The 87,868-nt window shown below is 62.5% G+C and carries 83 protein-coding genes, 1 tRNA gene and 2 rRNA genes (2 of these 86 running past the window's edge); 59 read left to right on the top strand and 27 right to left on the bottom strand.

Features of this window, described 5'->3' with window-relative positions; all coding sequences use genetic code 11:
• The 3 genes from GDI_RS13820 to GDI_RS13810 form a co-directional block, all read left to right on the top strand.
• Positions 1 to 1,931: ribosomal RNA gene (locus tag GDI_RS13820) — 23S ribosomal RNA — on the top strand (it extends 810 nt beyond the left edge of the window).
• Positions 1,932 to 2,044: 113 nt separating this feature from the next.
• Positions 2,045 to 2,160: ribosomal RNA gene (gene rrf, locus GDI_RS13815) — 5S ribosomal RNA — on the top strand.
• 38 nt (positions 2,161 to 2,198) lie between these two features.
• A tRNA-Met gene (locus GDI_RS13810) sits at positions 2,199 to 2,275 on the top strand.
• Here GDI_RS13810 and GDI_RS20660 read toward each other — a convergent pair.
• On the bottom strand, positions 2,232 to 3,893 hold the full coding sequence (locus GDI_RS20660; RefSeq protein WP_012227138.1) for a recombinase family protein: 1,662 nt from the start codon (positions 3,891 to 3,893) through the stop codon (positions 2,232 to 2,234). The two genes, GDI_RS13810 and GDI_RS20660, sit on opposite strands and share 44 nt — an antisense overlap.
• 674 nt (positions 3,894 to 4,567) lie before the next feature.
• Here GDI_RS20660 and GDI_RS13795 point away from each other — a divergent pair.
• From GDI_RS13795 to GDI_RS13780, 4 genes are all read left to right on the top strand, one after another.
• Positions 4,568 to 5,677 carry an iron-containing redox enzyme family protein gene (locus GDI_RS13795; RefSeq protein ID WP_050935053.1) on the top strand — a complete coding sequence of 370 codons (1,110 nt, stop codon included), beginning with the start codon at positions 4,568 to 4,570 and terminating at the stop codon, positions 5,675 to 5,677.
• A gap of 215 nt (positions 5,678 to 5,892) precedes the next feature.
• Positions 5,893 to 6,513 carry a TetR/AcrR family transcriptional regulator gene (locus GDI_RS13790; RefSeq protein ID WP_012227134.1) on the top strand — a complete coding sequence of 207 codons (621 nt, stop codon included), beginning with the start codon at positions 5,893 to 5,895 and terminating at the stop codon, positions 6,511 to 6,513.
• 171 nt (positions 6,514 to 6,684) lie between these two features.
• Positions 6,685 to 8,706 (top strand): conjugal transfer protein TraG, encoded by a 2,022-nt coding sequence (locus GDI_RS13785; protein ID WP_012227133.1) that lies wholly within the window; start codon positions 6,685 to 6,687, stop codon positions 8,704 to 8,706.
• Positions 8,706 to 9,152, top strand: a complete 447-nt coding sequence (locus GDI_RS13780; protein ID WP_041249490.1) for a hypothetical protein — start codon at positions 8,706 to 8,708, stop codon at positions 9,150 to 9,152. Before GDI_RS13785 ends, GDI_RS13780 begins: the two co-directional genes overlap by 1 nt.
• Before the next feature lie 34 nt (positions 9,153 to 9,186).
• Here GDI_RS13780 and GDI_RS18635 read toward each other — a convergent pair whose 3' ends face one another.
• The gene (locus GDI_RS18635; protein ID WP_050935051.1) at positions 9,187 to 9,855 is read right to left on the bottom strand and encodes a MucR family transcriptional regulator; all 669 of its coding nucleotides are present in this window, start codon (positions 9,853 to 9,855) and stop codon (positions 9,187 to 9,189) included.
• 552 nt (positions 9,856 to 10,407) lie between these two features.
• On the opposite strand from GDI_RS18635, the gene trbB reads away from it, so the two are divergent.
• The 14 genes from trbB to GDI_RS19290 all read left to right on the top strand — a co-directional run bounded on the left by trbB (position 10,408) and on the right by GDI_RS19290 (position 23,475).
• A complete protein-coding gene (gene trbB, locus GDI_RS13770) occupies positions 10,408 to 11,382 on the top strand; it encodes a P-type conjugative transfer ATPase TrbB (protein WP_231854131.1) in 975 nt (324 codons plus the stop codon).
• Complete coding sequence (locus GDI_RS13765; protein WP_050935048.1) at positions 11,382 to 11,735, top strand: TrbC/VirB2 family protein; 354 nt, start codon at positions 11,382 to 11,384, stop codon at positions 11,733 to 11,735. The genes trbB and GDI_RS13765 overlap by 1 nt, the downstream gene beginning before the upstream one ends.
• Positions 11,735 to 12,010, top strand: a complete 276-nt coding sequence (locus GDI_RS13760; RefSeq protein ID WP_012227125.1) for a VirB3 family type IV secretion system protein — start codon at positions 11,735 to 11,737, stop codon at positions 12,008 to 12,010. The genes GDI_RS13765 and GDI_RS13760 overlap by 1 nt, the downstream gene beginning before the upstream one ends.
• 13 nt (positions 12,011 to 12,023) lie before the next feature.
• Complete coding sequence (trbE, locus tag GDI_RS13755) at positions 12,024 to 14,459, top strand: conjugal transfer protein TrbE (RefSeq protein WP_012227122.1); 2,436 nt, start codon at positions 12,024 to 12,026, stop codon at positions 14,457 to 14,459.
• On the top strand, positions 14,456 to 15,256 hold the full coding sequence (gene trbJ, locus GDI_RS13750; RefSeq protein WP_041249488.1) for a P-type conjugative transfer protein TrbJ: 801 nt from the start codon (positions 14,456 to 14,458) through the stop codon (positions 15,254 to 15,256). Before trbE ends, trbJ begins: the two co-directional genes overlap by 4 nt.
• Before the next feature lie 3 nt (positions 15,257 to 15,259).
• Positions 15,260 to 16,726: a P-type conjugative transfer protein TrbL gene (gene trbL, locus GDI_RS13745; RefSeq protein ID WP_012227118.1), complete on the top strand. Its 1,467-nt coding sequence runs from the start codon at positions 15,260 to 15,262 to the stop codon at positions 16,724 to 16,726.
• A 5-nt stretch (positions 16,727 to 16,731) separates the two neighbouring features.
• Complete coding sequence (gene trbF / locus GDI_RS13740) at positions 16,732 to 17,415, top strand: conjugal transfer protein TrbF (RefSeq protein WP_041249843.1); 684 nt, start codon at positions 16,732 to 16,734, stop codon at positions 17,413 to 17,415.
• Positions 17,412 to 18,419 (top strand): P-type conjugative transfer protein TrbG, encoded by a 1,008-nt coding sequence (gene trbG, locus GDI_RS13735; RefSeq protein ID WP_012227114.1) that lies wholly within the window; start codon positions 17,412 to 17,414, stop codon positions 18,417 to 18,419. Before trbF ends, trbG begins: the two co-directional genes overlap by 4 nt.
• The gene (locus GDI_RS13730) at positions 18,416 to 19,663 is read left to right on the top strand and encodes a TrbI/VirB10 family protein (RefSeq protein WP_081482899.1); all 1,248 of its coding nucleotides are present in this window, start codon (positions 18,416 to 18,418) and stop codon (positions 19,661 to 19,663) included. The genes trbG and GDI_RS13730 overlap by 4 nt, the downstream gene beginning before the upstream one ends.
• Positions 19,656 to 19,919, top strand: coding sequence for a DUF2274 domain-containing protein (locus GDI_RS13725; protein ID WP_012227110.1), 264 nt, complete (start codon positions 19,656 to 19,658; stop codon positions 19,917 to 19,919). Before GDI_RS13730 ends, GDI_RS13725 begins: the two co-directional genes overlap by 8 nt.
• 72 nt (positions 19,920 to 19,991) lie before the next feature.
• Positions 19,992 to 20,714 (top strand): hypothetical protein, encoded by a 723-nt coding sequence (locus tag GDI_RS19845; protein ID WP_157871060.1) that lies wholly within the window; start codon positions 19,992 to 19,994, stop codon positions 20,712 to 20,714.
• Entirely contained in the window at positions 20,650 to 21,642 is a 993-nt protein-coding gene (locus tag GDI_RS13715; RefSeq protein ID WP_012227108.1) for an IS481-like element ISGdi9 family transposase, read from the top strand. The genes GDI_RS19845 and GDI_RS13715 overlap by 65 nt, the downstream gene beginning before the upstream one ends.
• A gap of 32 nt (positions 21,643 to 21,674) precedes the next feature.
• Positions 21,675 to 21,932 carry a pyridoxamine 5'-phosphate oxidase family protein gene (locus tag GDI_RS13710; protein WP_231854348.1) on the top strand — a complete coding sequence of 86 codons (258 nt, stop codon included), beginning with the start codon at positions 21,675 to 21,677 and terminating at the stop codon, positions 21,930 to 21,932.
• Between the two features lie 485 nt (positions 21,933 to 22,417).
• A protein-coding gene (locus tag GDI_RS19290; RefSeq protein WP_157864088.1) for an IS630-like element ISGdi4 family transposase occupies positions 22,418 to 23,475 on the top strand; the annotation gives its coding sequence in 2 pieces (ribosomal slippage) (positions 22,418 to 22,910 and positions 22,910 to 23,475; 1,059 coding nt in all).
• A 408-nt stretch (positions 23,476 to 23,883) separates the two neighbouring features.
• Here the strand turns inward: GDI_RS19290 and GDI_RS13690 are convergent.
• Positions 23,884 to 25,131 carry an MFS transporter gene (locus tag GDI_RS13690; protein ID WP_231854346.1) on the bottom strand — a complete coding sequence of 416 codons (1,248 nt, stop codon included), beginning with the start codon at positions 25,129 to 25,131 and terminating at the stop codon, positions 23,884 to 23,886.
• Between the two features lie 120 nt (positions 25,132 to 25,251).
• On the opposite strand from GDI_RS13690, the gene GDI_RS13685 reads away from it, so the two are divergent.
• Positions 25,252 to 25,749, top strand: coding sequence for a TetR/AcrR family transcriptional regulator (locus GDI_RS13685; RefSeq protein ID WP_231854130.1), 498 nt, complete (start codon positions 25,252 to 25,254; stop codon positions 25,747 to 25,749).
• A 230-nt stretch (positions 25,750 to 25,979) separates the two neighbouring features.
• Here the strand turns inward: GDI_RS13685 and GDI_RS13680 are convergent, their stop codons facing one another.
• The 3 genes from GDI_RS13680 to GDI_RS13670 are packed head-to-tail and all read right to left on the bottom strand — an operon-like array spanning position 25,980 to position 28,277.
• Positions 25,980 to 27,386 (bottom strand): exodeoxyribonuclease I, encoded by a 1,407-nt coding sequence (locus tag GDI_RS13680; protein ID WP_041249485.1) that lies wholly within the window; start codon positions 27,384 to 27,386, stop codon positions 25,980 to 25,982.
• Between the two features lie 7 nt (positions 27,387 to 27,393).
• On the bottom strand, positions 27,394 to 27,915 hold the full coding sequence (locus GDI_RS13675; RefSeq protein ID WP_012227100.1) for an ImmA/IrrE family metallo-endopeptidase: 522 nt from the start codon (positions 27,913 to 27,915) through the stop codon (positions 27,394 to 27,396).
• Positions 27,916 to 27,917: 2 nt separating this feature from the next.
• Complete coding sequence (locus GDI_RS13670; protein ID WP_012227098.1) at positions 27,918 to 28,277, bottom strand: helix-turn-helix transcriptional regulator; 360 nt, start codon at positions 28,275 to 28,277, stop codon at positions 27,918 to 27,920.
• 156 nt (positions 28,278 to 28,433) lie between these two features.
• Between GDI_RS13670 and GDI_RS13665 the strand changes: the two genes are divergently transcribed.
• The 4 genes from GDI_RS13665 (at position 28,434) to GDI_RS13650 (ending at position 32,764) form a co-directional block, all read left to right on the top strand.
• Positions 28,434 to 28,655: a DUF2188 domain-containing protein gene (locus GDI_RS13665; RefSeq protein WP_012227096.1), complete on the top strand. Its 222-nt coding sequence runs from the start codon at positions 28,434 to 28,436 to the stop codon at positions 28,653 to 28,655.
• A gap of 79 nt (positions 28,656 to 28,734) precedes the next feature.
• A complete protein-coding gene (locus GDI_RS13660) occupies positions 28,735 to 29,883 on the top strand; it encodes a patatin-like phospholipase family protein (protein ID WP_157871059.1) in 1,149 nt (382 codons plus the stop codon).
• A 3-nt stretch (positions 29,884 to 29,886) separates the two neighbouring features.
• Complete coding sequence (locus tag GDI_RS13655) at positions 29,887 to 30,933, top strand: cyclic GMP-AMP synthase DncV-like nucleotidyltransferase (protein WP_012227094.1); 1,047 nt, start codon at positions 29,887 to 29,889, stop codon at positions 30,931 to 30,933.
• Positions 30,926 to 32,764, top strand: a complete 1,839-nt coding sequence (locus tag GDI_RS13650; RefSeq protein ID WP_081482925.1) for a ThiF family adenylyltransferase — start codon at positions 30,926 to 30,928, stop codon at positions 32,762 to 32,764. Before GDI_RS13655 ends, GDI_RS13650 begins: the two co-directional genes overlap by 8 nt.
• Positions 32,765 to 32,992: 228 nt before the next feature.
• On the opposite strand, the gene GDI_RS13645 is transcribed toward GDI_RS13650, so the two are convergent.
• Both GDI_RS13645 and GDI_RS13640 read right to left on the bottom strand, forming a co-directional pair.
• Complete coding sequence (locus tag GDI_RS13645) at positions 32,993 to 33,634, bottom strand: SOS response-associated peptidase (protein ID WP_012227092.1); 642 nt, start codon at positions 33,632 to 33,634, stop codon at positions 32,993 to 32,995.
• A gap of 10 nt (positions 33,635 to 33,644) precedes the next feature.
• Complete coding sequence (locus GDI_RS13640) at positions 33,645 to 35,744, bottom strand: ATP-dependent helicase (RefSeq protein WP_012227091.1); 2,100 nt, start codon at positions 35,742 to 35,744, stop codon at positions 33,645 to 33,647.
• 151 nt (positions 35,745 to 35,895) lie between these two features.
• On the opposite strand from GDI_RS13640, the gene GDI_RS13635 reads away from it, so the two are divergent.
• From GDI_RS13635 to GDI_RS13620, 4 genes are all read left to right on the top strand, one after another.
• Positions 35,896 to 36,708, top strand: coding sequence for an ImuA family protein (locus GDI_RS13635; protein WP_041249484.1), 813 nt, complete (start codon positions 35,896 to 35,898; stop codon positions 36,706 to 36,708).
• Entirely contained in the window at positions 36,632 to 38,158 is a 1,527-nt protein-coding gene (locus tag GDI_RS13630; protein WP_041249839.1) for a DUF6504 family protein, read from the top strand. The genes GDI_RS13635 and GDI_RS13630 overlap by 77 nt, the downstream gene beginning before the upstream one ends.
• Positions 38,155 to 41,322: an error-prone DNA polymerase gene (locus GDI_RS13625; RefSeq protein ID WP_012227088.1), complete on the top strand. Its 3,168-nt coding sequence runs from the start codon at positions 38,155 to 38,157 to the stop codon at positions 41,320 to 41,322. Before GDI_RS13630 ends, GDI_RS13625 begins: the two co-directional genes overlap by 4 nt.
• Positions 41,323 to 41,700: 378 nt before the next feature.
• Complete coding sequence (locus GDI_RS13620; RefSeq protein WP_041249483.1) at positions 41,701 to 42,300, top strand: glutathione S-transferase family protein; 600 nt, start codon at positions 41,701 to 41,703, stop codon at positions 42,298 to 42,300.
• A 56-nt stretch (positions 42,301 to 42,356) separates the two neighbouring features.
• Here the strand turns inward: GDI_RS13620 and GDI_RS13615 are convergent, their stop codons facing one another.
• Entirely contained in the window at positions 42,357 to 42,926 is a 570-nt protein-coding gene (locus GDI_RS13615) for a MucR family transcriptional regulator (RefSeq protein WP_081482897.1), read from the bottom strand.
• Between the two features lie 313 nt (positions 42,927 to 43,239).
• On the opposite strand from GDI_RS13615, the gene GDI_RS13610 reads away from it, so the two are divergent.
• Together GDI_RS13610 and GDI_RS13605 are read left to right on the top strand one after the other, a co-directional pair.
• Entirely contained in the window at positions 43,240 to 45,306 is a 2,067-nt protein-coding gene (locus tag GDI_RS13610) for a ParB/RepB/Spo0J family partition protein (protein WP_041249482.1), read from the top strand.
• Positions 45,307 to 45,435: 129 nt separating this feature from the next.
• Entirely contained in the window at positions 45,436 to 46,623 is a 1,188-nt protein-coding gene (locus GDI_RS13605; RefSeq protein ID WP_081482896.1) for a DUF932 domain-containing protein, read from the top strand.
• 77 nt (positions 46,624 to 46,700) lie between these two features.
• On the opposite strand, the gene GDI_RS13600 is transcribed toward GDI_RS13605, so the two are convergent.
• The gene (locus GDI_RS13600) at positions 46,701 to 46,976 is read right to left on the bottom strand and encodes an HU family DNA-binding protein (protein WP_012227083.1); all 276 of its coding nucleotides are present in this window, start codon (positions 46,974 to 46,976) and stop codon (positions 46,701 to 46,703) included.
• An 89-nt stretch (positions 46,977 to 47,065) separates the two neighbouring features.
• Here GDI_RS13600 and GDI_RS13595 point away from each other — a divergent pair, with 89 nt between their 5' ends.
• Positions 47,066 to 48,130 (top strand): DUF7146 domain-containing protein, encoded by a 1,065-nt coding sequence (locus GDI_RS13595; RefSeq protein WP_012227082.1) that lies wholly within the window; start codon positions 47,066 to 47,068, stop codon positions 48,128 to 48,130.
• 322 nt (positions 48,131 to 48,452) lie between these two features.
• Entirely contained in the window at positions 48,453 to 49,382 is a 930-nt protein-coding gene (locus GDI_RS13590) for a DUF2493 domain-containing protein (RefSeq protein ID WP_041249481.1), read from the top strand.
• 13 nt (positions 49,383 to 49,395) lie between these two features.
• Here the strand turns inward: GDI_RS13590 and GDI_RS19840 are convergent, their stop codons facing one another.
• On the bottom strand, positions 49,396 to 50,202 hold the full coding sequence (locus tag GDI_RS19840; protein ID WP_157871058.1) for a hypothetical protein: 807 nt from the start codon (positions 50,200 to 50,202) through the stop codon (positions 49,396 to 49,398).
• A gap of 799 nt (positions 50,203 to 51,001) precedes the next feature.
• Here GDI_RS19840 and GDI_RS13585 point away from each other — a divergent pair.
• The 4 genes from GDI_RS13585 to GDI_RS13580 all read left to right on the top strand — a co-directional run bounded on the left by GDI_RS13585 (position 51,002) and on the right by GDI_RS13580 (position 52,873).
• Positions 51,002 to 51,328 carry a DUF736 domain-containing protein gene (locus GDI_RS13585; RefSeq protein WP_012227079.1) on the top strand — a complete coding sequence of 109 codons (327 nt, stop codon included), beginning with the start codon at positions 51,002 to 51,004 and terminating at the stop codon, positions 51,326 to 51,328.
• 375 nt (positions 51,329 to 51,703) lie between these two features.
• Positions 51,704 to 51,865 (top strand): hypothetical protein, encoded by a 162-nt coding sequence (locus GDI_RS20070; RefSeq protein WP_173363383.1) that lies wholly within the window; start codon positions 51,704 to 51,706, stop codon positions 51,863 to 51,865.
• 188 nt (positions 51,866 to 52,053) lie between these two features.
• Positions 52,054 to 52,308, top strand: a complete 255-nt coding sequence (locus GDI_RS20655; protein ID WP_220792450.1) for a transcriptional regulator domain-containing protein — start codon at positions 52,054 to 52,056, stop codon at positions 52,306 to 52,308.
• The gene (locus GDI_RS13580) at positions 52,223 to 52,873 is read left to right on the top strand and encodes a DUF2285 domain-containing protein (RefSeq protein ID WP_231854129.1); all 651 of its coding nucleotides are present in this window, start codon (positions 52,223 to 52,225) and stop codon (positions 52,871 to 52,873) included. The genes GDI_RS20655 and GDI_RS13580 overlap by 86 nt, the downstream gene beginning before the upstream one ends.
• Before the next feature lie 25 nt (positions 52,874 to 52,898).
• Here the strand turns inward: GDI_RS13580 and GDI_RS13575 are convergent, their stop codons facing one another.
• Together GDI_RS13575 and GDI_RS13570 are read right to left on the bottom strand one after the other, a co-directional pair.
• On the bottom strand, positions 52,899 to 53,528 hold the full coding sequence (locus GDI_RS13575) for a hypothetical protein (RefSeq protein WP_041249480.1): 630 nt from the start codon (positions 53,526 to 53,528) through the stop codon (positions 52,899 to 52,901).
• A 12-nt stretch (positions 53,529 to 53,540) separates the two neighbouring features.
• Positions 53,541 to 53,756: a hypothetical protein gene (locus GDI_RS13570; RefSeq protein ID WP_157871057.1), complete on the bottom strand. Its 216-nt coding sequence runs from the start codon at positions 53,754 to 53,756 to the stop codon at positions 53,541 to 53,543.
• Between the two features lie 239 nt (positions 53,757 to 53,995).
• Between GDI_RS13570 and GDI_RS13565 the strand changes: the two genes are divergently transcribed.
• From GDI_RS13565 to GDI_RS19835, 10 genes are all read left to right on the top strand, one after another.
• Positions 53,996 to 54,259 carry a helix-turn-helix transcriptional regulator gene (locus GDI_RS13565; RefSeq protein WP_041249478.1) on the top strand — a complete coding sequence of 88 codons (264 nt, stop codon included), beginning with the start codon at positions 53,996 to 53,998 and terminating at the stop codon, positions 54,257 to 54,259.
• Entirely contained in the window at positions 54,256 to 55,104 is an 849-nt protein-coding gene (locus GDI_RS13560; protein ID WP_012227071.1) for a replication initiator protein A, read from the top strand. The genes GDI_RS13565 and GDI_RS13560 overlap by 4 nt, the downstream gene beginning before the upstream one ends.
• A gap of 239 nt (positions 55,105 to 55,343) precedes the next feature.
• The gene (locus GDI_RS13555; protein WP_012227070.1) at positions 55,344 to 56,087 is read left to right on the top strand and encodes a DNA-methyltransferase; all 744 of its coding nucleotides are present in this window, start codon (positions 55,344 to 55,346) and stop codon (positions 56,085 to 56,087) included.
• Positions 56,084 to 56,560 carry a DUF2840 domain-containing protein gene (locus GDI_RS13550; protein WP_012227069.1) on the top strand — a complete coding sequence of 159 codons (477 nt, stop codon included), beginning with the start codon at positions 56,084 to 56,086 and terminating at the stop codon, positions 56,558 to 56,560. The genes GDI_RS13555 and GDI_RS13550 overlap by 4 nt, the downstream gene beginning before the upstream one ends.
• Positions 56,557 to 57,186 (top strand): S26 family signal peptidase, encoded by a 630-nt coding sequence (locus GDI_RS13545; RefSeq protein WP_012227068.1) that lies wholly within the window; start codon positions 56,557 to 56,559, stop codon positions 57,184 to 57,186. Before GDI_RS13550 ends, GDI_RS13545 begins: the two co-directional genes overlap by 4 nt.
• A gap of 54 nt (positions 57,187 to 57,240) precedes the next feature.
• A complete protein-coding gene (locus GDI_RS13540) occupies positions 57,241 to 57,582 on the top strand; it encodes a DUF736 domain-containing protein (RefSeq protein WP_012227067.1) in 342 nt (113 codons plus the stop codon).
• A complete protein-coding gene (locus tag GDI_RS13535; RefSeq protein WP_012227056.1) occupies positions 57,579 to 58,175 on the top strand; it encodes a hypothetical protein in 597 nt (198 codons plus the stop codon). The genes GDI_RS13540 and GDI_RS13535 overlap by 4 nt, the downstream gene beginning before the upstream one ends.
• Positions 58,175 to 58,837, top strand: coding sequence for a lytic transglycosylase domain-containing protein (locus GDI_RS13530; RefSeq protein ID WP_081482895.1), 663 nt, complete (start codon positions 58,175 to 58,177; stop codon positions 58,835 to 58,837). Before GDI_RS13535 ends, GDI_RS13530 begins: the two co-directional genes overlap by 1 nt.
• A 247-nt stretch (positions 58,838 to 59,084) precedes the next feature.
• Complete coding sequence (locus GDI_RS13525) at positions 59,085 to 60,818, top strand: relaxase/mobilization nuclease domain-containing protein (protein ID WP_012227052.1); 1,734 nt, start codon at positions 59,085 to 59,087, stop codon at positions 60,816 to 60,818.
• Positions 60,819 to 61,088: 270 nt separating this feature from the next.
• Positions 61,089 to 61,391 carry a cupin domain-containing protein gene (locus tag GDI_RS19835; RefSeq protein ID WP_157871056.1) on the top strand — a complete coding sequence of 101 codons (303 nt, stop codon included), beginning with the start codon at positions 61,089 to 61,091 and terminating at the stop codon, positions 61,389 to 61,391.
• On the opposite strand, the gene GDI_RS13520 is transcribed toward GDI_RS19835, so the two are convergent.
• A protein-coding gene (locus GDI_RS13520; protein WP_157864127.1) for an IS3-like element ISGdi11 family transposase occupies positions 61,377 to 62,494 on the bottom strand; the annotation gives its coding sequence in 2 pieces (ribosomal slippage) (positions 61,377 to 62,242 and positions 62,242 to 62,494; 1,119 coding nt in all). The two genes, GDI_RS19835 and GDI_RS13520, sit on opposite strands and share 15 nt — an antisense overlap.
• Before the next feature lie 44 nt (positions 62,495 to 62,538).
• Positions 62,539 to 63,075 carry a hypothetical protein gene (locus GDI_RS13510; protein WP_157871055.1) on the bottom strand — a complete coding sequence of 179 codons (537 nt, stop codon included), beginning with the start codon at positions 63,073 to 63,075 and terminating at the stop codon, positions 62,539 to 62,541.
• Between GDI_RS13510 and GDI_RS13505 the strand changes: the two genes are divergently transcribed.
• The 6 genes from GDI_RS13505 to GDI_RS13480 all read left to right on the top strand — a co-directional run bounded on the left by GDI_RS13505 (position 63,068) and on the right by GDI_RS13480 (position 67,816).
• Complete coding sequence (locus tag GDI_RS13505) at positions 63,068 to 63,643, top strand: DJ-1/PfpI family protein (RefSeq protein WP_012227038.1); 576 nt, start codon at positions 63,068 to 63,070, stop codon at positions 63,641 to 63,643. The two genes, GDI_RS13510 and GDI_RS13505, sit on opposite strands and share 8 nt — an antisense overlap.
• A 23-nt stretch (positions 63,644 to 63,666) precedes the next feature.
• Positions 63,667 to 64,365: an HAD family hydrolase gene (locus GDI_RS13500; protein WP_012227037.1), complete on the top strand. Its 699-nt coding sequence runs from the start codon at positions 63,667 to 63,669 to the stop codon at positions 64,363 to 64,365.
• Positions 64,316 to 64,849, top strand: a complete 534-nt coding sequence (locus tag GDI_RS19280; protein WP_456303738.1) for a VOC family protein — start codon at positions 64,316 to 64,318, stop codon at positions 64,847 to 64,849. The genes GDI_RS13500 and GDI_RS19280 overlap by 50 nt, the downstream gene beginning before the upstream one ends.
• A gap of 293 nt (positions 64,850 to 65,142) precedes the next feature.
• On the top strand, positions 65,143 to 65,979 hold the full coding sequence (locus GDI_RS13490; protein WP_012222260.1) for an IS5-like element ISGdi1 family transposase: 837 nt from the start codon (positions 65,143 to 65,145) through the stop codon (positions 65,977 to 65,979).
• 85 nt (positions 65,980 to 66,064) lie between these two features.
• Positions 66,065 to 66,502 carry a hypothetical protein gene (locus GDI_RS13485; protein WP_012227034.1) on the top strand — a complete coding sequence of 146 codons (438 nt, stop codon included), beginning with the start codon at positions 66,065 to 66,067 and terminating at the stop codon, positions 66,500 to 66,502.
• A 297-nt stretch (positions 66,503 to 66,799) separates the two neighbouring features.
• On the top strand, positions 66,800 to 67,816 hold the full coding sequence (locus tag GDI_RS13480) for a LysR family transcriptional regulator (RefSeq protein ID WP_081482894.1): 1,017 nt from the start codon (positions 66,800 to 66,802) through the stop codon (positions 67,814 to 67,816).
• Positions 67,817 to 67,854: 38 nt separating this feature from the next.
• Here GDI_RS13480 and GDI_RS13475 read toward each other — a convergent pair whose 3' ends face one another.
• The 4 genes from GDI_RS13475 to GDI_RS13460 all read right to left on the bottom strand — a co-directional run bounded on the left by GDI_RS13475 (position 67,855) and on the right by GDI_RS13460 (position 72,448).
• Positions 67,855 to 69,258, bottom strand: coding sequence for an efflux transporter outer membrane subunit (locus tag GDI_RS13475; protein ID WP_231854342.1), 1,404 nt, complete (start codon positions 69,256 to 69,258; stop codon positions 67,855 to 67,857).
• 2 nt (positions 69,259 to 69,260) lie between these two features.
• Positions 69,261 to 70,814 carry an MFS transporter gene (locus GDI_RS13470; RefSeq protein ID WP_012227031.1) on the bottom strand — a complete coding sequence of 518 codons (1,554 nt, stop codon included), beginning with the start codon at positions 70,812 to 70,814 and terminating at the stop codon, positions 69,261 to 69,263.
• A complete protein-coding gene (locus GDI_RS13465; protein ID WP_081482893.1) occupies positions 70,811 to 71,890 on the bottom strand; it encodes an HlyD family secretion protein in 1,080 nt (359 codons plus the stop codon). The genes GDI_RS13470 and GDI_RS13465 overlap by 4 nt, the downstream gene beginning before the upstream one ends.
• Before the next feature lie 63 nt (positions 71,891 to 71,953).
• Positions 71,954 to 72,448: a carboxymuconolactone decarboxylase family protein gene (locus GDI_RS13460; protein ID WP_231854128.1), complete on the bottom strand. Its 495-nt coding sequence runs from the start codon at positions 72,446 to 72,448 to the stop codon at positions 71,954 to 71,956.
• 68 nt (positions 72,449 to 72,516) lie between these two features.
• Here GDI_RS13460 and GDI_RS19275 point away from each other — a divergent pair, with 68 nt between their 5' ends.
• Positions 72,517 to 73,284, top strand: coding sequence for a TetR/AcrR family transcriptional regulator (locus GDI_RS19275; RefSeq protein ID WP_231854127.1), 768 nt, complete (start codon positions 72,517 to 72,519; stop codon positions 73,282 to 73,284).
• On the opposite strand, the gene GDI_RS13450 is transcribed toward GDI_RS19275, so the two are convergent.
• Together GDI_RS13450 and GDI_RS13445 are read right to left on the bottom strand one after the other, a co-directional pair.
• Positions 73,223 to 73,621: a GlcG/HbpS family heme-binding protein gene (locus tag GDI_RS13450; protein WP_041249833.1), complete on the bottom strand. Its 399-nt coding sequence runs from the start codon at positions 73,619 to 73,621 to the stop codon at positions 73,223 to 73,225. The two genes, GDI_RS19275 and GDI_RS13450, sit on opposite strands and share 62 nt — an antisense overlap.
• A 134-nt stretch (positions 73,622 to 73,755) precedes the next feature.
• A complete protein-coding gene (locus tag GDI_RS13445; RefSeq protein ID WP_012227025.1) occupies positions 73,756 to 74,634 on the bottom strand; it encodes a LysR family transcriptional regulator in 879 nt (292 codons plus the stop codon).
• A gap of 101 nt (positions 74,635 to 74,735) precedes the next feature.
• Between GDI_RS13445 and GDI_RS13440 the strand changes: the two genes are divergently transcribed.
• From GDI_RS13440 to GDI_RS13430, 3 genes are all read left to right on the top strand, one after another.
• A complete protein-coding gene (locus GDI_RS13440) occupies positions 74,736 to 75,539 on the top strand; it encodes a type 1 glutamine amidotransferase domain-containing protein (RefSeq protein ID WP_157871054.1) in 804 nt (267 codons plus the stop codon).
• A gap of 10 nt (positions 75,540 to 75,549) precedes the next feature.
• Positions 75,550 to 76,605, top strand: coding sequence for an SDR family oxidoreductase (locus GDI_RS13435; protein ID WP_012227023.1), 1,056 nt, complete (start codon positions 75,550 to 75,552; stop codon positions 76,603 to 76,605).
• A 135-nt stretch (positions 76,606 to 76,740) separates the two neighbouring features.
• Positions 76,741 to 77,631: an aldo/keto reductase gene (locus GDI_RS13430; RefSeq protein ID WP_041249472.1), complete on the top strand. Its 891-nt coding sequence runs from the start codon at positions 76,741 to 76,743 to the stop codon at positions 77,629 to 77,631.
• Between the two features lie 392 nt (positions 77,632 to 78,023).
• Here GDI_RS13430 and GDI_RS13425 read toward each other — a convergent pair.
• From GDI_RS13425 to GDI_RS20650, 3 genes are all read right to left on the bottom strand, one after another.
• Positions 78,024 to 79,129 (bottom strand): IS3 family transposase gene (locus GDI_RS13425; RefSeq protein WP_157871053.1). Its coding sequence is split into 2 segments (ribosomal slippage): positions 78,024 to 78,877 and positions 78,877 to 79,129, totalling 1,107 coding nucleotides; the frame shifts between segments, so codons are not numbered across the junction.
• Between the two features lie 130 nt (positions 79,130 to 79,259).
• Complete coding sequence (locus GDI_RS19270; protein WP_012227016.1) at positions 79,260 to 79,979, bottom strand: autoinducer binding domain-containing protein; 720 nt, start codon at positions 79,977 to 79,979, stop codon at positions 79,260 to 79,262.
• A gap of 126 nt (positions 79,980 to 80,105) precedes the next feature.
• Complete coding sequence (locus GDI_RS20650) at positions 80,106 to 80,468, bottom strand: response regulator transcription factor (protein WP_408735217.1); 363 nt, start codon at positions 80,466 to 80,468, stop codon at positions 80,106 to 80,108.
• Between the two features lie 669 nt (positions 80,469 to 81,137).
• On the opposite strand from GDI_RS20650, the gene GDI_RS19260 reads away from it, so the two are divergent.
• Positions 81,138 to 81,767: an acyl-homoserine-lactone synthase gene (locus tag GDI_RS19260; protein WP_012227012.1), complete on the top strand. Its 630-nt coding sequence runs from the start codon at positions 81,138 to 81,140 to the stop codon at positions 81,765 to 81,767.
• 344 nt (positions 81,768 to 82,111) lie between these two features.
• Here the strand turns inward: GDI_RS19260 and GDI_RS13410 are convergent, their stop codons facing one another.
• From GDI_RS13410 to GDI_RS13405, 3 genes are all read right to left on the bottom strand, one after another.
• The gene (locus GDI_RS13410) at positions 82,112 to 83,329 is read right to left on the bottom strand and encodes an MFS transporter (RefSeq protein WP_012227010.1); all 1,218 of its coding nucleotides are present in this window, start codon (positions 83,327 to 83,329) and stop codon (positions 82,112 to 82,114) included.
• A gap of 129 nt (positions 83,330 to 83,458) precedes the next feature.
• Positions 83,459 to 84,283: a sulfotransferase family protein gene (locus GDI_RS19255; RefSeq protein ID WP_081482892.1), complete on the bottom strand. Its 825-nt coding sequence runs from the start codon at positions 84,281 to 84,283 to the stop codon at positions 83,459 to 83,461.
• A protein-coding gene (locus GDI_RS13405; protein ID WP_081482891.1) for a non-ribosomal peptide synthetase crosses the window boundary here: on the bottom strand, positions 84,283 to 87,868 show its 3' end. The gene runs 9,896 nt beyond the window's last position; only the last 3,586 of its 13,482 coding nucleotides appear in the window; its start codon lies off the right edge, out of view; its stop codon occupies positions 84,283 to 84,285. Before GDI_RS13405 ends, GDI_RS19255 begins: the two co-directional genes overlap by 1 nt.

Here is an 87,868-nt window from a genome sequence, read left to right as displayed (position 1 = left end):
GAGGTAGATCGTCAGGTGTTGACCCCGGGGGGTAGAGCACTGGATGGGCTAGGGGGGCCCAAAGCCTTACCAAACCTAACCAAACTCCGAATACCCGGAAGTTTAGCTTGGCAGACAGACGGTGGGTGCTAAGGTCCATCGTCGAGAGGGAAACAGCCCAGACCACCAGCTAAGGCCCCTAAATCGTGGCTAAGTGGGAAAGGATGTGGGGATTCCAAAACAACCAGGAGGTTGGCTTAGAAGCAGCCATCCTTTAAAGAAAGCGTAATAGCTCACTGGTCTAATAGAAACCCTGCGCCGAAAATGTAACGGGGCTCAAGCCACGTGCCGAAGCTGTGGGTGCATACTTTGTATGCGCGGTAGCGGAGCGTTCCGTAGGTCTGTGAAGGAGACGGGGTGACCCTCTCTGGAGATATCGGAAGTGCGAATGCTGACATGAGTAGCGACAAACAGTGCGAGAAACACTGTCGCCGAAAGTCCAAGGGTTCCTGCGCAAGGTTAATCCGCGCAGGGTGAGCCGGCCCCTAAGGCGAGGGCGAAAGCCGTAGTCGATGGAAACCGGGTGAATATTCCCGGGCCTGCCAGAAGTGACGAATGCAATATGTTGTCGGGTCTTAACGGATTGATCCGGCTTTTGGCGCATTCCAGGAAATAGCTCTGGCATATAGACCGTACCCGAAACCGACACAGGTGGACTGGTAGAGCATACCAAGGCGCTTGAGAGAACGATGCTGAAGGAACTAGGCAAATTACTCGCGTAACTTCGGGATAAGCGAGACCCATCGTTGGGCAACCATCGGTGGGTGGCACAGACCAGGGGGTAGCGACTGTTTAGTAAAAACACAGGGCTGTGCGAAGTCGAGAGACGACGTATACGGCCTGACGCCTGCCCGGTGCCGGAAGGTTAAGAGGAGGTGTGCAAGCACTGAATTGAAGCCCCGGTAAACGGCGGCCGTAACTATAACGGTCCTAAGGTAGCGAAATTCCTTGTCGGGTAAGTTCCGACCTGCACGAATGGCGTAACGACTTCCCCGCTGTCTCCAGCATCGGCTCAGCGAAATTGAATTCCCCGTGAAGATGCGGGGTACCCGCGGTCAGACGGAAAGACCCTATGAACCTTTACTGCAGCTTTGCAGTGGCATCAGAGACATTCTGTGTAGGATAGGTGGGAGGCTTTGAACCCGGGGCGCCAGTTCCGGTGGAGCCATCCTTGAAATACCACCCTGACTGTTTCTGATGTCTAACCGAGACCAGTAAGCCTGGTCCGGGACCCTGCATGGTGGGCAGTTTGACTGGGGCGGTCGCCTCCCAAAGTGTAACGGAGGCGCGCGATGGTGGGCTCAGGTCGGTCGGACATCGACTGTTGAGTGCAATGGCATAAGCCCGCCTGACTGTGAGAGTGACAGCTCGATCAGAGACGAAAGTCGGCCATAGTGATCCGGTGGTCCCGCGTGGAAGGGCCATCGCTCAACGGATAAAAGGTACTCTAGGGATAACAGGCTGATCTCCCCCAAGAGTCCACATCGACGGGGAGGTTTGGCACCTCGATGTCGGCTCATCACATCCTGGGGCTGGAGCAGGTCCCAAGGGTTCGGCTGTTCGCCGATTAAAGTGGTACGTGAGCTGGGTTTAGAACGTCGTGAGACAGTTCGGTCCCTATCTGCCGTGGGTGTTGGAGACTTGAGAGGATTTGTCCCTAGTACGAGAGGACCGGGATGAACAGACCTCTGGTGCACCGGTTGTCGCGCCAGCGGCACAGCCGGGTAGCTAAGTCTGGACGGGATAATCGCTGAAAGCATCTAAGCGAGAAACCCACCTCAAAACCAGGTCTCCCCGAGGGCCGTGATAGACCATCACGTCGATAGGCCAGATGTGAAAGCGCAGCAATGCGTGCAGCTAACTGGTCCTAATCGCCCAACAGGCTCACTCACACCGCCTGCCCAGCAGGCAACACACATGCACAGCAATCATCCACACAACACACTCACCTCTCACCGCACCAACCTCACACGCCCAATAACACCCCACAGGGTGGACTGGACGACCTGGTGGCCATGGCGGGGATAGACCCACCCGATCCCATCCCGAACTCGGCCGTGAAATGCCCCAGCGCCTATGATACTGCGTCTCAAGACGCGGGAAAGTCGGTCGCCGCCAGGTCTTCCAGTCCACCCCTCACAACACACACACCACACCAGCGCGGGGTGGAGCAGCCCGGTAGCTCGTCAGGCTCATAACCTGAAGGCCGCAGGTTCAAATCCTGCCCCCGCAACCAACGACGCTTGCGACAAGAACGATTGAAGAACGCCACGCTCGGGATGAGCCGTGGCGTTTTTTTTGTCGGCCGCAAAGGCGAGGATCGCCGCCAGATCTCCCTTGAGTGTGATGGTTAGTCCATCGCGTCCCTCGGGCGTCAGGACAACAGCGCTGATGAGCGCGCGGATGCGCTCGGCGGCTTCATTCCGGACGCCGGTGCCGCTCAGCGTCTCGCTCAGTCGCGCCAAGCGATCCCGATAGGTTTCCGCCATGTTGGGGTGAAGCAGGGGCGGCGGCTCTTTGGCATCGACCAGCAGCGCAGTCAGTTCCTCTCTCCGCGCTTCGAGGCGTGTCATCCGGTCCTTCAGCTTGCCAGGAGGAACGCCACCAAAAATGGCGTCGATCGCCCGGTCGAGGTCGCGGTTGATGCGCTCGAGTTCCTGCTGACGGGCAACGAGATCGGCGCTGCGTTCCATGCGTAGCCGGTTCACCTCGCGGGTGAACTCCTGACAGAACTCCTTGAACAGTTCTGGCTCCATGAGATGGGTGCGCAGCCCGCTCAGCACGGAGGCCTCCAGCGCATCGCGCCGGATGTTCAGCCGGTTGTCGCAGGTGCCCTTGTAGCGCGCATTCGAACAGCCGAGCAGATCGGCGGAAATCTTGCTGTAGCCCCCGCCGCAGCATCCGCAGCGGACCAGACCAGACAGCAGGTAGACGGGCCGTGAACGCTCCCGCATCGGATTGTCGCTTTTGCTCCCGGTCGAGAACGCCAGACTGCGCTGACGCGTCTTGACCGCGTCCCACAACTCCTGATCGATGATGCGCAGTTCGGGGACGTCCTGCATCACCCATTCGTCGGTCGGATTGACGCGGGAGACGCGCTTGCCGGTGTCGGGGTCTTTGAGATAACGAAGCCGGTTCCAGACGAGGCGACCGATATACAAGTCGTTGTTCAGGATGCCGGTGCCGCGCTGCGCATTGCCATGGATCGTGGAGGGTCCCCAGTCATTGCCCAGCGGGCCGGGAATGCCGTCGGCATTCAGGCGCATGGCGATCGTCCGAGACGAATGCCCCGCGTTATAGTCTGCGAAGATCCGCCGGACCACGGCCGCCTCGGTCGCGTTGATGGTGCGATCACCCCGGAGCGGCTCGCCGCGTGCGTCGACCTGACGGACGACATCATAACCGTAGCACAATCCGCCGCCTGATTTGCCGGCCTCAATGCGTCCGCGCAGGCCGCGATGTGTCTTGTCGGCGAGGTCTTTCAGGAACAGGGCATTCATCGTGCCCTTGAGGCCGATATGCAGATGGGTGACGTCGCCCTCGGACAGCGTGATGATCCGCACGTCCGCGAATTTCATGCGCTTGAACAGACCGGCTATGTCTTCCTGGTCACGGGACAGGCGGTCCATCGCTTCGGCGAGAATGATGGAGAACTTGCCACGCTGCGCGTCCTGCATCAGTTCCTGGATGCCCGGCCGCAACAGGGACGCGCCGGACACGGCACGGTCTGTGTAGCTGTCGACGATCGTCCAGCCCTGTTTCTCCGCATGCGCGCGACACAGCCGCAACTGGTCTTCGATCGAGGCGTCACGCTGGTGGTCGGACGAATAGCGGGCGTAAAGCGCGACTCTCATGCGTATGTCCTCTCACTGTCCGGTCATGTCATCCCGCGCGTTGTCCTCGCGTTCCACGAATTCGCGCGCGGCCTCCCTGGCGAGAAGCCGGACCAGAGCCCGCAGCGACAGGTTCGTTGCCGCAGTGTGCTTGCTCGGGGGGCTGGTGCTATCCAGGATCAACCGTACGGTCAGCGTAGCATTTCGCTGCTCCATTGTCGTGTCCTTCGTATCATCGGCGGATGGTGTGCCGACAGGATGCGTCGGTGCGACGGAGCAACCAAGAAAAAACAAATAAATAACAATGATATAAGGAGTAAACTGGCGGGTTCTGGCGTAGCCGATTCGGTCTGGGCGCGCAACGACGAAAGGTCGAATGATCACAAAACCGTTACGAACGGCGAGGGAGTGCCAAGGTCGGACCAGATTGCCTGGCAAGAGCCATGTGTTGGCGGATCCGGGAGCCGCCCGCGTAAACAAGATTCTCTATCGTAACCAAACTGTTGTCGTTAGCTGTCGGTGTCATGTCGTGCGTCGCCGAACTGACTAACCGGTTATGAACGCTCCAGAATCGTTCCCCCGTCATACAACTGTCTTCTGAATCTTCTTGACAGAAATACAACCGATTAGTCAGCATCAAGTCCACAGATCGCGAGCTGTCGTCCTTCGTTTCAGAAATTGTAAGGAACTGCTTCATGCCGACACATTCTGCCGGTGTTGCCGACGTGCGATCTCCGATCCATCTGGCGCCGAACGCCGCGAAGACCTTTCACGACCTTTCCAGCCTCGCGCTCGAGCGCGACGATGCCGATCGCTGGCTCGCCGAGGGGCCCCGTGCTGACGATCTCCGGCACGCCGCCCGGCAAGTATGCGCGCTTGCCTTCTCCGGGGATCATCCGGACGCGCGTCGCGATGTGCATCATGTGCTCCATCGCCTGTATGACCTGCATCTCGCCCGACCCGTTCCGGGGATGACGCGGAATCAGGAGAGTGTCGAGCTGCTCAGGCTGCGCAAACAGATCGAGCAGGCGTGGCAGGCATGGGAACACAACCGGATCGGAGACGTCCCGGAGAATCTCACACCTGACGCGATCGGCGGGGCCATCAAGGCGATGTGGCGCCAGCATGCCGGCCATAACCACCCGGTGTTCGAGTTCATGCGGACGGAGGCCGACAGGGCACAGATCATCAAGTATTTCACCACAGATTACGCCCTCAATATGCGGTTTTACGATCTGATCGTCCTGTCGCTGCTGGGTATCGACGAAGATGTACGCATGGAGGTCGCGGGCAATTTCTGGGACGAGATGGGGCAGGGGAACGCAGCGCGTACCCACGTGCGGCTCTACCGCGATCTGCTCGACTATCTCGGGATTGAAGACAATCCGGCCGCGTTCGTTGACGCGCTGGGTTGGGAGGGGCTCGGCGGCTATAATCTCCTGCTGTACTTCGCGCTCAACCGGCGGGAATATTTTCGTTCGATCGGCGCCCTGGCGATCACCGAACTCTCCGATCCCGACCAGTATGCCAAGCTGATCGAAGGCTGTCGCCGGGTCGGCATCGGCACGGATCGTCCTTCGGTGCTCGATTACTACAGCGAACATGTCGAGGTCGATGCCCTGCACGGCGATGGCTGGATCGACAACGTCATCGTGCCGGTGTTGCGCCGTTATCCTGACCAGGCGCGTGCGGTTCTCGAGGGCGCGGCGATGCGGCTCAATACGAGCAAGGATTATTGGGACTGGCAACTCGCCGAGATGCGGTTGCTCGGGAAGTCCGCTCCGGATGCCGTTGCAACGTTGTGATGTCATTGGTTTGGAACCGGCGCGCTCTTCTGACTTGACGGGTTCGTAAGACAGATCGGAACGGGCGAATGTCGGCTCGCACATTTCACTTGAGCGTTGTCACGGCTCGTGGCTACATCCTCCGTTAGAACTGGCTCGCGAGCTAGACGCGACGGTCAGGGCGCGATACCCGGTTCGGGCGCCCGCGCCGCGCGTGCGATAACGAGGTTGAGGACGTGGCGCAGACAAAAATCAAGAAAAGGGGCGGGCGCCCCAACAATCGGGCGCACCTTCTCTCAGTTGCCAATACACTGTTTATGAAATCCGGCTTTCGCGACGTCAGTGTCGATAGGATCAGCGAAGCCGCCAGCGTGACCAAACAGACGTTATACTACCATTTCGCCAATAAAGAGCAGCTGGTTGTCGAGGTCTTGGAAGAGCGTATAGACGACATCGAAGCCTCCCTGGCCGCAGCGATCAACGCGCATACCGCGCCGCGCGACCGCCTCAAGGCGATCTTCGACTGGCATACGGCCTGGTTCAACCAGCCGGATTTCACGGGCTGTATGTTCTCGCGCGCCGCCTCCGAATACAAAGGCGAGCAGCGCGACATCGCCGAACTGGTCGAGTTACAGAAACTCGAACTGAGACGCGCGATCCGCGCGCTGGTCGAAGCCTGCGGTGTGCCCCCGGCTCGCACGGACACCATCGCGCGGTCGTTCCTCTGCCTTCTGGACGGCGCCGTAATCTCGGCCCAGATCCTGGGCGAACGGGACGCCGCTGACAACGTATGGCTCACCGCCGAGACGATTCTTGCCGTCGAGGCCGGTCGCCCAATGGATCCAGCCGCTCCCTGATCCCGATCTACCGCCGGGTGCAGACGCCCGGATCGCCAGCCCGTTTTGCGCGTTTTCGCCTATACCATTTTGTGTGCGCCGCTCTACGCCCGCGCCGACAGTTCATGGAAAATACGTTGAAATTACTGGATGCTATCCGGTCATCTCGCCTCCGTTCGCACGGAGGGCTCCATGTCTGGTTCTCGTATCCTGTGGGGGCAGCTCTGCCTCTGCTTCCTAATTGTCGTCGTGGCGTGGTGGACCGCGACCCAATGGGTCGCCTGGCGGTTGGCGTTCCAGCCCGAACTCGGTTCGCCCTGGACTCTCGTCGCCGGTCGCTGGCCGGTCTATGCGCCGTTCCTGTTCCCCTGGTGGTGGTACGAATTCGACGCTTACGCGCCGCATATCTTCGTCGAGGGCGCGTGGATCGCGGGATCGGGTGGCGTTCTGGCGTTCCTGGTCGCCGTGTTCCTGTCGGTCTGGCGGGCGCGCGAGCGTAAGCGCACCGCCACCTATGGGTCGGCGCGCTGGGCGGAGCGTCACGATGTCGAGGAGGCGGGGCTTCTTTCGCCGGACGGCGTGGTATTGGGGCGTTGGGGGCGCGACTATCTGCGTCATGATGGTCCGGAGCATGTGCTGTGCTTCGGGCCGACCCGATCCGGTAAGGGTGTCGGCTTAGTCGTGCCGACCCTGCTGACCTGGCCGGGCTCCGCCGTCGTCCACGACATCAAGGGGGAGAACTGGTCGATCACGGCGGGGTTTCGCGGGCGTTTCGGGCGTCTGATTCTGTTCGACCCGACGAACCCGGACTCGTGTGGCTACAATCCGCTGCTTGAAATACGCCTCGGCGAATGGGAAGTCCGTGACGCCCAGAATGTCGCCGACGTGCTGGTCGATCCCGAGGGATCGCTGGAACGACGCAACCACTGGGAGAAGACGTCGCATTCGCTGCTGGTCGGGGCCATCCTCCACGTCCTGTATGCCGAACCGGACAAGTCGCTGCGCGGGGTGGCTAACCTGCTGTCCGATCCCAAGCGATCCATCGCGGCCACGCTCGTGGTCATGATGGGCACGCGCCACCTCGGCGAGCGCGGCGTCCACCCGGTAGTGGCGTCTGCCGCGCGCGAATTGCTCAACAAATCCCCCAACGAACGCTCCGGCGTGCTGAGCACCGCCATGTCCTTTCTCGGCCTGTATCGCGACCCCGTCGTGGCGGACGTTACCAGTCGCAGCGCCTGGCGGATCGGCGATCTGGTCGACGCGGCGCGGCCGACCACGCTCTATTTCGTCATCCCGCCGTCGGACATCAGCCGCACCAAGCCGCTGATCCGCCTGATGCTCAACCAGATCGGGCGGAGATTGACCGAAGATCTCTCCGGCGCGGGGGGGCGACAACGATTGCTGCTGATGCTCGACGAGTTCGCAGCGCTGGGGCGGCTGGATTTCTTCGAAAGCGCGCTCGCCTTCATGGCCGGGTATCGGATCAAGGCGTTCCTGATCGCCCAGTCACTCAACCAGATCGACAAGGCCTACGGCGACAAGAATTCGATCATGGACAATTGTCATGTCCGCGTCAGCTTCGCGACCAATGACGACCGTACGGCCAAGCGTGTCTCGGACGCGCTGGGCACTGCCACCGAAGTCCGTTCACAGAAGAACTACGCCGGCCATCGCCTCTCGCCTTGGCTCGGACACCTCATGGTGTCGCGTCAGGAGAGCGCGCGCCCGCTGTTGACCGTCGGTGAGGTCCAGGAACTGCCGCGCACGGATGAACTCGTTCTGGTGTCTGGCATATCGCCGATCCGGGCGAAGAAGGCTTCCTATTTCCGCGACGCCCGGTTTCAGGAGCGGCTGTTGCCGGCCCCCAAGACTGGAACCCGTGGGCTGTCGGTCTTGCCGGACGACTGGACAGGGCGCCCGCAGCCAGCGAAGCCGGAGGTCAGGCCCGATACCCCGGAGGATGCGGTCAAGGAAGCGGCCGGGGACGAAGATCCGGTCGGAACCGAGGCGCGCCGTCAGCCGGAAATGGACGTGGCACGCGAACCAGACCTGCCACCGCAGGATGATGGCGACCCGGTCCACGAGCCGCACAGGCGCGATCGTGAGCGGGACCCGGCCGAAGAGGAAGACCTTCACGCCGTGCTGACGGCGGATCTGGCGCGCAAGGCGCGTCAGGCCGCACTCGATCCCGGCAATGATCTGGGGATTTCGTGATGACGATGCGCGCCAGGAAAAAGCGGCTGTCGGTCTATCTGGAGCCGGATCTCTGGAAAGGCCTGCGCACCCAGGCGGCGCGGCGATCGATGTCCGATTCCCTGCTGGCCGAAGCCGCGATCGCGGCCTGGCTCGACCCGGACGCCGCGGGCGGCGACCCGAGGGCATCGCTGGAGGGCGCGATGCAGCGCCTTGAGCGGCGTCAGGCGCGGATCGAGCGTGACCTGTCGATCTCGGTCGAGACGCTGGCGCTCTTCATCCGCATCTGGTTCACCAGCATGCCGGGCCTGCCGGACAGCGTCGCCGCCGCCGCCCGCGCGCAGGGCGCCGAACGCTATGACCGGTTCGTGGAGATGCTTGGCCGGCGGCTGGCCAGCGACAGGCGGTTCCGTACCGATCTCAAGACCGACGATCTTCCTGATACGGAACCGAAATCTTCCCAATGAGCGACGGGCCTGCCCCGCGTGGGGCGGGTGCCGCTCAATGGTTTTCGATCGCTCTGAGCAATCCGCCTCCCGATCGGGCCCGGCGACCGGGTCGGTCCCGGCCCTTGACGCTCTCGGTGTCCTTGCGCTCCGGCTCAAGCGGCCGCGTGTTTTCGCTCTCCTGGATGGGACGGCGGCCGAGGCCGCTCTTGCGCGCCACATCCCGACGCATCTCCGCATAGTTCGGCGCAACGGTCGGATACTCGTCCGGCAGGTCCCATTTGGCCTTGTAGTCCTGGATCGTCATCCCGAACGCGGATGACAAATGCCGCTTCAGCGATTTGAGCTTCTTCCCGTCTTCCAGACAGACGATGTAGTCAGGAAACACCGAAGCGCGGATCGGGACCGCGGGAACGAGACCAGAAGTGGGCGCGGTGTCCGCCGGTGCTGCGCTTGACGTGTCGACGGCAGGCGTCGGGGGTGCGGCGCGTTCGCTCGTCTGCTCGGCGGACTCGGCCACCGGCATGGGGGCGGGATCATTACGCACGGGAGCGACCGGGGACCCGGCAGCCGGCTCGGGATGCAGAACCGACGCGTAGACTTCGCGGACCAGTTGCGCCAGCCTGTCGGTCTCGACCTTGGTGGTCGCGAGGTGCGCCATGACGATGTCCTTCATTGCGCTCAGGCGCGCGAGCGAAACGGCGTCCGGATCGTGGTTGCTCAAAAGCCTGCATCCTCCAGCAGCGTGAGGTTGGTGGTCGTCTTCTCCACGGTCACGTTGAGACGTGCCATGCGCCAGAAGCGTCACCCGGAGATTTCTCACGACCGACAATAGGCTGAACGCGCCCGTCGGGCCAAGGCTTCCGGTTGATCATCGTCCTCGATGGCCGTGGCGAGACAGCCGCCGTCGCGTCCTGGACGGGCCCGGCTATAGATACCGGTGAGGACGCAATCGCGCGGCCGTCACAGGGCGGGAGGTCGGGGCGGGTGTCGCGACAAAGCGGCGAGGTCCTCGGTTGATCCTCGGCCGGACTCATGATTCGAAAAGACCGTAGGTCTGAGCACGATCATTTTGATCCATCCGCTTTGTTCGCTCCTGTCCGCGCCAACCTCCGCCATAGTACGCAGTTCGTGATTTTTTCTGTTGCGGATCAAACGCTTCTGCATCTTCTAACTGTCCCCGTCGTCGTCCGGATTGCCCGGATGGCTCAACGCCACGGGGACCATTATGCGGACATCCGCTCACCACGCAGGTGCGGCCGCGCGGAGCGTTTCCATGCTGCGCACGGCCATGGGGCGGCCCATCGCCGCGCATCTGGCAGATCCGGCTGTGGTCGAAGTCATGCTCAATCCGGATGGTCGGTTGTGGGTCGACCGGCTGTCCGAGGGACTCGCCGACACAGGCGATACCATCTCCCCGGCCGATGCCGAGCGCATCTTGCGGCTGGTCGCGCATCATGTCGGGGCTGAGGTGCATGAGGCAGCACCGCGCGTATCGGCGGAACTGCCGACGGGAGAGCGGTTCGAAGGTCTGCTGCCTCCGGTGGTGACAGCGCCGAGCTTTGCGATCCGCAAACCGGCCGTCGCCGTGTTCACCCTCAACGATTACGTCGACGCCCGAATCATGACAGCGGCGCAGGCGAGCTTTCTGCGCCGGGCGGTCGCTGGGCGGCAGAATATCGTGGTCGCGGGCGGGACTTCGACCGGCAAGACCACGCTGGTCAATGCCCTGCTGGCCGAATTGGCCAAGACTACCGACCGCGTGGTGCTGATCGAGGACACCCGCGAATTGCAATGCACCGCGTCCAACCTGATCGCGCTGCGCACCCGTGACGGGGTGGTCACTCTGTCCGAGCTGGTGCGCTCCGCCTTGCGGTTGCGGCCCGACCGGATTCCGATCGGTGAGGTGCGCGGTCCGGAGGCGCTCGATCTCCTCAAGGCCTGGGGTACCGGTCATCCCGGCGGCGTGGGCACGCTGCACGCCGGCACGGCGCTGGGTGCGCTGCGGCGGCTGGAGCAACTGATCCAGGAGATCGTCGTGACCGTACCCCGCGCGCTGATTGCCGAGACGATCGACGTGATCGCGGTCCTCTCCGGGCGCGGCGCCGCGCGTCGGCTGTCCGAACTGGCCACGGTCGATGCGCTCGACCCGGTGAGCGGCGACTACCGGATCTCTCCCTTCGAGGCGCCGTCCGCACAGGGACCGTGCCCAGGCCCTTCCAACCTTTCCAGCCTCAAGGATCGTGAGTGATGTCGCAGACCCTGTCCGCGCGCATTTTCGTAAGCGCGCCCGCCAGCCGCCTCTCCCGTCTGACCAGCATGGCCGGGATCGCCCTGTTCGCCGCAACCTCGTCAGCCTGGGCCTCCGGGTCCGGCATGCCGTGGGAGGAACCGCTCAACCAGATCCTGGAATCCATCCAGGGGCCGGTGGCACGCATCGTCTCGGTGATCATCATCACCGTGACCGGCCTGACCCTGGCCTTCGGGGAAACGTCGGGCGGCTTCCGACGCCTGATCCAGATCGTCTTTGGCCTCTCCATCGCCTTCGCGGCGTCGAGCTTCTTCCTCTCTTTCTTCAGCTTCAGCGGCGGGGCGCTGATCTGATGGCGGGATATGACGATGACGCGGTGCCGGGCTTCCATGTCCCGGTGCATCGCTCCCTGACCGACCCGATCCTGCTGGGCGGGGCACCCCGCACGTTGGCGATCGCCAACGGCACGCTGGGCGCGGCCATCTCGCTCGGCCTGCGGCTCTGGCTGGTCGGCGCGGTATTCTGGATTGTCGGGCACAGCCTTGCGGTCTGGGGTGCCAAGCGCGATCCGTTGTTCGTGGAGGTCGGGCGGCGGCATCTCCGCTACCCCGCCTGGCTCCGGACGTGAGGAGGGCAGGGCGATGATGTCCCTTGGCGAATACCGCAACCGAGCCGCTCTCCTGTCCGATTACCTGCCATGGGCGGCGCTGGTCGAACGCGGCGTGGTGCTGAACAAGGACGGTTCCTTCCAGCGCACCGCGCGCATTCGTGGCCCCGATCTTGATTCGGCCACGCCCGCCGAATTGGTGGGTGTGACCGGCCGTCTCAACAACGCCCTGCGCCGTCTCGGCTCCGGCTGGGCGGTGTTCGTCGAGGCGCAACGTGTGCCCGCGACCCTCTACCCGGAGAGCGATTTCCCCGATGCCGCCAGCCAGATGGTCGATCTGGAGCGGCGGGAGCAGTTCGAGGATGAGGGGGCGCATTTCGAGAGCCGCTATTTTCTGACCTTGGTCTGGCTCCCCCCGGCAGAAAGCGCCAATCGGGCGGCCAGGTTCCTGTTCGAAGGTCGGGAGCGCGACGGTCCCGACCCGCACGGCATGCTCCATACGTTCGTGGATCGCAGCGATCGTCTGCTGGCTCTGCTGGACGGGTTCATGCCGGAGGCCGCCTGGCTCGATGACGGCGAAACCCTGACCTACCTGCATTCCACTATTTCCACGCGCAACCAGCGGGTCCGCGTGCCGGAAATTCCGATGCACCTTGACGCCCTGCTGGTGGACCAGCCGCTCGCGGGTGGTCTGGAACCGAAACTCGGTGATGCGTATCTGAAAACCCTGACCATCACCGGTTTCCCGAGCCGGACCTTCCCCGGGATCCTCGACGATCTGAATCGCCTCGCCATGCCCTATCGCTGGTCCACGCGGGCGATCTTGCTCGACAAGACGGACGCCACCAAGGTTCTGACGAAGATCCGGCGGCAGTGGTTCGCAAAGCGCAAGAGCATTGCAGCCATTGTCCGCGAGGTGATGACCAACGAGGCATCGGTGCTGGTGGACAACGACGCCGCCAACAAAGCCGCCGACGCCGATCTGGCATTGCAGTCGCTCGGGGCCGACGATGTGGGCCAAGCCTATATCACCGCCACCGTCACGGTCTGGGATGGTTCTGTCAGCATCGCGGCGGAGAAATTGCGTCTGGTGGAGAAAATCATCCAGGGGCGCGACTTCACCTGCATGACCGAGAGTCTGAACGCCGTGGAAGCATGGCTCGGCTCTTTGCCCGGCCATGTTTACGCGAACGTCCGGCAACCGCCGGTCTCCACGCTGAATCTGGCGCATATGATTCCGCTCTCCGCCGTCTGGGCGGGGCCGGACCGGGATGTGCATTTCAAGGCGCCGCCGCTCTTCTACGGCAAGACCGCCGGGGCCACGCCGTTCCGGTTTTCTCTCCATGCCAGTGACGTAGGGCACACGCTGATCGCGGGGCCGACAGGAGCAGGGAAATCCGTGCTGCTGGCGCTGATGGCATTGCAGTTCCGCCGGTATATGGGAGCGCAGATCTTCGCCTTCGATTTCGGTGGCTCCATGCGCGCCGCCACGCTCGGCATGGGCGGAGACTGGCACGATCTCGGGGGCGGTCTGACGGAGGATCAGGCTGATGGTGTTCCCGCCGTCTCGCTCCAGCCGCTGGCGCGGATCGATGACCCGGACGAACGCAAATGGGCCAGCGAATGGCTCGGCCAGATCCTTGTCGGCGAGGGCGTATCGCTCACGCCGGAGGTGAAGTCCTACCTCTGGTCAGCGCTGAATTCCCTGACGTCATCGCCGGTTCAGGAGCGGACCCTGTCCGGTCTGGTAGCGTTGCTCCAATCCAACGCGCTCAAGCAGGCTCTTGCCCCATACTGCCTTGGCGGTCCTTACGGACGGCTCCTTGACGCCGATAATGAGCGTCTGGGGGATGCCGATGTCGTGGTGTTCGAGACCGAAGGGTTGATCGGTTCGGGTGCCGCGTCTTCCGTGCTGTCCTACCTGTTCCACCGCATCGAAGGCCGCCTGGATGGCCGACCGACCCTGCTGGTGATCGACGAGGGATGGCTTGTTCTGGACGACGGGAATTTCTCCGGTCAGTTGCGGGAGTGGCTGAAAACCCTGCGCAAGAAAAATGCCAGCGTCATCTTCGCCACGCAGTCCCTGTCGGACATCGCAAACTCACCCATCGCGCCAGCCGTGGTCGAAAGCTGCCCGACCCGGATCTTCCTGCCGAACGAGCGGGCGATCGAGCCGCAGATTATGGCCATCTATCGCGACTTCGGTCTGAACGATCGCCAGATCGCCATTATCGCCCGCGCCGCGTCGAAGCGGGAGTATTACTGCCAGACCCAGCGTGGCAACCGCCTGTTCGAACTTGGGCTTGGTCCGGTGGCGCTGACGCTGTGCGCGGCCTCCGGCAAGGACGATCATAAACTGATCGACCAGATGCTCGCGGAACACGGGCGTGCCGGATTTCTGCCCGCGTGGTTCGAGACGCGCGGCGTGTCCTGGGCGGCCGACCTCCTGCGGGACGGAGGCGTGCCATGACAGAAAACTCTTTCCGGCTCTGGGCTGAATTTTTCGGTCGTGCGAGCGAAAAACATTTCCGCCGGGGTGTCCTTTTCACCTCTGCAATGCTGGCGATTGGAGGGGCGTTTTCTCCTTTGCATCCGGCTCATGCTCAGTGGGCGGTCTATGACGGGGCGAACCTCGTCGAGAATGTGCTGATTGCGGCTCGTACCCTTCAGCAGATCGACAACCAGATCACCTCTCTCACCAATCAGGCGCAGATGCTGGTCAATCAGGGGCGCAACCTGGCGAGCCTTCCGCTCTCCACATTGGGCACGCTGCAATCCACCATTTCCCAGACGACGGCATTGCTCGCGCAGGCGCAGAACATCGCCTACAGCGTCCAGTCGGTCGAGCAGCAATATCAGCAGGCGTACACCTCCATATCCTCGGGCATGTCCGACAGCACCCTGTTTTCTCAGGCGCAGACGCGGTGGCAGAATTCCGTGGCTGGCCTCGAGGATGCGCTGAAGCTCCAGGCGCGCGTCGTGGGCAACATTCCGAGCGACAGCAGCGCGATGACGCAGCTTGTCTCGGCCAGCCAGACCTCCACCGGAGCGTTGCAGGCGGCGCAGGCGGGCAATCAGCTTATGGCCCTGCAATCCCGCCAGCTATCCGACATTCAGGCTGAACTCGCCGCCAATGGACGGGCGGCCGAACTGGAGCGTGCGCGGCAGGCCGCCAACGAAGCCGGCGCCGAAGCTCAGTACCAGCATTTCGCCCATTATGACGCCTACGTGCCCGAGGCCGTCTCGATACCCGGTTCGGGAAACTGACCCATGGATACAAGTAATGTCGGGATTATTGATGGATTCCTGAACATTTTCGAAACCACGATCGATTCCGGTTTCGGTCTGGTGCAGGGCAGCGTCGTCTCGCTGGCCGGCTCTCTCTCGGTCATGGATGTGCTGCTGGCCGGTCTGTTCTGGGCCTGGGCGGTGGACGAGGACATCATCCAGCGCCTGGTGAAGAAGACCCTCTATGTCGGCTTCTTCGCCTTCGTCATCAATCATTTCAGCACGCTTGCCGGCATCGTCTTCAACAGTTTCGCCACACTCGGCCTGCGGGCCGGTGGAGGAAACCTGCCGCTGGAAGATTTCATGCACCCGGGACGGCTGGCGGCGACCGGGCTTTCGGCCGCGCAGCCGCTGCTCAATGCTGCCAGCAAACTGGCGTTTTCCTTCGGCGCTATTGCCAGCATCGTGCAGATTCTCGTGCTGCTCCTGTGCTGGTTCATCGTGCTGGCGGCCTTCTTCATTCTGGCCGTGCAACTGTTCGTGGCCATCGTCGAATTCAAACTGACATCGCTTGCAGGCTTCGTGCTGATCCCGTTCGCCCTGTTCAATCGCACGGCCTTCCTCGCCGAGAAGGTGCTGGGCAATGTCGTCTCGTCCGGCGTGAAGATCATGGTGCTCGCGGTCATCTCCGCCATCGCCTCCGTTCTCTTCAAGCAATTCACGACCTCCTACGGGAACACTGCGCCGACCGTCGGGCAGGCGCTGTCCGTGGTGCTGGCCTCGCTGTGCATCGCGGGCCTTGCGATCTTCGGTGGGTCTCTCGCCAACGGGCTGATCTCTGGCGCGCCGCAGCTTGGTGCCGGGGCTGCCGTCGGAACCGGAATGGCCGTCGGTGCGATGGGCGCCGCTGCCGTCGCGGCTCCGGCGGCGATCGCGTTGGGAGGTGCGGCAGCACTCGGCGCCACGGCGGCGGCCGCGCGGGGAGGGGCCGCAATCGCGGGTGCTGCGACCACCGCCTACTCCATGGGGGCCGCCGGACAAACCGGTGCGGCTGGCGTGGCCGCCGCCGCCGGTAATGTCGGTCGCGCGGCGGGTGGTGCGGCGGTGAACGCCGTGAAGAGCAAGGCCGCCTCCGCCGCCTCGTCCCTGAAGGAAAGCTACGCCTCCGGCGGTCAATGGGCCGCGCGCGGCATGGGCGGAGGAGGCAGCGGCTCTGGCGGAGGCGCTGGCAGTGATCCGAACTCTGGTGGCGGCGCTTCCGGCGCGGGACCGTCCGGCTCTGGCGGTGGCGCTCCTTCGGGCGGTGGTCCGGCCGGTGGCGGGCCGTCGAATGACGGTAGCGGAGGACCGGAGGACGCTGGCTCCGGCGCGGACGGCAAGCCGCCGAAATGGGCGCGGAACATGAAACGTCGCAATGCCGCCGCCCATGCCGCCGAGGCAGCCCATGTCATCCGCGCGGCCGATGGCGGCGGCGGATCGTCCTCGATCGATCTCTCGGAAAAGGAATGACCGCGATGTTCCGTCGCTCCACCACACGCTATGGCGACTCTCCAATCCCGGTGACGCCGTACCAGCAGGCGGCCCAGCTCTGGGATGAGCGGATCGGGTCCGCCCGCGTCCAGGCCCGCAACTGGCGTTACATGGCCTTCGGCTCGCTGCTCCTGTCCGCCGCCCTCGGCATGGCGCTGATCCAGCAGGCCGCCCGCGGCACCATCGTGCCCTGGGTGGTGCAGGTCGATCATCTGGGGCAGGCCCAGGTGATCGGTCCCGCGACCGCCGCCTATGTTCCCACCGATCCGCAGGTGGCGTGGTATCTGGCGCGCTTCATCGAGGATGTGCGCGGGCTTTCCGCCGACCCGGTCGTGGTCCGGCAGAACTGGCTGCGTGCCTACGACTTCACCATGATTCCCGGCGCGCAGGCGCTGAACGATTATGCCCGCCTGAACGATCCCTTCTCACGGATCGGCCATGAGCAGGTTGAGGTGGATGTCTCGTCCGTGATCCGGGCCTCGCCGTCTAGCTTCCGTGTCGCCTGGACCGAACGGCATTACCGTGACGGCGCCTTCACCGGCACCGAGCGCTGGACCGCCATTCTCACCGTCCTGATCGCCCCGCCGCACAACGCCGACCGCCTGCGGAAAAACCCGCTCGGTATCTACGTCACCGCCATCAACTGGTCGAAGGAACTCGGACAATGATCCGGCTGCTCATGCGCGCCTTGCCGCTGGCGCTGCTCGCCCTGTCCGCCTGCACCGGCCGGTACCATCCGCCTGCCATCCGTTATGACGACGCGGTGCGGGCAACCCGCCTGCCGAATCTACCGAAGCCGGTGCAGGTCGTGGAGGTCGCACGACCACTGCCGTTGCCGGGGCAACTCAAACCCCTGCCAATGCGTCGTTCCCGACCGCAGCATGCTGCACCGGAGGTCGCCGACCCGACCGCGCGGGTCATTCAGGCGAATGTCGCCGCGCGCATTCAGCCGACACGGGCCGGATTCATCAACGCGGTGCAGGTTTATCCCTACAGTCCGGGCGCGCTCTATCAGGTCTATGCTTCGCCCGGCGAGATCACCGACATTATGCTCCAGCCCGGCGAGAAACTGGTCGGCAGCGGTCCGGTGGCGGCGGGCGATACCGTGCGCTGGATCATCGGCGACACCAGCAGCGGGAGCGGTGCCGCGAAACGCGTGCATATCCTGGTCAAGCCCACCCGGCCGGATCTCACCACCAATCTGATCGTCAACACGGACCGGCGGACCTATCTGGCCGAACTGCGCTCGACCCCCTCGACCTACATGGCGTCGGTGTCGTGGGACTATCCAGAAGATGACCTGATCGCCCTGCGCCATCAGGACAGCGAAGCCGAGGATGAGACACCGGTGGCGACGGGTCTCGATCTCGACGATCTGCATTTCCGCTACGCCATCCAGATGGTGAAAGGAGGGACCCCGCCCTGGTTGCCCAGCCGGGCCTTCGATGACGGCCGGAAAGTCTATATCGCCTTTCCGGTCGGTATCGGGCAGGGGGATCTGCCGCCGCTCTTCGTGCTGGGACCAGACGGTAACCCGGCACTGGTCAATTATCGCGTGCGCCAGAACTGGATGATCGTCGATCGGCTCTTCGCCGCGGCCGAACTGCGGCTTGGCGACAAGACCAGCGAGCAGCGGGTGCGCATTGTCCGCACCGATGGGCGGCCGTCATGAGCGAAGGGAAAGACGCACCGGAGCGGCCGGACGGACATCATTCGTCCGGCGAGCGAAATGCGCCTGGCGGCGCATCGTCAGCGTCTCCGTCTCCGTCTCCGGCATCCGTGCCTGACCTGCGTCTGAGGGCCGAACGGCCGCGCGTGGTGCGCCTGTCGCGGACCGTGATCTGGTCGCTCGGCGGGGTCGGCGTCGTCGCCGTGGCGTTCGCTCTCGGCTATGCGCTGGAAGCCAGCCATCGACCGCCGTCGGCGCCCGCCGGCCCGGAGAATGCGTCGCCGCCCTCGGCGGCGGGGCTGGACGCCCTGCCGAAAGATTATGCCGGCGTGCCGAAACTGGGACCGGCATTGCCCGGCGATCTCGGGCGACCAATCCTGCATGCGCAGGAGCAGGGGAAGTCGGTCCCCACCAGTGCGATCGGCAACGAGGACGCGCGCCGGGCGCAGCAGGAGATCGACGCGGCCATCGGCAGCAAGCTCTTCGCCGGGATCGAGACCCGTGACCAGCATGAGGCTCAGGCGATGCCGGCAATGGCCTCGGGATCAGCCGATCCCAATCGAGACCGTGCCGATACCCGAGCGCAGGCCGGAAACCGTGCCTTCCTGGCAGGCCAGCCCGATCGCCAGACCGTCAGTCCCGACCGGATCATGCCGGTGGCGTCCCCCTATGTGCTTCAGGCCGGGACGGTGATCGCCGGCGCGCTGAACACCAAGATCAGTTCCGACCTCCCGGGGCAGGTCGTCGGCCATGTAACCCAGAACGTGTATGACAGCCCGACCGGACGCATCCTGCTGGTTCCCCAGGGCAGCACCCTGTTCGGCGCCTATAACAGCGGCATTTCGTTCGGGCAGCAGCGCACGCAGATCATCTGGACCCGGCTGATCTTCCCGAACGGGGAGAGCCTGGTGCTGGAGAAGCTGCCGGGTGCGGACGCCATCGGTCAGTCGGGTCTGTCGGACGAGGTGAACAACCATTGGGGCCAACTCTTCAAGGCCGCCCTGGTGACCACCCTGCTCAGCGTTGGGTCGGAGGCGGGGACCAGCCAGAGCGAGAACAATCTCGCCCAGGCGATCCGAAGTGGAGCCAGCAACGGATTTTCCATGGTCGGCAACCGGCTCGTGGATCGCTCGCTCGATATCCAGCCAACATTGACCGATCGGCCGGGGCTGCCGTTCACGCTGGTCCTGTCGAGGGACTTAGTCCTTAAGCCCTATGTGAAACAAGGAGATAACCAGCATGGATAAGCTTCGGATCACCGCAATTCCCGACAGTCGCCCGGTGCGCATGACGGTGGCGTTTCCAGCCGAGATTCACCGCGACCTGCTCCTCTATGCTCGCTTCCTGGCGGAAGAAAATGGATCCGACATCAATGCCGCAAAGAATCCAGCCCGGCTGGTGCCTCTTATGGTTGCCCGTTTTATCGAGCGCGATCGCGTATTCCTCAAGAAGCGCAAGGACGTTGCGACGGACGCGCCGGCGCGCATGGCCGGAAAAACCTGACCGTTCGGTATAAATGTCTTTCAGACCGCTCGGCGTGTTATACAGGACAGACCCGTCAGAACGGATTTGTCGATGGACCAGTCAGCGAATGCATTCCATGAGGGTGAACGTCGCGCGCAGCACCTCGCGGGTGTCGACCCTCCGTCGTCCAAATTCATTCGTCCGTTCCTAACGGAGCAGCACCGCGCCTTCTTTCCAGCGCTTCCGTATCTCGTCGTTGGTGGTCTGGACGCCGACGGATGGCCCGCGGCAACCTTCCTGTCGGGAGACCCCGGTTTTATCGCATGTCCCGACGAAACGACCCTGAGTGTGGCGTGGCCGGAAAACGCGGCTGACCCGGTCCGGGCGGAGCTTCGTGAGGGGAGGCCGATCGCGGTGCTGGGCATTGAGTTCCCGACCCGCCGCCGCAACCGCGCCAACGGTCTCGTTGCCGACATAAACGTCGCCGAACTGCGCATGCAGGTTCTCCAGAGCTTCGGCAACTGCCCGCAATATATTCATACGCGCGCCTCGCGCCGGGTCTCGCGCGATCCGGGGCCAATCGAGAGCTTGCATGGACTGGACGAGGAGGCACGACAACTCATCGCGGGTTCGTCCACATTCTTCGTGGCGTCTTGCGCAGTGACAGTTTCACACGGGGGAATGGACGTGTCCCATCGTGGCGGTCCGCTAGGTGTTTGGTCCCGGGATTTGGTGGTGCATTATTTTCACATGAGTGGAAGGATGCGCTATGGGCCAGGTTCACCACGGAAGCGCCACGACGACAGCGGCAGTCCGTCGAGCGATACAACATAGTCAAGAGAGCCTGAGGGTTCTGGCGAAACGCTACGGGATCAACCCGAAGACGGTCGCCAAATGGAAGGGGCGGACCGATACGTCGGATCGACGCACCGGTCCGAAGGTCGCATCCTCAACCATCCTGTCGACCGAAGAAGAAGCGATCGTTGTGGCCTTCCGTCGCCATACCCTGCTGCCTCTTGATGATTGCCTTTATGCGCTTCAGGCGACGATCCCGCATCTGACGCGATCTTCCCTGCACCGTTGTTTTCAGCGCCATGGGATCAGCCGCCTGCCCGAGACCGAAGGCGACAAACCAAAACGGTCGAAGTTCAAGAGTTATCCGATCGGCTATTTTCACATCGACATTGCTGAAGTCCGCACTGAAATGGGGCGCCTTTATCTTCTGGTGGCGATCGACCGGACCTCGAAATTCGCTTTTGTCCAATTGCACGAGAAAGCGACACGTCGCGTTGCCGGTGACTTCCTGCGTGCTCTGGCCGCTGCGGTTCCCTACCGCATCCATACCGTGCTGACCGATAACGGCACGCATTTTACCGATCCGGCCGGCAATGGATGGACACCCGAAGACATCAAGGCCATGCGGGCGGATGGTGTCCTGTTCCGGTGCCACTCTTTTGAACTGGCCTGTGCTGATCTCGATATCGAGCATCGACTGACAAAGCCGCGACATCCCTGGACGAATGGCCAGGTCGAGAGGATGAACCGCACGATCAAGGACGCCACCGTCAAGCGCTTCTACTACGAAACACATGACCAGTTGCGTCAACACCTCGCCGACTTCGTTACCGCCTACAATTTCGCCCGCAGGCTCAAGACCCTGCGCGGCCTCACTCCATATGAATTCATTTGTCAGCAGTGGGAAAAAGAACCATCACGGTTCATACATAATCCGCACCACCAAATCCCGGGACAAAACAGCTAGGCTTTGTCCGGGTTGACGGCGACAGGTTGATCGTGCCGGACTATCCGGGAAATCGCTACTTCAACACGTTCGGCAATTTCCTTGAGAACCCGCGTGCGGGGCTCGTCTTCGTCGATTTCGAGAGGGGCGACCTGCTGCATCTATGGGGAGACGTCGAGATTGCATGGCAACGGAACTCCGATGGTATGCAGCGCGCGTTCACCGTGTGCGTCCGGCGTGGCCTCCGCCGGATAGCCGTGGTTCCGTTGAACTGGGAGGATGGATCCGTTCCCGGCTGTTCGTCCGAATGAAGCGCGTCAATCGAGGGATCGCTCGGTCCTGGCACCTTCCGAATCGTCTGTTTTCTGACAGCTCCCCTGCCGGCCCCGAACAGGCTTTCCGGGCCTTTGCCGCAGTGTCGTCTGGAACCTATCGATTTGATGCGCGCAGTGCGATTCTCGTTCGCCAGGAAGTCATTATGAATTTAGAAGAATGACCTTGCCGGTAACCAATTTTTGGAGCGATGCGCATGTGGGCAATCCCTCAACACGGCCCCGAAAATTTTTCGGAATCGTTCGGTTGGTCTCGATTACGCAACTTCACCTCGCTGCGAGAAGAAGTGGGCCATCTTCTGGGAAATATTAACGATTCTGCTGAGGCATTCGCGATGTGGCAGACGCATCACGTCGGCTTATACCAACTCCGGTCCGCCCTGACTCATATGTGATTGCCTGACGGTATCGTTCTGGAACGAGCTGTGATTCACAGGATGCCGAACCGGGCGGGAGGCATCCGAATGGGCGGGGCGTTAGCGTTGCGTGAGGATTATGATGCGGCGGGACTGCGTGCTCTGGCGCGGACAACGAGGCATGCGGGCCAGGCGCGTCGGCTTCTGGCGCTGGCGGCGATCTACGATGGTGCGTCACGCGGAGACGCGGCACGACTGGCTGGGACGGATCGGCAGATTGTGCGGGACTGGGTGGTGCGTTTCAACGCCGAGGGCCCGGATGGCGTGCGGGATCATCATGGGGGCGGTGTCGTTCCCCGCCTGACACCAGCCATGTTGGAAGCGCTGATGCGCCGGATCGAGGACGGCCCGATCGCTGCCGTGCATGGGGTGGTGCGCTGGCGGCAGGCTGATCTGGGGCAATGGCTTTATGAGGAATTCGGCGTCTCTCTTTCGCGCAGCCGGCTGAGCGCCGTTATCCGGGGCCTCGACTTCCGCCTTCTGACGGGACGCCCCCGGCACCATGCCCAGGATCCCGAGGCCCAGGACGTTTTTAAAAAAGCTTCCCCGACGTCATGGCCGGGATCCGGGCCCGGCATCCCGGCAAGGCCATCGAACTCTGGTGGGGCGACGAGGCGAGGGTCGGCCAGAAAACGAAGCTGACGCGCCGCTGGGCCAGACGCGGCACCCGTCCACGCGCGCCTGCCGATCAGCGCACACGTTCGGCCTGGATCTTCGGAGCGATCTGTCCGGCGCTAGGCAAGGGAGCGGCCCTCGTCCTGCCCTGGTGCAACCTCCACGCCATGAACCGGCATCTCGACGAGATCTCGCAGGCCGTAGCGCCGGGCGCTCACGCTATCCTCATCGTCGATCAGGCAGCGTGGCATACCAGCCCGAAACTCGATATCCCCGCCAACATCACCATCCTGCCGCTCCCGCCACGCTCGCCCGAACTCAATCCGGTGGAAAACGTCTGGCAGTTCATGCGCAATACCTGGCTGTCGAACCGGATCTTCCGCACCTACGACGACATCGTCGATATCTGCTGCCACGCCTGGAACCAGCTCGTCGACCAGCCCTGGCGCATCATGTCCCTCGGGCTACGACAATGGGCACATGGGTTTTAACAAACAGGAGTTGGTATTAATTGGAGCTTGTGCGTTTTTACTTATGCTCATGACGGCCATCGAGCCTCCCCTGGTCGCGATAAAGGCGGTCATGGACGCAATTTATCAACGGAGACATCGGGGCGGAGTGTGTGAACGCTATGGCCGCGCTCTCCAGGGCGTGGTCCAGATGGTCGGTGGGGTTGGCGGCCTAGCGTTGCCGCGATTGATCGCTCCTGCGATCGTACAATTCGCGACTTGATTCCCTTATTTGTGAGCAGACGTTATTGTTGGCCAGCTTTCGCCGTCATATGAGCCGTTCATCGATGACCGGACGTGGCTGAAAGCGGACATGTTCTTCTGGATTGGGCTGCCAACTCATCTTGACGGTGTGTGGTAGCCCCGCCTGCAACGCCATAACTGTCCAGATCAACGCGACCGAACAGGGCAAGTGTCGCTTGCTTCGTCCCGGCTCAGACCGCGCAGCGTGAGCGCCGTCAGCAGCAAAAGAAGCGCGACATAGGCGTCGGTCGTCGCACGCAGACCGCCTGCGCGAACGGCAAAACCCGCGACGAAGGCGGGCGCGCTGAAGGCCAGATAACTCATCACGAAATAGCTGGCGGCCAGTCCCGCGCGCTCATGGGCTTCTGCAAGTGGCACGATCGTGCGCAAGGCGCCCTGCACCGTCAGGCCAAGACCTGCGCCTGCAATGGCCGCGCCGACAAGAAAAACGGTCAGGCTCACGATGTGCAGGCCGATCAGCACCAGAGGCAGCCCCACAAGTACCGCGACCGCGCCCCGACGTAACAGGAGGGCATTTGCTCCGGCGAGATGCACGACCATGGCGACCAGAGCGGGCGCCATGACAACGGCGACCACGGTGCCCCCAAGCAGGGTCCCGCCGTTATTGTGGCTGGCGATCCGCGCGATCGTCGGCCCAAGCGAAAGCAAAAGACCCGCCAGCGCCCAGACCGCGATGTTGGCCGGGGCGATCCGCAACATCGCGCCGCGCGCGGCAAGGGGGACATGAATTCGGGGTCGAAGGGATGCGAATACACCAGGAATGCGCGAGACGGTTTCGGGAACGGCGAAAACCGCCCCCGCCGACATAGCCAGTCCGGCGGCCAGAAGCCAGAACACGAAGTGGAGCGGATCTGGCGCAAATCGGACCAGAAGCGCCGACCCGAGAGCCAGTGCCGCCATCGAACCCATGGGGACCATGCCGCTGATGAGGCCGCCGCGCTCGCGATGGGCGTCCTGAAGCCCCGCGCTGAGCGCGCTGGTCGCGACGCCGGTTGCCAAGCCTTGCAGGGCGCGTCCACGGATGACATCGGCGATGCCTCCCGCGACCGATAACTGGAGCATGGCGATGATCTCGACAGCTATGGCGAGCCAGATGACCGGACGACGGCCGAGATAATCCGACAGCGCGCCGAAGCAGAGCAGCGCGAGCAGCAATGTGAGCGCGTAGATCGCGAAAGCGGCCTGCAACATCGGCAGACTTGCATGCCATTGCTCGTGATAGAGCGGATAAAGAGGCGTGATGGCAGCCGAGGCGCCGAGGAAGAGGAACAGGATGGTGCCGTAGATCCATAAAACTCTGGTGCGGGTTGAGGACATCATCACGCGCTCCTGTCTAACGCAAAGAATGTGCGTTAGGGTGATAACGATCTGCACGATCAAAAGCAAATTCTTTGCGTTAAGGGAGAAAAGATGTCCGAGCTCCGTGACCCCATCCGTTCGGGACCACGCCCCGGTGGGCGTAGTCTGAGGGTGCAGGAAGCCGTGCATGCGGCAGTGACCGCGCTGATCGAGGAAATCGGCCGCGAAGGACTGACCGTGCCGCAGGTCGCGGCGCGCGCCGGGGTCACGCCTTCGACGATCTATCGACGCTGGAACGACATGGCGACGCTGATAAGCGACGTGGCGCAACGCAATCTGCGCGTGGACTGCCCGCTGAAACCGAGTGGTCGCCTGTCGGAGGATCTGCCTGCCTGGGCGGAGATGTATCAGGAGGAAATGGACTCGACGCCCGGCCGTGCGATGATACGGGACGTTCTGCGCGGCTGGGACGGCACGCAGAAAGCGTGCCCCCTGCTCGACGCGGTGCGGCCGTCGATCGCGTTGATCTGTGAGGCTTCCGGAGAACCGGTGACTTTCGACGTGGAAGCTGTGATTGATGCCGTGGTGGCGCCGCTTGTGACACGTATCGTTTTCACGGACGCTCCCTTGCCGGCGGCGCTTGCGCGCGATGCGGCGGTCGCCTTCGTCGCACGGCATTCCTCGGGCAAATAGCAACGGTCCGTCCACTCGGCGATAAGAAGCGGACAGACTGGTGACGCCCTCAACTGCGACATTCGGCAAAATGAGGCCCATGTCCGGCTTGGGCCGTCTTCGGACGGTCTGCTTTCAGGCGCCGAGGATCGAATAGCTGACGTTGAAGAAAGATTGATCTCAAAGACAGCTCCCGACCCATCATGGTCGTTACACGGTCTACGATGCGCATAAATCGATATGAATATAGCTTAAATAACCATCTGCGCCCTGAAGGCAGCAGCCTGCGCGCTACGATCCTGTAAATAGATGCGGTATCGAGCGAGAAGACCGTCGTGGTCTGTTTGTTGCCCCATCAGCTTATTCGTTTCGGCCAAAGCTAGCTCGTATGTGAGACAGCCGGATCCATCTCCCGCCAGTTGGTTCGCCAAGCGACGCTCGATCTCGACCTTTACCGTTGCGGGAAGAACTCTGCGGGCTTCGAAATACACCAGGCGCAAGCCAAACCACCGCAGACGCTCGTCTTCCAAGCTTTGCACGATAGAGAGACGATCCGGCCATGAGACTTGGTGGAATGCGTTCATGCGCCCCTCATCATCCGGCCCTGGGAAGCCGTTGTAGATTCGCTCCTCGAGATGAGGCGACAGCGGGTATGGCTCGCGGGCGGCGATGTAAGCGGCCACAAGGCGCGTGCACAGATCAGCGTCCGCTTTCACGCGACGAGCTTGGTCTTCGATGTGTCCGATGGACCCGCCATCCAACATATGTTCAGGAGCATCGAAAAATGCGGTCAGCGTTGGCGCGGCGTTGATCCTGAAGCGACGTATCGGACTGGGCTTCTGCGCCAGATGGGCCTGCAGTTCGACGTCACTCATTCTAGCAAGCTGGCCGACGTCGTGATAAAGGCTGAGGCAAAGTCGGCCGTTCGCTTGATCGGGGTCGACGCCGATACAGACGACTGGCGCGTGATAAGCCTGCCCCCCATAGAACTCGGTGAGCACGAAGCCATCTTCGGCATCGACAAAATCCGAGACGGTAGCCTTGTTCGAGAAGCGAACGAACCGCTGCCACAGATCCGGAGACCGCTGATGGACCAGTCGACATAGCTCGATCGTCGCAAGCACATCCGACATGGCGTCGTGCGCGCGGGCATGGACGAGGCCATTCGCCGCCGCCAACTGTTGCAAACGAAATGTCCTTCGCCCCTCCTCACTAACCGGCACGACAAGCTGCGCGGGCGATACGGCATCAGCGGCCATCACCAGACTGAGCGCGTCAGCTCGGCAGTTGCGGTGGTTGCTCGTCAGATAGGCCGGATACAGACACTGAAAGAGTGCGTGGCGAAGCATCTCTTCGTCGAAGCGGATGGAGTTGAAGCCGACGAAGACGGCCGGACTCCAAGACATGAGGATCCGCCGAATGTCTCCCACCATCGCGTAGTGTGACGGCAGGTTGGTGTCGGTTAGCGATTCGATCGACAGCCCGTTGGTGCGCAGCGCCGAGGGATGGGGAAGCACATGTGGCTGTAGGCGCGAGCGCGCTTCGAAGCGCGCCACCTCGTTCAAGTTCGCGTCGGTGCGAACCGCCGCGAAGTGGAGAATTTGATCGAAACCGCGCTTGAGCCCCGTAGTCTCGGTATCGAAGAAGACGAAGCTCATGGGCGCGCTACCAACGAGTTAGCCGAAAGCGCATTGCGGCCGGACTTACTCTGAACCGACGCGCCAACGCTTCGATCGCTGCCTCGTCCTCAAGGTCGACTCCTCCTCCCTCTAACGCGGCGGCTAGGAGATCGCCGGGGATCAGGAGTTCCGAAGCGAAGGCGTTGGCCTCGATTTCCATCGGCTCGGTCCCGAGCGCTGACACATCGTTCCGGAACAGAACGCGGATCCCTTTGTCGACATGAACAGCTTGGCTTATCTCAAGAACATGGAGCACGTGATGGGCCAGCTCGTGAGCCGCCGAGAATCGCTGTCGGTTCGGATGATGCAGCGCGTTCACGCCGATGATGCCGATGCCATCCTTGATGTACGCCATGCCCGAAAGGTCTTCGTCGAGCGGTGCATACTGAAGAACGATTCTGCGCGACTTGATTATTCGTTCGACCGGGACCGGTGGCCCCGACACGCCAAACTCCCGCAGGATCGTGCGCGCAGCCGCGCGCGCCCGATCAGGATCGGTATCAGCCATGATCAGGCCTTACCGCGTCGGGGCTGCAGCGCGGTTGTGATCAGATTAGCGACTTGCGCTTCAGCGTCTTGCGAAAGCGTCTGCTTGGACAGCGCCTGATTGGAAAGCATCATCTTCAGCTCCTCCCCTAAAGGCTTTTGCGGCATCGGCGGCAGCAGCTCTGCCACCTTGGTGAAATCGAGTGCGGCGGCGAGCGAATAAACGTGATGCAAAAGGATGTTCTGTCGGCCGCTCTCGATGTTGGCGATCGAGGCGCGCGACATGTTCACCTTACCTGCCAGTTCCGCTTGGGTGAGGTCGAGCGCTTTCCTGCGGGTTGAAACCGCGCTGCCAAATGCCTTGTAGAGTGCTTCGCTCGCCATGAATCATGTTTGCACTCCGTTCTCGGAAATGTCAATATCGCAAACATAATGTGCTTATTGCAAACCATATATTGTGATTGATAATTGACATTCTAGGTCGCATCGGGAATCCTCTGGGCTCGGGCGTGATGCCCGTGACGAGTCGAAGGAATCGGGATGTCGAAGCGGATTCACGTAGTGCCCCATGGTTCGGGCTGGGCGACGCGTCGCGAAGGCGCCGCTCGGGTTGGCTCGACCCATAACACCCAAGCCGATGCGACACAGGCCGCACGCGGCACAGCCGTTCGCGAACGCGGCGAAGTCATCATCCACCGCCCGGACGGTCGCATCCGGGACGCCAATTCTTACGGCAACGACCCCTTCCCGCCGAAGGGCTGACTGGACCGGACCGCTTTGGAAGCGGTCTGGCTCCGCTGCGTGGATGAGGCAACGGGTCGTCGGAGAGGAGACATCGCAGATGGCGGAAGGTGAGCGAGATCAGGGTGCTGAGCGGCCATATCGAGTGCTCAGCCTGGACGGCGGAGGGATGCGGGGCATCTACACGGCGGCTTTTCTCGCCCGCCTGACTGATCAGTTCGCGCGCATTCGGGGCGACTCGGCCCTCGATCTGGGACGCGGCTTCGACTTGATAACCGGGACCAGCACCGGCGCGATCGTCGGCTGCGCGCTGGCCGTCGGGCGGCCGATGACGGAGGTAGTGGCGCTCTATCGCGAGCACGGCCCCAAGATCTTCCCGCATCGGATCGCGGGGAAGCGCAGCGCGATCTACCGCGCGAGCCAGGGCAGCCGTTTCGTGCGCGAGGGCGACAAGGCGCTGCGCGAGGCGCTGCGTGGCGTGCTCGACGACGTCACCATGATCGACGTGTTCGAAGGTCGCGGCATCTCGCTCGCGATCCCGACGGTACTGATGAGCGAGCACCGGGCTTGGGTCTTCAAGAAGACTCCCAAGAGTGGGGTACGCGACGATCGCTATCCGCTGGTGGACGTCTGCATGGCGACGAGCGCCGCGCCCATCTATCGCTCGCTAGCGGCTATCGATGATCCGAACACGCCGGGCGGCCCCAAGCAGGTGTTCGCCGACGGAGGGCTTTGGGCCAATAACCCGATCATGGTTGGGCTCGTCGACGCGCTGACGGTGGCGCCGTCCGACCGTCCGATCGAGATCTACTCACTAGGAACATGTCCACGCCCCGAGGGTGATCACCTCGACGCGGAGAGCGCACACCGCTCCATGCTGGACTGGTCGCTCGGCGCTGACGTCGCGCCGCTCAGTATCTCGGCGCAGGAGTTTGCCTTCGACCACATGGCGCGGCTTTTGACGAACGCCATCAGCAACTGCGGCCGCTCAATCCGGCGCGTGCGCTTTCCTAACAAGCCGGTGCCGGCAAGCATGATGCCATATCTCGCCCTCGACGACACCCGGCCAGAGGCGATGGATCGGCTGGTCGGCCAGGCGCACACCGACGCCGATCTGACCAAGAGCGCCTGCGACGATTCCAACAACGCGGACGGGCGCATGATTCGTCAACTCATGTACGACCTGCCGGCGATGCCGGCCACCGGCGCCGTCTGGCGTCCCGCTTCCACCAGTAACCAGAGAGGATAGGTGATGTTTGACTGCGCCGTAGATGTGCGTGCGTACCACGACCAGGATGTGACCCTGCCCAAGAGCGAGCAGGATGCAATGCGAGATCGCCGCGACTCCAACCGGAGGCGGCTGCGGAACGGCCTGGATAAGGCCGGCAAGCCCAAGCCGATCGAGTTCGTCAAACAGGGCAGTTATGCCATGAAGACGATGTGCCGCGACCCCGACAACGACTATGATATCGACGACGGGGTCTACTTCCACAAAAAGGATCTGGTCGGCGATCGCGGGGCTGAGATGACGTCCCTACAGGCGCGCTGGATGGTGCGCGATGCGGTCGACGACGGCAAGTTCAAGCGTGCTCCTGAGGTGCGGTCGAACTGCGTGCGTGTCTTCTACGAGAAGGGTTACCACGTCGATCTGCCGGTCTACCGCCGCGTCGTCACTGACACCGTCTTCGGCGAAGAGGTGCACCACGAGCTGGCGGCGAGCAGTGGCTGGAAGCGGTCTGATGCTCGCGATGTGTCCGACTGGTACGAGGACCAGCGCGCCGCATCCGCCGACGGCATCCAGCTGCGCCGTATCAATCGCGACCTGAAGAAGTACGCCCGCAGCCGATATAGCTGGCGCGGCTCGATCCTCAGCGGCTTTGGCATCTCGGTTCTGACGACCGAGAAGTTCCGCGCGAACGACCGCGAGGATCGCGCGCTCTACGACACCATGGTTGCCATCCGTGATCGGCTAAACTGGAACCTCGTCGTCGCTCACCCTGTGACCCCGGGCGACACCATCACCAGCGGGTCCGACGACGCCAAGGCGCGCTGCTTCCGCGAGAAGCTGACGGAGGCGATCGACACGCTCAAGCCGCTCTTTGACGCCGACTGCACGCGCGAGAAGGCGCTTAACTGCTGGGACAAGGTGTTCGCGACCACTTTCTTCGGCGAGCGGTTGGAGGAAGAGCAGCGTGCATCGGTGGCCGCCCCCGCCATAATTGGGTCAGCCGCCCTGCTCAGCGCGACGGCAGCGGCGGCCAGCGCGGTCAGCAGCGCCGGCGGCGGCCGCCATGCTTAAGGACGGCCTCGCGCTCGATTGGCGACGGGCAGCGCTCCTACTCGAGGCGGCCCTGCGCGAGCGGGCGGAGCAAGTGCCCGAGCGCCTCGACCACGCGACGATCTCCAGCGACTATCCCGGCCGTGACTGGATCGTCGCCGCCTGGCGGATCAGCGTGGTGTTTTCCGATGGAGTAACCCGCCGAATCGACCTTGTGGCCGGCGCGCAGTTTCCGACGACGCCGATCAGGACCGCGCTGGTCGACCATCCCGAGTCCATGACCTGGCCGCACGTCGAAAGCGACGGCATCCTGTGCCTATTGCCGAACATGGCCGAGTGGGATCCCGATGATCCTTCAGAGGTCGCGATGGATCTACTAAATCGCTCGGTCCGGCTGGTCGAGGAGTTACTTGAGGGCAGCATCGTCGAGCGAGACTTCCGCGACGAGTTTGTCACCTACTGGGGTTACCGGGTGCATTCGCAGGGCGAAAACCTGTTCAGCCTGGTCGCGCCCGAGCCGCCCTCGCGGGTGGTGCGTGTGTGGCGCGGCAAGAATCTCGAAGTCGCCGGAGAGGACCAGGACGCGATTGCGAAATGGGTGTGTCACCGCTTTGGCGACAAGACTCCGGTGAAGACGGAAGCGGCCGCGTTCCTCTGGCTCGACGAACCACTGCTTCCTGCAGAATACCCAGAGACGGCCGCCGATCTGTATCATTTGGGGGAGCGGATCGCTGGCGAGGCGAGGACGGTCTTGGAGCAGGCGGCGAAAGGCGAGCCGGATGAGGTGCTGGTGCTGCTCGGCGCTATTGGACGCGGGGGCTCCGCATCGATTGGGGTGAAGGCGCTCAACCCAAAGCGACGCAAAGGCCGGCCGCGCACTCCCGACGAACCCCTCTCCGTGGGATTCCGACCCGGCCATACCCCACAGCCGCTGCTGCTCGACCGCTTTTTCGGCACGGCTCCGGTCGTCAGGACGCTAGTGCAGCGGGCCGATGCCGATTGGGTGCATGGGCGCGGTCAGGATGCCCGCACGCGCCGGCTGCTCGGCGCGACGGTCGTGGTGATCGGCTGCGGTTCGGTCGGGGCACCGGTCGCCTGCGCGCTGGCCCAAGCGGGTGTCGGCCGCCTCATCCTAGTCGATCCAGAACGGTTGACCTGGCCCAACGTCGGGCGCCATCCGCTCGGCGCCACCGCCGTTGGGCGCAACAAGGCCGAAGCCTTGGCCGAACGACTGCAGGTCGACTTTCCGCATCTGAATGTCGAACATCGCGCTTTCGGCCTGCATCAGCTGATCGCGCGCAACGAGGATCTTCTCGCAGCGACCGACATGATCGTGGCTGCGACCGGAAATTGGGTCGCCGAGAGTGCGCTCAATCGCTGGCATGTCCGGCAAGGGCGCGCACGGCCCGTTGTCTACGGGTGGACCGAGGCGCATGCCTGCGCTGGCCACGCCGTCGCCATCGGCCAGAGGGGGGGCTGCCTGCAATGTCACATCGGGCGCACCGGCGCGCCCGAACTCATGGCTGTGGAGTGGCCGGATGGCGGCGACATCGCTCAGGAGGAGCCGGCCTGCGGCGCGCACTATCAGCCCTATGGGCCGGTGGAGCTCGCTTACGTGAACGCGATGATCACAGAAGTCGCGCTGGACTGTCTTCTCGATCCACCGGCGCAATCATTCAGTCGCGTATTCGTCGCCGCGCCGCGCCGCATCGCGTCACTTGGCGGGCAGCTGACCGAACACTGGCGCTCCGCTTTTGGTGAAGTTGAAGAGGGCGTTCGGACGGTCGACCGACCTTGGCCTTCTGCTAATTGCGCAGCTTGCGGGCCTGGGCATCTCGACGAAGCTGCCTAATGCTGCCCCAAGATCGAGCTTCTCAGACCTCAGCCGACCAGCGACAGCGTTAAGCTGGGTCCGCTTCAAGCGCTAAACAGGCTTTGCAGCGATATCTTACCGTGCCTGCCGACGGACGCTTGTTGGATTTCGCTAAGGACGCCTCGAACGACTGAAATGGTGCGCGAAGCTGACATTCGGCCCCTCTGCCGCCAATGGCAGCTTTCCCCCCTCATCCCGGCTATCACCCTAGCCTTCAGGCGCGTTCACGAAAGCCAGCGCATCATCTGGCAAAGGCCGCTGAAACCGCACGGCGTCGAAGATGGGAGCTGTCAGCCAGAGGTCCAGTTCCTTGGGACGGGTGAGGATGACGGGCATCGCCTTCGGATGGACGCCGCCAACTTCCCGGTTGGCCTCGGTGGTGAGGAAACCGAACAGATCGTCCTCGGTTTCCCCGTCTGCGAGCTTGCGCACCGATCTCCACCGGCACCAGATCCCGGCAAAGAACGCCAGTTCCTCACCGTCAGCCCGCGCGAACCAGACCTGCCGGCTCTTGCCGTCCGGCAGATGCTCCGGCTCGGCAAACGCCGTCAGCGGCACCAGACAGCGATGCTCGACTCCAAGCCAGCGTCGCCACCAGGGCGAGTCCGTGTGGCGGATGTTGGTCACGCCGCGATCGACCTTCCTGCCTTTCAGCGCGCCGGGCGGCGTCGGCATCCCCCAGCGCGTCATGACCAGCTCTCGCCCGGCTTCGGAGTTGCGCACGATCGGCGCCATGCCGTTCGGCCAGATTTCCGGGAGCGGCGGCAGGTTGCCAGTCCGATCCGTCATGACGTTCGCCGCCTCGCGGATGGCCTGCTGGTTGGTCGTCATGCTGTAGAGGTTGCACATCGTCGGCTTCCTACGACCAGAGGGAACGCAGGCGCGCGCCCATGTCGATCCGCACGGACTTCACCGCCTCCTGCCGGGCCTGTTCCTCCGGCGCCACGATTGGCCAGGCGGTCGCGTGAAAGAGCGGCAGCATCTCGCGCGTGACGAAGCGCGTCCGCGCGGCATAGACATGCCGATCGCCCATCCCTTGCCCGTGGACGTAGAAACGCTGCGGGACCATCAGATCAAGGGCATCCTTCGCCCGCGTCATGGCGACATAGAGCAGGCGGCGTTCCTCCTCGATGTCGTCGCGTTCACCGGTGGCGAGGTCCGACGGGATGCAGCCATCCACCACGTTCAGCACGAACACGTTCTTCCATTCCTGCCCCTTGGCAGAATGGATCGTCGAGAGGATCAGGTAATCCTCGTCCAGCAGCGGCACGCCCGCCTGGTCGGAGGTCGCGTCCGGCGGATCGAGCGTCAGCTCGGTCAGGAACTTCTCCCGCGACGGATAGCCCCCGGCGATCTGCTCCAACTGCACCAGATCCGCCTGCCGCATGGTCGCATCCTCATGTAGCCGTTCCAGATGCGGTTCATACCAGGCGCGCACGGCGGCGATCTCGCCCGGCCAGCCGGTTTTGCCGCCACCAAGAGCCATGACCGTTTCCATGAAGCCCTGCCAGGCCTCGCCGCTCCGCATGGGCGCCTTCGTCTCGGCCAGCGCCTCGAGCGGCCGATCGCTCTCGCCCAGCGTATCAAGCACCCTGCGCGCGGAAGTCGGCCCCACGCCGGGCAGAAGCTGGAGCACCCGAAAGCCCGCGATCCGGTCACGTGGGTTCTGCGCGAAACGCAGCACGGTCAGCACGTCCTTCACATGCGCGCTGTCGAGAAACTTCAGCCCGCCGAACTTCACGAACGGGATGTTGCGCCGGGTCAGTTCGACCTCCAGCGTGGCGCTGTGATGCGAGACGCGGAACAGCACCGCCTGCTCCTTCAGCGCCGTGCCGCCCTCACGCTCCTCCAGCACCCTGCCCGCGATATAGTCGGCCTGCGCGGTGTCGTCGGCGATCGTCACCAAGCGCGGGCGCTCGTCGGATGCCCGTTCGGTCCAGAGATCCTTGGTGAAGCGCTCGGCCGCTTCGCCGATCACCGCGTTGGCGGCGTCGAGGATCGGCTTCGTGGAACGATAGTTCCGGTCCAGCGTCACGATCCGCGCCGGCGGATCGAAGGCGGCCGGGAAGTCGAGGATGTTGCGCACCGTCGCCGCCCGGAAGGCGTAGATGCTCTGCGCGTCGTCGCCCACCACCGTCAGGCCGCGCCCGTCGGGCTTCATGCCGAGCAAGATATCGGCCTGGAGCCGGTTGGTGTCCTGATATTCGTCGACGAGGATATGGTCCCATCTGCCGCCGATATCGGCGGCAAGCACGGGCTCGGCGACCATCTGCGCCCAGGCCAGCAGCAGATCGTCGTAATCCAGCACGCCCTGCGCCTGCTTCGCTGTCACATAGGCGGCGAAGAGCTGTTTGAGCTGCGCCTCCCATCCGGCGCACCACGGATAATGCTTCAGCAGCACATCGCCGAGCGGAACGCCGGAGTTCACGACACGGGAATAGATGGCGAGGCACGTCCCCTTGGCGGGGAAGCGCTTCTCGGTCTTCGAGAAGCCGAGATCGTGGCGGACCAGGTTCATCAGGTCGGCGGAATCCTCCCGGTCATGGATGGAGAAAGCCGGGTCCATGCCGATCTGCTCCGCATACTCCCGCAGCAGCCGGGCACCGATGGAATGGAACGTCCCGGCCCAGGCCAGCGCGTCGGCCAGAGGTCCGGCCTTGTCGCCGAGAACGGCGCGGCAGATGCGCTCCACCCGCCGTGTCATCTCGGTGCTCGCGCGACGCGAGAAGGTCAGCAGTAGGATGCGGCGGGGATCGGTGCCGGTGGCGATCAGATGGGCGACCCGGTGGGCGAGTGTATTGGTCTTGCCCGATCCCGCGCCGGCGATGACCAGCAGCGGGGGTGAGCCGCCTACGTCGGGCGCGACTCCGGCCCCATGCGTGACGGCTTCGCGCTGGGCGGGATTGAGCCGGGCCAGCGGATCGTCCGCGATCGCGTCCCTGGAAATCTTTGGAGTCAAATCCTTACGCCATCCTCATGCGCGGTCCGGTCCGTGCGTCGCCGGCCATCATGGCACGGACAACGGAATTATGCCTTGACTCTCGCTGTCGATCCAGAACAAAGCACGAACAAAAGACCCTCTCTGCCGGAAAGACCGATGGATCCCTGACATGGCCACGCCCGCTCCCAAACCGCCGCTCGACGCCTTGCGCGAGCAGATCCGCCGTCTGGAAGGGCATGCGGACCGCCGACGCACGGTCCTGCCCTTTGGTGTGCCGAACATCGATCGCAGATTGCCGGGCGGGGGACTGGGACTCGGCGCGCTGCACGAGGTGGCGGGCGGCGGCAACGACGCGCTGAACGCGGCCGCGGCCGCGCGTTTCGCCGCCGGCATCGCCGCACGTACCAGGGGCCAGGTCCTGTGGATCGTCTCGGCCGCCGATCTGTTCGCGCCGTCCTTGCAACAGGCTGGGCTTGACGCCGCGCGGGTGATTTTCGTCGAGGCCGGAACCGATCGGGACGGGCTGGCCTGCTTCGAGGAAGGACTGCGTCATCCGGGCCTGGGCGCGGTGGTGGCTGAGGTCGGCCGCCTGACCATGACGGCCTCGCGTCGCCTGCAACTCGCCGCCGAAAGCGGTGGTGGCATCGGCCTGGCGCTCCGGCGCTGGCGGCGGCAGACCGACGCGGCCGATTTCGGCCAGCCGACGGCGAGCACCACGCGTTGGCGCGTCTCGCTCCAGCCGTCGGCCCCGTTGCCGGTACCGGGCGTGGGCGAGAGCCGATGGCTGCTGGAACTGATCCGGACACGCTCGGGCGAGAGTGCCGATTTCGAGGTGGAGATGCGGGATGGACAGGCAGGATTGCGGATCGCCGGCGACCGGGGCGGGGGCACGGCCGAGGCGGCGGATCGTGTCTCTCTGGCTGCCGCTCTGGGCCACCGATCGCCTGCGCCGCGAATTGGGCGACGCCGCACCTCCGCCTGAGACGCCGCTGGTGCTGGCCGGCCGCGACGGCAATCGCCGCGTGGTGCTGGCCGCCGACCGCGCCGCCCGCAGGAGCGGGGTGACGCTTGGAATGCCGGTCGCCAAGGCACAGGCGCTGGTTCCCGGCCTGGCGGTTCAGGACGGCCAGCCCGACGCGGACCGTGCGGCGCTGGAGCGGCTGGCGCTGTGGCTGCAACAGCGGGTCAGTCCGATCGTGGCGGTCGATAGCTCCGGCGGAACGGCGGATGGGCTGGTTCTCGACACGACAGGAACCGATCATCTCCATGGTGGCGAGGCGGTGATGCTGCGCGATCTTGTCCGCCGCCTGCTGGGGGCCGGGATCACCGCGCGCTCCGCGGTCGCCGACACGCTGGGGGCGGCCCACGCTGTGGCGCGCGTCACACCGGGCACGGCGATCGTCGTTCCTCCGGACGGGAGCGCCGCCGCTTTGGCGGATCTGCCGGTCGCGGCACTCCGCCTGCCCGCCGCCACCGTCGCCGGCCTGCAGGATCTCGGCCTGACGCGCGTGCGCGATCTGGCCGCTGCCCCGCGCGCGCCGCTGGTGCTGCGCTTCGGCGCAATTCTGGCCCAGCGGCTCGACCAGGCCTATGGCCGGATCGACGAGCCGATCCTGCCGATCCGGCCGGTCGATCCCGTCGCGGTGTCGCGCAATTTCGCCGAGCCGATCGCCGCCGCCGAAACCATCGCACGGTATATCGGCAAACTCGTACTGCCGCTCTGCAGCTGCCTGGAGGAACGCGGCCTCGGCGCACGGCGCCTGGACCTGCTGCTGCATCGTGTTGACAGCGCGGTGCAGGTGGTCCGGGTGGTGCTGGCCAGGCCAATCCGTGATCCGAAACATATGTTGCGCCTGCTCTGCGAGCAGATCGAAACCATCGATCCCGGTTTCGGGATCGAGCGCATGGAGCTGGTCGCGGTGCTGGCCGAGCCGATCGGGCCGCGTCAGGCCGTGTCGTCCCTGATCGAGGAGCCGGAGGCCGATCTGTCGGGGCTGATCGACACGCTGGCCAACCGCCTAGGGGGTGCGGCCCTCTATCGCATGGTCCCGGTGGAGAGCGACGTGCCGGAACGCTCGGTCCGTCGCGTGCCGCCGCTCGAACCCGTGTCCGAGACGCGCTGGCCGGCGGATTGGCCGCGACCGACCCGGCTGCTGGCGCGTCCGGAGCCGATAGAGACCATGGCAATGCTGCCCGACCATCCGCCGGTGTTCTTCGTCTGGCGCGGCATCCGCCGCAAGGTGCGCTGCGCCGACGGACCGGAGCGCGTGTTCGGCGAATGGTGGCGGGGGGATACCGAACTGACCACGGCGCGGGATTATTTCCGGGTCGAGGATACGACCGGAGAGCGGTTCTGGCTGTTTCGCGCCGGTGACGGAGAACACGGTGAGACCGGATCGCAACGCTGGTTCCTGCACGGGATCTTCGCATGAGTGGCTCGGCACCACGCTACGCCGAGCTTCAGGTCACGAGCTATTTCTCGTTTCTGCGCGGGGTGTCGTCGCCTGGTGAACTGTTCGGCCAGGCGAAAGCGCTCGGGATCTCCGCGCTTGGCATCACCGATCGCAATTCCCTGGCCGGCATGGTGCAGGCGCATCTGGCGGCCAGGGCGTCCGGCGTCCGGCTGATCGTCGGTTGTCGCCTCGATCTGGAGGACGCGCCTCCCGTGCTGGTCTATCCGACCGACCGGGCCGCTTACGGCAATCTGTGCCGGCTGCTGACGCTCGGCAAGGCCCGGGCAGGGAAGGGGAAATGCCGCCTGCTCTGGCGTGATCTGGTGGCATGGGGCGAAGGCCTGCTCGCCGTGCTGGTGTCGGATGTCGCCGATGAGGAGTGTGCGGCGCATCTGCGGCGGTTGCGGGACGCATTCGGTGATCGGGCCTATATGGCGCTCACCCTGCGCCGCCGGCCCAACGACCAGATCCGGCTCTACGAACTGGTCAATCTCGCCCACGCCCAGCGCGTGAAGACAGTCGTCACCAACGACGTCCTGTTTCACACCCATGACCGGCGCATTCTTCAGGACGTCGTCACCTGCGTGCGGCACAACACCACCATCGAGCACGCCGGCTTCGCCCGCGAGCGTCACGCCGACCGCTATCTGAAACCACCGGCGGAGATGGCGCGGCTGTTCGCGCGGTATCCCGAGGCGATCGATCGCACGATGGAGATCGTCGCTCGCTGCCGCTTTTCCCTGGACGATCTGGCCTATCAGTATCCCGACGAGATCGAGATCCCGGGCCAGACCCCGCAACAAGCGCTGGAAGCCCTGACATGGCAGGCGGCGCGGGAGACCTATGGCGGCATAATCCCGCCGGACGTCGAGATGGTCCTCCGCCACGAACTCGCGCTGATCGGGCGCATGGAATACGCACCGTATTTCCTGACGGTGCATTCGATCGTCCGCGAAGCGAAACGCCGCGACATTCTGTGCCAGGGACGCGGCTCGGCGGCCAATTCCGCCGTGTGCTTCGTGCTCGGCATCACCGCCATCGATCCTTCGCGCACCACGCTGCTGTTCGAGCGGTTCATTTCCGAGGAACGGGGCGAGCCGCCGGACATCGACGTCGATTTCGAGCATGCTCGACGCGAGGAGATCATCCAATGGGTCTACGACCATTACGGTCGCGACCGCGCGGCGCTGACCGCCGTGGTGATCCGCTACCGCGCCAAGGGCGCGCTGCGCGACGTCGGCAAGGTGATGGGGTTGCCGGAGGATGTGATCGCGCTCCTGTCCAGACAGATATGGGGCTGGTCCCATCATGTTGACCCCGAAAAATTCGCTGGGACGGGGATCGATCTGACCGACCGGCGTATCCGCCTGACACTGGACCTGGCGCGCTGCCTGATCGGCGTGCCTCGCCATCTTTCACAGCACCCCGGAGGGTTTGTGTTGACCCGCGACCGGCTCGATGAACTGGTGCCGATCGAACCGGCGGCGATGGAGGACCGCCAGATCATCGAATGGGATAAGGACGATATTGATGCGCTGAAATTCATGAAGGTCGATATTCTGGCGCTCGGCATGCTGACCTGCATGAAAAAGGGGCTGGACCTACTCGCTGCGCACAAGGGCCAGCATTTCACGCTCCAGACCGTCCCGGCCGAAGATCCCCGGACCTACGCGATGATCCGCAAGGCGGACACGATCGGCGTCTTCCAGATCGAATCCCGCGCCCAGATGTCGATGCTGCCGCGCCTCAAGCCGCGCACCTATTATGATCTGGTGATCGAGGTCGCGATCGTGAGACCCGGCCCCATACAAGGCGACATGGTCCATCCGTATCTGCGCCGCAGGGAGGGGCTGGAAGAGCCGGATTACCCGACTCCCGAACTGGAAGAGGTGCTCAAGCGCACGCTGGGCGTGCCGCTGTTTCAGGAGCAGGTGATGCAGGTGGCGATGGTCTGCGCCGACTTCACCGCCGCCGAGGCGGACGGGTTGCGTCGGGCGATGGCGACCTTCAAGAATACCGGCACCGTGTCGCACTTCCAGACCCGCCTGCTCGAAGGCATGACGCGCAAGGGCTATCCGGAAGAGTTCGCCCAGCGCATCTACCAGCAGCTCGAAGGCTTCGGCTCCTACGGCTTCCCGGAAAGCCATGCCGCATCCTTCGCGATCCTCGCCTACACCTCGTCATGGCTGAAATGCCATCACCCGGACGTGTTCTTGGCCGCACTCCTGAATTCTCAGCCCATGGGCTTCTACGCCCCCGCGCAACTCGTGCGCGATGCCCGAGAGCATGGTGTCGAGGTTCGGCCGGTCTGTATCAATGCCTCGCGCTGGGACAGCACCCTGGAGGGCGAAGACGACGATCGCGGCTGTTTCGCGGTGCGGGTGGGGATGAGCCTGGTCAAGGGGCTGGCCAATGCTCATGCGGCGGCGCTCGCGGCGGCACGGCTGCGTCGACCCTTTGCGTCCATCGACGATCTCTGGCGCCGGGCCGGGGTGCCCCAGGAAGCGCTGGTGCGGCTGGCGGAGGCCGATGCCTTCCGGCCGGCCTTCGGGCTGGCGCGGCGCGAGGCGTTGTGGGCGATCAAGGGCCTGCATGACGAGCCGCTGCCGCTGTTCGCCGCCGCCGCGCAGTCGCGCGAAACCGAGGAGCCGGCGATGGCTCTCGCCCCGATGACCGACGGCGCCGAGGTGGTGGGCGACTACAACCATCTCGGGCTGAGCCTGCGCGGCCACCCGGTGTCGTTCCTGCGGGAGGATCTGCGGCAACGCCGGATCGTGCCCTGCGGCACGGCCATGGCGCTGCGTGACGGTAAACGGGTCGAAGCGGCCGGACTGGTGCTGGTGCGTCAGCGGCCCGGATCGGGCGAAGGCGTGTGTTTCATCACGCTGGAGGACGAGACCGGAATCGCCAATCTGGTCATTTGGCCGGATATCTTCGAGAAATACCGACCGATCATCCTCTCGGCCAGCATGGTGGCCGCCAAGGGCCGTATCCAGCGCGAGGGCGATGTCGTGCATCTGGTGACGCTGGAACTGACTGACCTGTCCGCATTGTTGCGCCAGGTCGGGACGCGGGGTGGCGTGGACGATCAGTCTGGCCGCAGGCTTGCCCGGCTCAATTTCCGGTCGCGGAATTTTCACTGATATGTCCTTCGGGCTTTTACCGCCGATCCGTTTTCGCTATCGTGCCAGATGGCGCGTAGTAAACGCCATTGACAACGAAGGGGCCCCCTATGTCGGGTGGCCTGCCAAATAGAACACCCGGACCTATGGTCAAGCGGTGAACAGGGAGACCTGTTCAGTTGCTTGGGAAATAGGCAGGGGCGTGCTTTACCTTCGTTGTCACGCTTTACTACCCGCCCGACGCCAGGGAAGGGCGGGGATGCCTGTGTTCAATTGTAAGGATGAAATAACGATCTCGTCATTCCCGGCGGCGCACTTAGATTCAAATTTGACTGACTATCCAATGTCATGAAAATGCGTCGCCGCCGCCTTAGCGGCCAATGAAGGGAACCTTCGGCTATGTCTCGTCCCGTTTTCTATAATTGTCCCCCGTCCGGAAATTGCTACAAAGTCCGGCTTTTCGCGGCCCTTGCCGGCGTCGCTCTCGACATCCGCGATGTCGATCTTGCTGCCGGCGCGCACAAGACGCCGGATTTCACCGCGCTCAATCCCTGGCAGCAGGTGCCGGTTCTGCAGGACGGTGAAACCGTGATCTGGGATTCCCAGGCCATTCTGGTCTATCTGGCCGAAAAATACGGCAAGACGGAATGGTGGCCGGCCGCCCCCGCTGCTCGCGCGCGCGTTGTCGAATGGTTGTCGGTAAGCGTCAATGAGATCCAGCATGGTCCGGCAGATGCACGCCTGGTCAAGAAATTTGACTATTCGTTACGGTATGACGACGCGGTTGCCGCCAGCGCCCGGACGCTTTCGATCATCGACCGCCATCTCGCCGATCATGCCTGGCTGGCGGGCGATGGGCCGACTTTGGCGGATTGCGCCGCTTATCCCTATCTGGCGCTGGCGCCGGAAGGCGGCATTGCACTCGACGCTTACCCCGCTCTCCGTCTCTGGTTGGCGAGGGTCGAGGCGTTGCCCGGCTATATCAGCGTCGACGCATAGTGGGTTTCGTTCCACATGCCGGGCATTTGCAATGCCCGGCACCCAGCAAACCCCGGTCAGGCCAAGGTCTTCCGACGGCCCCTCCTGCGTTCCGGAAGCACCGTGATGGAAGGCGGGTCGTTCGAGATGGTCACGACGTCCCTTTCGGCAGGCGGTTCCGTGGTACCCGCCGAGGCGGCGTCCCCAATGTCGTCGCCTGCCTTCTGGCCGAGGCCACTGGCCCGCGCCAGTTCCGAGCGGCGCGTCGCATAATTCGGCGCCACCATCGGGTAATCCGCCGGCAATCCCCAGCGCTCCCGATATTGCCCGGGCGTCATGCCATACGCACTGCTCAGGTGGCGCTTGAGCATCTTCAGCTTCTTGCCGTCCTCCAGGCAGACGATATAGTCAGGAAACACCGACCGCTTGATCGGCACCGCCGGCGTCGGCGCTGTCGCGTTCGTGCTCTCGGCGGGCCTCCCTGCCGAAACGAGCGTCTCGTAGACCGCCCGGATCAGGTTCGGCACTGTATCCGGTTGGATCGCATTGCGACCAACATACCCCGAAACGATTGAAGCTGTCAGGCTCAGGAGAAGCTCCTTTGCGGGTGCCGGGTTACTGGTTGGTGCGGATTGTGTGTCGCTCATGGTCTGTCCATTCAGTCTCGAGACAGTCGGTTACCCTGAAATCTCTTCGGAATCATGGCAAATCGGCGGATTCTCGTCCACCCGCCCTGGCCTCTGGTCAGACCATCGGTTGCGGCGCGGTGTTATCTTTTCCCACCGCGTCCGTAGAGGTTTGTGCTGCTCTTCGTCGGGGGAACCATGCTGCCACCGTGTTCTGGCGTGGAGCTGGATAGGCGTGTGCGAGGACATGGAGGAAGAGGGAAGGGGAGGGGTTCGCGACGGATTTCGAGGCGGGGAGAGAGTCTACCTGCCGTCCGTCGTGGAGTTTCCTGCCATGGCAAGCGCCATTCAGAAAATCAGTCTCAGTTCGTCCCGGGACATTCCGTTCAGCAAGCTGGTGCTGTCGCAGGCCAATGTCCGCCGCATCAAGGCGGACCAGTCGATCGAGGAACTGGCGGCGGACATCGAGCGCCGCGGATTGCTCCAGGGCCTGAACGTCCGCCCGGTTGTCGATGACGCGGGCACCGAGACCGGCATGTTCGAGGTGCCGGCGGGCGGACGCCGCTTTCGCGCTCTGGAATTGTTGGTCAGGCAGAAGAAGCTGACCAAGACCGCGCCGATCCCCTGCGTCGTGCGTGAGGCCGGATCGCCCATTCTGGCCGAGGACGACTCCTTGGCCGAAAACACGCAACGGGCTCCGCTCCATCCTCTGGACCAGTTCCGGGCCTTCCGCGACATGCTCGAAAAAGGCATGTCCGAGGAAGAAATCGCGGCGGCATTCTTCGTGCCGCTCACGGTCGTCAAGCAGCGTCTGCGCTTGATGACGGTCTCCGAAAAGCTGCTGGACGTCTATGAGCAGGACGGTATGCGGCTTGAGCAACTGATGGCATTTTCCATCAGCGACGATGCGGCGCGTCAGGCACAGGTCTGGGACATCATCTCCCAGAGCCATAATCGGGAGCCCTACCTGATCCGCCGGATGCTGACGGAGAAAACCGTCCGGGCGTCCGACGCGCGCGCCCGTTTCGTCGGCGTGGAGACCTACGTAGCGGCCGGCGGCCATGTCCTACGTGACCTCTTCGAAGCGGACGATGGGGGCTGGCTCGATGATCCCGCGTTGCTCGACCGGCTGGTCATTGACAAGATCAACGCCGCGGCCGAGGAGATCCGCGCCGAGGGCTGGAAATGGGTCGAAACCGCGCGCTCTTTTCCCTGGGGTCACACCCGTGCTTTCCACGAAATCGACGGGACGGCGGTCGTGCTTTCGGAAGACGAGGTGGCCAGCCTTCACGCGTTGCGCGCCGAACAGGAAGTGCTCGAGGCGGAGTATGCCGACGCCGACGAACTGCCCGAGGCGGTCGATGTACGTCTCGGTGAGATTGAGCGGGCGGTCGAGGCGCTGGAAGAGCGCCCACTGGCCTATGCGCTGTCGGATATGGCGCGGGCTGGCGTCTTCGTCAGTCTCGACACCGATGGCACGCTGCTGATTGAGCGGGGGTTTGTCCGGCCCGAGGATATGCCGGCGACGCAGGAAGAGACGGCGGAGGACGGTGCGACCGGGTATGTTGATCGTCTCCCGGACGGGGAGCTGTCCGAGGAGAACGACCAGACTGCCGGGCAGGGCGTGATCGCCGGTGACGAGGAGGACGAGGATACCGGCAAGCCGCTGTCGGATCGTCTCCTCACCGAACTGACCGCCTGGCGGACGCTCGCCCTGCGCGACGCGTTCGCTGCCAATCCGCATATCGCGCTGACCGAGCTGCTGCACACCCTGGTTCGCGACCTGTATTGGCAGAGTGCGGGGGCAGATTGCCTCGAAGCCTATGTCCGGGAGATTTCTCTCCCGGTCCATGCGCCTGATATGCCCGGCAGCATACCGGCGCACGCGCTGCGTCAGCGCAACGAGGGCTGGAAGCACGACCTGCCGCAGGATGACGAGGCGCTCTGGCAGTGGCTGGACCGGCTGGACGACACCAGTCGCATGGCGCTGCTGGCGCACTGCCTGTCGTTCGGGCTGAACGCGCAATATGAGCGCATGCCGCCTTATGGCGCGGTGTCCCAACGCAGCGTCTCCGAGCGCCTAGCGCGCGCCAACCGGCTGGCGACGGTCCTCCGGCTGGATCTGGTCGAAGTGGGCTGGCAGCCGACGGTAGAGAACTATCTCGGCCGGGTGACCAAGGCGCGGATCCTCGCAGCCGTGCGCGAGGCGCGGGGAGACGAGGCGGCCGAACGGATTGCTCACCTCAAGAAAGGGGACATGGTGCGCGAGGCCGAACAATTGCTGGAAGGTTCCGGCTGGCTCCCCGAGGTGCTGCGCACAGCAGCGGTTCAGGAATCGGACGGCGATGGGTCTACGGTCCCGGTGCTTGAGGAGACGCCTGACACCATCGCGGCGGAGTGACAGCATCAGGATTGCACGGCGGCTTCCGGTTCTCGGAAGCCGCCTTTTTCCATGTCGGGATGGCCTGCAAGGGAGGGAGAGGGCGGCTTCGCCTTGAATGCCGAATGTCCGGCGAAAAGGAGAGTGTCCATGTCCAGCACCCTGTCGTCCGCCCGTCCCGTTACGGGGTTCCGCGTCGATCCGTCCCGCGGGGATCGCGACGCCCGCGTGTCCTCGGAATGGTTTTCCCGCCCCGATGACGAGCGCTATCTGTCCCTGGCCGATCTGCATGCGGCGACGCTCGCGCGTGCGGAGCGCGCCACTGCCCGCACGGTGGAAAGCCGTGCCATCCGCGTCGAGGCCAGCCGTGATAACGCCGAACGCCTGACCCTGATGGTGCCGGGCCAGTCGGCGCCCGTCGCGCCGACGCACTGGTCCTTCGGTCAGTTGTCGAGCCTGGTGGGGGCGCCGTCGTCTTACCTTCGCAGCCTTCCGGCACCGCTGGCGGCGATCAACCTGCAGCACGGGCTGTTGTCGCATCGCGCCGAACTGGTGAAAACCTACGAGACCGAAGACGACCGCATCGAATTGCGCGCGGTGACCGGCCCGGATTACGGGCGCGTGCTCGACCACGAGGTGGTGGCGGCAATCCGTAAGATCGCCGGCGATGGCACCGGGGATACCGCGTGGAAGGTGCCGGGCTGCATCGACTGGTCCAGCATGGTGCATAATCCCCATGTCGACATCACCAGGGAAACGACGACGCTCTATGCGTCTGATCGCGACGTGTTCGTCTTTTTGACCGACGACACCCACCCGATCGAAGCGGGGCGGTTGCCGAACGGCGAGCCTGATCTGTATTTTCGTGGGTTCTATGCGTGGAATTCCGAGGTCGGAAGTAAGAGCCTTGGCATTGCCTCATTTTATCTGCGCGGAGTGTGCCAGAATCGGATGATCTGGGGTCGCCAGAATTTCGAGCAGATCACCATCCGGCACAGCAAGTTCGCGCCGTCACGCTTCGTGCATCAGGCCGCCCCGGCCCTGCGGAATTTCGCCAATGCCAGCCCGTCTTCCTTCGTTTCCGGCATTCAGGCGGCGCGCAAGACGATTGTCGCGCGCGACGATGATGATCGCGAGAGCTTTCTGCGCCGTCGTGGTTTTTCGAAGCCGGAAACAACGAAGATTATCGAAACCGTGCTGCGGGAGGAGCAGAAGAAGCCCGAGACGATCTATGATTTCGTGCAGGGTATCACGGCCCTGGCCCGCACCAAGACCAATCAGGACACCCGTCTCGATCTGGAGGGCAAGGCCCGTCAGTTGATGGAGAAGGTCGGATGAGGAACCTGCGGTCGGCACGAAGGTCGATCAGGAAGGGGGCGGCGGAGCATTTCCGCCGCCTTTCTTTGGTTCGGCGGTCAGCCGTTCAGACTGTCCTTCAGCGCTTTCGCTGGCGTGAATGTCAGCTTGCGCGAGGCGGCGATCGTGATCGTCGCCCCCGTGGCGGGGTTGCGGCCTTCGCGGGCGGGCACATCCTTGGTCTTGAACTTGCCCAGGTCGGGGATCGTCACCTCGTCGCCCGCCTTGGCGGCGTCGGTGACAGCGGCGACCAGTGCGTCGACGGCTTTGCGGGCGTCGGCTTTGGAGAGATCGGCGGCGCTGGCGATATGATCGACCAGTTCGGTAATCTTCATGCGGAATCCTTTTCAATGGCGGCCCACGGGCCACCTTGTCTGCCGTTACCGGCAGATTATGGCGGTATCAAGCCTGCCGGGAGGGGCAAATGACCGGTCGCGACAGACCAGACGCCGGCGATCTGTCCCGGCGGCTGGCGGAGAACGCCGAGGCAGTCTGCCGTCATTATCTGTCTGCCGGGCGACGGCATGGCAATTACTGGCTGGTGGGCGATGTGCGCAATACGCCAGGACGGTCCATGTACGTTCGTCTGTGCGGACCGGCCGAGGGACGCGGAGCCGCCGGGCGGTGGACGGACGCCGCATCGACCGAGTATGGCGACCTTCTCGATGTCATCCGGGAGAGTTGCGGGCTCACCGATTTTCGGGATGTCGCCGACGAGGCCCGGGCGTTCCTGAGCCTGCCGTCGCCAGAGCCGAGGTCCGTGGCGGCGGTCGATCATCCGACCGGCGACCGTGGTCCCGCCGGGTATACGGAAGCCGCCCGCCGCCTCTGGTCGATGACCCGTCCGCTCGCTGGCACTGTAGGAGCTGCCTATCTGCGCCGTCGCGATCTGAAGGCGCTGGACGGGATCTCCTCGCTGCGGTTCCACCCGGCCTGCTGGTATCGCCCGGACGACGATGGCCCGACCGAAACCTGGCCGGCACTGATCGCGGCTGTCACCGACCTCGACGGCAGGCTGACCGGCGTCCATCGTACCTGGCTCGCGCCGGACGGACGCGGCAAGGCCCCGGTCGATGTGCCGCGCCGGGCTTTGGGCGACCTGCTCGGCCATGCGGTACGCTTCGGTGTTGCGTCCGATGTGCTGGCCGCCGGTGAAGGCATCGAGACGGTCCTGTCGCTCCGGCAGGTCCTGCCCGGTCTGTCGCTGGCCGCCTGTCTGTCCTCGGCGCATCTCGCCGCCATGGCGTTTCCGCCGCTGCTGCGCCGTCTCTATGTCGTGCGCGATGACGATCCGGCCGGGGACCATGCGTTGGATATGCTGGAAGAGCGCACCCAGGCCGCCGGGCTCGAACTCATTGCCCTGTCACCCCGTCTGGCGGATTTCAACGATGATCTCCGTCAGCTCGGTCCTGCTGCACTGCGGGCGGTCCTGCATCCCCAGCTTGCCCCGCCGGACGTCGCGCGGTTTCTGGAGGCGGCGCACATCTGAGAGCGGGCCGCGAAGGAAGCGTGGGTTTCATCTGTCCCGGCGGGTTGGGCGGCTCTGCCGGGGCGGGGAGCGCCCCCGGCCTTTCTGAGAGGGGAGCGGGCGTCAGCCGGAACGAGCCTTCAATGGCGTGCGGCGGCTATTTTCCGCCGCGCGCTCCCTGTGGGACCGCGCTTTGCATCGCGAAGCAAAATAGCCGCCGTCCTGCCATCCTCCGCGTTGCTCCGGCCGCGCGAGCGCGCGGTTCTGGCCCGTCCCTGGTCTGCCGCTATCCGCCCCCGGAAAGGCCGCGATGGGCGCGGTCCGTATCCCGGAGGAGAGACCCATGATCCGCGCGACAGACGACTTCGAACCCGTGCATGCCGCATCCGCAACCGCCCACGTGCTGACCGAACTCCAGACTTATGGCTTCCGTCCGTTCGAGGACGAGCCGGATTCGCGGCCGTTGCCAGAGGCGGAGCGTATCGGCGGCGCCGTGGCCGACATCTTTGACGCCATCGCAGCCACCTTGACGGAGACGCGGCTCGAACCCGACCTTGAAGAGCTTCTCTGGTCGGCGGTTAACATCTTCCACCGCATGGTCAGCCAGGTGGAACGTGAACTCGATCGCAACGAGCAGGCGCAGAAGCGAGGCCAGCAGGAGCAGGACGGCAGCGAGATCCGCTCGGTGGAACTGGAGCGGCTAATCGCGCAGGGGCTGACCCTGCTGGAGCGGCGAAACGCCTACGAGATCTTCCGCGACGAGGCACAGAGCCAGTTCGAACGGCTGACTCTGTCCGCTTGGCGCCCGAAAACCGGATCGCTGGTGTCACGCCGCACCATGACGGCGTCCATGATCGACAGCCGCGACTTCCTCGCCGCCCGTCGCAAGGCTGAAGGCGAGTTGCTGGTCCCGCCCGGCCCCAAGGTCGTCGTGACCGGTGGTCTCGACTTTGACGATCATGTCCTGATCTGGGACCGGCTCGACAAGGTGCGGGCCAAGCATCCCGACATGGTGCTGCTGCACGGAGGCTCACCCAAGGGCGCCGAGTTCATTGCCTCCCGCTGGGCCGATCACCGCGAAATTGCCCAGATCGCCTTCAAGCCGGACTGGACACGCCACAAGAAGGCAGCCCCCTTCCGCCGCAACGACGCCATGCTCGACACGATGCCGATCGGGGTCATCGTCTTTCCCGGAACCGGCATTCAGGAGAACCTCGCCGACAAGGCGAAGCGCCTCGGCATCCCGGTTCTGCGGTTCGGTTGCGGCGCGTGAGCGCCCGGTCGGATTATAATGATCGATCCGGACGAATAATCAGGCCGCGGCACCTCGTATCGTCTGGTTGAGTCAATTGATATGCCGTTTGTTTCGCGTTTATTGCCGGAAGATCACCGTGCCAGAAAAACACGACCCTCTGACCAACATAATCGGTCACATCACTGGGCCATGGTTTCCTGATAGGTGCGTCGAGGCGTAATGGTAAGCTCACGCCGTTGAATGCAAATCGTTTTATCGATGATAAGAAATAACAACTCTTTCCGCGTGACACCTCGGCATCCCCGTAGATGATATAATCATCACAGTGCAGGCGGTTAATGTCATTCTGCAGATATCGTAGATAGGAAAATGCAGACTGGTAATTTAATTGGCGTCCATTGACGGTCAGGGGGTGCGCTGCTTGCTCTGTATCCGGCATCGCCAGCCAGGCATCGACGATCTCCGCCATCGTTCCCGTATAGAGGGGCGGTGCTGCTTTCGCGGAACGGGCTAATGCGATCAATTGCTCTTTCGAAGGAGGCAATCGTCGTTGTGGGCGTGGTGGCTCGCCGAGCCAATTGGGTATCGGCTGTTGGGGTACCTCACTCGGTTTCGGTTTGGGTTTCCCTGGTTGAAGGGGGTCAGCGTGACTTTCTGCTTCGTTAGAGCAACCAGTTATATGCCCGTTCTCAGCATAGAAATACGTGTTTTTGACTGTCTTCGGATAAACTCGGGCAAGACATCGCTCATCGGGACAAAAGCAGCTGAGCCTTCTATCGTTTTTCGCGTAGGAGACGTGTATTTTACTTTGGGTTTCCCAGCAGAGTGCTTCGACCATCAGCTCTTTTCGCACTGTCTCTTCACCCCAGACTATGACGTGACCCCAGCATATCATCCGACCCAGCATTGGAAAGAAATTATCGTAACAGGCGCTTGCAGATGTCGCTAATGATCGAACGACCTCATGCAGCCGGTACGCCTGATCCAAGCACCGTCGGAGGTCCGCGCCAAAGCCCCGCCCAGGTCGATCCGGTGGCGCGGGGCGAACAGCCTTTCGGGGCGTCAGGCTGTGGAGCGCCATGATGCCGGACTGGCTCATGGCCTGTCGCGAGGAAGCACGGCATTCCGGCGCCTGATGAGCGGATGGTCCGTCAGCACGGCAACGGGGCCGTCCCGCCGAATGCGTCGATACCAGCGGTCGGTTGCCAATCATCCCGTGCCGAGAGAGGCGGCACACAGGCGCTTCCAGCAACTCCGGCGTGTCCGTTCTGCCCAGCGGTGCTCCTGCCGGACGTGACAGGGAGGGTTCGCAGCCTGTCTCACGTCCGGCCCCTCATCGGAGCGGATGTTGCCTTCCTGTCTCTCCCGGGGCTGACGGGTCCGCACACCATGGCCTCTGTCGGATGGCTGATCTAGCCGAAGGACGGCGATGCCTCGATCGGCTGGCCGCAACGGCGTGCCAAAACTTTCTTCCCCTGACGGCTGCGCCGCCATTCCTCGCGCAACAAGAAAGTTCCGGCCCTGCCGTCCTCCGCTTCGCTGCGGCCCCGAAGGGTGCTCTGCCGCTCGCCTCCGGCTGGTCGATCGCCATCGAGGCCACGGTCGTCGCGGTCCGATACCAGCAAGGAGATACGAAAATGGCGAACATTGGTTCCTTCAAGAAGGCGGGCGAGGGTTTCGAAGGCGAGATCGTCACCCTGGCACTCCAGGCCCGCAACGTCCGCCTGGTGCCCGAAACCAACCGGAGCAACGACAACGCTCCCAACTATCGCGTGTATCTCGGCAGGGTTGAGTTAGGCGCCTGCTGGCAGAAACGCTCCAGCGAGGGACGTGACTATCTCAGCCTGAAGCTGGACGATCCGTCCTTCCCGGCACCGATCTTCGCCAACCTGTTCGCCGACGAGGACGGTGAGAGCCACACCCTGATCTGGACGCGCCCACGTGCCAGCCGCAGCGGCGACTGAGCGCCCCGATCACCCGCCCGGGTCCGCCCGGGCGGGGCTTCGGCGCCGCAACGAGACGACACAGCGGCCAGTAACGAAGAGCCGATAAAAACGCCCATAATATACTCCAGAGTATATTACCACCCTCGCATCGGGTATCGGGGCAAGGGGAGAAACAAGGCTTCTCTCTCAGTCTTCCCATTATACCATGCCCGCGGAAACCGCCTCGAGCACTGCGCGGTCCCCCCAATTTTTCCGGCGCACCCGTGCCGGGCACGCCGGAAAAATCGGCACCCCCGCTTGCCGGCAAGCCGGTCGCCTGCGGCGATCCTCGACCCGGCTTCCGCGCGCATGCGGGCGGCGTCCTGTCTTCGACAAACGACAAGGAGCAGGACGATGACCACGCACCACGACCAGATCCAGATGCTACGGGCCGAACTCACCAGCTTTTACCTCAGCCGCCGGGAACGCGCCAGAATCGAGCGCGAACTGCGCAAAGTTGAGGCTGATCTCGCGGCGGCTGCGGGCGTGTCCTATGTCAGCGAAGATCCCGACTGAGGAGCCGGAGCCACGGGACTGGACTGAGCCGGCACCGCATCGTGCGGACCGGCTCATTTATTATTAGACTGTCCAGTAAGACAAAATTGGTGAAATGTTCGTTCCGGTATGTCATCCTCGGCGTGGCGCAACGCCTTTCCGGTTTGCGGCTGAATCGTTATGTCCAAACATGATGGGGGAACGACAGGATGGCGGAACGTCCCGACTGGAATTCGCCGCGCTTTCTCGACATTGCCCGCGGCCTGGACCTGCCGGCTCTGGCACAGGAGTTCCTGTGTCTGAACGACGCCTATCAAACCGGTTACCGAGCCGCGATGGCGGATATCTCCGCACCTGTCCAAAGTCGACGCGAACGCCTTGCCACTTTTGCGCGACCCTGGGGGTTGCGATTTCCCTGTAGACCCGGCGATCCCCAGCTGGACACTGCCGGGTCTGTGGGCTGAGGAAGTCTTTGCCGCCGTCATCGCGATCGTCCCGGCGCCGCTCTCCTATCAGAGCGTGGTGCCGTTCCGGATGGCGTCATTCGCGTCGCGGCTGAACGCTGAGACGCTCGCCGACGGGCTTCATCTGGTGGTGGACGATGAGCATGGTCCGCTCCGTTTCTGGATCGGGGAGGGCGCCGAGCGGCGCCCGGCGATCGTCATTCCCCTTGATGAAGCCTGTATGGTCCGGTTGCATCACGTGCGGCGCTTCCTGCGGCGCTGGACAGGCCGTCCCGGCGGCCCGCTTCCGCACGCGCTGCGACCGACGCGTTATCGGATCGACCGCCTCGCACTGGCTCTCCGCGCGGTCACGGCCCGGAAGGCTGGTGCGACGACGCGAATGATCGCCGGGGTGTCGGACCCGGGCGTGTACACGATGCGTGGCGCGTTATGGAAGGATTGCGACCAGCGCGGCACCGCCGAGCGTCAGATGAAGCTCGGCGAGCATCTTGTCGCGGGCGGTTATCTCGCGCTCCTGCGGCACGGCATTCCCCGAAATCCCGAGACCGCCTCCATCTCGGCATAAAGGACCGTCCGGCGTTGCCCACCGTTCAGATCAGCCGGCGCCATGAAACAGGAATGTCCTCGAATACTTCAGAACGGCTCAGATGCGCGGGCATGATATCGGCGATATGCGGTGGTGCTGCCGGTCCGCCGGTCTTTTCGGCAAAGGCATCCGCGAAGAGCTGCGAACAGATGATCGCTTTCTGATGCGGTCGGAACTGCGATCGCACGACATTTGGAAGAAACGCCTTCAACCCGAGAAAACCGGCCTGTCCCAATGTGTAGCGCGCGCGCAAATAGGTCATGGCCTGAAGGGCCACCGCGGTCCGGACATCGAGTGGCAATCCCGTCGCCCTGCGAAAGCGCAGATGGTGGTTGTGGCAGCGGTCGAACACGCTGCCGCAACTGACCGCGCGGGTTAGCGCCTCGATCCAGCGCTCCTTGTCGAAAATGATCGCCACATGGGTCCAGCGGGCGTGGATCGGCGAGAAACTCCGTCTCTGGACCGCCTGGATCGCCGAGGCGACGCGATCGGCGCCGACGGGCTCACACAGCACGAGATCGCCTGGCTCGAGACACGTGACGTCGGGAATCTTGCCCAGATTGCGAACATGGACCGGGGCTTCCCAGTCGACCGCCGTGGCGGTGGCCGGCTGGTCCGGCGAGAGACCGAGCATGTCTTCCGACGGTCAGGCCGGTGACACCCGCGTCAGCTTGATGACGCCATTGGTCTCTTTTTCCGGCTCGGCGCGGATGTGGGCGCCCTCCCGCAGGCGCCCGACGCGCCGCACCGTGCTGGCCAGCACGCCGAACCGGTCGAAGAACGCCTCGGTCCCATTGTCCAGACGCACGACTCCGAAGCCGTTGGGCTGAATCCTCAGGATGCGACCGGTCACTGTCTGCATGAAATCCTCCAACACCCTGTAATCTAGGCCGTCCGGCGCGCCATTTCAATCGGATCGGGGTGGCACGGCGCCGCATCGTCCACCGATCCGGACCCACATTCCATAGCACGAAAGCCGTCGCCGGGGGTGGATGATTCCTTGGGACAGGGTGCGTCTTCGTCCACCACCCCAACGGCATCGAGACGGCATGGTCCAGCTCCGAATTGCGGCGCCATGCGCCGCGCCATCGGAGAGAGTGGATGGCCCGACAATCTCGAACGCGACCGGCCAAGCATCTGCGCACGCCCCAGGCGGCGCATTGGCTCGGCATCTCGCCCCGCACAATGGAACGCTATCGCGGTCTGGGCTGCGGTCCCGTTTTCTACGCCCTCGGCGGCCGGATCACCTACAGCGTTCAGGACCTCCGCGAGTGGGTGGAGAACGCGCGCTGCAACTCGCTGCGTTCGGAAAACTACATCCGCATGCGCAGCGCGGTCAGCCGCCGGCAGAGGGGGATAAAATGACCCCCTGCCTTCCACGTCTCCTCATGTCGGGGCCGTTTTTTGGCCTCGCCAAGCGACCGGCTTCGACGGCGGTAGTCTTTACGCTGGGCGACCTGGCGGTTCGCGTCACGTCCGAGCATACCAACGCCACCATCTGGGACGCCGATATCCTGATCTGGGCAATATCGGCTCTCAAGGCAACACGATATCGCAACGATCTCCCGCCCGGCCGTTTCCGGGAAACCCGCCACGCCCTGCTGGCCTTTCTCGGACGCACCGCGTCGGGCGGTCAGTACGAACGCCTCCCGGCGGCACTGGACCGGCTCGCCACTACGCGCGTCACGATCACGCCCGGAACTGCATCGTCGCGCGCTGTCTCGTTCACCTGGCTGTCCGAGTGGTCGCATCGTGGCGGGGTAATCGAACTGCGGATCGCCGACTGGCTGCGGGACGCCGCTCTGGCGCCACGCGCGGTCCTGGCTCTGGATCCCCGCTATTTCGCGCTGAAGGGCGGCCTGGAACGGCGGCTCTACCTGCTCGCCCGACGCCATGCCGGCCGGCAGCCCGGCGGCTGGTCGTTCGATCTTGCCCACCTCCGTCGCAAGACCGGGATCGCGCCGTCGGTTCGGGACTTCCCGGCCGCTGTCGCGCGGATCGTCCGGCGCCAGTCACTGCCCGGCTACCGCCTGACGCTGGAAGGCCGGGACGCCCGCGTCCGCCTCCATTTCCGTCCGGAGACAGCCTGGCTCCCCGCAAGTCCTGTGGATAACTCTGTTGATAATCTGTGGGCAGGATGTGGGGAAGTCGGGCCGGCACGCCTATCGACCGCGAAAAGCACGCCTATCGCCGTGAATTGGTCCCTTTAACGGATTGATATGATGACGAAAAATCCGCCTCTTCTAAAGATTCTAAAAAGACTCTCTCTGTACTGGCAGACCGCGCGCGAGCGTGCGCACGACGCTGCCCTCGAAAATGACATCCCCGTTGTTCGCCATGACACGGTGGCACGTGACTTCACGGCGTCGCGTTGGTTCATCGGCTTCGCCGCCTTGGGGTTCCCATCAGACAGGCCGGTCATTCTCCCGACCGGCCCCGGGACACGGTCATGACGCTGCTCTGCGGCGACTGCCGCGACCTCATGCCGGCGCAGGGGCCGTATGACCTGATCCTCGCCGACCCGCCCTACGGCGAGACCTCTCTGTCGTGGGATCGGCGCGTCGAGGGCTGGCTGCCGCTGGCAGCACAAGCCCTGACGCCGTCCGGTTCGCTGTCGGTGTTCGGCTCCCTGCGCAGTTTCATGGCGACCGAGGTGGACTTCCGGGCCGCCCGGCTGCGGCACGCGCAGGAGATCGTCTGGGAGAAGCAGAACGGCAGCGTGTTTCACGCTGACCGCTTCCGGCGCGTCCATGAGTTGATCGTGCAGTTCTATCCCGCGACCGCCCGCTGGCAGGACATCTACAACGTCGTGGCGACCACGGACGACGCCCGGGCGCGGACGGTGCGCCGCAAGCGCCGCCCGCCGCACACCGGCGCCATTGCGGCCGGCATCTATCGCAGCCTCGACGGCGGCCCGCGGCTCGCCCGCTCCGTGCAGCGTTTCCGCAACGTCCATGGCCGCGCCATCCACCCCACCGAAAAACCGGTGCCGCTGCTCGACCTGCTGGTGCGCGTGAGCTGCCCGCCTGACGGCCTCGTCGGTGACTGGTTCGCCGGGTCCGGCGCGGCCGGCGTCGCCTGCCGGCTGGCCGGCCGCCGCTATGTCGGCTGCGAGATCGACCCGGACATGGCCCGGCGCGCCCGCGATCGCCTCGCCGCCATCCTTCCCTTTCCCGTCGGAGAACCGTCATGAACGATCTTCGCTCCCTCGTCGGCGCGCAGCTCGATCTGGTCTGGATCGAGACCCGCATCGAACAGTGGCTGCGCTTCGGCACCCCCGAGACCAGCGTCGCGATCGACCGCTACCGCCGTCGCGTCAGCTTCGCGCCGGGCGACGTGTTCGCCCTGATGCGCTGGGTCTCCAGTGACACTGGTGCCGTCACCGTATCGCTCGATATCATCCGCGCCTTGCCCTCCCACCGGCCAGAGGCCGTCCTGCCCTGGATCACGGGGGCCGCCGACCGGCTGCTGCGTCAGACCGGCGACGGCCCGGTCCGCGCGGTGCTCGACACGATCACCCGCATCGAACGGCAGGGGCTCGATCCCCGCGCCGTCTGCCCGGACTACTGGCGCGATCTCGACGCGCGTCTGCGGGCCAACCGGTCCGTGCCGCCTTATGGCCGCGCCCGCCATGAGGCGTGGCTCTGGCGGAGGGCCACGTCATGACCCGCCGCGGCTGGTTCTTCACCACCTATTTCGCAGCGCTCACGACCCTGGCGACGACCGGTATCTCGCCCACGCCGCACTGGGTGTGGAACGCGACCGCTAGTGTGCAGATCGGGCTGTACCGTGTGACACCGACGGCTGCTCTGCGCGTCGGCGACATCGTGGCGCTGCATCTGCCCGAACGCGACGCGACGCTGCTGGCGACGCGCGGCTATCTGCCCTTCGGCGTGCCGCTGCTCAAGCCGGTCGCAGCACTCGCCGGTCAGGCCGTCTGTCGTGTCGGCCTGCGTGTCACCATCGACGGAAAGGTGGTCGGAGAGGCCAAAGCCGTCGACCATCGGGGACGTCCGCTACCGGCGTGGCGGGGATGCCATCATCTCGCGTCGGGGCAGGTCTTCGTCATGAACCCGGCGGTCCCGGCCAGTCTCGACGGACGCTATTTCGGTGTCCTCTCGGCCGACACCGTGATCGGTCGCGCCACTCCGGTCTACCTGCGAAAGGGCGACGCCGAGCCGCCACCCCCGCATTTCGCAGCGCTTCCGGATCTGCCGGACCTGCGACCACGGCCCCCCACCACGATGGTGCGTCCTGCGGTTCAGCGGCCGCCCGAGCCGCGGCGCGAGTGACGTCGTGACGTCGCCAGACCTTTTCACAATCTCTGACACGAAAGCTCTCAACCCATGACCCAGATCGGTGTCTTCACGCGCACGGCAAACGGCTTTGCCGGCCGCCTGAGCACACTCGCCCTCGACGCGGAACTGACCTTCGTGCGTGCCGAGAATGCGGACGCGGAGCACGCGCCCGATTATCGGATCCATCTCGGTGACAATGCCGAGACACCGGAGATCGGGGCAGGCTGGACCCGCACCGGAGAGCGCGCCGGCGAATATGTCTCGGTGCTGCTGGATGATCCGTCGCTTACCCTGCCGATCCGCGCCACCCTGTTCCAGGCTGGCCGCGGCGGCCGTGTCTGGAACCTCGTCTGGACGCGCGCCACCAAGCGTCAGGGAGGCCGTGAATGACGCGCGTCCGTCTCCGGCTCGGCTATGCCGACCCGCCCTACGTGAACTGCGCCCATCTCTATCGCGGACAGCCGGACTACGCGGGCGAGGTCGATCACGCGGCACTCGTCCGACATCTCGACGCGACCTATGACGGCTGGGTGCTGCATGCCGCCGCCACGCCGGCGTCGATCGCTACGCTGGCCCCACTCGTCATGGACACCGGAGCGCGCTGGATGGTCTGGGTCAAGGGCTTCGCCGCCTTCAGGCGCAATGTTCCGGTCGCCTATGCGTGGGAGCCGGTCATCATCAAGGCGGCGCGGCGTCCTGTCGTCAGCCGTCGCCAGGTGATGCGGGACTGGATTTTGGAGAGCATCACCATGCGTCGGGGACTGACCGGAGCGAAGCCCGAGGCGGTGTGCCACTGGGCGTTCGAGTTGCTGGGCGCCCGACCCGACGACGCGCTTGACGATCTCTACCCCGGCACCGGAGCCGTGACCCGGGCATGGGAGTCGTGGCGACGTAAGTTCGTCCTGCCACAGCTCTCCCTCTCGCCGCCGAAATGTCACCCGGATGATCCACCGCTGGACATGCTCATGCCGGAGGATTTGTGATGTCGAGACCGGTTTTCTGTCGATCGGGCGCCCTGACGGTTGCCCGGTTCGGGCTCGCGCTGGCGCTCTCGCCGGTTCCGGTCCATGCACAGGATCTCGACGCACTGGTACGGGAGGCGGCCCGTCAGGCTGCTATCCCGCCGTCATGGATACACGCCGTGCTGCGCATCGAGAGCGCCGGTGATCGGCAGGCCATATCGTCGGCGGGCGCCATGGGGCTGATGCAGATCATGCCCGGCACGTGGCGTGACCTGCGCCATGCCCTCAGTCTCGGCGCCGATCCGTTCGACCCGCATGACAACATCGTCGCCGGCGCCGCCTATCTGCGCTGGCTGCACGATCGTTATGGCGATGTCGGGTTTCTGGCCGCGTATAACGCGGGTCCTGGACGCTATGACGAGCATCTGGCGACCGGCAGACCGCTGCCCGACGAGACGCGGGCCTATGTGGCTGCGGTCGTGGGGCGGATGGGGGACGACGCCGCTCCGACCGTTCTCCGTCAGTCGCCGGACGCCCATTCGGTCGCTCGCACATCTGCCGAGAACCTGTTCGTCGGTCCCGCGCAGGCTGCAACGAGCGGTGTGGCCATGGCCGGCGACAGTCTGGTCCCGGCTCCGCCCGCGGGACTTTTCGTTCCGACCGGATGGAGGCACGAACCATGAACGCTTTCATGGTCTCGATCTACGCCTCTCCCCCTGGTTCAGTTTTGGATGGGTGCAGGAGGACGTTGGGGGAGGGGGTGGCGTATAGGCAGGATAAAAGCCGCGAGGTGCGGCACGGTCGGGGGTGGTGTTGTGGCGGATTTCTGCGGATTTCTGGCCCCCTCTGCGAGGTGCGCGCCGCTCTGAGGCCCGCTTCTCTCCGTTTCTGGCGGTTTCCCGCCATTTTGCGCACCTCGCGGGGATATCCATGACAAAAGACGATGATTTCCGGGTTCGACCGGGTCGCATCCGCTCGCCCGCCGCCCAGCGGGCACGGCCCTTCATTGCCCAGGTGCTGGCGGCCACTCAGCGGGCCGGCGGCATGGGATGGGGGAGGCAGGGCGGCGGCCGTTCCACCTTCGGGCGCGGCCGTGTTGCGAGCGCGCAGGCCAACCGTTTCCTTACCAGCCGCTCGCGTGGGGTGGTGATCAAGGCGCGCGTGGTCAAGCATGGACCGCGCACCGCACCGCTGACTCCCCACCTGCGGTATCTGCGCCGCGAGGGTGTCACGCAGGATGGCGAAAAGGCGAAGCTGTTCGGCCCGGAGCAGGACGAGGTCGATCCCAAAGCCTTCGCCGAGCGTTGCGCCGATGATCGTCACCATTTCCGGTTCATCGTCTCGCCGGACGATGCCGTGGAGATGCAGGACCTGAAACGCTTCACGCGTGATCTCATGATGCAGGCGGAGCACGATCTCGGCACGAAGCTCGACTGGGCGGCTGTCGACCACTGGAACACTGAGCATCCCCACATCCATATCATCGTGCGTGGCAAGGCCCAGGACGGCGAGGACCTGGTGATCGCGCGCGATTACATCCGCGAAGGCATGCGGGGTCGTGCCCAGGAACTCGTGACCCGCGAACTTGGGATACGCAACGATGTTGAGATCCGGCGCGCCGTCGAGCGTCAGGTCGAGGCTGATCGCTGGACGCAGCTCGATCGGCAGATACAGCGCGATGCGGGCGAACATCGACTCATTGACATGCGCCCCTCATCAGATCGGCGGCCCGACACGTTCGAGGTGCTCAAGGTCGGCCGTCTCCGTCGTTTGGAAGGGCTCGGGCTGGCGCGGCAGATCGAGCCGGGCCGCTGGACGCTGGAGGAGCACGCCGAGGCGACATTGCGCGAGATGGGGCAGCGCAACGACATCATCAAGCGGATCCATCGTGGTCTTGCCGAGCAGGGGGTGGAACGGCCGCAAGCGTTCTGGGTGCTGGCAAGCGAGGCAACGGAGCATCCCGTTATCGGTAAGCTGGTTGGGCGCGGGTTGGATGACGAGTTGAAGGGCACGGCATTCGCGGTGGTGGACGGGATCGATGGGCGTACGCACCATGTCCATCTCCCCAGCCTGGAAGCGGCCACCGACGCACCGATGGGAGCGATCGTCGAGCTGCGCCGGTTCGAGGACGCGAAGGGTCGAAGTCGGGTCGCGCTGGCGGTGCGGTCGGACTTCACCTTGGAACAGCAGATAGAGGCACAGGGAGCCACATGGCTGGACCGAGAGGCCGTGGCGAAGGAACCGCCTGAACTGGGTGGTGGCTTCGGGGCGGAGGTGCGTGATGCGATGCACCGGCGTGCGGATCATCTTGTGCGGGAAGGACTCGCACAACGGGAAGGGGAGCGTGTCAGGTTCGAGCGCGGTTTGCTGTCTACGCTGCGGGAGTGGGAGGTGAGTGCTGCCGGGGAGAAGCTCGCGCGGCACGAGGGCAGGCCGTTCGATCCCGTTGCGCCGGGTGACAACGTGGCCGGTGTCTATAGTAAGCGTATCACGCTTGCATCGGGACGATACGCGATGATCGACAACGGGTTGGGGTTTCAGCTTGTGCCGTGGACGCCCCCAATTGAAAAGCAGATCGGAAAGGCGGTCTCCGGAATAACGCGGGAAAGTGGGACCATCGCGTGGGAATTTTCACGCAGTCGCGATACGGGCGTCGCGATGTAATACGTGACGCGTCCACAGAATGAAGACTGCGGCGGCGTTTTCCCTCGGCGATCGCGTTGAGTTTCTGCACCGTTGAGAAAACGCGACGACATGGATGGCTGGACGGAAACTTTTCGGTTGAGCGCCCCCGATCAAATCTGCTCCTCAAAAAAATGATGTCCGACCGAAGAAAAACTTATTACGGAAATACAATACCACACGGTATGGTTTATATGCGCGATATCGACGCTTCCCGTAGTAAAGCCGCTTTGGGCGGGTCCGGAGGACGTTATGCATCAAGTCGTCAAAGCACCTTGCTCGCAAGACATGTACGCAATCCGCTATACCCTCGAACGCCAGCTCAATGGCAACGAGAAATTTGATGAGGATATCTATCTTAACGACTTCATCAAAAAGCCATGGGGGCACGAATATCGCGTCTATTGCGACTCCATGTACGACGTGTGGAAATTGCGAATTGATCCGGCCCAGACGACGTCGATGCATTGCCATTTGCACAAGGATACGGTCCTTCTGTGTCTCGGCGGGACAGGTACTGACCCTGCCCCGAACGTGCCCTCAGTTTTGAGTTAGGGTCTGTGTATTGTTGTATGCCTTGGTGGCGTGTTGAGCGAAAGCCTCTGGCGTCATGCCATTGAGGCTGGTGTGAGGCCTGACGGCGTTGTAGTCGGCCCGCCAGTCCTCGATGACCGTCCGAGCGTGGGCGATGTTACGGAACAGATGCTCATTGAGGCATTCGTCGCGGAACCGGCCGTTGAAGCTCTCGACGAACCCGTTCTGCTGCGGCTTGCCCGGTGCGATATAGTGCCACAGCACCGATCGCTTCTGCTGCCAGGCCAGGATCGCGTTCGATGTCATCTCGGTGCCATTGTCGCTAACGATCATCAGCGGCCAGCCGCGATGCTCGCCGATCCGGTCGAGTTCACGACCGAGGCGTTCGCCTGATAACGAGGTGTCCGCCACCAGCGCCAGACATTCGCGCGTGTAGTCGTCGACCACCGTCAGCACCCGGAAGCGCCGTCCGTTGTTCAATGCATCCGAGACGAAATCCAGGCTCCAGCGCTGGTTCGGCCCGTCGGGCAGCATCATCGGCGAGCGCGTGCCCAGCGCCCGTTTCCGGCCGCCACGCTTGCGGACCGACAGCCCCTCTTCGCGATACAGCCGGAACAGCTTCTTGTGGTTCATCGTCATTCCTTCCCGGCCGAGCAGGATATGCAGTCGCCGGTAGCCAAATCGCCGTCGCTCCCCAGCCAGTTCGCGCAGCCGCCCGCGCGCTGCGGCATCATCCGGGCGGCGTGACGCATAGCGCCAGGTCTTCGGGTCCATGCCGATCAGCCGGCAGGCCCGTCGCTGCGAATACTCTTTCTCCCGGATCGCCCAGGTCACGGCTTCCCGCCGCAAACCGGGCGTCACGAGTTTTTTGCCAGTAGTTCCTTCAGCGTCGAGACGTCCATCACGCTCTCCGCCAGAAGCCGCTTCAGCTTCGCGTTCTCTTCTTCAAGAGCCTTGAGGCGCCGCGCTTCCGACACCTCCATCCCGCCGTATTTCGACCGCCAGGTGTAGAAGGTCGCGTCACTGATCCCGTGCTTGCGGCACAGATCCGCAGCCGTAGCGCCCGCCTGATGCTCTTTCAGGACCCCGATAATCTGGTCCTGCGTAAATCGCGCTTTCTTCATCGTCTGTCTCCAGTGGACAGACCTTACTTCAATGCGAGGGCATTTCAGGGGGCAAGGTCAGTACCACAACGTTCATCGATGGGGCGGTTCACTATGTGACCCCTGGGTCGCACGTCTACATTCCTCGTGGAGTATTTCATCAGACGGCGGCAGATCGCGGTACCGCACTCCATCTCGTGGAGGTCGAGAATCCGCGCAATAAATTCGACCTGCTGCGTATCTCGGATCCCTATGGCCGAAAACTTGCTCCGTATGAGGGAGACGACGACGCTGAAACCGGCATCGAGCCGATGGAGCAGCTCGGTCCGGGACGGTTCATGCGACGACAGGATACGGAGCGCAAGTTCCGATTTCAGCTTTTCGAGGGAATTTACGCCCCTCTGCTCGAAGATCCGATATCTGTCATCTCCCTGGATCTGCGCCATCACGTTGATGGCCGCATTCGTCTCATGAATTCCAACGGACGCGCTCAAGTCCGCCGGAAACATACGTACTTGGCCATATTCCCGTCCTGAATTCGTCATCAGGGTGAAGGCTGCCAACCAAACATCATAGATAAAATGGAGAATATCAATGTCCAATGGTCGTAAGTTCGTTATCATCACTGGGCCTGGATTTCAGGATCATGATATCGTCTATACATACTATCGTACCATCGAAGAGGGCGACGACGTACGCATCGCGACCAAAGACGGTGCGCCGGTCACCGGCAAGTACGGCATTACGGTGCCCATGGACAAGAGGTCGCTCGATAACATCTCGTTCGACGACCTGGTTGTCGAACATTTCGATGCAGTCATCCTGACAGGCGGCCACGAAGCTCCCGACCGGGTAAGGCAGGACGCGCGCGTCAAGTCTTTCGTAAAATCGATGTATGACGCGGGAAAGGTCGTCGCAGGTCTCTGTCATGGTCCTTGGATCATGATCTCGGCCGGTATCATGCGCGACAAGCTTGCTTGCGCCTATGTCGGTCTGAAAGACGACATGGTCAACTCGGGTGCGAACGTCGTCGACGCCGACGTCATTGTCGACGGCAACGTCATCACCTGCTCCTACTATGCCGCCTGCGGCAAGTTCATGAGGGAGACCTTTTCTGCGGTCGACAGGTGGAAGAAAGGTGAAATCTTGTCGTCCCCGATAAAAGTCTGATCAGGCGGAATGGAGTTCAGGTCATGCTTGCATTCGATTTTGACGGTGTAATAGCCGACGGTGTCGACGAGTGTCTTCTTGTTTCCTGGATTGCTCACCATGGCCTCGGGATCGATACGTTCTCGCCCTTGGGCTTGGACTCCGTTCCACCGCCATTTCGAGAGGAATTTTTGAGGCTTAGGCGATTCGTGCGGCACGACGGGCACTTCCTCGTTGCCTTCGCTGGAAATACGCAGATTATCGATGACCCGTCTGCTTTCGAAGAAAAATACGCGTCCATCTCGGAAGAAGAACGAGAAGAGTTTCGCGCCCAGTTCGTGGCTACCAGAACAGCGATCCGGGATGCCTGTGAATCCTATTGGCTCAGGCTCCATCGCACCTTTCCTCAGGTTGTCGGCATAATTGCGTCGTCAGGTGGCAATATCAAGATTGTATCGGGGAAGGATGCGCGTTCTATTATCGATATCCTACGCAATCAAGGCATCCACATGGCGGAGACAGATGTCTTCGGGCGCCTCACGTCGAAAAGAGAAGTTCTTACTGAACTTCTGTCGGAGGCTCGTGAACGGAGCGAGGAACTGGTGTTCATCGACGATAATCTCGCAAACGTATGCGAGGCGATAGAACTCGGTGCGAGGGGTATTTGGGCGAGCTGGGGTCACCACTCGGAGGATGACGTTGTCCGAGCCAGGCGCGAGAGTGTTCCAATCGCCACTCTCTGAAAGCCTCATTTCTCTCACCAATCAGCCGGCACAAGGAGTGTGCGAGATGCGTTTCCTTCATACCATGGTGCGAGTGTCCGACATTGAGGACTCACTGGCCTTTTATTGCGGCGCGCTCGGCCTCAAGGAGGTAAGGCGTACCGAGAACGCGACCGGGAAGTTTACGCTCATATTCCTCGCGGCGCCCGGAGATGCCGAGGCTGCTGATAAACACGCCCCATTGGTCGAACTGACCCATAACTGGAACCAGGAGATATACACCGGCGGTCGTAATTTCGGTCACATCGCCCTTGAGGTCCCGGACATTTACGCCCAATGCCAGCGCCTGGTCGATCATGACGTCGAAATCCGACGTCCACCCCGTGACGGCAAGATGGCGTTCGTGAGATCGCCGGATGGAATTTCCATCGAGTTGCTTCAGGCTGGCGCACCGTTGCCGCCTGCCGAACCTTGGCAGTCGATGCCGAATTCTGGAACCTGGTGACCTGTGACCAGTCTGTAAAGGGAGGTGTGATTCATGAATACGGTAAATATAACCCGTCTCAAAAGCGGGGTATGTCTGATTGGAAGCCTTCGAGAGATCGGAAGCAATAGTTTGGACCACGAGGTTCCTCTAGGAGAAGTTCTTGATGATGGGCCCGTATATGGCATAGGGATGTTTACGGGTCTTAGGGGAGAACTCCTGATCATGGAGTCCGATGTTAGAGCCCGATCCGAAAGTTTTTGAACAATACCAGCCTGTTGTGATTCATCCGTCTTTGCGAAGAGATGGAGTGAATGGTGACATGGACTGGTATTGCCCGACGTGAACATAGCCGGGAAGGGTTGCGATATCCATCGGATATGACGGACGGGGAGTGGGCTTTGATCATGCCATTTGTACCCCCGGCGAAACGGGGCGGTCGCCCCCGCACTACGGATATGCGCGAGGTGGTCAACGCGATGCTCTACATAGCCTCGGCCGGGTGTGCGTGGCGCCTGCTGCCGAAATGCTTTCCGCCGGTCTCGACCGTCAGGCGCTATTTTTACGCCTGGCGTGGTGCCGGAGTGTTCGAAGTCATGAATACGGTGCTGGTCATGAGCCTGCGCGAGATCGAGGGGCGTGAAGCCTCTCCGAGCGCGGGCGTGATTGACAGCCAGTCGGTGAAAACCACGGAAAGTGGCGGGCTTTCGGGCTATGACGCGGGGAAGAAGGTCAAGGGCCGCAAGCGCCATATTGTGACGGATACCTGCGGCTTCCTGATCTTTCTCCTCGTTCATGCCGCCGACATCCAGGACCGTGATGGGGCTGTTGATGTCCTGGCAGCGATACGCAGGCGCTTTCCCTGGCTGCGCCACATCTTCGCTGATGGCGGCTATGCTGGCGACAAATTGCGATCCGCGCTCGCCTCCATGGGAAAATGGACCCTTGAAATCATCAGGCGGTCCGATACGGCGAAGGGCTTTCAGATCCTGCCGCGCCGCTGGGTGGTTGAACGGACATTCGCATGGCTGGGACGGTGCAGGCGGCTCGCCAAAGACTGGGAACAATCCATTGCTTCCTCAACCGCATGGACATTGATCGCCTCGATCCGAATGCTCACACGACGGACAGCAAGGCATTGTCACGGTTGAAGAACTTTCGGATCGGGCTCTCAGACTCGGAGAATTTCTCGGTGCGCGCGATTATCGGATACGTGCGGCCAATCCCGCAGACCGCGTGGCTTTTTTAGCATTTGGACGGGTGACGCAATGGAAGGAGCTTCCAATTCCCGATCGCGTTTCGCAGTTCCAGGATTTGGAGCAGTTCGTTCCCGAGGCGGCTACTATGGCGGGCCTGGATACGACTGACGCCTTCTTCTTCCGGATTCGTGCCAGTGTCAAATATCTGAAATGGTTCATCGTTGACGGTATGGGAAACCTGCTTCCGGATCCGAGGGCGAGTTTCGAACGGGCACGGTACCTTGGAGGTCTGGATGATACCGAGATCGACGCCTTGGGCGTCTACTCGCCCGGCGTAAAGGGGGTTTTTACGAACGCGGTTTCTCATATACATCTGCATTTCCGTACCACGAGAGGTGATGATTTCGTGGGGCACATCGACGACGAAATTCTTCTGAAGCCGGGTGGCTCGATTTATTTCGGGGTTAATGGTTAACAACCCGCGGATACGCTCATTCCGTGCGAACGACGGAATTTATTCCACGATATCGCTGATAAGTGACTGGAGACTGAACTCTCTACATGAAAACAATGGGAGTGTGAGGAAATATATTCCTATTTCGTATTAATGGCCTTGTCAGTCGTTCCTTTGAATCGAGCAAAATCGCCGGCAGCGATGTGCCTGGGTCTAACGCAATCCGCTGTCTCGTTTTGATTGCCGGCCGGTAATTAACGTTGACAGCGCGACCGGGTGTTGCTTATTAAAAAGGAAAGATTCAGGCGGGACTGGACGGTGTCTTATGTCACCTGTCGGTCCGCTCCTCCTCTCGGTATGATTTTTTTGCCCAGGGTATATGAGTTTCGACCGTCACATCCGGTGCTGTCAAATGCGTCTTTGATTGCGTCGGCGCTTGGGGGCAGGATGAGTTATTTATCCCAGCTCAGAACGTTTGTGGACGTTTGCCGTTGGGGGTCGATCTCAAAGGCTGCCGTTAGACTCGGTATTAGCCAAGCAACCGCTTCCGCGCACGTTCAGGCGATAGAGGCACTCTATGGAAAGCGCTTGCTTGTCAGGGGGCCATCCGGCATCGAGGCGACGTCTGCGGCGGAAGATCTGGTCGAGCGGATTGCGAACCATCTCGATGCTTTGGAGATGGAAATTGGCTCGCGGATGAGCCAGAATTCTTCCCAAACGGTGCGGTGGGTCGATCTCCTGATACAGGACGATCTTTTTGATGAGTCGCTTATGCCGTTTCTCCGCAGCTTGACCGCGACCTTGCCAAGGTTAAGGCTTTTGAATGGTAGTGAGAGGGCCTGCGTTGAAAGGCTGCACCACGGCACCATCGATATTGCAATCGTGCTATTACCCCACAAATTGCCGGGGTACGAAACTATTCACGTGAAATCACTTGATTATGCATATCTGATTCTGAAAAACGGCAGGACGTCGGTAATTGATATTATGTCAGCCGACTTTGATTTGAACGCGTCCCCACTTATTGTATACGATGGCATTCGTGCCGACGTGATGCACGCATTGACTCAACGTCATCCTATGGATCCCCTCGCCACAATGATTGAAGTTGACAGTGCGAGGGCAGCGCATTCTCTCGTCGCGAGCGGGTTAGGGTGGTCCCTGTTACCGACTTCGTATTGCGAGCAGGAAAATAGAAATGACAGCGCGTCGCTGTCGCAGGTAAATTTTCAGCGGGACGTTTTCTTTCTATGGAACATAAAGTCGACCCGCCGCGACGGAATGGCTAAATTGAAAAGGACTCTTGTTCAGTTATTATCCGGTAACGCCCGATAGAGAGCACGTACATCCGGTGCGAGAGCTTTTCGTGGCTTTTAGCGTGTTGAGTTCGTTTCCCATCCGCCCCCCAATGACTTGTACAGCGCCAGATCGCTGATCGCCAAAGCCAGCTGCGTGGCTATCACACGGTCGTGGATTTGATCCACAAGGTCTCTGTCGACAATCGTCGGAAGGAGCGAAGCTTCGCCGCTTCGATATTCCCGCTCTGTATGCATGAGGCGTTCTCGGGCTGAGGCGAGTTCGAGGTTCACCGAAGACGTTCTTGCGCTGGCGTCGCCTATCGTGGCGAGCCGGTCTTCCACATCGCGCATCGCGTTGAGCACGGCCTGCCGGTAACCGAGCCAGGCTGCGTCACGTTGCAGGCGCGCCGCGTCGATCTGCGCGGTGCGACGCCCTCCGGCGTAGATCGTCTCGCCGGCCGTAACGCCGAGTTGCCACAGAAGGCTGGCGGTGGTGAACGCCTGATGCAGCGTGCTGGTGGTCACTCCGAAATCCAGTGGGATCGCGACTTTCGGGTACAGGGAGGCGACCGCGACCCCGATCTCCGCATTGTCCCGCGCATAGCGGAATGTCGCGGCCTGGATATCCGGCCGGCGCGTCAGCATCTCGGAGGGAAGTGACGGCGGCCGCGCTGGCGGTAGAGGGATGGAAAAATCCGCGCGCGGCGTCAACTGCATGGCCTCGGGTGTCGTTGCGGTCAGGATCGCGAGGGCGTTCTTCATCTCTGTGGCCTGCGCGACAAGGGGCGGTACAGTCTGTTGGGCGGCGGCGAGATCCGCTTCGGCCTGATCGACATCGGCGTGGCCGCGCGCACCGGCACGCCACTCATGTGTCACGAGATCGCGCTGGTGAGCGACAAGGGCGATACGGTCCTCTGCGACCTGAAGCCGGGCCAGGGCTGCGCACCACGTCACATAATCCGCGCCGACCTCCGCGAGCAGGCGCAGGCGCAGCCCGTCGCGTTCGGCCGCCATTTCGGCCTGGGATGCGCGCGCGGCTTCCGTCCGGCGCCGCGTCATCCCGAACAGGTCCAGTTCCCATGAACCGTCGAACCCGAGAGACCAATACCGGTAATCTCCCGCACTCGCTCTGGGAGGCCACTGGATCGTCTGCGACTGACGTCTGTTCTCGGCGATGCCGCCAAGGCCGATGACGGGCGACGACGCCGCCGCTTCGATCCGGATTTGGTCGCGGGCAGCCTCGACACGTTTCTCGGCGGCGGCAAGATCGTTGTTGCGTATCAGCGCCTCATGGATGAGGCGGCTCAGTTGCGGGTCGTGGAATCCGGCCCACCAGCGTTCATCTGGAACCGACTGGCTTGGAACGCCGGGCTGGCCCAGCCATTGGGGTGGAGCCTCCGCATGGGGCGCGACATAATCCGGCCCGACGGTGCAGCCGGCGATGACGATGAGTGCAAGAATGGAGGCCGTGCGCGTCATGTTCACGATCGCACCTCCGGCCGATCGGCTCCGGCCGGGGGCATGCAGGCAGCAATGACACAGGTTGCGGCCAGCATCAGCGCGAGGTCGGCCAGCAGCGTCGAAAAGCCGATGACGATCGATTGGTGTCGTACGAGTGCGCCGACCACCGATCGCGCACGGTGGTCCAGCAGGACCCGATCTGGCGTCGTCCAGGGCAGGGCATTCACGCCATCCCACGCTGCGAGCGTGCGATGGTGTGGCTGGAGGCCGGTGCTGGTGAGCAGTTCGCCATAGCGTCCCTCGGCCCGCAGCCGCAGCCCGGTTGCCGCCCACGCGGTCGCGACGGTGCCGGCAAGGCTGCGCGCCACGTTAAAGATGGCGGCGGCATAAAGCCCCTCACTCGGCACCACGTCGCCCACGAACAGCATCAGCAAAGGTAGGAGAATCCACGGCAGGCCGATCCCCTGGAGGATCTGCCCCACGACGAAATTGTCGGGAATCCAGTCACTGGTGACGTTGAGGTCGAGCAGGCAGGCCAGTGCATTCAGTCCGAAGCCCAACACGAGAAAGGTCCGGGCTTCCAACCATCCGTAGCGCAGCGTCACGATGCAGGCCGGGTACGCAACGGCCTGTGGCCAGAACGCCGCATCCAGCACCGGCGCGATCTGCTCTGGCCGGTAACCGGGGATATCGACGAGGAATGCCGGTACCAGACCACCGGAAAGGACCGATGCGAACTGATAGGGAATGGCGATCAGCGCGCCGAGCAGGGCATTGCGGCGGGTCAGCAATCGCGTCATCAGGATAGGGTGAACGACCCGGCGTCCCCCGAGCCAGAATGCTCCGAGCAGGAGTGCTGCACCCATGATGACGGCGAACAGGGTCAGCGGCGTCTCCGACCAGTGCAGCCGGTTCCCCTGAGTAAGGCCACCGCCAAGGAGAATGGCCCCCATTGAAAACAGCGTGACCACGCGCAGGTCGGCACGCGCAAACAACAGCCAGCGAATCCGCTCCCGCCATAGCCCGAGATATCCGCAGACGAACGCGATCATTCCCAGCGGGATCGCAATCCAGAAGATCGCCGGCGTTCCCCAGTGTTCGACGAGCCAGACATCCAGCGATGCGGCGGCCTGCGGCGCCATAGTCGCCGCCGAGGCGTAGAGCCCGATCGCCAGCGCGCGCCATGTCGGCGGGAAGGTCCGCAACTCGGTGATGATGGCGAGCGGAATGATGATTCCGGCGGCGAGCCCCATGCCCGATCGCGCCAGGATCATCACTGTCAGGTCATGCGTCATGGCCGCGATGGCGGACGAGGTCGCGAATAGCGTGATCGCGGGGAGCATGATCCGGCGCAGGGAGAAGATCACGGCGAGCCAGCATCCCAGGCCGACACCGACCGGCTCGAAGGCCAGATACCCTGCGGTCAGCCATGACCCTTCATCCGGGCCGATCCCCAGCGCGCCTTCGATATCCGCCAGCGACAGCGCGAAGAACCGCGTCGACATCATGACCATCCAGGCCGCGCAGACACCGCAGCTGCCCGTGAGAAGCTGTCCTCGCATCTCGGACGTCATGGCGCGTCTCTCCGTATGGCGACGAGAGTCCGCACAGAGACGTGTGAGGACATACCGGGTCGCAGGAGGTCGGTGCCCGCCTGATCCGGCTCGATGACGATCTTGACGGGAAATCTCTGAACGATATGGGTGAAATTGCCGGTAGCGTTGTCGGGTGGCAGCAGGGCCGTCTCGGCGCCCGAGACGGGTCCGATGCTGTCCACATGCCCGCGAAAAATGGCGCCGGGGAACGCATCGATCGTGATCGACGCGGTCTGTCCGACCCGCATATGTGTCAGCTGCACCTCGCGGAAGTTCGCGACGATCCAGACGTCCGGCAGTGGCGCGACCCGTGCCACCTGGGTACCGATACCGACATATTCGCCGACATAGACCATCCGCGCGGTGACCTGACCGGCGACAGGGCTGGCGATCCGCGTGTAGCCGAGGTCGATTGCGGCGAGTTCGCGCGCCGATACGGCCGCCGAGACGTCTTCTTGTGCCTGCACGAGTTTGGCGCGCAGTACGTCCTGGGTCCGCCGCGCTGCGTCCACAAGGGCGGCGTCACGATCCCGCGCCGCCGACAGACGGGCCAGATCGGCATCCGCGATCTCAAGGTCGCGACGGGACGTGCTGCCGTCGGTAATGAGATCGTGCTGCCGCCGCCGTTCGAGGCGCCGTTGCGCGACATCGGCTTCCGCCATGCGTAATGCGGCTTCCGCCCCCGCGATCTGCGCCGTCTCCAGCCCGATTTGCCGTTGCACAACCTCCAGCGCCGCTCTGGCCGCGCCGAGCGTGGCGTCCTTTTCGGCCAGATGGGCTCGATAATCGTCGTCCTGGATCGCCACGAGGGTCTGGCTGGCGTTGACCCGTGCATTGTCCGCGACCGGAACCCGCGTGATGTATCCGGCGACGTGGGCGGAGAGCACGACCGTATCCGCATGCACGAAGGCGTCATTCGTGCTTTCGCAGTGCAGGCAGAGATCGATCGCGTCGCCATGCAGCAGCACCTGGGTCGCGAGGACCGCCCCGGATGTAATAAGGATCAGGCCTAGTGCCACGATCCGCCCCCATCCGGCAGGCAGAACATGCTTCATCAGTCTGAACGGAAGCAGCCGTGCGCGATGTGTGCCACCCGTGCCGGAAAAGCGGGTCAGGGCTTATTCTTCCGGTGTTGCGGCGAACACCTCGCCCGCAATCTGCAACGCGGCCAGGGCAGCAGGAACGCCGGCGATGATGCCTGTCTGCACGCAGATATCGGCGATTTCCCGGCGCGTCAGGCCCGCGCGCAGAGCCGAGCCGACACGCAGCTGCAGCACGCCCGCCGCTGTGGCGCCCCGCGCCGCACACGCGGCGATCATCACCGCTTCCCGCAGCCGCGCATCCAGCCGCGTCTGGCCGTAAACATCGGCGAATTCCCATTCCATGATGAAACGGCCCAGTTCCGGTGCCGTCGTTGCCAGTGAATCCAGGAAAGCGGAGGCCGGCACGCCGGTGATCTCCTCGAAGGCATGCTTGCCCTCTGTGAAACGTTCGTCTGACATGTGGTCTGTCTCCGATGATCGTTGAGCTGGCCAAAAAAGGCCGTCGTCGCGGCGTAAATTACTAATGACCGGACGGTAACTAAAATGCAGATATCGGAGGTCGTTCGTCAAGCGTATTTGCCGATCGGTCATCTGTTTCGCTACAATGGTTCGCACAGGAAGTGGGAGACAGGGCCAGCATGGTGGATGATAACGGATCGGATGCTGGCGTCGTGCGTGCGCCGAAAGAGGTGGGATCAACTCCGCCGCAAAGGAAGCGGCGTCGCCTCGATCCGGAAGATCGTGAGCGTGAGATCATTGATGGTGCCGTCGCGTTCTTCGCCGAGGTCGGCTTCGACGGCGGGTTGCGCGATCTGGCGAAACGGCTGGGTATCACGCACCAGAATCTCTTCCGCTACTTCCCGACCAAAGAGGCCTTGATCGACCGGGTCTATGAGGAAGTCTATCTCGGACGTTGGCAGGTTGAATGGGAGGTCTTGCTCGCCGACCGCTCCATCGCACTCGAGCAGCGCCTTACACAGTTCTACCGCGCATATCTGCAAGCGATCTTCCGCTATGACTGGGTCAGAATCTTCGTGTTCGCCGGCCTGAAAGGCGTCGGTATTACGCAGCGCTATCTGGAACTGGTTCAGGCGAGGGTCGTCGAGCCATTGGCACGGGAATTGCGGGCGACGACTGGTCTTCCCGACACCACTGAAGTTCCTCTGCTGCCGGAGGAAACCGAAATGGCCTGGGGGCTGCACGGCGAACTGTTTTATCTGGCGGTTCGCCGTTGGGTCTACGAGATGAAAGTCCCCGACGACCTGGACACTGTCGTCAGGGTTGCGGTGGTCAGGTTCCTTGCCGGAGCACCCAATGCCATGCGGCTACTTCATGAAGGCCCTGTCAGAGCGCCTGCACCCCGGCCTGGGCGACACGCTCGTCCTGCTCGCCGGAACCTCCGCTGATTCCGATCGCGCCGACGATCTTTTCACCGCGACGGAGTGGCACGCCGCCAGCGAAGATCATCACGCGTCCGTTGTTCGAGGTGTGAATACCGAAGAACGGACCACCAGGCTGACTATGCTCAGCGAGGTCGGCCGTGCTCATGTCGAACGCACGGGCTGTGAACGCCTTGTTGATGGCTATGTCGATCGCACCGATCCGTGCGCCATCCATCCGGGCATGCGCGACGAGATTTCCGCCGGCATCGACCACGGCGATGTTCACCGGTTGACCGATCATCAGGGCTTCGGTTTCGGCTGCGGTGATGACACGTCTGGCGTCTTCAAGGGAGCAGGTCATGAGCACCTCCATAAGTGACCGACCGGTAAATAGAGAAAAGGGACGCTTCCGTCAAGCTTGGCGGAGTTCGCATGGTCGTGGATTTGGAAAGTGAAGTCGTTTGGATAGAGAATATTATGCTCGATAACAGAACGTTATTCGGACAGTACCGCCAGTAATGCCTTCCGGGCGAAAGCCACGCGGGGGTGTCGCAGCGCAGTGCGCGCCCAGACCAGGTGAAAGGCGTTGCGCGGAACGGCTTTCGGTGCCGCGATCTCTCGTAGGGTGCCGGCCTGCCGCTGCTCCCGCGTCAGATAGTCGGGCAGGACCGACCAGCCGATGCCCGCCATAAGCATCGCGCGCAAGACGCGCATATCCGGAGCGGTCGCGGCAGGGGGATGATCGACGGCAAGGCCGTTCGCACTCAGCCAGGTGCGGAGCAGCGGGCGTTCGAGATCGTAGGCAATATGCGGCACCACGCGCAGTCCGTCGTTCAGGCCGAGATGATGGATGCGGTCGGCGATGTCCGGGATGGCCACGGCTTGCAGAGTTTCGATTCCGAGTTGCGCCCAGTTCAGGCGTGGATCCTCCGGGAGGGATGCCGTCAGTCCCAGATCCACGGTATCGGACATTAGCCAGTCGTACAAGGCGTCGCGACCGCCGATATGCAGGCGCAGGTCCAGTCCGGCTTCGATCAGGGGTGCAAGACGCGGCGCCACATACTCGCCCAGATACTCCGCCGGCGCCGCGAGATGCAGTGTCCCGGTGAGATCGGCCGACCGTGCCTTCGCCGCCGCCAATGCTGTTTCAGCCCGGTCGAGACTGTCTCCGATTGTCATCGCCAGATCGTCCGCAGCGGCGGTGGGCCTTACGCCGCGCGTATGGCGGACGAACAGTGGCCGCCCCAGTTGTGCTTCCAGTGATGCGATATGTTGCGACACGGCCGGCTGGGTCAGCGACAATGCCCGTGCGGCTTCGCTGATCGAACGACATCTGTGGACTTCGACAAAGGTGCGCAGGTGCAGAAGCGACATGGGTTACCTATAACAAAAATTATAGCAGCCCGCCTGTCTTCTTTGATGTCGTTATGACTGTTCGGGCTTAGGCTCCTGTTTTCAAAAGGGAGAAAACGGCTATGCGCGGTCGCCGGGAACTGATGCTGGCTGCAGGTGTCGCGTGGTTCGCAGCCCACGGGTCGAGCATCGCCCAGACGCGGCGACGCGACGCACCGGAGAAACAGGGAGGCAAAACACGGATGAACATCCTCATGATCGCGACGTCTGCGGACAAGCTGGGGCAGAGCGGCCATGCGACCGGCGTGTGGTTGGAGGAACTGACGACGCCGTTCTATGCGTTCCGGGATGGGGGCGGCGAAGTCACGCTTGCCTCCATCGAAGGGGGCGCCATACCGATCGATACACGGAGCGTGAAAGAAGCCGGCCAGAACGAGGCATCGGTGGAACGCTATCTGTCAGACCCGGCGTTCAGGCATAGGGTCGCCGATACTCCGAAATTCACGAATATCGATCTCAGCGGCTTTGACGCGGTGTTTCTTCCTGGGGGACACGGAACGATGACGGACTATCCGGAGAATTCCGCGCTCGCGCGTCTGATCGAACAGTTCGACCGAAGTGGCCGGATCGTGTCGGCGGTCTGCCACGGCCCGGCGGGACTACTCTCTGCCCGGAAGGCGGACGGGACGCCTTTCGTCGCCGGGCGCCGTGTCAGCGCTTTTGCCGATAGTGAGGAGCGGGCTGTCGGACTGGAGCATACGGTGCCGTTTCTGCTTGAGGACCGTTTGCGTGCATCAGGCGCTCTCTACGAACGCGGCCCTGACTTTACATCGTTCGCCATACAGGACGGAAATCTCCTGACCGGTCAGAATCCGGCCTCGGCGGCACGCGTCGCAAATTTGGTCATGGAGCGGCTCAAGGCGTGAGAGAACGATCATGACCCAACCAGTCGCTCTGGTCGCCGGGGCAAACGGCATCATCGGGAACGCCACCGCACAGGAACTTCGCCGTCAGGGATGGAAGGTCCGGACGCTGGGACGGCAGACGGTTGCGGATTTCGACTCCCTGACCGTCGATCTCACAGACGCCGCGTCCACGCGAGAGGCCTTGGCACGGGCGAGGGACACGACGCATCTGTTCTATGCTTCTCTCTCTCCCGATCCCGACCTTGCGATTGAGGCGAACCGCAACGCCGGAATGCTACGCCATCTGCTTGATGGGCTTGGTGCTGTCAACGCTCCCTTACAACGGGTCGTGATTTATCAAGGCTTCAAGATCTATGGCATCCATCTGGGCGCTGTGGTCCGCACACCCGCCCGTGAGAATGATCCGCCGCATATGCCGCCGAACCTTTACATGGCGCAGGAAGAGGTTCTGCGGGCCTATGCCGGACGCGCGTCCTGGGATTACGTCGCCCTGCGCCCCGACGTCGTGGTAGGCGACGTGATCGGAAATCCGATGAACATTGCCCTTGTTGTCGGGGTTTTCGCCGAAATCTCGCGCGCGCTTGGTATTCCGCTGCGTTTCCCAGGAACCGAGCGCGCCTATCGGCAGCTTGTTCAGTTTACGGATGCCGGGTTGCTGGCGCGTGCCAGCCATTGGGCGGCCATCACGCCACAGGCCGGGGGAGAGGCGTTCAATGTCACGAACGGTGATGTTTTTCGCTGGGAGCGGATGTGGGAAGATGTCGGATCGCATCTCGGTCTCGCGGTCGCGTCGCCGGTGCCCCTGACGCTCACGCGCCACATGGCCGACAAAGGTCCACTATGGCGGGACCTGGCTGAACGACATGGATTGGTCGAACCGGATATCGCCCGTCTTGTAGGATGGGGTTTCGGAGATTTCATCTTCCATACCGAGACCGACGTTATTTCGGACGTGAATAAAATTTATCGTTTCGGCTTTTCCGAGCGGATGGATTCCACAGCTTCCTTGATGGGCGCGCTCGCGCGCTTGCAGGAACGAAAGGCCTTGCCCACAGTCATTTTCTGAACCCGCATTTCCGTAAGGCGATCATGATCGCCGCTGTTGCCTGGTACGGATGCCTACCCACATCTATAACGTGACATGCTGGCGAAGACATTGGTGCCCGCCGAGGCGGGCACATTCTTGAGGAAAGGTAGGACAATGAGCACTTCGAGCCATGACGCCGCCAGATCCGGCAGCTTTAAAATCGGCGGCGATCTCGACGTCAACCGCCTGGGTTTTGGCGCGATGCGTATTACCGGCAAAGGCGTTTGGGGGCCACCCGCCGATCACGACGAAGCTATCCGCACGTTGAAGCGGCTTCCGGAACTCGGCGTCAACTTCATCGACACGGCCGATTCCTATGGTCCGGATGTGTCAGAATGGCTGATCCGCGAGGCGCTGCATCCCTACCCAAAAGGGCTCACGATCGCGACGAAGGGTGGCCTGACCCGTTCGGGGCCTGACATCTGGTGGCCGGTCGGACGGCCGGAATACCTGCTTCAGCAGGTGCATAAGAGCCTGCGCAATCTCGGCGTCGAACAGATTGAGCTGTGGCAGTTACACCGCATTGATCCAAAGGTTCCGGCGGACGAACAGTTCGACGCCATCAAATCGCTGCTCGATCAGAAACTCGTCCGCCACGCGGGATTGAGCGAGGTATCCATCGCGGACATCGAGGCGGCCTCGAAATTCTTCGACGTCGCGACCGTCCAGAACCGCTATAATCTGGTCGACCGTACCAGCGAGGACGTGCTCGACTATTGCACCGCCCAGGGCATCGGCTTCATCCCGTGGTTTCCGCTCGCCGCCGGCGATCTCGCAAAGCCGGGCTCGGTGTTGGACGCCATCTCGGGGAAATATAACGCCACGCCCGGCCAGATTGCCCTGGCCTGGATCCTCAGACGCAGCCCGGTCATGCTGCCGATCCCCGGAACGTCCAAAGTCGCGCATCTGGAACAGAACGTCGCTGCCGTCGACATCATCCTGTCCGACGAAGACTTCTCGGCGCTGGACGCGGAAGGCCGCAGGCTGTTTCAGTCCGCAACATGACGGCTTCTGGCAGCACACGAGACCCGCGTCATGACTCCAAGTGAGCATGAGATGCGTCAGGTGTTTTTGCATGATTATATCTGGTCCAAATGATGGCCTCATCGTGCAGGGCAAGCGCCAGCCACGGGCCAGGGGCTCCGAACCCCGCAATCAGGCATGAGCGTGCCGCTGGCCGTGACTTTGCTTGCCAACGAACGCGTCGCATTGAAGAGTCCCGGGTTTTCCGGAGGCTCCTATCTGTGAGAAGGAGCTATCATGAACACGATGAGCCAGAGATTTTCGCCTGAGGTCCGGTGACCTTGCCCCCAAACTGCCCTCAGTTTTGAGTTAGGGTCTGTGGGTTGTGACGTGCTCCCCGACTTTGGGCCAGCGTGAACTGGAAACTTCCGGGTTCAAGGCTCCACCAGCAGATCCGCCGGAGAGCCGTTCAGCAGCGATATCGGGGGTTTGTTACCGATGGCGCTGTGTGGGCGGACCTCGTTGTAGTCCTGACGCCAAGCCTCCATTTTTGCCCGGGCGTCGTCAAGGCTCATGAACCAGTGCGTGTTCAGACACTCGGCCCGGAATTTGCCGTTGAAGGACTCGATGAAGCTGTTGTCGGTCGGCTTACCCGGGCGGGAAAAGTCGAGCACGACCCCCTTCTGATACGCCCATAGATCCAGATCCCGGCTGACAAACTCCGAGCCCTGGTCGACCCGGATGCTCCTGGGATAACCCATCTGCCCGCAGATCCGCTCCAGGGTCTGGACGACATCCTCGCCGCGATAACTGAACCGGGGATCGGTGGCCGGCGAGAAGCGAGAGAAGGTGTCGATCACGGTCAGGATCCTGATCTTGCGGCCCGTCGCAAGCTGGTCGTGAACAAAATCCATCGCCCAGCTGTCATTGGTGTGCGTCGCCGGACGACGGTCCTCGCGCACTTTCGCCTTGACCCGGCGCCTGGGCACCTTGTTGCGCAGTTGCATGCCCAACTCCTTGTAAAGACGATATATCCGCTTCGGGTTTACGGCCCAGCCATCCCGCTGCAGCAGGATATGAACGCGGCGATAGCCATAGCGCACACGGGTTGCGCATATCTCCCGGATCCGCTGGGTCAGTTCGGCCTGCGTGCCACGCTTCGACTTGTAGACATAGAGGGAACGATCGATCTGCAGCACCGCACAGGCGCGCCGTGTCGAGATCTTCCATTCCCCCTGAAGCCGGTCCACGAGTTCGCGCTTGCGCGCAGGCCTCAGAGCTTTTTTGACAGCACGTCCTGCAGCATCGCCTTGTCGAGCGACAGGTCCGCCACGATCCGTTTCAGCTTCGCGTTCTCGTCTTCGAGTTGCCGCAGCCGCTTCATCTCGGACGGCATCAGGCCCGCATATTTCTTCCGCCAGTTGTAGAACGTCGCATCCGAAATGCCTGCCTTCCGGCAAACCTCGGCGACAGGTGTCCCCCCTTCCGCCTGCTTCAATACAAACGCGATCTGCGCCTCGGTGAACTTCGATGCCTTCATGAAACTCTCCTCGTCCCGCTTACGGGATCATACGTGGAAAATTCCAACTCAAATTGGCCGGGTTTTCGGGGAGCACGTCAGTGCCGTCGGATGGATAACCTACTGTCAATAGTAGGATGCGCGGCGCCTCTCACGGTGAGATCAAATTGAGGTCGATCGCCCGGAGTACCGCTTGGATTCTTCCACTACAACCAAGCTTTAATATGACATTCTTCAGATACGCGTTTATAGTGTTCTCGCTAATTCCAAGTATAACGCTGATGTCCCAAGTCGTCTTTCCTCGCGACACCCACAACAGGCATTCCTTCTCACGACGCGAAAATGTGGGGACGGGGCCCGGTAATTCTGCCTCGCTTAACTTCGACAATGTTTCATAATACTGGCTATTTATAAAACCGAGTGCCACTAGATCCCTATCTTCACTTACCGCTTTGGTAAATGCAAAGCTTGTGACGAACGCCGCCCTGTCGGGGGTATGCAATGACATTGTGATGCCGCCCTTGATTCCCGTTTCGGCAATGTCAAGGAACATCTGCCGTTGCTTAACGCTAATATCCTGTAGCGCCTCCCATCTATAGGGGACGTAAGACCGGCCGGCATTCACAATAGTCGGGTCAATATCGAGATATTTTCTTTCATGGTAGTGCTTGAGCCAAGCGTCAGGATACGTAACTAGCGCGGTTTCCGCGTTCACAGGCGCCCCGCCTTTGACGCGCCCAGAAGCAATATAACAATCGCTGATGCTTTTGGTCGCACGGACAAATGCCGCGCGTAGTTCCGATGCGGTCGTGGAGCGCCGTAAGGGTTCAATCAAGTCAAACGCCTTATCAAAGGAGACTGTTTTAGTCATTCGTCCACCCTAAGCATATCCATTTCTAATTCGTTACATGATGTTACATTATAACCAGAACCGGTCAGTGGGGTGGCAATCGATGAGCATGGCGACCATGTCCTTTTCGCATATCTTGAAGGCGATCTAATACTTCCGATCGCGTAGGCCCGTTAAGGTCGGCCTCCGCATCAGACCTCTCACCAATGCGCGCGCTACAGCTTGCGTAGTATTTCTGGCAGCTAGATGTCTCCGCGCGTTCGTCAGGTAGAGTCTCACAGCAGCTTCCGAGATGTGCAGTTCTTTCGCCGTCTCCCGACCTTGAAAGCCCATCGAAGCCAAATATAGGCATTCCGCTTCGCGTTTTGGCAAGTATCTATCGCGAGGCGCTGTAGCGCCGCCCAAGATACATAACGTTGCATCATGCAAATGTAGAGATATCGTGACAAGGTCCCTGATATCTCGTTGAAGTTCTCTGGAGCTTCGGGCGATGTCCTGGCCCCAGGCCATTTTGATATCACCGCATTCGCCCAGAAAGGTGCTTACTGACAAGTGTACGAGGTCAATTTCTCCGAGGCGGTGCACCTGAGGAAGGAATGGCGGCTTGTAAGAGGGGTCACGGCGAGCAGATGACAGCTCATACGGAGGCTCGTCAAGAAGCTCGTGAAGCGCCGCACCGGCATCAAGGTGAAGCCGGTTACGAACCGCTTGGCTCAAATCAAAAGAGTCCACGAGAGTATAGTTGAAAGACAGGGCGCGAAACGTCTCAATAATGCGCTCTAATATTCGCTCCAATTGCGATATTGTTGTTGATTCGCTAATGCGGTAGATAATGTTTTCAAGCTCATGATCGTGTCTCATTTCCTGCGTCCGTTTGTGACCAAAGAGGCAGAGAGACGCGTACGTAGTAGCGGCTAGGCAAGCACGGTTCCCATTGCGATATCGAATTTCAAGCTGAGTGCGATTCCATTTGTAATATATAAATGAACACGACCGAAATTGAATCGAAATATAGATGTAAAATGGCCATGAAAGTACAGCCATTACTGTTGCGTTGGCGTATAGATGTTTAACGCATCATGACTTCCGCTATATCGATATGGAGATACTAGGGCTGGTGAATGGATAGCATATCTTCCGTCACGTAGATCGGTTTCCGTTAAATCGGAGACATCATCGATGCAGACCTATGTATTTTCCTATTCTAGCCGCTCGCAAGTTCCAGATATATATTTGCAAATGAGCAAGGCGAGATGTCGGGTGTTTAAGGAGCGTCTGGGCTGGGATGTGCACGACGACGATGGATTGGAAGTCGACGAGTTCGATACGACGTTGGACCCTCTTTATTTCGTCGTCGCCGACAACCGGGGCAAACATATTGCCTCCCTGAGATTGCTTTCCTGCAAAGGACCAACAATGCTAACCCGAATATTCCAAGATTTTTTTCCCGCTGGCTCTGTGCGGGTTTGTAATGCCGCCTTTGAATGTACGCGACTCTGCCTTTATGCTCCCGGGATCGATGAACCGCTTCGTCGGATCGGAATTGCGCAGTTGTGCTACACGCTAAGCAATTATGCACTTTCGCAGAATGCGTCGGGCATTATAGGTGTGTATTATTCGATCATGCGGAGAGTGTACGCAAAGGTTGGGTGGGCACCCGACACTCTGGTTAGTTCTATTCAAGAAGATAAAAATATTGAGCTGGGTCGATGGAATGTGTCGGAGGAGGTGGTAGGCTCGCTTGGCGCTCTATGTTGGCGCCTGTCGCTTGATATACCCCATTATAATCGCGTCATTAAGGTCGAATAATACCCGTGCACCGGGTCGCGGGGCTGGCAGGGTGATCATTCTGAAGCTGTCGCAACTATTCCGGCTGAGGACGCCATGGTTTCGTGCTTTCCGCTCAAAGTGCCTCAACTCGGAAACGGCGTATCGCCCGTCACCAGCGTGGTGATACGGAATTGGTCCGGCGGCCGGCGCTGCCTCGCGTTCGGATGACTCATCTGGCGTCGCCGTTCCGCCGAGTGGATTGGGAACCATTCGACGGCTTCTAATCTTGGCATCGCCGGTCGCGGCTTGCTGGCAATAGAGAGTCGTTGAATGGGGATAAACTAGATTACGCCAACCTATGCCGATGACGAATCTCGAGCTGGTTATGAATCGGGATTGCTTCTTACTTGTTTGACCGCAGGAAATAACGTGCCGGTCAGCGTAATGACGACGCAAGCTGCGGCTGTGAAACTAAGGGCGCCTGTGATCCCAAACTGGTTGCGAAGAGGGGTAGCCAGTAAATAGCCGATGGGGAGTAGGGAGTTACTGCCCAGCGTTGCCAAGGACGCCACGCGAGATATCAGGTGTGGTTCAATCTGCTCCTGCTTTGCTGTGTCCCACATCACACTGAAAATTGCCAAGCCCGCGCCGGCGACGAGAAATGCAGGAATCTCTAAGGGAAGACTGGCTTGGATGGCAAGAGAAGCCGGTGCCGCGGCAAAGAGGCTGAACGCGAGAAGGCCCGTGACAAGTGGCGTTGTCGCTTTCAGATACATCCCAATGGCACCTCCGATCAAATGTCCAATGCTCATAATTGCGAGTAGAACGCCCCACCGCTCTACCCCCGACCCAACCCGCGCAAACGTGAGCGACCCTATGACGTACGCCGGGCCAAGCACGAGAAGCTGAAAGAGTGCGTACTGCACGACGATGACGGAGAGCCAGGGCTTGGCGCGAAACTGCTGCCATCCCTGTAGCATCTGCTGTATGAAAGGCTCATCGACCAAAGCCACTGATCGGCGCGTCCGAACTTCTCGTAGCAAGAAGATCGAACAGCCGTAACTGGCAGCGTCCAGGAGAATGGCTGCTGCGGGGCCAGCGGTTGAGATCGCCACCCCGCCTAGAGCTGGACCGATCATGGCGCCAAGCGCGCTCATCATACCCACGAGGGAATTAACCTCCTGAAGGCTGCCGGCTTCGACCAGTTCTGGGACAAGAGCTTCGCATCCAGGAATGATGAATGCCGCGCCAATTCCAAGGATGAAGGATAATATGACGACAGGAATAATCGTAAGGTGTGCGTGGTTAAATTCCATTGCTAGACACAGTTCCGCCGCCAAGCAGATCATCTCTGCATAAATTATGGTCCTGCGTGGACTAATACGAGCGACAAGGGTGCCGCTGAAAGGAAGTAAAAGGATGAATGGAATAGTTTGTGCTGCAAGAACTATACTTACAAGATCTGCGCTGCCGCCATCTGCATATATAGCGAACGAAAACACCACCGGGATCATGGCGCTGCCGACTAATGAGAGACTCTCGGCGATCGCGAACAGGCGGAAATTGCGCTCGAATAGAAGCCTGCGCAGTGACGGTGGCATGGTCTGCTCCTTAGAGAGACGAATTGGCGAGTTGGGTATAGGAGGCCATGAACAAAGACAGCGCTGCGCAATGAGCGCTAGCCCGCTGAGTCCCAATCACTCTCATGCTGGTAACCGCGAAAGCTGTTATCACGCGATAATGGTGGCGCGGCCAGGGTTCATGTCCTGTTTGCGCCAAAACGTCCCGCCGGCGAGGCGGGAGACAATTTCTGGTGGCAAAACCGGACGGCGGTGACTGGCTGCGACTTGCGGCCTGACAGTATGCAAGCCGGGCGTACCAAGCTGTTGATCGAAGGCGATGGGCTCATTCGTATCAACTTTGTTAAAGTCATAATCGTATTTGGGAAGACCCAAAACTCCTGTGATCTGTCTCAAGGTTCCGGACGGATCGGTGACCAGTCTGTCATAATCAACAAGTAGAAGCTTCTGTGCGAATGTGCCAAAGTAAGCCTCGTTTAAGGCCCGCCAACAATAACCGAAAGGTCCGTCTTTCGAAAGAAGGTGCTCCACTCGGTCATGGAGGTTCCCACGACTCTGAATTGGTACGATCTTGGACGACAGAAGGGGATCTCGCTGAAACAGCCGTTCGAACGAGTCAACGATCCATACAGGATCTCGGACGCAACAGATGACACGCGCGTTGGGGAACAGAGAATCGATAAGACCTAGCCGCGTGCACCACATTCGATTGTTGTCGATGATGACGCCGTCGGTCCCATCCGACCCGTAGTAATTGTAAAGTGTGCCTCTTAGTATTCGCGAGGTAGCGCCAGAGTCAAATTCTGTTTGGAACTCTCCTTCAACCATTACGGATGTGAGTTTTACCATCATCGGCGCTACCGGGGTCGAGATACCTGCGTGCCTAATGGCGGGATTTTGCTTGAGAATGGCAGAAAGTAACGTTGATCCGGACCGTGGCAGGCCGGACATGAAATGCACACCATGATGCGTCATTATTGGTAACCTCTCCGTGGAGCAAAAAGCGTTTCGAGGGTATGATCCCCATCGAGCGTGCCTTGAATGGCGTTGGCTATTGTCCTCGCTGGCACGGGGGCGAGCATCTGGCTATGCGTGGCGTCAATGTCGGTAATTCGTACAGATCCGCTGGCATAGGGTAGCCAAAGGGATGTTGTTTCGTCGGGAGGCTGAGATCCGTCAGGTACTGCTCTTAAAAGATGAATGTCGCCATCAAAGATGTCGGGATGATACGCGTACATAATCATCGTATTGTTTCGGAAGACCTGGGCCATCTTGGTCTCCATTTGTGCGTCCACGTTTTCAATACCGTACTCCCGCATGAGGGCCTTGATAGCGATGGTAAACTCCCGATCCTCGCGCGCGGTTTGTTTGTCGATGTCATCAACTGGATAGCCGTCGAGCAAGTGCAGAATCGCGACGTTCTCTCCATGCCCCTGTAGTCTAGTAGCGATAGCATGTGCGGCAACGGCACCGAACGACCAACCGAGGAGATGGTATGGGCCCTGGGGCTGAACGTTACGAATTTGCGCTACGTAGTCCGATGCGAGATCTTCCATGCACGCAGGCAGGACTTCTCCATCTTCAAAGCCGCGGGCCTGGAACGCGTAGACCGGACGGTCAGCGTCTATGTTGCTCAATAAGTTCCTGTACGGCCAGGGGAGCCCAAACCCTCCGTGTAGGCAGAAGAGTGGTGACAGCGAGCCGCTCTTACGGAGCGCAATCAGGTTGCTACCCCCTGCGTCGTGCCCGTCATCGATCCTCCCCGAAAGGCCCGCGACGGTCGGCACCTCGAAGAGGGCGCGGATGGGCAGGTCGACGTCGAGGGTGGCGCGGATGCGGCTGACGAGGCGTGTGGCGAGCAGGGAATGCCCGCCGAGATCGAAGAAGCTGTCGTCGATGCCGACGCGGTCGACGCCGAGGATTTCGGCGAAGAGTGCGGCGAGGACGGCCTCCTGCGGGGTGCGCGGGGCGCGTCCGTCGCCGGCCGGGGTGAAGTCCGGGGCGGGGAGGGCCTTGCGGTCGAGCTTTCCGTTTGGCGTGAGGGGCAGGGCGTCGAGGACGAGGATGGCGGCGGGGACCATGTAGTCGGGCAGGACGGCGCCGAGGGCCCGGCGCAGGGCGGCGGGCTCCAGGGCGGCGTCGTCGTCCGGGACGACATATCCGACGAGACGCTTGTCGCCTGGGCTGTCCTCGCGGGCGATGACGGCGGCGGCGCGAATGCCGGGCTGTTCGCCGAGGCGGGCCTCGATCTCGCCGGGCTCGATGCGGAAGCCGCGGATCTTGACCTGCTGGTCGGCGCGCCCGAGGAACTCGATGTTGCCGTCGGGGAGGTAGCGGGCGAGATCGCCGGTGCGATACATGCGCGCGCCGGGCTCGGGGCTGAAGGGATCGTCGAGGAAACGCTCGGCGGTGAGGTCGGGACGGTTCAGGTAGCCCCGCGCCACGCCCGCGCCGCCGATATACAGCTCTCCCGCAACCCCTCCGGGAACGAGCTGCTGGCCATTGTCCAGAATATAGATCCGCGTGTTGGCGACTGGCCGGCCGATCGGAGCTTTACGTGAGAGACTGCCATCCTTCTTGAACGGCCAAAATAGCGCGTCGATTGTCGTCTCGGTCGGGCCATACAGATTGAAGAAAGGCGCTCGAAGTTTTTCCTCTAGCTCATAAACAGTCTTGAGATCCGCCTCTTCTCCGCCGCAGAAAACATAACGAAGCGTTTCCCAAGAGCCGACCGCATCGGCGGTGTTTATGGCAGAAAAGAACGACGGGACGCCTTGTAGCGTCGTGACCCGCATAGAAGCGGCATATTCGAATATTCGAGAAAGACCGTCAGCGTTCGTTCCGGGATAAAGGATTGTTGCCGCACCGCATGCCAGTGGCGTCCACACCTCCCATCCTGCGGCGTCGAAAGAGATCGATGTACGTTGCAGAACTCGATCAGTGGCATCAAAACCAAATATTCTTGTCTGCCAAGCCGTATGGTTGACGATATTCCGGTGTTCGACGGCGACCCCTTTTGGCACGCCAGTGGAGCCTGATGTGTAGATGACATAGGCGACATTGCGCGATGTCAGGCCAAGTTGCCGGGGATCAGGATCGGTATCGGACCGGGTGTGCCATGTGGCGGCGTCGGCGTGGAGATCGATGATGCGGATGCGGTCGCGCGCATGGTCTCCGACGGCGCGGCGGCCCGTGTCATCGAGAAGGAGGATGGCGGGCCGGGCATCGTCCAGGATCTGGCACAGACGCGCGGTGGGATAGGCGGGGTCGAGGGGAAGATAGGCGCCGCCGGCCTTGAGGATGGCGAGCAGTCCGACGACCATGGCGACGGATCGGTCGAGGCAGATGGCGACCGGTTGGTCGGGTTGGACCCCGAGCGCGATGAGATGGTGGGCGAGGCGATTGGCGCGTGCGTTCAGGTCGGCATAGGTAAGGGTGTCGTCACCGCACAGGACAGCGGTCGTGTCGGGCGCGGCGCAAACCTGGGCTTCAACCATCTGGTGCAGGCACAGGTCTGCTGGGTAGGGTGCTGCTGTGTTGTTCCACGTTTCCAGGAGCAGTATGCGCTCATTGGGATCGAGGACGTCGATGTCGGCGATGTGGGTATCGGCGCTTTGGGCCATGGCATCGAGGACGCGCTGCAGGCGCTGGGCGATGCGTTCGACGGAGGCCTGATCGAACAGGTCGGTGTCGTATTCGATCTCGCCGTCGAGGGCGCTGCCGTTTTCGGCAAAGGTGAAGGTCAGGTCGAACTTCGCGCTTGCGGTCTCGGCGGGGAGGTAGGCGACATCGAGAGCGGGCAGGGCGATGTGCGTCTCGGCGGTGTTTTCCAGGGCGAGCATGACCTGGAATAGCGGATGGTGGTTCTGGGCGCGGGCCGGGTTGAGGACCTCGACCAGCTTCTCGAACGGCATGTCCTGATGGCCATAGGCGGCGAGGCTGGTTTCGCGCACGCGGGCGAGCAGTTCGGCGACGGTTGGATTGCCGGCCAGATCGGTACGCAGGACGAGGGTGTTGACGAAGAAGCCGACGAGATCGTCGAGGGCGCTCTCGGTGCGTCCGGCGATCGGGCTGCCGATGGCGATGTCGTCGCCGGCGCCGAGTTTGCCGAGCAGGATGGCGAGCCCGGCCTGGAGCACCATGAACAGGCTGGCGCCGCTGCGGCGGGCCAGTGCGTGCAGGCGGTCGCGCAGCGCGGCATCGAGGCGCACAGGCATGATGGCGCCGCGATAGGAGGAGACGGCGGGCCGGGGCCGGTCGGTCGGCAGTTCGATGCAGGCGGGCAGGCCGGCGAGCGCGTCGCGCCAGTAGGCGACCTGCTGGTGGAACAGGCTGTCGGGATCGGCCGCATCGCCGAGGAGGTCACGCTGCCACAGCGTATAATCGGCATATTGCACCGGCAGCGGCGCGAGATCCGGCGCCCGGCCAGCGAGCCGGGCCTCGTAGGCGCGGGCGAGATCGCGGGCGAACGGGGTCATCGACCAGCCGTCCGACGCGATATGATGCAGCAGCACGAGCATCACATGCCGCTCCGGCGCCAGCCGGAACAGGGTGGCGCGG

Source organism: Gluconacetobacter diazotrophicus PA1 5 (genome assembly GCF_000067045.1).
Classification (GTDB): Bacteria; Pseudomonadota; Alphaproteobacteria; order Acetobacterales; family Acetobacteraceae; genus Gluconacetobacter; species Gluconacetobacter diazotrophicus.
This window is presented reverse-complemented; position numbering and strand designations above follow the sequence as displayed.

Coding starts and splice junctions, on each gene's coding strand:
- GDI_RS20660 (WP_012227138.1), bottom strand. CDS start 3,893: ATGAGAGTCGCGCTTTACGCCCGCTATTCGTCCGACCACCAGCGTGAC.
- GDI_RS13795 (WP_050935053.1), top strand. CDS start 4,568: ATGCCGACACATTCTGCCGGTGTTGCCGACGTGCGATCTCCGATCCAT.
- GDI_RS13785 (WP_012227133.1), top strand. CDS start 6,685: ATGTCTGGTTCTCGTATCCTGTGGGGGCAGCTCTGCCTCTGCTTCCTA.
- GDI_RS13780 (WP_041249490.1), top strand. CDS start 8,706: ATGACGATGCGCGCCAGGAAAAAGCGGCTGTCGGTCTATCTGGAGCCG.
- trbB (WP_231854131.1), top strand. CDS start 10,408: ATGCTGCGCACGGCCATGGGGCGGCCCATCGCCGCGCATCTGGCAGAT.
- GDI_RS13765 (WP_050935048.1), top strand. CDS start 11,382: ATGTCGCAGACCCTGTCCGCGCGCATTTTCGTAAGCGCGCCCGCCAGC.
- GDI_RS13760 (WP_012227125.1), top strand. CDS start 11,735: ATGGCGGGATATGACGATGACGCGGTGCCGGGCTTCCATGTCCCGGTG.
- trbE (WP_012227122.1), top strand. CDS start 12,024: ATGATGTCCCTTGGCGAATACCGCAACCGAGCCGCTCTCCTGTCCGAT.
- trbJ (WP_041249488.1), top strand. CDS start 14,456: ATGACAGAAAACTCTTTCCGGCTCTGGGCTGAATTTTTCGGTCGTGCG.
- trbL (WP_012227118.1), top strand. CDS start 15,260: ATGGATACAAGTAATGTCGGGATTATTGATGGATTCCTGAACATTTTC.
- trbF (WP_041249843.1), top strand. CDS start 16,732: ATGTTCCGTCGCTCCACCACACGCTATGGCGACTCTCCAATCCCGGTG.
- trbG (WP_012227114.1), top strand. CDS start 17,412: ATGATCCGGCTGCTCATGCGCGCCTTGCCGCTGGCGCTGCTCGCCCTG.
- GDI_RS13730 (WP_081482899.1), top strand. CDS start 18,416: ATGAGCGAAGGGAAAGACGCACCGGAGCGGCCGGACGGACATCATTCG.
- GDI_RS13725 (WP_012227110.1), top strand. CDS start 19,656: ATGGATAAGCTTCGGATCACCGCAATTCCCGACAGTCGCCCGGTGCGC.
- GDI_RS19845 (WP_157871060.1), top strand. CDS start 19,992: ATGGACCAGTCAGCGAATGCATTCCATGAGGGTGAACGTCGCGCGCAG.
- GDI_RS13715 (WP_012227108.1), top strand. CDS start 20,650: ATGGGCCAGGTTCACCACGGAAGCGCCACGACGACAGCGGCAGTCCGT.
- GDI_RS13680 (WP_041249485.1), bottom strand. CDS start 27,386: ATGAGCTTCGTCTTCTTCGATACCGAGACTACGGGGCTCAAGCGCGGT.
- GDI_RS13675 (WP_012227100.1), bottom strand. CDS start 27,915: ATGGCTGATACCGATCCTGATCGGGCGCGCGCGGCTGCGCGCACGATC.
- GDI_RS13670 (WP_012227098.1), bottom strand. CDS start 28,277: ATGGCGAGCGAAGCACTCTACAAGGCATTTGGCAGCGCGGTTTCAACC.
- GDI_RS13665 (WP_012227096.1), top strand. CDS start 28,434: ATGTCGAAGCGGATTCACGTAGTGCCCCATGGTTCGGGCTGGGCGACG.
- GDI_RS13660 (WP_157871059.1), top strand. CDS start 28,735: ATGGCGGAAGGTGAGCGAGATCAGGGTGCTGAGCGGCCATATCGAGTG.
- GDI_RS13655 (WP_012227094.1), top strand. CDS start 29,887: ATGTTTGACTGCGCCGTAGATGTGCGTGCGTACCACGACCAGGATGTG.
- GDI_RS13650 (WP_081482925.1), top strand. CDS start 30,926: ATGCTTAAGGACGGCCTCGCGCTCGATTGGCGACGGGCAGCGCTCCTA.
- GDI_RS13645 (WP_012227092.1), bottom strand. CDS start 33,634: ATGTGCAACCTCTACAGCATGACGACCAACCAGCAGGCCATCCGCGAG.
- GDI_RS13635 (WP_041249484.1), top strand. CDS start 35,896: ATGGCCACGCCCGCTCCCAAACCGCCGCTCGACGCCTTGCGCGAGCAG.
- GDI_RS13625 (WP_012227088.1), top strand. CDS start 38,155: ATGAGTGGCTCGGCACCACGCTACGCCGAGCTTCAGGTCACGAGCTAT.
- GDI_RS13620 (WP_041249483.1), top strand. CDS start 41,701: ATGTCTCGTCCCGTTTTCTATAATTGTCCCCCGTCCGGAAATTGCTAC.
- GDI_RS13615 (WP_081482897.1), bottom strand. CDS start 42,926: ATGAGCGACACACAATCCGCACCAACCAGTAACCCGGCACCCGCAAAG.
- GDI_RS13610 (WP_041249482.1), top strand. CDS start 43,240: ATGGCAAGCGCCATTCAGAAAATCAGTCTCAGTTCGTCCCGGGACATT.
- GDI_RS13605 (WP_081482896.1), top strand. CDS start 45,436: ATGTCCAGCACCCTGTCGTCCGCCCGTCCCGTTACGGGGTTCCGCGTC.
- GDI_RS13600 (WP_012227083.1), bottom strand. CDS start 46,976: ATGAAGATTACCGAACTGGTCGATCATATCGCCAGCGCCGCCGATCTC.
- GDI_RS13595 (WP_012227082.1), top strand. CDS start 47,066: ATGACCGGTCGCGACAGACCAGACGCCGGCGATCTGTCCCGGCGGCTG.
- GDI_RS13590 (WP_041249481.1), top strand. CDS start 48,453: ATGATCCGCGCGACAGACGACTTCGAACCCGTGCATGCCGCATCCGCA.
- GDI_RS19840 (WP_157871058.1), bottom strand. CDS start 50,202: ATGGTCGAAGCACTCTGCTGGGAAACCCAAAGTAAAATACACGTCTCC.
- GDI_RS13585 (WP_012227079.1), top strand. CDS start 51,002: ATGGCGAACATTGGTTCCTTCAAGAAGGCGGGCGAGGGTTTCGAAGGC.
- GDI_RS20070 (WP_173363383.1), top strand. CDS start 51,704: ATGACCACGCACCACGACCAGATCCAGATGCTACGGGCCGAACTCACC.
- GDI_RS20655 (WP_220792450.1), top strand. CDS start 52,054: ATGGCGGAACGTCCCGACTGGAATTCGCCGCGCTTTCTCGACATTGCC.
- GDI_RS13575 (WP_041249480.1), bottom strand. CDS start 53,528: ATGCTCGGTCTCTCGCCGGACCAGCCGGCCACCGCCACGGCGGTCGAC.
- GDI_RS13570 (WP_157871057.1), bottom strand. CDS start 53,756: ATGCAGACAGTGACCGGTCGCATCCTGAGGATTCAGCCCAACGGCTTC.
- GDI_RS13565 (WP_041249478.1), top strand. CDS start 53,996: ATGGCCCGACAATCTCGAACGCGACCGGCCAAGCATCTGCGCACGCCC.
- GDI_RS13560 (WP_012227071.1), top strand. CDS start 54,256: ATGACCCCCTGCCTTCCACGTCTCCTCATGTCGGGGCCGTTTTTTGGC.
- GDI_RS13555 (WP_012227070.1), top strand. CDS start 55,344: ATGACGCTGCTCTGCGGCGACTGCCGCGACCTCATGCCGGCGCAGGGG.
- GDI_RS13550 (WP_012227069.1), top strand. CDS start 56,084: ATGAACGATCTTCGCTCCCTCGTCGGCGCGCAGCTCGATCTGGTCTGG.
- GDI_RS13545 (WP_012227068.1), top strand. CDS start 56,557: ATGACCCGCCGCGGCTGGTTCTTCACCACCTATTTCGCAGCGCTCACG.
- GDI_RS13540 (WP_012227067.1), top strand. CDS start 57,241: ATGACCCAGATCGGTGTCTTCACGCGCACGGCAAACGGCTTTGCCGGC.
- GDI_RS13535 (WP_012227056.1), top strand. CDS start 57,579: ATGACGCGCGTCCGTCTCCGGCTCGGCTATGCCGACCCGCCCTACGTG.
- GDI_RS13530 (WP_081482895.1), top strand. CDS start 58,175: ATGTCGAGACCGGTTTTCTGTCGATCGGGCGCCCTGACGGTTGCCCGG.
- GDI_RS13525 (WP_012227052.1), top strand. CDS start 59,085: ATGACAAAAGACGATGATTTCCGGGTTCGACCGGGTCGCATCCGCTCG.
- GDI_RS19835 (WP_157871056.1), top strand. CDS start 61,089: ATGCATCAAGTCGTCAAAGCACCTTGCTCGCAAGACATGTACGCAATC.
- GDI_RS13505 (WP_012227038.1), top strand. CDS start 63,068: ATGTCCAATGGTCGTAAGTTCGTTATCATCACTGGGCCTGGATTTCAG.
- GDI_RS13500 (WP_012227037.1), top strand. CDS start 63,667: ATGCTTGCATTCGATTTTGACGGTGTAATAGCCGACGGTGTCGACGAG.
- GDI_RS19280 (WP_456303738.1), top strand. CDS start 64,316: ATGACGTTGTCCGAGCCAGGCGCGAGAGTGTTCCAATCGCCACTCTCT.
- GDI_RS13490 (WP_012222260.1), top strand. CDS start 65,143: ATGGTGACATGGACTGGTATTGCCCGACGTGAACATAGCCGGGAAGGG.
- GDI_RS13475 (WP_231854342.1), bottom strand. CDS start 69,258: ATGACGCGCACGGCCTCCATTCTTGCACTCATCGTCATCGCCGGCTGC.
- GDI_RS13470 (WP_012227031.1), bottom strand. CDS start 70,814: ATGACGTCCGAGATGCGAGGACAGCTTCTCACGGGCAGCTGCGGTGTC.
- GDI_RS13465 (WP_081482893.1), bottom strand. CDS start 71,890: ATGAAGCATGTTCTGCCTGCCGGATGGGGGCGGATCGTGGCACTAGGC.
- GDI_RS19275 (WP_231854127.1), top strand. CDS start 72,517: ATGGTGGATGATAACGGATCGGATGCTGGCGTCGTGCGTGCGCCGAAA.
- GDI_RS13450 (WP_041249833.1), bottom strand. CDS start 73,621: ATGACCTGCTCCCTTGAAGACGCCAGACGTGTCATCACCGCAGCCGAA.
- GDI_RS13445 (WP_012227025.1), bottom strand. CDS start 74,634: ATGTCGCTTCTGCACCTGCGCACCTTTGTCGAAGTCCACAGATGTCGT.
- GDI_RS13440 (WP_157871054.1), top strand. CDS start 74,736: ATGCGCGGTCGCCGGGAACTGATGCTGGCTGCAGGTGTCGCGTGGTTC.
- GDI_RS13435 (WP_012227023.1), top strand. CDS start 75,550: ATGACCCAACCAGTCGCTCTGGTCGCCGGGGCAAACGGCATCATCGGG.
- GDI_RS13430 (WP_041249472.1), top strand. CDS start 76,741: ATGAGCACTTCGAGCCATGACGCCGCCAGATCCGGCAGCTTTAAAATC.
- GDI_RS19270 (WP_012227016.1), bottom strand. CDS start 79,979: ATGACTAAAACAGTCTCCTTTGATAAGGCGTTTGACTTGATTGAACCC.
- GDI_RS20650 (WP_408735217.1), bottom strand. CDS start 80,468: ATGGCCTGGGGCCAGGACATCGCCCGAAGCTCCAGAGAACTTCAACGA.
- GDI_RS19260 (WP_012227012.1), top strand. CDS start 81,138: ATGCAGACCTATGTATTTTCCTATTCTAGCCGCTCGCAAGTTCCAGAT.
- GDI_RS13410 (WP_012227010.1), bottom strand. CDS start 83,329: ATGCCACCGTCACTGCGCAGGCTTCTATTCGAGCGCAATTTCCGCCTG.
- GDI_RS19255 (WP_081482892.1), bottom strand. CDS start 84,283: ATGACGCATCATGGTGTGCATTTCATGTCCGGCCTGCCACGGTCCGGA.